This window comes from Microbacterium forte (assembly GCF_031885415.1).
Lineage (GTDB): Bacteria > Actinomycetota > Actinomycetes > Actinomycetales > Microbacteriaceae > Microbacterium > Microbacterium forte.
Map to the genome: position 1 here is coordinate 1,024,455 of NZ_CP116871.1, position 114,415 is coordinate 1,138,869.

Genomic DNA, 114,415 nt, shown 5'->3' on the forward strand with positions numbered 1-114,415 from the left:
CGACGCCGACGTCCTCAGCGCGAGCGAAGAGGATGCTGTCGAGGCGCGACTCCAGACGCTCAGCGACAACTCCTCCTCCGACCTCTTCGTCGTCCTCGTCGACGACTTCACCTCGCCGTCCGACAACATCGCCTGGGCCGACACCGTCGCAGAGAGCAACAACCTCGGCTCCGAGCAGTATCTTCTCGCCATCGCGGTGGACGGACGCAGCTACTACATCTCGGCCGCCCCCGACGGTCCGCTCAGCGACAGCAAGCTCGACGATGTGGAAGACAAGATCCAGGGCCTGGCCGCGCAGGAGGACTGGGAGGGCATGATCGTCCTCGCTGCCGACGAGATCGAGGGTGACGGCGGGGCGGGCGCTCTGCGAGCCACCCTGATCGTGGTCGCTGTCATCGCACTCGGCCTGGTCGTGTGGCTCGTCATCGCGCTCGTACGCCGCTCGCGGAGGAACGCCGAGATACGCAGGCGCGGGGCCATGCCGGAGAAGCCCGATCCGAACGATCCGTTCTCGACTCTGACCGACGAGCAGGTGCAGACGCAGGCAGGTGCTGCCCTCGTGCAGGCCGACGATGCGATCACCTCGAGCCGGGAAGAGCTCGGCTTCGCCGTCGCGCAGTTCGGCGAAGCGGCCACCTCGGCGTTCACCGGCGCCGTCGAGACCGCCAAGGCCAAGATGTCGGAGGCCTTCGATCTCAAGCAGAAGCTCGACGACGAGATCGAGGACACCGTCCACGATCGTCGCGCGTGGCACATCCGCATCATCCAGATCTGCGACGAGATCGACGATGTTCTCGACGAGAACACCGAGGCGTTCGACGCCCTTCGCAAGCTCGAGCAGAATGCACCGCAGGAGCTCGAGCGAGTGAAAGGTGAGCGGGCAGCGCTCCAGCCCCTCCTCGACGGCGCGGCCGCTGCTCTCTCGGCTCTCGCCGACACCTACGACTCGACGGCTCTGTCGACCGTCGCAGACAACCCGGCGCAGGCCCAGGAGCGCGCGCTGCTCGCAGACCGTTCGATCGAGGCCGCAGCACAGGCGATCGCCGCGGGAAGGTCGGGCGAGGCCGCCTTCGCAATCCGCACGGCCGAGCAGTCCGTCGCACAGGCGGCTCAGCTGGATCAGGCGATCACCGCGCTCGGCTCCGAGCTGACGGACATCGAAGCGCAGGCGCAGGCCCTGGTGACCGAGCTGCAGGCAGACGTCGCCGCCGCGCAGCAGCTGCCAGACCCTGACGGAGCGATCGCCTCGGTCGCCACGGCGACCGTCCGCCAGCTGCAGCTGGCCCAGACCGGCCTCGCCGGAGCCTCACGCGACCCCCGGCGGGTGCTCGACGCCCTCACTGCCGCGAACACGCAGATCGATGCCGCGATCGCCCAGGGCACGCAGGCCGCGGAGCGTGCCCGTCGAGCCCAGCAGATGCTCGAGCAGACGTTGACCCAGGCCGGCTCCGAGATCCGCGCGACCCGTGAGTACATCGAGACGCGCCGCGGCACGGTCGGGTCGACCGCACGAACCCGGCTGTCGCAGGCCGAGGCCTCCCTCACCCAGGCACTGAACCTGCGCGCGACCGACCCCGTGGCGGCGCTCACCGAAGCCGGTCGCTCGCTCGATCTCGTCCGTCAGGCCACGTCGTCCGCGCAGGCCGACGTCGAGGCGATGAATCCGAGCCGCTACCAGAACGACAGCTGGGGCGGCGGAGGCGGCAGCATCTTCGGCGGATCCGGTTCCGGCGGCTCGGGCCTCGGCGGCGACATCCTCGGCGGCATCATCGGCGGTCTGCTCTCCGGTGGTGGAGGCGGCGGTGGCTCCTCCCGCAGCAGCAGCTGGCGCTCCAGCGGAGGCGGCGGTTTCCGCAGCTCCGGTTTCGGCGGAGGCGGCGGCAGCCGCTCCAGTGGCCGCAGCGGCCGTTCGGGAGGACGACGCTTCTGAACCGCACACACATCGACCCCAGACATCGAGTCCGACCCTCTGAAAGGAACCACGCATGACCAAGCAGTCCATCTTCGGACGTATCTCGACCCTCGTCCGCGCGAACATCAACTCCCTCCTGGACTCTGCGGAAGACCCGCAGAAGATGATCGACCAGCTGGTTCGCGACTACACGAACAGCATCGCCGATGCGGAGTCGGCCATCGCAGAGACCATCGGCAACCTGCGCCTGCTCGAGCGCGACCACGAAGAAGACGTCCAGGCGGCCACCGAGTGGGGCAACAAGGCCCTCGCCGCCAGCCGCAAGGCCGACGAGATGCGCACCAAGGGCGACGCGGCCGACGCCGACAAGTTCGACAACCTCGCGAAGATCGCTCTTCAGCGTCAGATCAGTGCCGAGCGCGAGGCGACCGGGGCCGAGCCCCAGATCGCGGCACAGACCGAGATCGTCGACAAGCTCAAGTCCGGCCTCAACGGCATGAAGGACAAGCTCGGCGAGCTCAAGAACAAGCGCAGCGAGCTGCTCGCCCGCGCGAAGGTCGCCGAGGCGCAGACGAAGGTCCAGGACGCGGTCTCGTCGATCAACGTCCTCGACCCCACCAGCGAGCTGGGCCGTTTCGAAGACAAGGTCCGCCGCCAGGAGGCCCTTGCCCAGGGCAAGATCGAACTCGCGGCCTCCAGCCTCGACGCGCAGTTCGAGAGCCTCGAAGACCTCGGTGAGCTCACCGAGGTCGAGGCTCGTCTCGCCGAGCTGAAGGCGGGCGGCTCCGCCCCTCGTCAGGCCATCGAAGGCTCCTGATACACCTGCGGGTGCCTCGGATCCTCGTGTCCGAGGCACCCGCTCCTCTTCACAGCTGGAGGCACCCATGGTGCGTTTCCTCGTCGTCCCGCAATGGCAGGGCTCCCCTGCCCCGCGCGCGATGCTCCTCGTCGACGGCGCCTCGGCGATCGCCGGCGATCTTCCGCGCGCGGCGACCACCGTGCTCGATGTGCCGGTGGAGGCGGGCGAGTCCCTGGGCACGGGCGTTCGACGCCTCAGCGCGCTTCTTCGCACCAGAGAACTCGTCGATGCGAGCATGACGGCCGACACGGTGATCATCGGCGGCGACTGCAGCGTGACGGTCGCCGCCCTGGCGGCTCTCCCCGGCGGCACCGATGACCTCGCCGTCGTGTGGTGCGACGCCCATGCCGATATGCACACGCCCGACACCTCCCCCTCCGGCGCGTTCTCGGGCATGGCGCTCCGAGCCGTGCTGGGAGAGGGAGAACCTCAGCTCACGCTCGCGCCCGGAATCGCACGCGATCGGGTGGTCACGGTGGGCATGCGCAATCTCGACGATGCCGAGGTCACTGCTCTCGACGGACTCACGCAGCTCTCCGTCGAAGATCTCGACTCGCCTGATGCCCTGGCCGACGCGGTCGAGGCGACCGGCGCACGCCGCGTATGGGTGCACATCGACGTCGACGTGCTCGATCCCGCCGAGATCGCCGGCGTCTCCTCCCCTGCCCCGTTCGGGCTCGCGCCTGCGGCCCTCAGCGCAGCGATCCGCGCGCTGCGGTCACGCGTGCCGCTGGCCGGCGCGACCATCGCCGGATTCGCCCCGCGGTCGCCCGCCGATGCGGTCGACGACCTGGGAGCGCTGCTCCGCCTCGTCGGTGCTGTCGCATGACGGCTGACTGGCGGCCCGCTGCCGAGCTCGCCCTGGCGCGCGGTCGACGACTCGACCGGAGAATCCCCTCGTTCCTCCTCCGCTCGCCGGTCAGTCGGATCGGATACTGGTGGGGCACGGCGGTCGGCTGGATCTGGGGCTCACTGTGGAGCACGGGCCCCGTGGAACGACGAGCAGGCCTCTGGGTGTTCCGAGGGATGCCGAACTGGACGTTCAATCGCGGCGGGGTCTGCGTGGGCGGCTGCTTCCTCACCGGTGACGCCCGACCCAGCGACGCGATGCTGCGCCACGAGGCGGTGCACAAAGCACAGTGGCTGCGCTATGGATTCCTGCTTCCGGTGCTCTATCTCTTCGCAGGCCGGGATCCCCTGCACAACCGCTTCGAGATCGAAGCGGGCCTCGAAGACGGCAACTACGTCCGCCGCAGCCGCCCTCAGCCGTAGACGGGCAGCCGTAGACGGGCAGAGCCCTGATCCGTAGAGGGCAGAGCTCTCAGCTGCACACAGGCAGAGCCATCAGCCGTAGACGGGCAGAGCCCTCAGCGGTCGACGGGAAGAAGTCCGAACCGTTCGGGGGCGTAGATCTGAGCGGGCTGGATGTCGAGGGTGCCGGTCAGGTGCTCGACGATGTCGGCCGTGCCGAGGTAGCCGCCGAGAAGGGTGATGTGGGTCTCGAGCTCGTCGTCGCAGAGCATCTCGTCAGCCCAGGCGCAGGTTGCTCGCGCGAGCGCCTGTCCGGGCGCGCAGGCCCGCCCGGTTCCGGGTGCTCCCGATCGCTGGGCTCGAGCGAGCCAGGTGACGGTCATGCGTCCGGGAGCGTCGATCACGCCGATGTCCGATGCGTCGGCGACCTCGATGAAGATCCGGCCCGATGCGCACAGCGGCAGAGTCGTGAGGAAGACCTCGAGTTCGGCGAGCGAATGCTCGTCGGCGGTCACCAGGTGGTGAGCGCGACGACGTGCGGCGCGGCGCTCGGCACGCGTGCTGCGGGTCTCGAGGAAGGTCTCCATGATGCATCCATCATACAGGACGCGAAGGGTTGCCTAACCTTGCTCAGCAACTTCTTCCACGAGCGCCGCCCGAAGAGCCTCGAGCTCCTGATCCGTCATGCCGTTCGCGCGAAGGTAGCCGGCGGCCGAGCCCCACCGCTCGTCGACCTGCTCGAGCAGCGCCCTCATCACGGGCGCAGGCGACTGCGTGGCCAACGCGACCGCGTGCACCGCCTGCGGATGCTGCGACCTCAGGTACGCGGCGATGCGATGCGACCGCTCGGCCGGCAGCAGCGACTCCGTGAGTGCATAGTCCTCGATGATCGCGTCGCGGTCGGCGCCGACCGCGGCGAGCGCCAGAGCGACCGTCACCCCGGTGCGATCCTTGCCCACCGTGCAGTGGATCAGGGTCGGCTCGCCGGCGGCGATGATCCGGATGGCGGCGACGAGCCGCTCTCCGCTCTCCTCGAGAAGGTGGAGATAGAGGTCTTCCAGGCTCGTGTCCGTCTCGAAGAACGAACGCACGGATCCGAGGAAGAGCGGAAGGTGGGTGGTGTCCGGCCCTTCGATCTCGGTCGGCTCCGCAGCGACCTCTTCGCCGTCGCGGAGGTCGACGATGTGCGCGACGCGACGACGAACCTCGTTCACGCCCGCCGTGGTGGCGGCGGAGAGCTGGCCTGATCGCAGCAGCATCCCCGAGCGGATCCGCCCGCCGTCTGCGGGGAGTCCGCCGACGTCGCGGAAGTTGTTGACGCCGTCGATGTCGAGGACGCTCATGCCTGCGCCTGTGGGGCGCGGGGCGGGACGGGGTATCGTCCGGCGATGACGACCCGGTTGAAGGCGTTGATCGAGACGCAGGCCCAGCTCAGTGCCGCGTACTCCTTCTCGGTGAAGACTCCGCCGACGCGGTCGTAGACCTCGTCGGAGATGCCCTCTTCGGAGATGAACGTGAAAGCCTCCGCGAGCTCGAGCGCGGCCTCCTCGCGGTCGCTGAACACGTCGCTCTCACGCCAGGTCGCGATCTGCATCAGCGTGTCCGTGTCGATGCCGGCCTTGAGGGCTCTGTCGACGTGCAGGCGCGTGCAGTAGCTGCATCCGTTCAGCTGCGAGGAGTGGATCATCACGATCTCCTTGAGCCGATCGTCGATGCCGTTCGCTGCACAGATGTCACCGACCGTACGGGCGAAGGCGTCGAGGGCCTGATAGGCCGCTGGCTCGGTCTTGGAGAGGTGCACTCGCGTCTCGCTCATGCCTCAATGATATTCCGTTGCGCAATCGTCCCGGCGAGTCGCTTTCCACGCAGACGAATGCAGAATGACAACAGTCCTCCGCATCAGGCTTGCGCAATGACACTCTTCACCGCAACCTGTGTTGACACATTGCTCCTGCATTTCCGCACTGCCCCGAGAACAGAGCAGAATATGCAAGTGGCGATCGACACCAGCGAGTTCAGTTATCTTCCCGCACAGGCGCAGGCGATGGGAGTCCCCGTGCCATCCGTCCGACGCGTGACGCTGCCCCTCCCAGACGGCCGTCACGTCAGCGCTCTGCGGTTCGGCGAAGAGACGCCCCGTGTCACGCTGCTGCACGGCGCGGGCCTCAACGCGCACACGTGGGACACGACGGTGCTCGCCCTTCAGCAGCCGGTGCTCGCGATCGACCTCGCCGGACACGGCGATTCATCATGGCGCAGCGACGTCGACTACACCCCTCGCACGCTCGCGGTCGACGTCGCGGCAGCACTCGACGCCTGGACCGACGGAGCGCAGCTGGTCGTGGGCCAGTCGCTCGGCGGCCTCACCGGCGCCGCCCTCGCTGCAGCCCGCCCCGAGCTCGTGTCCGAGCTGATCGTCGTCGACATCACTCCCGGCATCGACACCTCGGCCGGACCAGCCGCCCTGCGCGAGTTCTACGCCGGACCCACCGATTTCGAGACCCGCGACGAGCTCGTCGACCGCGCGATCTCCTTCGGTTTCGGGGGCGCCCGCTCCGACACCGAGCGCGGGGTGTTCCTCAACACCCGTGTGCGCGACGACGGCCGCGTCGAGTGGAAGCACCATTTCGCGCACCTCGCCGCTCAGACACTGGCAGCCCACGGCCCCGGAGACGACTCGGCGCCGTCCCTGCTCCACACGACCGGATGGCAGGATCTGTCGAAGACTACTGCCCCGGTGACGCTCGTCCGCGCCATCGACGGCTTCGTGAGCGAGGCGGATGCGAAGGAGTTCGGCGAGCGCCTGCCCCACGCCCGCGTCACCGCCGTCCACGCCACGCACAACGTCCAGGAGACCGCACCCGCCGAGCTGGCGTCGCTGATCTCCGCATCCCTCGCTTCTCGCGGAATGTGACGTTCCGTTCCACATTCCGCCCTCACGCCCTGACACATCCCTAGGCTCGATCCAACGGCACACAGCAACTGCCGCACCGAGAGGAAACACCCCATGTTCCGACGTACGCGACGACTCGCGCTGATCTCCGCGATCGCGGCGAGCGCCATCGTCCTCACTGCCTGCGCAGGTGCCGCAGAGCCCGAGACCACCGAACCGGTCGGAGAGCCTGATCCGGACGCGACGCTGCAGGTCGGCCTCGTCCTCGAGCCCACCAACCTCGACATCCGTCACACCAGCGGCGCAGCGCTGGAGCAGATCCTGATCGACAACATCTACGAGGGTCTCATCAGCCGCACGCAGGAGAACGAGATCGTGCCGCGACTCGCCTCCGACTACGAGGTCTCCGAAGACGGACTCACCTACACCTTCACGCTGAACGAGGGCATCACCTTCCACAGCGGAACCGCGCTCACCTCCGCCGATGTGGTCTCCTCCTACGAGGCTGTGCGCACCGACGCGACGCTGCAGGGCAATGCCGAGTTCGCCTCGGTGGCCTCGATCACCGCACCGGACCCGACCACGGTGCAGATCGTGTTGACGGCGCCGAACCAGAACTTCCTGTTCTCACTGACCGGTCCTGCCGGTCTCGTGTTCCAGACCGGCGATACGACCGATCTCAAGACGGCCGAGAACGGCACAGGTCCCTTCACCCTCACGCGGTGGAACAAGGGCAGCGCCATCACGTTCGCCCGCAACGAGGCCTACTGGGGCGAGCCTGCGGGCGTCGCCGAGGTCGAGTTCCAGTACATCCCCGACTTCACGGCCGGGGTGAACGCTGCTCTCGATGGCGGCGTCCAGGTGCTCACAGCGGTGGATCCGAATCTCGCCCCGCAGCTCGAGGAGTCCGGCGACTTCACTCTCACGACCGGCCGCACCACCGACAAGGCGACGCTCGCGTTCAACAACGCCAAGGCGCCCCTCGACGACGTCCGGGTGCGCGAAGCGCTGCGCCTCGCGATCGACCACGAGGCTCTGGTCGAGGCTGTCGGCGCGGGCTCGACCCTCTACGGACCGATTCCCGAACTGGACCCCGGTTATGAAGACCTCTCTGACGTCGTCTCCTACGACCCCGAGAAGGCCAAGGAGCTGCTCGCCGAGGCCGGGCAGGAAGACCTCGAGCTCACCCTGACGATCCCGAACTTCTATGGCACGACGGTCCCGAAGGTCCTCATCTCCGACTTCCAGAAGGTCGGAGTCACCCTCGACGTCGACTCGGTCGAGTTCCCGGCCTGGTTGGAGGACGTCTACACCAACCACGACTACGACCTGAGCTTCGTGCTGCACGTCGAGCCGCGCGACTTCGGCAACTTCGCGAATCCCGAGTACTACTTCGGCTACGACAACGCCGAGGTGCAGGGCCTCTACACCGAGGCTATGGCCGAGGTCGACCCCGACAAGTCCGCGGACCTGCTCGCCGAGGCCGCGCGGATCGTCTCCGAGGATCACGCGGCGGATTGGCTGTACAACGGTGCGACGATCACGGCCGTGAGCCCGCTGGTCACCGGGTTCCCCGAGGACTCGATCAACTCGCGCATCAACCTGGCCGGCGTCACCGTCGCCACCGAGAAGTGACGACGCGCACTTCGTGATCCGCTACGCGCTCGTCCGAGGAGCCCTGCTCATCGCAGGGCTCCTCGTCTCGAGTGCGGTGATCTTCCTCACCTTGCGGGTCTTCCCCGGCGACGTCGCGCAGCTGATCGCCGGAACCCAGGCCTCCCCCGCCGAGGTCGAGGCGCTCCGAGAATCGCTGGGCCTCAACCGTCCCCTCCCCGCGCAATACGCCGAGTGGATCGGGGGCCTCTTCCGCGGTGATCTCGGCACGTCTCTGCTCTCCGGTGCATCGGTCGGCGAGGAGCTGCTCGAGAAGGCGCAGGTCACGGTTCCCCTCGGCATCCTGGCCCTCCTGATCGCCGTGCTCATCGCGGTGCCGTTCGGCATCCTGTCAGCCGTGCGGCGCGGCGGCCGCGGAGGCACCGCCCTCAGCGTCGGCGCACAGGCCCTCGCCGCCGTGCCGGTCGTCTGGGCGGGGATGATGCTCATCGTCGTCTTCTCGGTCTGGCTCGGCTGGCTTCCGCCGCAGGGGTTTCCCCGCACGGGGTGGAGCACGCCGTGGAAGGCGATCGAGTCGCTCCTCCTGCCCGCTCTCACGATCGGCATCGTCGAGGGGGCGATGCTCATGCGGTTCGTCCGCAGCGCCACCCTGCAGGCGGCAGGCCAGGACTTCGTCCGCACGGCGGCCGCCAAGGGCCTCACCCGCACCCGCGCCCTCATCTCGCACGGCATCCCCGCAGTGGGCCTGTCGATCATCACCGTGCTGGGACTCCAGATCGCCGGGATCATCGTCGGGTCTGTCGTCATCGAACAGCTCTTCACACTTCCCGGGATCGGACGGATGCTGGTGGCCGACGTCGGCACCCGAGACCTCATCAAGGTGCAGAGCGAACTCCTCGTCCTCACCGGATTCGTGCTCGTGGTCGGATTCCTCGTCGACCTGATCCATCGCGCGATCGATCCGCGCCAGAGGGAGGCCTGATGCCCGGCTGGCTTCCGAGACTGGCGCGATCCGCCACAGGTCGATTCGGCGTGATCGTCGTCGCCGTCGTCGCGCTCACCGCACTCGTCTCGCTGTTCTGGACCCCGTTCGATCCCCAGGAGTCCGACCTGCGCGCTCGCTGGTCGGTCCCGAGCTGGCCTCATCTGCTCGGCACCGACGACACGGGCCGTGACATCCTCAGCCTGCTCATGGCAGGTGCTCGCACGACGGTCTTCGTCAGCATCGGCGCCGGCGTCATCGCGACCTTGGTCGGCATCTCCCTGGCCGCGCTCGGAGCGCTCACCGCCCGCTGGCTGCGAGAGACGGTGGCAGTGCTCGTCGACATCCTGATCGCCTTCCCCGTGCTGCTGATCGCCATGATGATCTCGTCGGTCTGGGGCGGCTCGCTGTGGGTGGTGATCTGGTCGGTCGGCATCGGCTTCGGCGTCAACATCGCCCGCGTCACGAGGCCCGAGCTGCGCCGCGTGCAGCAGAGCGACTTCGTCCTCGCCGCTCGGGCGTCCGGCCTCACGACCGGACAGAGCCTCGCTCGCCACCTTCTTCCGAACGTCGCCCCCGTGTTCATCGTGCAGCTCTCGTGGTCGATGGCGGTCGCGGTGCTCGCCGAGGCCGGCCTGTCGTACCTCGGTTTCGGCGCCTCGGTCACGGAGCCGAGCTGGGGACTCCTGCTCGCCGACCTGCAGCGCTACATCGGCGTGCATCCGCTCTCGGTCATCTGGCCGGGGCTCGCGATCACGATCACCGTGCTGGCGCTCAACCTCCTCGGTGACGGCCTGCGCGAGGCCACCGACCCCACGCTGCGTCACCGCGCGGCCGAGATCCACACACCGGCGGTGATCGCATGACCCTCGAGGTGACGGACCTCGTCGTCCGCATCGACGGACGCCCCGTCGTCGACGGCATCTCGTTCGAGGTGCCGGACGGATCCCGTCTCGGCCTGATCGGTGAGTCCGGCTCCGGTAAGTCGCTCACCGCCCTCGCGGTGCTCGGTCTGCTCCCCGAGGGTGCGGTCGCGAGCGGCAGCATCCGCTGGAACGGCACAGAGCTGATCGGACTCCCCGACCGCGAGCTCGCGAGACTGCGCGGAGACGAGATCGGGATCGTGTTCCAGGAGCCCCGCACCGCCCTGAACCCGATCCGCACGATCGGCAGGCAGATCGCCGAGTCGATCCGCATCCATGAGGGCATCGGTCGGCGGGAAGCCCGCGAGCGTGCGATCCAGGAGGCTGCGCGCGTGCGGCTGCCCGATCCCGCATCGATCGTCGATCGCTATCCGCATCAGCTGTCCGGCGGTCAGCGGCAGCGTGTCGCGATCGCGATCGCGCTCGCATGCCGGCCACGCCTGCTCATCGCCGATGAGCCGACGACCGCTCTCGACGTCACCATCCAGGCCGAGATCCTGTCGCTGCTGTTGAACCTCGTCGAGGAACAGGGCATGTCCCTCATGTTCATCACGCACGACCTGGCGGTGCTGGCGCAGGTCGCGACCCGTGGCGTCGTCCTCGAAGACGGTCGGGTCGTCGAGGCTGCCCCCGTGAGCACGCTCCTCACCGCCCCGGCGTCGCCGATCACACAGGGGCTCCTCCGCGACGCCACCGCGACGCTCTGGCGTCCTGAAGGAGGTGCGCGATGAGTCTCATCGAGGCGCGGTCGCTGCGGCGCGACTTCGTGATCCCGAAGCGTTCGACGTTCGAGCGCACCCGGCGCCAGACCGCGCTGGCGCCGACCGATCTCGACATCGTCGAGGGATCGTCCGTCGGCATCATCGGCGAATCCGGATCGGGCAAGTCCACCCTCGTCAGGCTGCTCCTCGGTCTCGACCGCCCGACGTCCGGCACCGTCACGGTCGACGGGAGAGCGGTGGATGCCACGGCATCCGCGCGGTCCCTGCACTGGCTGCGCCGTCAGACCGGTCTCGTGTTCCAGGACCCCTACGCATCGCTGGACCCGAGGATGACCGCGGCGCAGATCGTCCGCGAGCCGCTGTGGGCGCTCGGCATCGACGAAGATCACCGAGCCAGGGTGCGCGAAGTGCTCGAGCAGGTGGGTCTGGAGCCCGAGATGGGCGATCGATACCCGCACGAGTTCTCGGGCGGGCAGCGGCAGCGCATCGCGTTGGCCAGGGCCATCGTCCACCGTCCGCGCATCCTCGTCGGCGACGAGCCGCTGTCGGCGCTCGATGTGACCGTCCGCGCTCAGATCCTCGAGCTCCTGATCGAGCTGCGACGCACCGCCGACCTCACGCTCGTCCTGGTGTCGCACGACATCGGCGTGGTGCAGAACCTCTGCGACGCCGTCGTCGTGATGAAGGACGGGAGCGTCGTCGAGCGAGGAACCACCGCAGACGTGCTGCTGCGTCCGACGCAGGACTACACGAAGACGCTGCTCGCGGCGATCCCGGTCATCCCCGCTCCCCCGGCATGAGCGCGATTCTCAGCGCCCGGAGCTCAAGCTGAAGAACTTCCGTCGACGGCTCGGGCGCAGGGCGCGTCGCATGTAGACGGTGCCGAGGTCGCGGCCGAACTTGTGTCCGACTCGACCCATGCGCCCGGCTTCGACGAATCCGAGCTTCGCGTGCAGACGTATCGATGCGTCTGCCTTGGTGTCGCTGATCACGGCCACCATCTCGCGGATGCCGAGCTGCTCGCATGCGTCGATGAGCGCCTGCAGCAGTGCGACCCCGAGTCCTTTGCCGCCGGCCCCCGGTCCGAGGTAGATCGAGTCCTCGACGGTGTACCGATAGGCGTTCTTGCCCGCCCACGGCTGCGCCAGCGCGTATCCGATCACGACTCCCGCCGGCGAGACCGCCACCAGGAAGGGCAGGCCCAGCTTGCTCAGCAGCGCGAACTTCTCCCGCCAATAGGGGATGCTGCTGCGCCGTTCATCGAGGGTGACGACCGAGTTGCTGACGAAATGGTTGTAGATCTCGCGCACGTACGGCAGATCGCCCGACCGTGCGGGGCGGATCGAGTACGAGAACACCTCGGGTTCCGGCTGCGGGCGCAGATGGCGCGGCAGCACACGGCGGCGATCACCGGGCTCGAACTGCATGCGATCAGCTTAGAGGGGGCTCGCCGCCGATGCGCCAGTCGACCGGGCTCGCACCGAGCCCTTCGAGCAGCGCGTTCGCGCGGGAGAACGGGCGGGAGCCGAAGAACCCCCGACGGGCGGACAGCGGCGACGGGTGCGCTGACACGATCACAGGGGTGTCGCCGAGCAGCGGCTGGAGGTTCGCGGCGTCCTTTCCCCAGAGGATCGCGACGAGCGGCCGGTCACGGGCGACGAGAGCGCGGATCGCGAGCTCGGTGACCTGCTCCCACCCCCAGCGGCGATGGGATCCGGCCTCGCCAGGACGCACCGTCAGCACGCGGTTCAGCAGCAGCACCCCCTGGTCGCTCCACGCGGTCAGGTCCCCGTGCGGCGCCGGAGGGATGCCGAGGTCGCTCTCGAGCTCGGCGTAGATGTTGCCGAGACTGCGTGGCAGGGGGCGCACGTCTCGGTCGACCGCGAAAGACAGGCCGATCGGATGCCCGGGAGTCGGATAGGGGTCCTGACCGGTGATGAGCACCTTGACGTCCGAGAGCGGGCGCTCGAACGCACGGAGCACATGATCCCCCGCGGGAAGATAGCCCCGCCCCGCAGCCTGCTCGTCGCGCAGTCGCTCGCCGAGAGCGGTGATCGTCTGCTGAGCCGGCGCCAGTGCGTCGGCCCACCCCGGATCGATGAGTCCGTCATCGGCGAGCTCGGCAAGAGTTCGCGCAGTCATCGTTCAGTCGATCGGTCGCACGCGCAGCGGTCCGCGGGCGAGCAGATGATTCGCGGACTGCGCGACGGGTCGCATCGTGATGAGGTCGAGGTTCACGTGGCCGGGGGCATCCAGCGCGTAGGCGATCACGTCGGCGACGTCTTCCGCCTGCAGCGGCGCCTCGACGCCCGAGTACACGGCCTCCGCGGCGACCGAGTCGCCGCCCAGCCGGTTGAGCGTGAACTCCTCGGTGTGCACCATGCCGGGGGCGATCTCGGCGACTCGGATCGGCTCGCCGTTCAGCTCGAGTCGGAGCGCGTGCACCAGCATCGCCTGCGCGGCCTTGGCCGCGTTGTAGCCGCCTCCGCCGGGGTAGGCCACCTGTGCGGCCGTCGACGTCACGAACACGGTGTCGGCGTGCCCGTCCGCCGCGGCCGCCCGCCTCAGCAGGGGCAGGAGACCGGCGACCAGACGCTGGCTCGAGAGCACGTTGGCGTCGTACATCCACTGCCAGTCGTCGATCGAGGCGTTCTCGACGCGGTCCGTCCCCCGTGCTCCGCCGGCGACCTGCACGAGCGCATGCACGGGCCCCGAGGCCTCGAGCTCCGTGACCAGCGCTGCCACGGCATCCGGGTCGGTCAGGTCGCACGCGATCGTCGAGGCACCCGTCTCCGCCGAGAGCGCCGCCAACCGGGACGCACGTCGTGCGACTCCGACGACTCCCCAGCCGCGCGCGCGCAGCGCACGCACCGTGGCCTGTCCGATACCCGAGCTCGCACCTGTCACGACTGCACGCCTGTTCACCATGCCTCCACCGTACGATGTTCCGGCCACTATCTCGCCTCGCGCACCGCCACGTCGCGCTTTCGGGCCGACGATGCGGTCGTCTTGGGCGATCTCGCCTCGCTTGTGAGCACCACCGCGACACCGATCCCGCACAGGATGAACCCTGCGACCGTGACGACCGTCATCGGCTCTCCCAGCAGGATGCTGCCGGCGAGTGACGTCGCCGGGGCGATCAGGAAGAGCAGAGCCTGCAACGCCGTGATCCCCACCCGCCGCAGCAACCACCAGTACAGGCCGTAGGCGGCGAGTGTCGGGAACACCGCGGTGAGCGCGACAGCGAGCCAGAACGAGGCCGACGCCGGCGGGAGCAGGGTTCCGGTCACCACCGCGATGACGAGCAGCAGCACCGCGGTCACCGTCACATGGATGGTCAGGGTGAGGAGCACGCCGCTCTTCACCGCCGACTTCCGCTGCAGCAGGGTGCCGATGATGAGGCAGACCATCGCCACGGCCGGCAGCAGATACGCCATCGCAGGCGCCTCGGAGGACCCGAACTGAGAACGCACCACGAGGAGCACGCCGACCGCTCCGATCACGAGCCCTGCCCATTGCGCACCTCGCACTCGCAGACCGAGCACTGGTCCGACGAGGACGGCCACGACGAGTGGCTGCACCGCGTCGATCAGCGCCACCGTGCCTGTGGCGATGCCGGCCGCCACGGCGCCGTAGACCGCGACACAGTATCCGAACTGCGCGAAGAGTCCGATCGTGGCCTGCGTGCGCACGTCGCGAATGTGCAGCCCCTTCGCTGCGCCCGAGAGACGGAGCACGGCGAGGAGAAGGACGGCCAGCGGCACGAACCGCCACACGAGGAGCGTGAGCGGCGACACGTCCACCGTGGCGTACGCAGGAATGATGAATCCCGAACTCCAGGTCACGATGAAGGCCACGGCGGCGGCGACAGTGACCACCGAACGAAGTAGACCGATCTGTTTACTCATGTGTCGACTATACAGACTGGTATAGTCAACTACATGACGCAGCCCGTTCCCGAGCTCGCCCCGCTCACCCCCGGAGGGCAGCGCGTTCTCGACGCCGCCTCGCGGCTCTTCTACGAACGCGGCATCCATGCGGTCGGAGTGGACACGATCGCCGAGGCGGCCGGAGTCACGAAGAAGACGCTCTACGACCGCTTCGGATCGAAGGAGGCGCTCGTCGTCTCCTACCTCCAGCACCGCGACGCTCGGTGGCGGGAGCACGTGGCCGCCCACCTCTCCCGCGTTCCCGAGCCCGGCCCTGATCGGGTGCTCGCGATCTTCGACGCCGCCATCACCTGGTCCGACGAGAACAGCCCGAAGGGATGCAGCGCGATCAACGCGCGCGCGGAGATCGGAGACGGCAACGACGACCACCCTGTGTTCCCCGAGGTGTCACGTCAGAAGGCCTGGCTGCTCGACGTGTTCGAGGAGCTCTGCGCCGAAGCGGGAATGGCCGATCCCCGTGCGATGGCGCAGGCGATGATGCTGCTGTACGAGGGTGCGATCGTGACGGTCGGGATGACGACGTTCGCCGAACCGTTCGTGATCGCGCGCATGTGGGCGGGGCGACTGCTCGGTCAGGCCTGATCCCCCGGCTCGTCGGCCCGCGGGTTCGGCCCGACTTCATTACGTCACATTTCCCACCCGCTGTTGACAGCCTCCGACATTCCGTACTGTCGCATCAACGACATCAGTCGAACCGACCTTCCAACAGTTCCAGGGGGAACACATGTCCGCACCCGAGACCTGGCGTTTCGAGACGAAGCAGATCCACTCCGGAGCCGCTCCCGACCCGGTGACCAAGGCCCGCGCAACGCCCATCTACCAGACCACGTCCTACGTGTTCGACAGTGCCGACCACGCGGCGAACCTGTTCGCTCTGGCCGAGTTCGGCAACATCTACACCCGCATCCAGAACCCGACCCAGGACGTCCTGGAGCAGCGCCTCGCGGCACTCGAGGGGGGCACCGGCGCCCTCGTCCTCGCCAGCGGTCAGGCTGCATCGACGTTCGCCGTGCTCAACATCGCCGAAGCCGGCGACCACATCGTGTCGTCGAGCTCGATCTACGGCGGCACCTACAACCTGTTCAAGTACACGCTCGCGAAGCTCGGCATCGAGGTCACGTTCGTCGAGAACCAGGACGACCCCGAGGAGTGGCGCCGCGCCATCCGCCCGAACACCAAGCTGTTCTTCGCGGAGACCATCGGCAACCCGCAGATCAACATCCTCGACATCCGCACCGTCGCAGACGTGGCGCACGAGGGCGGCGTGCCGCTGATCGTGGACAACACGATCGCGACCCCGTACCTGATCCGCCCGTTCGAGCACGGCGCCGACATCGTCGTGCACTCCGTGACGAAGTTCCTCGGCGGCCACGGCACCACCATCGGCGGCGCGATCATCGACGGCGGCACCTTCGAGTGGTCGAAGAACGTCGAGAAGTTCCCCGGGCTCACCGTGCCCGACCCCTCGTACCACGGCGCCAGCTACACCGCTGCCGTCGGCGACCCGCTCGCCTACATCATCAAGGCCCGCGTGCAGCTGCTCCGCGACCTCGGCTCGGCCATCGCACCGCAGAGCGCCTGGAACCTCATCCAGGGCATCGAGACCCTCTCGCTGCGCATCGAGCGCCACGTGCAGAACGCCCAGGAGATCGCCGAGTGGCTCGACGGCCGCGACGACGTCGCGTCGGTCAACTACTCGGGCCTGCCCTCTTCCCCCTGGTATGCCAAGGCGAACCACTACGCCCCCAAAGGCGTCGGAGCGGTGCTGTCCTTCGAGCTCAAGGGCGGCGTCGAGGCCGGTCGCGAGTTCGTGAACAGCCTGTCGCTCTTCAGCCACCTCGCGAACATCGGCGACGTGCGCTCGCTCGTGATCCACCCGGCGTCGACCACGCACGCACAGCTCACTCCCGAGCAGCAGCTCACCGCCGGCGTCACGCCCGGCCTCGTGCGCCTGTCGGTCGGCATCGAGAACATCGACGACCTCAAGGCCGACCTCGACGAGGCGCTCGGCGCGGCTCGCCGTGTGTCGGAGGCCGCTCGGGCCTGACCCTCCGTCGACACTGCAGGTGCCCTGGGCTTCGGCTCGGGGCATCTGCTCGTTCGGGGCATGCACGGCCCGTGCACAGACAGCTCCGTCGACAATGGGAAGCCTGCCCGAGGAGCCCACGATCACCGCCACGACGAATTCACCGACACACCGACGCTCGAACGCGCGCGCGGGGCGCGTCATCGCCGTCACAGGTCTCGTGGTGCTGATCATGATCGTGGGCGTCTGGATCCCCGGAGTCGTGGGAACCGCGGCCGCCGCGCTCCTTCCCTGGTGCGGCCTCGCGCTCGGAGTCCTGTCGGCGATCGCACTGATCCGCGCCCGCCGCGTCATCCTGGTGCTGCTCGTGCCCATCCTCGTCTGGGTGCTGGCGATCGCCCCCTCCACCCCAGGTTTCGCATCGGGTGCCCCCGACGGGACGTCCACCGTCGAGATCGTCAGCCAGAACGTGCGCGCGCACTCCGGCGGCGCAGCGGAATCCGCAGCAGACCTCGCCGCCTCCGGTGCCGACGTCATCGCGCTGACGGAGCTCGACGCCGACAGCCTCGCCGCCGCCCGTGACACGCTCGCCGCCGACTACCCGCACTCCTACGCGATCGGCACGGTCGCGGTCTGGAGCCGCCTCCCCATCGCCGACGCTCAGGCGCTGTCGCTCGGTCTTGACTGGAAACGCGCGCTGCGCGTGGTGGTGAGCGCGCCGGATGCGGACGTCGCCGTGTACGTCATGCATGCGGCCTCCGTGCGGCCAGGAGTGCAGGACGACCGAGACGCGATGCTGTCCGGCATCGCCGATGCCGTCGCTGCAGACAGCGCCGAGTCGATCGTCGTCGTGGGCGACTTCAACGCCGCCTCCGCCGACCCGGCCCTGGCTGCCGCGCGGTCGCAGCTCGACTGGGTCCGACCGACCGACGGCACCCTCGGGTTCACCTGGCCTGCCGCTCTGCCGCTCGCCAGGATCGACCACGTCTTCGTGCGCGGCCTGGCCGTGCTCGGCTCCACGACGATGCGGGCCGGCAGCAGCGACCACCTGGCGACCGTGACGACGCTCGGCCTCTGAGGCCGCGCATGGCGGATCCGCCGGCGGCACACCCGGGTGCGTAACGTGCGTCCGACGAGTCGCGTGCCAGGCGAGAATGGGAGCATGGACTGGCAGACGACCTCTGAAGACACGGTGCCCTCGGCGCCCGTGACGGAGGCCGACGTGCGTCTGCTTCGCGCACGACCACCGGCGACCGGCGCGTGGCGCGACGGAGACCCGGCGGGCGGACGCAGCTTCGCCTCGTTCGGCGCCTTCGCGACAGAGAGCGGCGCTGAGCTCCCCGGCATCCGTCTCGCGTTCGAGACGTGGGGCGAGCTGAACGACGCCCGCGACAACGCGATCCTGGTGCTCCACGCGCTCACCGGCGACAGCCACGTGCGCGGCGGCGCCGGAGCGGGGCACCCGACCGCAGGCTGGTGGGAGGACGTGACCGGGCCCGGGGGGCCGCTCGACACCGACCGGTGGTTCGTCATCGCGCCGAACATGCTCGGCGGCTGCCAGGGCTCCACGGGACCCGCCAGCATCGCGCCCTCCGGATACGAGTGGGCCTCCCGCTTCCCCTATCTGACCATCCGCGACCAGGTCGCAGCCCAGGTGCGCCTCGCAGATTCCCTCGGGATCGACACCTGGGCCGCCGTGATCGGCGGATCCATGGGCGGGATGCACGCCCTCGAATGGGCCGTCACGCACCCTGAGCGCGTCGCCCGCCTCGCAGTGCTCTCCTCCCCGCCCGTCACCACTGCCGATCAGATCGCCCTGAACACGGTGCAGCTCGAGACCATCCGCATGGACCCGAGGTTCCAAGGCGGCGAGTACTACGACCTGGCCGACGGCGACGGTCCGCACCGCGGCCTGGCGCTCGCCCGACGCATGGCGCTGCTGAACTACCGCAGCCCGATCGAGCTCAACCAGCGGTTCCAGCGTTCGTGGCAGTCCGGGGTGTCTCCTCTCGGTCACGGCGGTCGCTTCGCCGTCGAGTCGTACCTCGACTTCCACGGCAACAAGTTCACCCGCCGTTTCGACGCGAACAGCTACATCACCCTCGTCGAGGCCATGAACTCGCACGACGTCGGCCGTGACCGCGGTGGCGTCGAAGAGGCGCTGCGCGCCGTGACCGCCACGACACTCGTGCTGGGGATCGACAGCGACCGGCTCTTCCCCGTCGATGGCCAGCACCGCATCGCCCGCAGCATCCCGAACACCCTCGACGGCCCCGAAGCGGTGGTGCTGACCAGCGACTTCGGTCACGATGGATTCCTCATCGAGACAGAGGCGGTCGGCAGCAATCTCCGACGGCTGCTCGCGAGCTAGCTCTCGTCGATCGTCCACGGCAGCGAACCGGTGCGCAGCCGCACACCGTCCCACTCGAAGTCCCTGCCCTGCGGCGTCTCGACCACACGGGTCGAGAAATGCTGCGCCACCCCTCCGGAGGCGAGCACAGCATCGACCGAGGAGAATCGGCCGAGCTGGTGCAGGGTGACCCAGGTCGGAGGGAAGAGCGTCCACTCCCCCGTCGCGTGTCGCGACAGGGCTTCTGCCGGGCTCAGCCACACCACGTCGACGACTTCGTCGACCGAGAACCGCGGTTCGTCGTCAGGCGCTGAGGCCAGGAAGAACCAGGTCCGGATGCGAATGGGCGCCTCGACCGGCGGATGCCAGCGCGACAGCAGCACGGGATCGCTGATGATCAGGCCGACCTCCTCGGCTGTCTCGCGAACCGCCGCCCTGCGCGCATCGTCACTCTCATCCGCCCCCTCTCGGCGGTCGGACGGCTCCACCTTGCCGCCGGGGAACACCCAGGCCCCCGCGAACGAGCCGCGATCGGGCCGACGCATCAGCAGCACGGCGAAGCCCTCGGGCGTCGGACGCAGCAGCACGGCTGTCCCGGCGACGGGCAGATCGTCGAGGTCGGTCACAGCCTCACTCTACGAGGCGGAGCACCGCTCACGCCGCCGTGAGCACCGGTCTGCGCGCCTCTGAGCGATACGACAGCAGGGCGATCAGGAGGCCGGCGACCGCGAGCGCCGCACCCGTCCAGGACGGCGCGACGAAGCGCCATCCGGCGGCGATCACCACGCCGCCGAGGAATGCGCCGAGGCTGTTGCCGATGTTCAGCGCAGAGTGGTTCATCGCGGCGGCGATCGACTGGTTGTCTCCGGCGACATCCATCAGCCGGGTCTGGATCGTCGGGCTCAGCACCGAAGACACGAAGCCGACCACGAACACGAGCAGCGCGAGGGTGACGATCCAGAATGCGAGCACGGCGAGGAGGGCGAAGACCACAGCCATCGCGGCAAGTCCGAAGAGCAGCGTGCGTCGCAGGTCGATGTCCGCGAGATGTCCGCCGACGAGGTTGCCCGCTGTCATCCCGAGCCCCATCAGCACCAACACGATCGGCACCGCCCACTCGGGCGAGCCGGCCACCTCGGTCACCAGCGGCGCGATGTAGCTGTAGACCGCGAAGAAGCCGCCGAAGCCGATCGCGCCGACACCGAGGGTGAACCAGACCTGGGGAATGCGGAAGACGCCGAGCTCCTCGCGCATGGTCCGCCCGGGCGAGCCGGGATGTGCGGGCACGAAGAACGCGATGCACACCGTCGCCAGGGCGAAGACGAGCGTCACGACCGCGAAGGCCGCCCGCCATCCCCAGAGCTGACCGAGGAAGGTTCCCAGCGGCACTCCCACCACGTTCGCCACGGTCAGACCTGTGAGGATGAAGGCGACGCCCTTGGCGCGGTTGCCCGGCCCCATGACGTCCGCCGCGACCAGGGCGCCGATGCCGAAGTAGGCACCGTGCGGCAGACCGGCGAGGAACCGAGACGCACCCACGAGTTCGAAGGTCGGCAGGAACACCGTGAGCGCGTTGAACACGGTCAGCGCCAGCGCCAGGCCGATCATGACCCGGTGCCGGGGGTAGCGGGCGACGAACCCGGCGATCGTCGGAGCACCGACGACCACGCCGAGCGCGTAGAGCGAGATCAGCCACCCTGCCTGGCTCAGCGCGTCTTCAGGGCTGGAGGCCCACAGCGTGGGCAGCAGCTCGTCGGCGATGTTGGGCAGCAGGCCCATGACGACGAATTCGGTCATGCCGATGCCGAAGCTGCCTATGGCGAGGGAGAGGAGCGCCCACTTCGCCGCACCCCTCGATTCAGTCGAGGGATTCACCCGTCGAGTCTACGGGGTGTCCGCGTCGTCGATCGCCGCCTCGAGCCGCTCGATCTTCGCGTCGAGCTCTCCGGTGTAGCCGGGGCGGATATCGGCCTTGAGCACGAGCGACACCCGCGAGCCGAAGGGCATCACGGCTTCGGTGGCGCGCTTGACGACATCCATCACCGAGTCCCAGTCCGGGCCCTCGATCTCGGTGAACATGCTGGTCGTGCGGTGCGGCAGGCCCGACTCCCGAACGACGCGGACGGCGGCGGCGACCGCATCGTGGACCGACGCGTCGGAGCGCTCGGCGCCGTCGGAGGGGACGCCGCTCGGTGCGACGGAGAAGGCGATCAGCATGGTTTCACTCCCGGGTGGTGGACGAACGATGGGCGGGCACGCGGACGAGGGCGCGGATGCCGACGGCGAGGAGCACGACGAGCACGATGTTGCGCAGAGTCAGGATGGCGACGGGCAGCGTCTCTGCACGCAGCAGCGCGTCGTAGCTCAGCGGATAGATCAGGCAGGTGAGCGCGCACAGCGCGAGCACGAGCAGCGCAGGCGCGGCCGCTCGCGTGCGGTCGAGAACGAGCCAGAGGACGGCCGGAGCGATCAGCCACGTCTGGAACTGCGGAGAGCCGACCTTGTTCGCGACGATCAGGGTCGTCACGAGACTCAACGCGAGCGGAGGGAACAGCCGTGCGAAGGATGCCCCGCGTGATGCCTTCAGCGCGCCGATGACGGTGATCAGGACGACGAAGACAGCCATCAGGGGTGTGAGCACAGCACTCACGGCATCCGCGCCCTGCGCGCTGATCTGGAAGGTCAGGATGTCGAAGCTGTACTCGATGCGGGCGGCCCCGGCGATCGCGAGCCACAGGAACGGGGTCGCGGCCACTGCCTCGATCTGCAGACCGCGGCCGGTCTGCTCTGTCAGGAATCCGAAGATCTCGGCATCGGCTCCGAAGGCGACCAGAACGACGACGACGGCTGCCGATACGGCTGCGGCGGTGAGCAGAACGCGCATCCGGCTTCGGGCTGCCACGACGGCTGCGACCAGCAGCGCGCCCGGCCAGATCTTGATCCAGGCGCCGATCGCCAGCAGCGCTGCCGCGGCAGCGGGGCGGCGAACCAGCCAGAGTCCGCCGATCACCGCGAGCGGCACCGTGATCGCGTCGATGCGGTACATCGCGATCGGTCCCAGCAGAAGCAGGGCGGTGATCCAGAACCAGGCGGCCATCCGCCGAGGCTGCGACGGCGAACGCCCGACGAGCACCGCGAAGGCGATCGCATCGAGCACCGTGACGAGCACCGCCCACGCGATCAGATACGCCCCGGAGGCCCCCATCACCGCGATGAGCGGTGTCGACAGGATCTTCGCGAGCAGCATGGGCACGAGCGCGAGCTGCGGATAGACCCACGTCTCGGTGACTCCGACGATGGCCCCGCCCGACAGCGCCGCCGACGACCACGGTTCGTACACGAGCACCACGTCGCCCATCGGCTGGCTCGGATACAGCCAGCCGGCGACCGCCGTGAAGAGGTGCACGAGTCCGAACGCGCTCCACAGCGTGACGAGACGCATCGAGACGGTGCGACTCACGCGACGACGTCCGAGAATGCGCGAGGCAGCGCCTCTGCGACATCGAGCGCCACGATCGGATGTCCCGTCGCGCGGCCATCCGCGCCCGTACCAGCCGCGAGGACACCGGCATGACCATGCAACCACGCGGCCGCGGCTGCGACCTCAGCCAGCGGTGCGTCGGCGTTCGCGGCGAGGAGCGCCCCGAGCACGCCGCCCAGGACATCACCGGTGCCCGCAGTCGCAAGCCAGCCGGTGCCCGCCTCCACCCGGATCAGCAGTCCGTCCGAATCCGCGATCAGCGTCTGTGCGCCCTTGAGCAGCACGACGGTGCCGAGGTCGTGCGCCACCCGGGCGACGGCGTCGGCGCGGTCGTCACGGGTGCCGTATCCGAGCTGATCCTGCAGGCGCTCGAACTCACGGCCGTGCGGCGTCAGCACGCGCGGGGCACGACTCCCTCGCGCCAGGTCGAGCGCCCCCGCGTCGACGACCACCGGCACCTGCCCGTCGAGCAGGTCGCGCAGCTCGCGCTCCGTCTCGGGGCTCCTGCTCGCGGCATCCGTCCCTGATCCGATCACCCAGGCGCCGACGCGTGCACCCGCGATGCTCGGGCTGACCACGGTCTCGGGGCGTCGTGCGATCACGGCATCCGCGGCTCGGCCGTCGCCGACGTAGCGCACGAAGCCCGCCCCGGCGCGCCACGCCGCCTCGACACCGAGCACCGCGGCACCCGGATAGGCGGACGATCCGGTGCGCAGGCCGACGACGCCCCGGGAGTACTTGTCGTCATCCGCGCCTGGCACGCGCAGGAAGCGTGCGGTGTCTTCGCGGGACCAGTCACGTGCGTCGGGCATGACTCCACGTTAGTGCGGCGGCCCGCACCGCCCCACCCGGCCGGTAGCGTCGAGGGGTGAGCATTCTCTTCTCCCCGCTGAGCATCCGTTCCGTCACGTTCCGCAACCGGCTCTGGGTGTCTCCCATGTGCATGTACAGCGCGATCGACGGCGTCGTCCAGGAATGGCACCACACCCACCTCGCCCAGTTCGCCTCCGGCGGAGCCGGTCTGATCGTCGCCGAGGCGACAGCCGTCGTCCCCGAGGGCCGCATCTCACCACGGGATGCCGGCCTCTGGAACGACGAGCAGCGCGACGCGTGGGTGCCGGTCGTCGAGGCGATCCATGCACGTGGCGCGGTCGCGGGCATCCAGCTCGCGCACGCCGGCCGCAAGGCGTCGACCTGGTGGCCCTGGGCCGACGCGCGCGGATCGGTACCGGCGGCGGACGGCGGATGGACGACCACCGCGCCCTCCGACATCGCCTTCGATGGCTTCGCGGAGCCTGCGGCGCTCGACCAGGACGGCATCGACGCCGTCGTCGAAGGGTTCGCGAGCGCGACCCGCCGTGCCCTCGACGCCGGCTTCGACGTGCTCGAGGTGCACGGTGCGCACGGATACCTGCTGCACCAGTTCCTCTCTCCGCTCTCGAATCTGCGAGACGACGAGTACGGCGGCTCTCTCGAGAACCGCGCTCGACTGCTCCTCCGGGTGGTGGGCGCGATCCGCGAGGTCGCCGGAGACGGGGTGCCCGTCTTCGTGCGCATCTCGGCGACCGATCATGCCGAGGGCGGATTCACCCCCGACGAGGCGGCGATCGTGAGCGGCTGGGCGACCGAGCACGGAGCCGACCTCATCGATGTCTCCAGCGGCGGGCTCGTGGCGCACCAGCAGATCAGCGTGTTCCCCGGATACCAGGTGCCGCTGGCCGAGAACGTGCGCCAGGGCGGACGCATCCCCGTGTCGGCGGTCGGACTGATCACCGCCGCCGAACAGGCCGAGCAGGTGCTCGCCGACGGTGCGGCCGATGCGATCTTCGCGGGTCGCGAGTGGCTGCGCGACCCGCACTTCGCGCTCAGGGCCGCCCATGAGCTCGGCGCCGAGATCACCTGGCCGCCGCAGTACGAGCGGGCGCGCTGGCGCTGATCGCCACCCCGCACAGAAGCCCCCGGGTCCGCATGGACTCGGGGGCTTCTCGGTGACCGCGGGTCAGTGACCGCGGATGCGACGGGTCGCGTCCTGCACCTCGCCCACGAGCTCCTCGAGGATGTCCTCGAGGAAGAGCACGGCAGTCGTGCGCCCCTGGGAGTCCCGCACCTTCGCCAGGTGACGCCCTGCTCGGCGCATCACGGCGAGAGCGTCCTCCAGATCGGTGTCCTCCTGCACCGGGACCATATGGTTGATGCGCTTCGAGGGCAGCGGCTCGACCAGCTTCTCGGCAGCGCCGGGTCCATCGGACGCCCGCAGGATGTCCTTGAGGTGGACGTATCCGACAGGGGTTCCCTCGTCGTCGACGATCACGTAGCGGGAGAACCCGTAGCGGGCGACGGCCTTCTCGACGTCATCCGGAGTCGCCGACTGCGGAAGCGTCACGAGATCGCTGAGCGGAACAGCCACATCGCGAGCCTTCTTGTCGGTGAACTCCACGGCTGCCGCCACAGTGCCCGCCGTGTCGGTGAGCACGCCCTCTCGCCGGGACTGATCGACGATCGTCGCGACCTCGTCGAGCGTGAACGTCGATGCGGCCTCGTTCTTCGGCTCGACCCGGAACAGCCGGAGCACGCCGTTGGCCGCCGCGTTCAGCAGCCAGATCACCGGCATGAAGATCTTCGACACCATCACGAGGGGCGGCGCAAGGATGAGCACCGCGCGCTCCGGCACCGAGAACGCGAGGTTCTTCGGCACCATCTCGCCGAACACCACGTGCAGGAACGACACGATCAGCAGAGCGATCGCGAACGACACGGCATCGACGACGCCGTCCGACCAGCCGAGCGCGTGCAGCGGCACGGCGAGCAGGTGATGGATCGCGGGTTCGGAGACGTTCAGGATCAGCAGCGAGCAGATCGTGATGCCCAGCTGCGAGGTCGCGAGCATGAGCGTCGCGTGCTCCATCGCGAAGAGCGCGGTCTTGGCGGCGCGCGACCCGCGGTCGGCCTTGGGCTCGATCTGCGACCGGCGCGCGGAGATCACCGCGAACTCGGCGCCGACGAAGAACGCGTTCGCCACGAGCAGCACGACCAGCCAGGCCAGTCCTCCCCAGTCGTTCATCGTCCGACCACCTCTGCGGGAAGATCCTGATTCGGGACGTAGCGGATGCGGTCGACACGACGACCGTCCATGCGGACCACCTGGAGCTTGCCCGTGTCGAGGTCGACCTCGTCACCCACCGACGGCACGCGCTCGAGGACGCTCATGACGTAGCCGGCCACGGTGTCGTACACGTCACCCTCCGGAACCTCCACTCCCGCTCTGCGTCGCAACTCGTCCGGCCGCAGCTCTCCGGGGAAGGTGATGCCGTCTCGCCCGCGGACGACTCCGGCGCGCGTGCGGTCGTGCTCGTCCGAGACCTCGCCCACGAGCTCCTCCACCAGGTCCTCCAGCGTGACGAGACCGGCGGTGCCGCCGTACTCGTCGACCACGACGGCCAGCTGGTATCCGCGGGCTCTGAGCTCGGAGATGAGCGCGTCGACGTGCACCGTCTCCGGGACACGGAGCGGATCGGTCGAGAGCGCGCCGACCGGCACCTCGCCTCGTCGATCACGCGGGACGGAGATCGCGGCCTTCAGGTGCACGACACCCGTGATGTCGTCGAGGTCGTCGTCGTACACGGGGAAGCGGCTGTGTCCCGTGCGACGGGCGAGCTGGATGACGTCGTCGGCCGAGTCGCCGACCGCGAGGGCGTGCATGCTCGGACGAGCCGTCATCACGTCGGCGGCCGTCAGGCGGGAGAACGTCAGCGTCCGATCGAGCAGGCTCGCGGTGTCGGCTTCGAGCAGTCCGGCACTCGCCGAGCGACGCACGAGAGAAGAGAGCTCCTCGGCGCTGCGCGCACCGGACAGCTCTTCCTTCGGCTCTATGCCCATGCTCCGCAGGACCCCGTTCGCACTGCCGTTGAGCACCACGACGGCCGGCTTGAAGACGGTCGTGAACGCGACCTGGAACGGCATGACGAGCTTCGCGGTCGCGAGCGGCAGCGCCAGGGCGAAGTTCTTGGGCACCAGCTCCCCGAGGATCATCGACAGCACGGTGGCGACCAGCATGGCGACGATCGTCGCGATCGGACCGACGGCCGCCTCAGGGATGCTCCATGCGACGAGGGTCGGGCCGAGGAGGTTGGAGAGCGCCGGCTCCATCGTGTACCCGGTCAGGAGCGTCGTCAGGGTGATGCCCAGCTGAGCGGACGACAGATGGGTCGAGGTGTGCTTGAGGGCGCTGATGGTCAGCGACAGGCGGGATTCGCCGCGGGACTGACGGGCCTCGAGATCGGCGCGGTCGAGAGTGACCAGGGCGAACTCGCTCGCGACGAACAGCCCGGTGCCCACGGTGAGCAGAAGCCCCACGCCCAAGAGGATGTAGTCCATCAGTCGTTCCTCCCGAGACGGGGAGGCAGGCAATGGGGCGATGTACTACAACTGGGAGGGTCGTCCATGGTGTCCACGATTCTACGGGATCGCAGTGGGTCGGAGCGCGGACGACTACCAGCTGACCGGGAGGGCCTTGCCCTCTTCGTATCCTGCGGCGGACTGCAGCCCGACGAGCGCCCGTTCGTGGAACTCGGGCACCGACGATGCCCCGGCATAGGTGAACGACGAGCGCACGCCCGATGTGATCATGTCGAGCAGGTCCTCGAGTCCTGGGCGCAGCGGGTCGAGGTAGATCTTCGAGGACGAGATCCCCTCTGCGAACAGCTCCTTGCGGGCACGCTCATACGCATCGAGACGGCCGAACCGAGCCTGCACCGCCTTGGTGGAGGCCATGCCCCAGGATTCCTTGTAGATGTCGCCCTCGGCGTCGCTCTGCAGCTCGCCCGGCGCCTCGATCGTTCCCGCGAACCAGGAGCCGACCATCACGGACGCGGCGCCCGCGGCGAGCGCGAGCGCCACGTCGCGCGGATACCGCACTCCCCCGTCCGCCCAGACGTGAGCGCCGAGCTCCCGGGCGGCCTGGGCGGTCTCGAGCACAGCGGAGAACTGCGGGCGGCCGACGGCCGTCATCATGCGCGTCGTGCACATCGCGCCCGGCCCCACGCCGACCTTGAGGATGGAGGCGCCGGCCTCGACGAGGTCCTTGACGCCGTCGGCGGTGACGATGTTGCCGGCCACGATCGGGATGCCGAGATTCAGTGCGGCGACGGCGCTCAGCGCGCGCAGCATCCCCTCCTGGTGTCCGTGCGCCGTGTCGACCACGAGCACATCGACGCCGGCGTCGGCGAGGGCCTTCGCCTTGGACGCGACGTCTCCGTTGATGCCCACCGCCGCCGCGACGGCGAGGCGGCCGTCGCCGTCCGTCGCCGGGCGATACAGCGTCGACCGCAGGGCACTGCGCGCGCTGAGCGTTCCGACGAGGTGCCCGTGGTGCGTGATCGTGACCATGTCGACGCCCGCGTCGGTGATCACGTCGAAGGCATGACGCTCTGATCCGATGTCATCCGCGTCGAGAGACGGCGTGCCGGCGTGCACCAGATCGCCCAGCTGTGCATCCGGGAGCGCAGTGGCCAGCCGCGTCGCCGGCAGGACACCGAGAATACGCTCGGCATCGTACGGAGCTCCGCCCGTGGCCACGACGATGCCGTGACCTGCGGTGGCAGGCATCAGCCGGAGTGCGTCCGACACCGATGCCTCGGGAGGCAGCACGATCGGCGTGTCCCACAGCACCGGCTGCGCCTTGACGTCGCGGATCGCCGCATCGAGACCTTGCAACGGCATGTCCTGAGGGAGCACTCCGAGTCCGCCACGCCGCGCGAGCACCGCCGCGAGCCGGGGGCCGGTCACGGAGTTCATGTTCGAGGCCACGATCGGCAGGGTGGCCGGGGTGCCGTCCTGCGGGGCCAGATCGACCTGCAGACGGCTGGTGACGGCGGATCGTCGCGGCACGAGGAACACGTCGGAATAGGTCAGATCGACTGTGGGTGACTCACCGGAGAACTCCATACCCCCACGGTACTCAGATAGCGGCGTCGAGGGCGCATGCCTTCGACGAATGCGCGAGGAAACACGTTAGGCTTGGAAGTCGAGAGTGTGCGGGCCCGGACGCATCACGCGTCCTGCTGTGCATACGTGGACTTCAGCGATGAAAGAGGGCGATCGAGCGTGTCGAACCAGGTGACCGGCGTCGGGGGCGACGGGGGGTTCGGAGCCAATTCCTGGCTCGTGGAAGAGCTCTACGAGCAGTACAAGGTGAACCGCGACTCCGTCGACAAGGAGTGGTGGCCCATCCTCGAGAAGTACCAGTCGGATGCCGCGACCGGCACCGCGGCTCCTGCACCCGCTGCCGAGCAGCCCGCGCATCCGGTGACAGCCCCCATCCCCGTCATCGGCGCACAGCCCGTGGCGCGGACCACGACCAAGCCTGCCGCCGCGGCGCCGATTCCGGCGCAGGCCCCGAAGCCCGCGGCGAAGGCCGAGGCACCGGAGTCGGCAGATCCCGTCGAGGAAGACAAGGTCACGCCGCTCCGCGGTCTGCCCAAGACCCTCGCCGCGAACATGGACGAGTCCCTGACCGTCCCCACCGCGACCAGCGTCCGCACGGTGCCCGCGAAGCTGATGATCGACAACCGCATCGTCATCAACAACCACATGGCGCGCACCCGCGGCGGCAAGATCAGCTTCACCCACCTCATCGGCTGGGCGCTCATCCGCACGCTCGACGAGTTCCGCAGCCAGAACGTCTTCTACGCCGAGATCGACGGCAAGCCCTCGGTCGTGGCACCGGCGCACGTCAACCTCGGCATCGCGATCGACCTGCCGAAGCCGGACGGCACGCGCGCACTCATGGTCCCCAGCATCAAGCGCGCCGACACGTTGACGTTCAGCGAGTACCTCGTCGCATACGAGGACCTCGTTACGCGCGCGCGCAACAACAAGCTGACGGCCGCAGACTTCCAGGGCACGACCGTGTCGCTGACCAACCCCGGCGGCATCGGCACCGTGCACTCCGTCCCCCGCCTCATGAAGGGGCAGGGATGCATCATCGGCGCCGGTGCGCTCGAGTACCCGGCGGAGTTCCAGGGAGCGAGCGAGAAGACGCTCAACGAGCTCGCGATCGGCAAGACCATCACGCTGACGAGCACGTACGACCACCGCGTCATCCAGGGCGCCGGCTCCGGCGAGTTCCTCAAGAAGGTGCACGAGCTGCTGATCGGGCAGCGCGGCTTCTACGACGACATCTTCGCTGCTCTCCGCATCCCGTACTCGCCGATCCGCTGGAACCCCGACATCGCGGTCGACCTCGCCGAGCGCGTCGACAAGCAGTCCCGCGTGCAGGAGCTCATCAACTCGTTCCGGGTGCGCGGACACCTGATGGCCGACATCGACCCGCTCGAGTACGTCCAGCGCTCGCACCCCGACCTCGAGATCGAGAGCCACGGCCTCACCTTCTGGGACCTCGACCGCGAGTTCGTCACCGGCGGGTTCGGCGGCCGACGGGTCGCGAAGCTCCGTGACATCCTCGGCGTCCTGCGCGACTCGTACTGCCGCACGCTCGGCATCGAGTACATGCACATCCAGGACCCGGAGCAGCGTCGCTGGTTCCAGGAGAAGGTCGAGGTCAAGTACCAGAAGCCCGGCCATGACGAGCAGCTGCGGGTCCTCCGCAAGCTCAACGAGGCCGAGGCCTTCGAGACCTTCCTGCAGACCAAGTTCGTCGGGCAGAAGCGATTCTCGCTCGAGGGCGGCGAGTCGCTCGTCCCGCTGCTCGACGAGATCCTCCAGGGTGCGGCCACCTCCGGCCTCGAGGGCGCCGCGATCGGCATGGCGCACCGCGGCCGTCTGAACGTGCTGACCAACATCGCGGGCAAGACCTACGGCCACGTGTTCCAGGAGTTCGAGGGCACGCAGACCCCCGGCAACCAGCGCGGCTCCGGCGATGTGAAGTACCACCTCGGCACCGAGGGCACCTTCGTCGCCGACGACGGATCCGAGCTCCCCGTCTACCTCGCCGCGAACCCGTCTCACCTCGAGACCGTCGACGGCGTCCTCGAGGGCATCGTCCGCGCCAAGCAGGACCGCAAGCCGATCGGCACGTTCGCCTGGCTGCCGATCCTGGTGCACGGCGACGCGGCGTTCGCCGGGCAAGGTGTGGTCGTCGAGACTCTGCAGATGTCTCAGCTGCGCGGATACCGCACCGGCGGCACGATCCACGTCGTCGTCAACAACCAGGTCGGCTTCACCACCCTCCCCAACGATTCGCGCAGCTCGGTGTATTCGACGGATGTCGCGAAGACGATCCAGGCGCCGGTGTTCCATGTGAACGGCGACGACCCCGAAGCCGTCATCCACGTCGCGCAGCTCGCTTTCGAGTACCGCGAGCGGTTCCACCGCGACGTCGTCATCGACCTCGTCTGCTACCGACGCCGCGGGCACAACGAGGGAGACGACCCCTCGATGACGCAGCCGCTGATGACCGACCTGATCCAGGCGAAGCGATCGGTGCGCAAGCTCTACACCGAATCGCTCGTCGGTCGCGGCGACATCACCGAAGAGGAGTACGACGAGGCCAAGGCGGACTTCCAGAACCGTCTGGAGATCGCGTTCGCCGAGACCCACGCGGCAGAGACCGGCGCCAACCCGGTCGCTCAGGACCTGCCTCCGGCTGACGAGCAGGTCGGCGCCCCCGAGATCACCGGAGTCTCGAACGAGGTCATCCAGCTCATCGGCGACGCGTTCGTGAACAAGCCCGAGGGCTTCACCGTTCACCCGAAGCTCCAGCAGCAGCTCGAGAAGCGTCTCGACATGAGCCGCAACGGCAACATCGACTGGGGCTTCGGCGAGCTGCTCGCCTTCGGTTCGCTCCTCGTCGAGGGCACGCCCGTGCGGCTCGCGGGGCAGGACTCGCGGCGCGGCACGTTCGTGCAGCGTCACGCGACACTGCACGACCGCGCGAACGGCCAGGAGTGGCTGCCGCTGTCGAACCTGTCAGAGTCCCAGGGGCGCTTCTTCGTCTACGACTCGCTCCTGAGCGAGTACGCCGCGCTCGGCTTCGAGTACGGCTACTCGGTCGAGGCTCCAGAGGCACTCGTGCTGTGGGAAGCCCAGTTCGGCGACTTCGTGAACGGCGCCCAGTCGGTCATCGACGAGTACATCTCGGCGGCCGAGCAAAAGTGGGGACAGCAGTCCAGCGTCACCCTGCTCCTCCCCCACGGCTACGAGGGCCAGGGACCGGACCACTCGTCGTCGCGCATCGAGCGCTTCCTGCAGATGTGCGCGCAGGACAACATGATCGTCTCGCGCCCCTCGACGCCCGCGTCGTACTTCCACCTGCTGCGCCGTCAGGCCTACGCCCGTCCGCGCAAGCCGCTCATCGTCTTCACCCCGAAGGCCATGCTGCGCCTGCGAGGTGCGACGAGCCCTGTCGAGGCCTTCACCCAGGGCCGCTTCGAGCCCGTGCTCGACGACAACCGCGGTCTCGACCGCAACGCGGTGAAGCGCGTGCTCGTGCACTCGGGCAAGGTCCACTGGGATCTCAAGGCCGAGCTCGACAAGAACCCGAACCCCGAGATCGCGCTGGTCAGGCTCGAGCAGCTGTACCCGACGCCGATCGACGGCCTGAAGGCCATCACCGACTCCTACCCGAACGCCGAGCTGGTGTGGGTGCAGGAAGAGCCGGAGAACCAGGGGGCATGGCCGTTCCTTGCTCTCGCATTCGCCGATGTGCCCGGTGACCGCAGCTTCCGCCCGGTGTCGCGTCCCGCGTCGGCATCGCCGGCGACCGGCTCGTCGAAGGTGCACGCGGCCGAACAGGCGAAGCTCCTGCGAGACGCCCTCACCATCAGCTGACGGCTGTCGGAGAAAACGGAGAGGGGCTCACGGCGATGCCGTGAGCCCCTCTCTGTAGAGTCCGTCGTCGCGGCGGGCGGCGCTCAGTACCAGATGCCCAGGAGCGGGGCATCTGCTGTGCGGAACGCATCGTCGAGCGCTGCCGCCGTCTCCGTCGATGCATACAGACGGCCAGCCGCGCGGAGCCGAACAGCGCTGACCCCGCCCGCGTAGATCGACGAGAGAGCCCCCACGCCGAGAATGACGTCGGCCTCTGCGCCGTCGTCGACCCGTGTGACATCCGCCGTACCGTCGGCACCCGAGGTCAGTCGCCACGAGCCTTCGGCGAAACCGAGAGGGTCTTCGACTCGGAACACGACATCGAGGGGCGCTCGATACGTGCGGGCGCTGAGCGCAGCGGGCACGTCGAGGAGGCGCAGCCACCCGTGATCGTGAGGGGTGAGGTCCACGCCTCGCTGGTCGGTGACGAGCCAGGTGATCGGATCGTCGATCGGGCGCAGGTCGACCACCACCTTCGACACCAGGTCGTGCTGCAGAGCGAATCTCCAGAGCGCGGCCAGGGCATCCGTCGTGGTCGAGGTCAGGTGGTGGATCTCCATGTCCGCGCGAAAACTCCCCGCGACCTCCTTGAGCGTGTACGCCATCGCACCCCGGACTGCTCCGTCGGCGTCGACGTAACGCACGCCTCGAACGGCTCGTGGCGCGGTGTGTCCCACCGACAGCCCGGCGATCCGCTCCCAGCGCGCGTCCCACCCGGCGATCTGCCCCGAACGCTGGGTTCGCGCCTGCTCATGCAGAGCGGACAGGTCCTTCTGAAGCGTCTCGCGCTCGACGTACTCGACGCGGCCATCGGTCGCCGGGCCGTTCCATCCCGCCCTCGGCGCGTCGATCGACACCTTGGCTGCGGGGATCGCGGAAGCGAACCCGTACCGCTCGTAGATCGTCGCCTCAGAGACGGTGAGGCCGGCGACAGCGACACCCGCGCCTGCGGCGGCACGCAGCTCGCCTTCGAGCAGGTTCCGCGCGATGCCGCGGCGACGATGAGTGCCTGAGACCGTGACAGCGCTGATCGCCCACATCCCCACCTCTCCGCCGGGCACGGTCAGCGGAGTCACCCACGAGTTGACCGTGGCGACCGGGAAGGCGCCGTCAGGGGCATTCTCCTCGAACACGCCGACGTTGCGCCGCGTCGCGAGAAGTACGCGGTCTGCGGCGATCTGCTCCGGCGTGGGATCGGCATCGAGGAACCCCCGCGCCTCTGCCCGCAGGAAAGCCTCGGTGTCCGCATCCGAGCCGTTGTCGACGAGTCGGTAGACGAGATTCTTCGCGGCCAGGCGCGCAGCGGACACGGGATCAACGGGGACGGTAAGCGCGTCGGTCATTCCTCCACCCTATGGGAGGCGCGACGGACCGGGTCCCGCCTCAGTGCTGTGCGGCCTGCACCTCACGCAGTCGAGCGAACACCTGGTCACGCAGCTCTTCGGGTGCCGTCTCCTTGCACGCGCGCGCCACGACCTCGGTGAGGGTCGTCGCCACCAGCGCCTCATCCCGGCAGGACGGGCAGTTCTCGAGATGCTCACGGATCTCGGTGTGCTCGGTGTTGCACACCTCGTTGCGGAGGTACTCCTCGAGGTCCTTGCGGGCCTTGTCGCAGCCGCAGTCGGTCATTTCTTGCTCCTCGGGTCGGCCGTGGAGATTCCCCGCTCCGCGGCGTACTCAGCCAGCAGCTCCCGCAGCATGCGCCTGCCTCGATGCAGGCGGCTCATCACGGTGCCGATGGGGGTCTTCATGATGTCCGCGATCTCCTGATAGGCGAAGCCCTCGACATCAGCGAGGTACACCGCCAACCTGAAGTCCTCGGGAACGGCCTGCAACGCGTCCTTGACGACCGATGCGGGCATGTGGTCGATGGCTTCCGCCTCGGCCGAACGGCTGTGCGACGCGGTGGTCGACTCGGCACCGCCCATCTGCCAGTCCTCGAGCTCGTCGATCGTGCCCTGGAACGGCTCGCGCTGCTTCTTGCGGTAGATGTTGATGTACGTGTTGGTGAGGATGCGGTACAGCCACGCCTTCAGGTTCGTGCCCTGCGAGAACGTCGCCCAGGACCCGTATGCCTTGACGAAGGTCTCCTGCACGAGGTCAGCAGCGTCCGCCGGGTTGCGCGTCATGCGCATCGCCGCGGCATAGAGCTGATCCATGAACGGGATCGCCTGTTCCTCGAATTCGCGCCGAGGGTCGCTGACCGTCTCTGCGGTTGCCGTGTCATCCATCACCGGCCAGTCTAGGCGGGTGAGGTCCACCGACTCGCGTTCCAGCGTTGCGAGCATGCTCTCTCCTTGTCGGCGTGCGCCCATATTCGGTCGTTCGGACACTCGCGTTTACTAAGGTGGGAACCGATGAGCGCCAACAGGTATTCCCCCTCCCCTGTCCAGGGCGTCTATGTCGCGCCGATCAGCACCGGAGCCGTTCATGCGACCGTGACGATCCCCGGCTCGAAATCGCTCACCAATCGCGAGCTCATCATCGCCGCGATCGCGGACGGACCCGGCAGACTCATCGCTCCTCTGCACTCCGACGATTCCCGCCGCATGATCGAGGCCCTGCGCGCCCTGGGCGTCGGCATCGAGGAGATCGACGGCAACGGAGAGTTCGGGCCCGACCTCGCGATCACGCCGGCCAAGCTCATGGGCGGCACGACGATCGACTGCGGCCAGGCCGGCACGGTGATGCGCTTCATCGCGCCGCTGGCCGGGCTCGCCCAGCGCGACGTGCACCTCACTGCCCACGAGACGGCCCTGCACCGACCGATGGGCGGTCTCATCAGCGCGCTGCGCGACCTCGGAGTCGACATCGACGATGAGGGCACGTGGGCCCTGCCGTTCACCGTCCGCGGCCACGGTCGCATCCGAGGCGGGCGCGTCGAGATCGACGCCTCGGCATCCAGTCAGTTCGTCTCGGGACTCCTGCTCGCCGCCCCGCGCTTCGACGTGGGCCTGCACCTCGTGCACACCGGCGACCATCTGCCGAGCCTGCCTCACATCGACATGACGATCGAGGCGCTGAGCCGTCGCGGCATCCGGATCGAGCGACCAGCCACAGGTGAGTGGCTCGTAGAGGCGGGCGTGCCACGCGCCAAGGAGATCGCGATCGAGCCCGATCTCTCGAACGCGGCGCCGTTCCTCGCCGCTGCACTGGTCACGGGGGGCGCGGTGTCGGTGCCCGGGTGGCCTGTGCACTCCACCCAGCCCGGCGCTCTGCTTCCCGAGATCCTGCAGGCCATGGGTGCGCATGTCGGCCGTCACAGCGGAACGCTGACGATCCGGACCGGGGCCGAGATCCGCGGGCTCGACATGGACCTCTCGGCTGCGAGCGAGCTGACCCCGACGCTCGTCGGACTGGCGGCGTTCGCGTCCGGCCCCACCACGATCCGCGGTATCGGTCACATCCGACTCCACGAGACCGATCGCATCGCGGCGCTCGTCGGCAACATCCGCGCCCTCGGCGGCGAGGCGGAAGAGCTCTCCGACGGCCTGCGCATCATTCCCCGACAGCTGCACGGTGGCCGATGGGCGGCGCACCACGACCATCGGATGGCGACGACGGGCGCCCTGATCGGTCTGCGCGTGCCCGGGGTCGAGATCGATGACATCGGCACCACCTCCAAGACGCTTCCGGAGTTCACTCTCCTCTGGGAGCGAATGCTGCGAGGCGCATCCTCGTGAGCTGGCTCGACGACTCCGACGACCTCGACGACGACTTCGAGGACTATGACGAGAGCAGCATCCGCACGCGCCCGAACCCGAAGGCCAACCGCCCTCGCACCAAGCGACGGCCTGCGCATGACGACGCTCAGATCGGCCGCGTCCTCGGCGTGGACCGTGGTCGCTACTCCGTGCTGATCGACGAGGACACGCCTGACGAGCGCATGATCACCGCCGCACGGGCGCGTGAGCTTCGCAGGAACCCGATCGTCACCGGTGATCACGCCAAGGTCGTCGGCGACATCTCAGGCGAAGACGGCACCCTGGCGCGGATCATCGGCATCGCCGATCGCACGTCCCTGCTTCGGCGCAGCGCCGACGATACCGACCAGGTCGAGCGGGTGATCGTCGCGAACGCCGATCAGATGCTCGTCGTCGTCGCCGCCGCCGACCCCGAGCCGCGTGCCCGCCTCGTCGACCGCTACCTCGTGGCCGCGTTGGATGCCGGCGTGCGCCCGCTCCTCGTCGTCACGAAGACGGACCTGGCCGACCCCAGCGCCTTCCTGTCGCATTTCGACGGACTCGACGACCTGCGCGTCTTCACCAGTGCGCAGGACGAGATGCCCGTCGACGAGATCGGTGCTGCCCTCGTCGGGCACTCCACGGTCTTCGTCGGGCATTCGGGTGTGGGCAAGTCGACGCTCGTGAACGCTCTGGTGCCCAGCGCTCTGCGCGCGACGGGGCACGTCAACCAGGTCACCGGACGTGGCCGGCACACCTCTTCGTCGACCGTATCGCTGCGATACGTCAGCCCGGAGGGCAACGGCTGGGTGATCGACACCCCCGGCGTCCGCTCCTTCGGTCTCGGGCATGTGAACCCCGCGAACATCCTCGCCGCCTTCACCGAGCTGGCGGAGATCGCCGAGAAGTGCCCGCGCGGATGCACGCACCTCGCGGATGCTCCGGATTGCGCACTCATCGAAGCGGCCGAGAGCGGCGAGCTGAGCGAGACCGGGCGAGCGCGCCTGGACTCGCTGCAGAGGCTTCTGCAGACGTTCGCCGACAAGGCCGAGCAGACGCCCGGTCGGTAGGCTGGACGTGTGACTGTGCGCCTCGACTCCGGATCCGCTGCCCCCGACTTCGCTCTTCTCGACCAAGACGGCGCGACCGTCCGACTCGACGATCTGCGCGGCCGGAAGACGGTGCTCTATTTCTATCCGGCCGCGATGACGCCAGGGTGCACGACGCAGGCCTGCGACTTCCGCGACAGCATCTCCTCTCTCGAGGGCGCCGGGTACCGCGTGATCGGGGTCTCGCGTGACGAGCCTGCGAAGCTCGCCGAATTCCGCGAGCGCGACGGCCTCACCTTCACCCTTCTCAGCGACCCGGACCACGCCGTGCACACCGCATACGGAGCCTGGGGCGAGAAGATGAACTACGGCAAGGTTGTAGAAGGAGTCATCCGCTCGACCTTCGTTCTCGATGAGCAGGGAACGATCACCCTCGCTCAGTACAACGTCAAGGCGACAGGGCACGTCGCCCGACTGCGCAAGCTGCTCGGCATCGACGCCTGAGAGTCACTCCGCCGGGCGCTCGTTCTCGGCGCGCGTGCTCGCGATCAGCAGCGCGAAGCACAGCAGCGCCGGCAGCCCGACGCCGATGGTGAACGCCCAGGCGATCGGCTGCAGCGTCAGCGAGGCGAGCGCGAGCGCCACGGCGAGCACCTGGAAGACGACCCCACCCGAGCGTGCCCACGAATGGCCCGTCCTGGTTCCGATGGCGAATGCGATGAGAGCGACAGCGCCGATGAGCGTCAGCACGATGAGGGCGAGCGCCGTCGGCAGCGACGCGGCATCACCTGCGCCGAGACCGACGAGCTCGATGAGGGCGAACACGATCAATGCGGCGCCCTCTGCCGCGAGAACCGCGGAAGCCGCCAGAGCGAGGCCGGGTGAGCGCACAGTTGTCTCCTGAGAATCGAATGAGAACGGCGGAAACCCTTGATTTCGCCGGTTTCATGTAACAGAATGGACAGCGTCATGTGCTCCCACAGCGGCGTGGGGCGGGCTTCGCGCTCGCATCACAGAAAGCGGGCATCCGTCCGTATCTCATACAGGGTAGCTGAACCCGATCTGCACCCGAAATCCGAGTCGTCGCAATGCGACGATTTCTGAAACACCACACCGAGGAGCCCCCATGGACTGGCGCGATAAGGCCGCCTGCCTGACTGTCGACCCCGAGCTGTTCTTCCCTGTCGGGAACACCGGTCCGGCCGTCGACCAGATCGAGAAGGCGAAGACCGTCTGCGCCACCTGCACGGTGACCGAGATCTGCCTGCAGTACGCCCTCGAGTCCAGCCAGGACTCGGGCGTGTGGGGAGGCCTCTCCGAAGACGAGCGCCGTGCGCTCAAGCGCCGCGCCGCTCGCGCCCGCCGCGCCTCCTGAACATCGAGAAGCGGCCCGAGACGATGTCTCGGGCCGCTTCTGTGTCTCCGCTCGACGCTGCGGCCGATCCTCCGCCTACTTCGTCAGCCAGCGAAGCGGGATGTCGATGACGACCTCGGTCCCCTCGCCTTCGCTCCCCCGCCATTCGATCGAGCCGCTGAGCTCGCCCTGGATGAGGGTGCGGATGATCTGCGTTCCCAGCCCCTGACCGATCCGCCCCTCCGGCAGGCCCTTGCCGGTGTCATGCACCGTGACGCGCAGATTCTCCTCGGTGCGCGCCGCATCGATCGTGACCATGCCCTCTTGCCCTGCGAGACCGTGCTCCACGGCATTCGTGACGACCTCGGTGAGAGCGAGAGCCAGCGGCGTGGCATACTCGCTCGGCAGGACGCCGAAGCGACCGGTCGACCGTGTGCGCGCGCGGGTGTTCGGTGCCGATGCGACCTCGGCCACGAGCTTGAGGACGCGATGGAACACCTCGTCGAAGTCGACCTTCTGCGTCAGGCCCTGGGCGAGCGTGTCGTGCACGACGGCGATCGAATCGACGCGTCTCATCGCCTGGGTCAGCGCATCGCGCGCCTCGTCGGAGTGCGTGCGTCGTGCCTGGATCCGAAGCAGCGACGCGACAGTCTGCAGATTGTTCTTGACTCGGTGGTGGATCTCGCGGATCGTCGCGTCCTTGGTGATCAGCTCCTGCTCCTGGTGGCGCAGCTCCGAGACATCCCGGCACAGCAGGATGGCGCCGATGCGGGTTCCGTGATCCTTGAGCGGGATCGCGCGCAGCGACACGGTGACACCGCGCGCTTCGATGTCGGTCCGCCACGGTGCGCGTCCGGTCACGACGACGGGCAGCGACTCGTCGACCTGTCGGGACGGCGGCACGAGCCTCGTGGTGACCTCCGCGAGGGATTCGCCCTCGAGCTCGTCATCGAACCCCATGCGATTGAACGCCGAGAGTGCGTTCGGGCTGGCGAACGTCGTGATCCCGTCGACGTCGATGCGGATCAGGCCGTCGGACGCGCGCGGCGCGCCGCGGCGAGGGGAGGTCGGAGCCGCCGGATCCGGGAAGCTCCCGTCGGCGATCATTCGGAAGAGGTCGTTGGCGCACTCGTCGAACGTGATCTGCTGCCGAGACGGGGTCCGGGCCTCGCCGAGGTTCGTGTGCCGGGTGACGACGCCGATGACCACGGCCTGGTGCTCTCCGCCGCGACGTTCGTTGACGATCGGCACAGCTCGAACACGCGTCGGGGTCTCTTCGAACCAGTCCGGCGACGACGAGTCGACGATCTCCGCGGATTCGAACGCCCCCTGCACCTGCGTACGCCACTGAGGGCGCACCCGCTCGCCGACGATGTCCCGATAGAAAAGGGTGGCTGCTCCACTCGGACGCGCGTGCGCGACGGCGACGAAAGATCCGTCGTCGGTCTCGATCCAGACCACGATGTCCGCCGAGGCGAGGTCCGCGAGAAGCTGACCGTCACCGGCGAGTCGGTGCAGCCACTCGACATCGTTGTCGGCAAGACGGCCCTGGGCATTGGCGAGGTCGCTGAGCGTTGACACCCCACCAGCCTAGAGCGCGCAGCCTCAGAGAACGGCCAGCGACGTCGCACGCCAGCGACGGTCGAGTCCTTCGAGACGGATCGCCACCGCCCGGGTGCGGCCCGGCCCAGCGACGACGACGACTGCTTCGACCTTGCCGTCGACGGGTTCTGTCACGCGGATCGAGAGGATCTCGAAAGTCGGGCGCGCAGGCGAGACCCCCCTCGCGCTGCGCGCCCTCGCCGAGAGGTTCGCCCGCGTCACCAGGCTCCGGTACGCGTCTTCATTGAACCAGCGGGCGAGCTGATCGACTTCTCTGACTCCCGCGAGCACCTCGAGCACGCCCTGTGTCAGGCTCCGCAGCAGCGGATGCGGATCCGGCAGCTCGGCGCGAGGCGTCGGCTGCGGTGCGAAGTACTCGTGAAGCATCATCTGAGGCACTCTCCATCGGGAAGACTGCGCCAAGTAGAGCATGCGCCCAGTCGCCGTTCGGGTCGCGTTCGGGATCTATGTGGATAACTCGTACATGCCTTCCCGGACATCGCTTACGGTGGGGCGCGTGCACTGGGATCGACTGTTCGAAGACCTCGAAGGCCAGCTCGCCTCGGAGTGGGAGAGCGAGCGCGCGGCGCTGGATGCCGAATCCGAACGATTGCGCATCTCGCGACTCGAGCTTCGCAGCCGTCTCAGGGTTCTCTGCGCCGCAGCAGCTCCGACGACCATCGACCTGCCCGGCGGAACTCGTGTGCGGGCCCGGCTCGACGCGCTCGGCTCGGATTGGATCGCCGCGACGATCGCGCAGGCCGAGGAATCGACCACGACGCGGTCGACCCTGATCGTTCCGTTGCACGCGGTGCGCGGGCTGACCGTCGATCATGGCCTGCTGCTCTCCAGCCTGGACGAGCACGACGGCTCCGCGCCTGTGCTCCGCGAGCGCATGTCGCTCGGCTTCGTTCTGCGTGATCTCGCCAGGCGGCGGGTGCCGGTGCGAATCGTCAGCGTCGACGACTCCGACATGCACGGAACGATCGACAGGGCGGGAGCGGATCATCTGGACCTCGCTCTGCATGATCCGGGCGAGGCGCGGATCGCCTCGGCCGTCCGCAGCTTTCAGATCATCCCGTTCGCCGCGGTGTCCTCGGTGCAGACCGTCGGCGATCAGATGCCGTGACGGCGGGATGTACCCCAGACCTCCGGAAAGCTCGCCTCGTTGGCCTGACGCCACAGGGCCATCCGTCTGGCCTCTTCCGACTGCTCGTCGAGATACTCCGAAAGGCTCGACTCCTCGATGCGCCATCTGGCCGGTGCGCCGAGCTTGGATCCGCGCAGACGCCCCTCGTAGACGAGCTCGATGACTTCGTCGACCTCGATGCTCAGCAGCTCCGCCACCTGGGCCGGCGCGAGGAAGCCCTGCGCGGGCTGAGAGGAATGAGGCATGCTCCCATTGTCCTCCAGCCGTGCCGGAGCACCAGCGCCGATCCGATGCTGTGGATAAGTCTCGAGCGGGCTCATCGATTTCTGTGACCATGTCGACATGAGCAAGTTCGTCCGTTCCCGCCGCGCCGTCTGGGGTGACGCCCGTTTTCTGATCGGCATCGCGGTCGTCGCGTTGTCGATCGGCGGTGTGTGGGCCGTCGTCTCCTCCTCGGGCACCACGACGCCGGTGCTTCAGGCGACGCGCACGATCGTTCTCGGTGAAACGCTCGTCTCGGAAGACTTCCAAGTGGTCGAAGTCGGACTCGGCACGGTGACGGACCGCTACCTGGCACCACAAGAGCTGCACGCCGGCCAGGTCGCGTCCCGCACGGTCTTCGCAGGAGAGCTCCTGGCCACCTCTGCCGCTGAGAGCGCCGATGCCAACAGGACGACCACGATCGTCGTCGAGAGCAGCACGGGGATCCCGGCCGATGTCGCCGCCGGGAGCGTCATCGAGCTCTGGCATTCGCCACCGGTCGACGACGGCGGCAGTCAGGGTCCGCCTCGTATCCTCGTGGCCGACGCCATCGTCACATCGGTCACGAAGGCGGAGCGGATGCTCTCGGCCGACGGCACGACCGCCGAGGTCGTGATCGACCGAGCGGATGTCGCCGAGGTGCTGGCCGCGATCACCGGCGGCTCTGTCCTCTCGGTCGTGCCGATCGGTTCGACCTCATGACCTCGGTCCTCGTCGCTGTTCCGGAAGCCCGCGCGCGAGGTCTGGCCGACGAGCTCGAGATGGAGGGGATCACTGTGGTCTCCGTCGTGCCGCCGAACAGAGTCCTTCCTCTGCCCGAAGGCGTCGAAGCGGCCATCGTCGTCGCCACCCGTGCCGTTCTGACATCCGAGCTCGTCGCCGAGTGCGACAGGGCTGGCGTGCGGATCATCCCGCTCGGCGACAGCGACAGCAGGCTGCTCGGACGCTACGGACTCACCACCGCGCTTCCGGCGGATGCGAACGGCTGGGAAGTCGCGGCAGCACTCACCGCTGATATCCCGCGCATCACCGGGCATGAAGCATCACCTCCGCATCGCGTCACGGTCGTGTGGGGCCCCTCCGGCGCCCCTGGCAGGTCGACCATCGCGATCCAACTCGCCGTCGAACTCTGCCGGACGGGGCGGCGCGCCGCCCTGGTCGATGCCGACACCGTCGCTCCGTCGCTTGCGCTGCTTCTGGGGCTCAGCGACGATGCGCCCGGCATCGCCGCCGCGTGCCGACGCGCAGAACTCGGCGCACTCGACTCAGCCGAGCTCACGAGGCTGGCGACGATCCTCGCGACGAGCGCAGGCGAGATCGAGGTCCTCGGCGGCATCAATCGGCCAGGGCGCTGGCCGGAACTCGGAGCGAGTCGTCTGCAGACCACTCTGCGCGCCTGCCGCAGCTGGGCGGAGGAGACCGTCGTCGACGTGGCGAGCGCCTTCGATGCAGACGACGAAGCGACCTACGACCTCGCCGGACCGCGCCGTCACGCGGCCACGGTCGCAGCGCTGCAGGAGGCGGATGCGATCATCGCGGTCGCGTCGGCCGACCCGCTCGGCATCAGTCGCTTCGTGAGGGAGCATGCCGAGCTCCGACGACTCACGGCCCCCACGCCCATCAGGGTCGTTGTGAACCGCGTCCGACCCGGCCCCCTGGGCATCGACGCGCGTGGTCAGATCCGGCGCACTCTCGAGAGATTCGCGGGCATCACCGACATCGCGTTCCTGCCGTTCGATCAGCGCGCCGCTGACTCCGCTCTGCTGCACGCCCGCCCGATGGCAGACCTCACCCCGCGTTCGACCCTGGTCGCCGGCGTGCGTCGGATCGCCGAGACGTACACCTCGGTGACGTCGCACACGTCTACTGGCGGTAGCTCGAGAGGAAGTTCCCGAGGCGCTCGACGGCTTCTGCGAGCACACGAGGCTCGGGGAGCGTGACCAGCCTGAGGTGGTCGGGCGTCGGCCAGTTGAAGCCGGTCCCCTGCACGAGAAGGATGTGCTCGGAGACCAACAGGTCGTAGACCAGCTTCGCATCGTCCCTGATCTCGTGGACATTCGGGTCGAGACGAGGGAAGGCGTACAGGGCACCGACCGGCTTGACGCAGGAGACACCGGGAATCGACTCGAGCCCCTCCCACGCGATGTCGCGCTGCTCGTGCAGGCGACCGGTCGGAGCGATAAGCGCATCGATCGACTGCACTCCCCCGAGAGCCGCCTGCACCGCGTACTGCGCGGGGACGTTCGGGCAGAGGCGCGTGGACGCGAGGAGGTTGATCCCCTCGAGGAACCCCTTCGCGTGGTCCTGCGGCCCGGTGATCACAAGCCATCCGGACCGGAATCCGGCGACTCGATAGGTCTTCGAAAGCCCGTTGAACGTCAGGCACAGGAGATCAGGCGCGAGCGTGGCTGTCGGGATGTGCACCGCACCGTCGAACAGGATGCGGTCGTAGATCTCATCGGACAGCAGCAGCAGCTGGTTCTCCCTCGCGATCTGAACCATCCCCTCGAGGACCTCGCGAGAGTAGACCACGCCGGTCGGGTTGTTGGGGTTGATGATCACGAGGGCTTTGGTGCGAGGAGTGATCTTCGATCGGATGTCCTCGAGGTCGGGCTGCCAGCCGTTGTCCTCGTCGCAGAGGTAATGCACGGGAGTGCCGTCAGCCAGACTCGTCATGGCAGTCCACAGCGGATAGTCGGGGGCCGGGATGAGCACCTCATCGCCCTCGTCGAGGAGCGCCTGCATCGTCATCGTGATGAGCTCGGACACGCCGTTTCCGAGGAAGACGTCCTCGGGATCGAACCGGGGGAACCCGGGGATCTCCTCATACCGGCTGACCACGGCGCGGCGTGCCGAGATGATCCCCTTGCTGTCGCTGTATCCGTGTGCGGTCGGAAGCGCTGCGAGCATGTCGTGCACGATCTGGTGGGGTGCCTCGAAGCCGAAGATGGCGGGGTTTCCCGTGTTGAGCTTGAGGATCCGGTGTCCCTCGGCCTCGAGCCGCGCCGCCTCGACGAGCGTGTTTCCACGGATCTCGTACAGGACGTTCTTGAGCTTCGACGACTGGTCGAAGTGGCGCGTTGGTGTCATTGCGCAAGCCTACAATGACGCGAAGAAGGGCCGATCCATCCGGACCGGCCCCTCATCGAACTTCCTGGCTACTTCTTCTTCTTGCTCTGCGCCCGGCGCTGCTCACGGTTGCCGGCAGGTGCTGCGGGGGCCTCCGTGCGCTGGCCGAACGCACCGCGCGGAGCATCCTCGGCCTCGGCCGGCTCGGCCGGCGCCTGACGCGCGGCAGCCGCCTGACGGAGCTTCTCGGTCGCAGCCTGCTGAACCTGTCCTCGGTCGTCTCGGACCTCGACCTCGCCGGCATCGTTCGCCGCTGAGTACTCGAGGCGCTGGTCTCCGCCGCCCTCGGCGAGGCCCTTGGCCTCGACCTCGGCAGTCTGCGAGTCGCCCGCCCGGCGGACCTCGACCTCGAGGTTGTAGAGGTACCCGACGGACTCCTCCTTGATCTGACCCATCATCGACTGGAACATCGCGTAGCCCTCGCGCTGGTACTCGATGAGCGGGTCGCGCTGCGCCATCGCGCGAAGACCGATGCCGTCCTTGAGATAGTCCATCTCGTAGAGGTGATCGCGCCAGCGACGGTCGAGCACCTGGAGCACGACACGACGCTCGAGCTCACGGGTGGCCGCTTCTCCGAGCGACTCTTCGCGGGTCTCGTAGGCGATCTTCGCGTCCGAGAGCAGTTCGCGGGTCAGACCGTCCGCAGTGATACCGCCCTTGCGGCCGGCGGCCTCGGACACGACCTCGTCGATCGTCACGCTGACCGGGTAGAGCGTCTTGAGCTCCGTCCAGAGTGCGTCGAAGTCCCAGCTCTCGTTGTGCCCCTCGCCTGTGTGATCCCGCACCACGCCGCTGATCGCGTCTTCGATGAAGTGCTGCACCCGGTCGGCGATGTCGTCGCCCTGCAGGATGTGGCGACGGTCGGCGTAGATCGCCTCACGCTGACGGTTCAGGACGTCGTCGTACTTGAGGACGTTCTTTCGCATCTCAGCGTTGCGGGACTCGACCTGCGACTGGGCGCTGCGGATGGCCCGCGACACGAGACCCGACTCGATCGGGACGTCGTCGGGGAAGTTGGTTCGAGCCAGGATCGCCTCGGCGGCCCCCGACTGGAAGAGACGCATCAGGTCGTCGGTGAGGCTCAGGTAGAAGCGGCTCTCACCCGGGTCGCCCTGACGACCGGAACGGCCTCGCAGCTGATTGTCGATCCGACGCGACTCGTGGCGCTCGGTGCCCAGGACGTAGAGGCCGCCGGCCTCGATGACCTTCTCGGCCTCCTCGGCCACGATCGCCTTCATCGACTCGTAGGTCTCGTCCCACGCGACCTCGTACTCCTCGGGCGTCTCGACCGGGTCGAGCCCTCTGCCCTTGAGTTCCTGCACGGCGAGGAACTCGGCGTTGCCGCCGAGCATGATGTCGGTTCCACGGCCGGCCATGTTGGTGGCGACGGTGACGGCGCCGAGGCGTCCGGCGCGTGCCACGATCTCGGCCTCGCGCGCGTGGTTCTTCGCGTTCAGGACCTCGTGCTTGACGCCCTTCTTCGCGAGGAGTCGCGACAGGTACTCGCTCTTCTCCACGCTGACGGTGCCGACCAGCACCGGCTGGCCGCTCGCGTGGCGCTCGGCGATGTCCTCGACGACCTGGGCGAACTTGGCGGTCTCGTTCTTGTAGACCAGATCCGACTGATCCTTGCGGATCATCGGCCGGTTCGTGGGGATCGGGATGACGCCGAGCTTGTAGGTCGACATGAACTCGGCCGCCTCGGTCTCGGCGGTACCGGTCATGCCGGCGAGCTTGTCGTAGAGACGGAAATAGTTCTGCAGCGTGACGGTGGCGAGAGTCTGGTTCTCGGCCTTGACCGGCACGGCCTCCTTCGCCTCGATGGCCTGATGGATGCCCTCGTTGTAGCGGCGGCCGACCAGGATGCGGCCGGTGTGCTCGTCGACGATCATGACCTCGTCGTTCATGACGACGTAGTCGGTGTCCTTCTTGAAGAGCGCGAGAGCCTTGATCGAGTTGTTGAGGAACGAGATCAGCGGGGTGTTCGCGGACTCGTAGAGGTTGTCGATGCCGAGGTAGTCCTCGACCTTCTCGATGCCGGGTTCGAGCACGCCGACGGTGCGCTTCTTCTCGTCGACCTCGTAGTCGACGCCTGCTTCGAGGGTGCGGGCGATCTTCGCGAACTCGGCGAACCAGCGGTTGGCCTCACCTGACGAGGGGCCCGAGATGATCAACGGCGTCCGAGCCTCGTCGATGAGGATCGAGTCGACCTCGTCGACGATCGCGAAGTAGTGCTCACGCTGGACGAGGTCTTCCTTGCGCCACGCCATGTTGTCGCGAAGGTAATCGAAGCCGAACTCGTTGTTCGTCCCGTAGGTGATGTCAGACGCGTACTGCTCGCGGCGGATAGCCGGCGTCTGACCGGAGACGATGATGCCCGTCGACATGCCGAGTGCCCGGTACACGCGGCCCATGAGCTCGGCCTGGTAGCTCGCGAGGAAGTCGTTTACCGTGATCACGTGGACGCCCTCGCCCGCGATCGCATTCAGGTAAGCCGGGAATGTGGCGACCAGGGTCTTTCCCTCACCGGTCTTCATCTCGGCGATGTTGCCGAGGTGGAGTGCGGCACCACCCATGATCTGCACGTCGTACGCACGCATGCCGAGCGTGCGCTTCGCCGCCTCACGCACCGCGGCGAACGCCTCGGGCATGAGCTGGTCGAGAGACTCGCCCTTCGCGAACCGCTCGCGCAGCTCGGCGGTCTCGTTGCGCAGTTCGTCGTCCGTGAGCTTGGAGATGTCCTCTTCCAGCGCGTTCACGGCCTTGACCACCTGGTTCAGGCGACGGATGACCCGCCCTTCTCCAGCGCGCAGCAGCTTCTCAAGAGGATTCGCCACAGATGTCATCTCCCTGTCGATGGTTCCGGCGGCGCCGCTTGTCGGGCGCGTGCCAGGCATACCTTGTCATGTTACCCGTCCGTGACCTGGACGTCGTCCGCATGGCGCGCCGCCATGACGTTTCCGAGTATGTATATATTGTTCCTCGACACCGGGAGGTCCACATGTCGGTCCGACAGAGTCTGCTCGCGATCCTCGCGCAGGGCCCCTGCTACGGCTACCAGCTCCGTCACGAGTTCGACCGACGCACCGGCTCGGTCTGGCCGCTCAACGTCGGTCAGATCTACAACACGCTCGAGCGCCTCGAGCGCGACGGACTCGTCGAGCGTGGAGCCGCCGATCTGCAGGGCCACGTGTATTGGGAGATCACCGACGCCGGGTCGTTCGAGGTCGACCGTTGGCTGGCCTCCCCCGTCGCGCGGAGCCAGGCCACCCGCGACGAGCTCGCGATCAAGCTGGCCGTCGCGGCGACGCTTCCCGGCGCGGATGCGACTCGCGTGATCGAGACCCAGCGCGCGGCGTCTGAAGAGCATCTCGGGGAGCTCACCACGGCGAGGGAGTCACGCGAGGACGACAGTCCCCAGGGGCTCGCGTGGTCGCTCGTCGTCGACTCGATGATCTTCACCGCAGAGGCAGAGCTCCGCTGGCTCGACCATGTGCAGACCCGTCTCGCACAGCATCCCCAGCACGCGCTCGCTCTGGAGCTCACGACCGAGCGACCGAAGCGCGGCCGTCCGTCGAGGACAGAGGTCGCGGCGCTCGCCTGAGCGCAGTTCGCCTCAAGCGTATGCACAGCCAGTGACGTCGCCCGGGAAACTAGGATCAGTCCTATGGCTGGAATATGGGGCAGACGCAAGCGCGAGCAGGAACAACTGGCCGCACAGGACGCCGACCTGGCTCGCCGCGCAGAGCAGGCGCTCGTCTCCGCTGACGAGCGCATCAGGAGCACCTCCGACGAGTTGGCGTTCGCGGAGGCCGAGCTCGGCGAGCAGCTGACTCGGGATCTGAAGAAGGCGCTAAGCGCGGTGCGCACTCACCTGCGCGAGGCTTTTCAGCTCCACCAGCTCAACCACGACGAGATCCCCGACACTCCAGAGGAGCTCCGCACCCGCAACGCGCGGATCATGCAGCTGTGCGACTGGGCGCAGGACCTGCTCGATGAGAAGACGTCGGACCTCGCGACATCGATCTCGAAGGTGCGTCGAGCGCCCGAGGTCATCGCCCAGGTGCGAGCGGATGCCGAGACGCTGAGCGCGCGGATCCCGCAGACCAACGAGACCGTCGCCCGCCTCTCCTCGCGATACGCGGATTCGGCGATGCACCAGATCGCGGCCAGCGCCGCGGAAGCCGAGCAGCTGATCGCCTTCGCCACTCATGGCGCCGCCGTGTCGGAGCGTCGACGCGCCGCGAAGCAGAACGAGGAGGCGAACCTCGCCCTCGAGACCGCGACCGAGGCGACGCGCCGCGCCTCCGCTCTGCTGGATGCCGTCGAGGACTTCGAGATCGAGGCGCTGCGCGCGGAGTCGACCCTCGCGGAGGTCGTCGCTGACTCGCGCAGTGACCTCATCGCAGCCCGGACCGCTCCGCAGGTGCCGGCGGTCACCGCTGCGGTCTCCGCCCTCCAGGACGCACTCAGCGCACTGTCGCCCGCAGGCTCACCCGGTGACCCCTTCGCGGAACTGTCGCGGCTGCGCGAGGCGAACACCGCGCTCGACGATGCGATCGCCACCGCCCGCCACCGTGAAGCGCACCCGCTGCCCAGCATCCAGCAGGTGCAGCACGCGATCGACGACGCGGATCGTCAGCTGGGCGTCGCTCGCGGACTCATCGCAGGGCACAGGGGCTGGATCGGTGCGGATGCCCGCACTCGCCTCGCAGAGGCCGAGAGGCTGCGCGTCGATCTCTCAGACCTGCTTCCGGCGGAAGAGACCCGCGATGAAGCGCTGGCTAGCGCTCGGCGCGTCGCGCACCTCGCCTCGGAAGCCCTGCAGCTCGCGCAGCGGGACATCGATTCATCCCGTCCGCAGGACCAGGGTTGGGGTGGCGGCGACGGCTGGGGCGGAGGCGGCTGGAGCGGCGGCGGCCGACGCGGCGGGGGCAGCGACGTCGCCTCCGGGATTCTGGGCGGCCTGGTCATCGGGAGCATTCTCGACGGAATCTTCGACTGACCCGCATCCTCAGCACATGACGACGGCCCGACTCCTTCTGGAGCCGGGCCGTCGTCGTATCAGCCTCAGGAGGCGAGTGCCTCAGTGGGCGGAGCCTGCGTCTCGAGCGCGATCACACCGTAGTCCCAGCCCTTGCGGCGGTAGACGACGCTCGGGTGATCGGTGCGCACGTCGACGAACAGGAAGAAGTCGTGCCCGACCAGCTCCATCCGGTCGACGGCCTCTTCGACGGTCATCCATTCCGCTCCGAAGTTCTTGGTGCGGATGACCACCGGCGAGTAGACCTCGTCGTCGTCGTTCTGGATCGGCACAGCGCCCGTCGCGACCGCGCGAAGGACCTCCACCGATGCCGGCTGGACGTCGATGCCCTCGAGCGCACCGCTCTCCTTCTCGAAGTGCGCCCCACGCGGATGCTGGCGTCCGTCGACTCGCTTCTCCTTGGCCCGACGAAGCTGTTCGGCCATCTTGTCGACGGCCATGTCGAGTGCGACGAACTTGTCTCCGTCCGTGGCCTCGGCGCGAACGACGGGCCCCTTGCTGATGAGCGTCAGCTCGACGGTCTCATCCGGCACACGACCGTTGCGATACACCCGGTGGGTGACTTTGACATCCAGCCGCTGCGCACGGGACGCGAACGTCTGGATCTTGGCGATCTTCTCTTCGACAACGGTGCGGAATCGGTCGGTGATACCCACCCCGACGCCAACGATGCTCGTTTCCATTGCTGCCTCCTTGTCCCGGTCCTCCCGGCCAAGGGCGGACCGTGGTCGCCTTGTGACCCCCAACGGTAGTCCGCCTGACCTCCGATGTCACGGGTCATTTGCTGCGTGTCTCCGATGCGTTCGCATTCCGTTCGCCGAGACGGGGTGTCGCGGCGAGCGCGACCGCCGAGACGACCCGGGCGCCGGCCTCTCTCAGCGTGCGAGCCGCTTCATCGAAAGTCGCTCCCGTGGTCACGACGTCGTCCACGAGCACGATCGCCCCGCCCCCGGTGGCCGGTCGTGATCGCATGCTCCCCCGCACGTTCTCCGCCCTGCTCGCCGAGTCGAGTCCGCGCTGATCCGCACGTCGCCCCCTCCGCACGAGCAGGCGATCCGGCGCCGCACCCGCCCGCCTGATCAGCAGATCGGGAACCCGGTACCCCCGTCGTCGGAACGCACTCTGCGACGTGGGGATCGGCACCAGACGCACCGGGTCATCGAGCTCGGCCTGCGCATCGACGACGCCCGCGAGAACCTCACCCAACGCCGCTCCGAGCGGGCGCGCGAGCATCGTCTCGCCGTCATCCTTGAGCCTGCGGATGCACCGGGACGCGATGGACTCGAACGGCATGGCGGCCCGGACGAGCAGGCCGCTCGGCGTGCGTCGCATCAAGGGCGCTGCTCGGATGCCCTCTCGACACGCGTCGCACAGCATCGTCTCAGGGCGACCGCAGCCTGCGCAGGTCGCTGCGAGCAGCAGAGCGAGCACCTCCACACCGATGGCACGGGCGAGCGGATCCGAGAGCATCCGTCGATCCTGCCGCACCGGCCGAGGCCTCTTGACCGCAGCCCTGTGCGGAACCCGCCGGCTGTGAGTGCTCAGCCCTCACAGGCCCGCCGTGCAGAGGCAGTCGCGCTCAGTGACCTGCTCGGGTGGCGAGAAGCGAGACTCCCGTGACCGATTCGCTCCACGCCGACCCGGTTCGCGCGAACACAGCACCCTCGGCGCCGAGGACCCGCAGGCCGGTGGCGGCTCGCGCACCCGCGATCGACACCGCGCCCGTCGGGCCGACCTCGGTCTCGCCCGGCCCTCCGACCACCTGCGTGACGACCATCCGGTCGCCCGGGTCGGTCAGCAGGCCCAGGCGGTCGGCCCCCAGCCAGACCAGCCCCACGGCGCTGCCGTCGAGCTGCGCGATCGGCTCGGTCGGGCCGAGTTCGGTGGGCAGTCCTGTCTCGTCGCGGATCACCGAGGAGACGACGATCCAGCGTTCTCCTCCGATCACGACGACTGCAGCCACTCGGGCGCCATCGGCGGAGACTCGGATGGCGGAGACCGTCGACGCCTCGGGCCACGCGCCCGCGATGGTCTGCGGGGCGACGTCGCTCCCGATCGCCTGCAGAGCGGCAGGCGCATTCGAGGGCACCGACCAGGTGTAGTCGTAGGGGTCCAGCGACGGCCGCACCAGCGACGGGCGCGCATCCAGTTCATCGAAGCCGCCGTCTCCAGCGAGCCACACATGCCCGTCGATCAGCTGCACGGCCGCGCGAGAGCTGTCGACCGACACGTCGATCGCTGTGACCGGCTGACCCGCGTTGAGGATCTGATCCGTGACACCCGGGATCGGGGTGATCTCGCCACCCACCAGCATCCCGAACGTCCCGTCCTTGATCACGAGACTGCCTGCATCCGCCGTATCGGTCACGACCTCGACGACACCGGCTTCCAACGCCCGCCCGTCGACCGTGAAACGCACCTGGTCGATCTGCACCCCCGCAGCGACGAGGGTGGCCTGAAGCTGCGTGCGCATGCGTGCGAGGGTCGTGGGGTCGAGACCGAGGGCCGCTCGGTTCAGTGCGACATCGGCGATCTGATCCGGGTCGATCGGAACGGCGTCGCGGGCGAGCTGCACTTCCTGTGGGAACGCGCTCTGCACGGCGGGGTCGAGCCACGGCCGCGGTGCCCCGCCGATCAGCGACTGCGCGATGGTCGTGGCGACCGTGGCGCGTCTGGGGAACCAGCGCACGTCGGGCACGAGACGCTCCCAGGTCTGGTCGAAGTACTGCAGTGCGTAGTCGTCATAGACCCGCGCGAACCTCGACTCGTCGATCACCACACCGTCCGGAGCCTCGGCGATCCGCCACTGGCCCTTCGTGCGCTCGACCACGAAGGCGGAGTTGGAGGCGCCGAAGGCCTCGGAGTAGGCCCCGGTCGCGTCGACGCTGGCTATCTGGTCGAAGGCGACTCGCACGTCGGCGGTGTCTCCGTCCTCCGCCTCGCTGTCGTCCTCGACGTTCGAGACGAACGAACGCGTCGCGGCGCTCACGTCGATCGACACCCCGGTGTTCGGACGCCAGGTCGACGCGAGTTCCGGGGTGAGGAATCTCCGAGCGGTGTCCCAGTTGTCAGCGGGAGTGATCGCCGCTTCCATGAAGCCCTCGACGATCTCCTCCGGGCCTGCGCCGTCGACGGGATCTGAGGCGAGCGGGAGGAAGTCCTGACCCTCCGGGGACGCCCCGAGCGGATTGCCCCTCTGTACGTCTCCGGTCGTCGGGAGTCCCGTGCACGCAGACAGGAGAAGCGCAGCTGTCGCGATAGCGAGCCCGCGCAGCGTGCGTCGGGTCCTGGCCGTCATTCGATGCTCCCTCGATCGAAGAGCTCGGCCGGAACGTCGGCGAGCTGGATCGGCTGCGTGGCGTCGCCGGGTTCTCCGAGACGCTCCTGAGGCTCGATGGGGATGGGCGAAGGGCCCTCCGTCGCGTCACCCCGACGAGGCAGTGTCAGCACGAAGTTCGTGCCGACCCCGAGCTCGGACCAGACATCGAGCGATCCACCGTGCAGAGTCGCGTCGCCGAGCGCGATCGACAGTCCGAGCCCCGTGCCCCCCAGCGTGCGCTGGCGAGAGGGGTCCGCCCGCCAGAATCTGTCGAACACCCGCTCCGCATCGGCCGGATCCATGCCGAGACCGAAGTCCCGGACACCGGCGGCCACGGCGTGCTGGTTGCTGTCGACGGTGACCACGATCGGCCTGCCCTCGCCGTGCTCGATCGCGTTGCCGATCAGGTTGCGAAGCACTCGGCGCACACGCCGCGGATCCATGTCGACCGGCGAGTACCCGCCCGGTGCCACGAGCCTCAGCTCGCTGCCCCGGTCGTCGGCGAGAGGCTGCATCTGCTCGATGATGTCCTCGGCGAGATGCGCGAGACTCGTGGCCTCGAGTTCGAGCTGCACGGAGCCCGCGTCGTAGCGACTGATCTCGAGCAGGTCCGACAGCAGAGTCTCGAACCGCTGCACCTGCGTGTGGAGGAGTTCGGTGGTGCGTGCGGTCGTCGGGTCGAAGGCACCCCGCTGGTCGTTCAGCATGTCGGCCGCGAGACGGATCGTGGTGAGCGGAGTCCGCAACTCGTGCGACACATCCGACACGAAGCGCTGCTGCACGAGCGACAGCTCGCCCAGTTCTTTGATCTGGGACTCGATGCTGTCGGCCATGGCGTTGAAGGAGCGTCCGAGCGTGGCGATCTCATCTTCGCCGTGCACGTCGATGCGGACTCCGAGGTCGCCCGAGGCCAGTCGCGCGCTCGTCTCGGCGGCCTCGACGATGGGGGTCGACACCGTGCGGAGAACGATGAAGGAGATCGCGGCGACGATGGCGACGAGGCCGATGCCGGCGACCCAGAGGGTGCGCTGCACGAACAGCAGGGTGTTGTCGGCATCGGCCAGGTCGTAGGCGAAGTAGATCGCGAACGGACCGGCCTCGGGCACTCGCAGCTGCTGGCCGACGATGATCCCTGGGACTTCCCGACCGCCGACCTCGAGCGACACGGACTGCCACGACTGCCAATCGTCGAACTCGACCACCCTGTTTCTCAGCCCGGAGCTGATCAGATTGTCGCTGAGCCCTGCGGTGAAGCCGTTGAGCGGGATGTCCGGGTCGACCTCCATGCGGAATCCGGCGAGGCCCTCGGCCGTCGAATTGCGTCCCAGGTCTTCCTGCACGCTGTCCCAGAGTTCGGGGAGGGCGGCCGGATCGTCGCCGAGCGCAGTGGCGTCGAGGGTCGCCTGAGCCTGATTCACCGAGCGCGCCGCATCTTCGAGCGCTTCGTTCTTGCGCGACTCGAAGAGATCGCTCTGGATCACGAGCGCCATGGTCACGCAGGTGATCAGGATCGCCGTCGACGTCAGCAGAAGCGTGATCGTCAGCGTTCGGAACCGCAGGGAACTGCGCCACAGCGCCCGGAGGACGGTCGGCCAACCACGCCAGTCGCGGATGACAGCGACCGCCGTGGTGGTCGCTGTGGTCGCGGCCATCGTGGTCCTAGCCCGCGCCCCCGGCACGGTAGCCGACGCCCCGCACCGTCATGACGATCTTGGGGTTGTCCGGGTCGAGCTCGACCTTCGCCCGCAGGCGCTGCACGTGCACGTTCACCAGGCGCGTGTCGGCCTTGTAGTGATAGCCCCAGACCTGCTCGAGCAGCATCTCTCGCGAGAACACCTGCTGCGGCTTCGAAGCCAGCGCGACGAGCAGCTGGAACTCCAGAGGTGTCAGGGCGATGGGAGCCGTGCCACGGCGCACCTCATGGGCATCGACGTCGACGGTGAGGTCTCCCACTCGCAGCTGCTCCCCCACGTTCTGCGACGTAGGCCTCAACCGCGTACGGATGCGCGCGACGAGCTCCTTCGGGTTGAAGGGCTTGACGATGTAGTCGTCGGCTCCGACCTCGAGCCCTCGCACCACATCTGCCGTGTCGCTGCGGGCGGTGAGCATGATCACAGGGACGCCGGATTCGGCGCGGATCCGGGAGCAGATCTCGATGCCGTCCATGCCTGGAAGCATCAGGTCGAGCAGCACGAGGTCCGGGCGCTGTGCGCGCCATTCATCGACCGCCCGCGCACCGTCGGCGCAGAACACCGGCTCGAAGCCCTCGGTGCGCAGCACGATGCCGATCATCTCGGCGAGCGCGGTGTCGTCGTCGACCACAAGAATGCGTGAGGTCATAACTGTTACCTTATGGCACTCAGTACCACAGCCCCCATGTCTACGCGCCGACGGGTCTTGTGACACGATGGGAGCGCACGACGGAGGGAGTGCCGGTGAGCGGCCAGACGTGGACCCCTGCCCCGAAGAAGGGCATCATCCCCCTGCATCCGCTGACATTCGGGATGCTGCTGAGCAAGTCGTTCGTCGCGCTGCGGCACAACCCCAAGGTCCTCTTCGGCTTCGGGGTCGTGATCCAGCTGGCGGTCGTCGTGCTGAGCGCCACGGTGATGGGCTTCGTGTTCGTCACCACGTTCACGCGACTCGAGTCGCTGTCGCCCTCCTCTGCGGACTTCGAGGCCGTGTTCGCAGGCACCATCGCGATGAACATCGTCGCGGGCATCGCCGTGGGCCTCGCATCCGTCGCCTTCACCGCCCTGATGCAGGGCGTCGTCGCAGCCGAGGTCGGCTTCGCCGCGATCGGGGTGAAGGCGAGCCTCAAGACCCTCTGGCGCAAGATGATCCCGTCGTTCTGGCGGCTCGCGGCGTTCGCGTCGCTCTCTGTCATCTTCGTCTTCGGCGTGATCGTGATCCTCTTCGTCATCATCGCCGGCTTCGTCGCGAGTGGGCTCGGCGGTTCCGTCGAAGCCATCGGCGGCATCGTCATCCTCATCGTGGTCCTGCTGCTCGCCATCGTTCCCCTCATGGTCTGGCTCACGACCAAACTGCTCCTCGTGCCGTCGATCCTCGTGCTCGAGCGAGCGAAGTTCCGCGATGCGCTCGTGCGCTCGTGGCGCCTCACCCGCGGGCGTTTCTGGATCGCCTGGGGAGTCACCTTCCTCATCGGCGCCATCATGGGTGTGGCGATGCAGCTCGTGAATCTGCCCGTCTCACTGGTGAGCTCGATGCTCGGGTCGACCATCGCTCCGACCGGCTCTGCCGACACCGCGGCGATCATGGGGTTCGTCTTCGCGCTCCTCGCCCCGCAGATCCTGCTGCTCGTGCTGCAGGCCATCACCCTCGTGGTGCAGAGCACCGCCGGGACCCTGGTGTATCTCGACAGCCGGATGCGGTACGAGGGTCTCGATCAGGCGCTGATCAGTCACGTCGAGAGACGCGATCTCGGATGGACGGACGAGCAGCTCGGCGATCCGTTCGCCGTCGATCCGGCACGCGCCGTCTCGAGCGCTCCGCCGCCGAAGCAGATCCCGGAATGGGCCACGATGACGGCCGCCGGTTATGAGATGCCGCAGTACCCGGCACAGCCATACCCCGCGCAGCAGTACTCAGGGCAGCCGCCCTACCCCCAGCAATACCCGGGGCCGCAATACCCGGCGCCGCAGTACCCGGCGCAGCCCTACCCGGCGCAGCAGAACTCAGGGCGGCCGCCCTACGCTCAGCAGTACCCGGCGCAGCAGTACCCAGCGCAGTCGCCGTATCCGGGAGCGGTCGCACCTGCCCCGCCTCAGTCGCCCGCGGGCGCCTCGGCGCCGCCCGCGTCCTCGCCCCCTGCTGCTCCCCCGGCTCCTGCGGCTTCGCCGGCTTCCCCCGACGAATCCACCTGGGCCGCGCCCGGAGCCGGCAGCGAAGGACCTGCATGATCCGCTCGCTCGACGACGTGTGGGTCCCCGACGGAGACGATGCGCGGCAATGGGCTGAGCAGGAGCTCTCCGATCCGCGCTACGCCGATGCGAAGCCCACCTGGTTCGACCTCGTCGCGCGTGACATCGGACGATTCCTCGCCGACCTGTTCAGCTCCGACAACGGCGCCAGCGTGGGGCCCTCCGCCTTGATCATCGTGAGCATCGTCGTCTTCAGCGCCCTCGTGGCGGCGCTCATCATCTGGGGCCGCCCGCGCCGCGCCCAGGCTGTCCGTCGGCCCGGGTCCGGCCTCCTCGGCGCGGACGACGACCGCTCGGCCGCGCAGCTGCGAGCCGATGCCGATCGCTGTGCACGCGGAGGCGACTGGGACGAGGCGACCATCCTGCGATTCCGCGCGCTCGCCCGAGGTCTTCTCGAGCGCGACCTCATCGATCCCTCCCCGGGAGCGACCGCGCAGGCGATCGCGCGCGAGGTCTCGGTCGTGTTCCCTGCGGAGACGACACCGGTGCGCCAGGCTGCGATCTCCTTCGACGACGTGCGCTACCTCCGGCATCCCGCGACTGCTGAGCGCTACGCCGAGCTCGCGGCCACCGACGACCGTCTGAGTGCGCTGCGCCCAGAGGCGGTGCCCGCGTGAGCGTGGTCGAGCAGCGCGATGCCCCGACGTCGACGGCCGAACGCGCGCCTCGCGGCAGAAGATCCCGGTCGCTGCTCGGGTGGGCGATCGTCGTGGCGCTCGTTCTCGGCGGCGTCTTCGTGGCGATACAGGTCGGCGTGCGCATGCCCGATCAACGCGGCTCACTCGATCCGGAGAGCGTGGGCGATTCCGGAGCCATGGCCATCGCCCGGATCCTGGAGGACAACGGCGTCGAGGTCTCGGTGTTCCGCTCGCGGAACGAGGCGCGAGCTGCGCTCGACGACGACGCCACACTCGTGATGGCCAATCCCTATACGCTCTCCGACGACGGGATCTCCGAGCTGATCGAACCGGCCCAGCGAGTCGTGTTCCTCTCGAGCAGCACTCATCTGCTGACCCTTCTGCGCATCGGCGAGAACGCCACGCCGGACTCGACTCCGGTGCCGGCCGACTGCGACGCCCCCGAGTTCGCGGATGTCGGCACCATCCGCCCTGATCGACTGTTCACGCCGGCAGACGGCGTGGAGGGCTGCTTCGGCGCGGGCGACGCGGCGGCCGTGCTCATCGACGAGACCGACGGCAAGACGCACGCCGTCGTCGAGGGCGCGCGTCTCTTCAGCAACGCCTACCTCGCGGAAGACGGGAACGCCGCCCTCGGACTCGCTCTGCTCGGTCAGACCGACCGGGTCGTCTGGTACGTGCCCAGCTTCGACGACACCGACATCGAAGGCGAGACCGACGACACGCTCGGCTCGCTCACGCCCGGGTGGGTGACGCCCGCCATCCTGCTGCTCATGATCGCCGGCGTCGCAGCAGCGCTGTGGCGCGGACAGCGCTTCGGACCTCTCGTCGCCGAGACTCTTCCGGTGACCGTGCGCGCCTCGGAGACGATGCACGGACGGGCGCGCTTGACAGCGAAGGCAGGCGACGCCGCGCATGCGGCCGAGGCGATCCGCGACGGCAGCAGGCGTCGGCTCGCGCGCAGGCTCGGACTCGCCGTGACCGCGGGCGCCGAGGAGGTCGCGGATGCCGCGGCCGATCGGCTGCGCATCCCCCGTGGATCTCTGCACGACCTGCTCGGGGGTGCGACGCCTTCCGATGATCCATCGCTGATCGACCTCGCGCGGCGCCTGCAAGAGCTCGAGAGCGCGGTCGACGCCTCCTCCTTCACGGAGCGGAGATCCGAATGATCCGCCGAACCCACCGAACCGCCGTCCATCCATCCGAACGGAAGCCGAGGACACCACGTGACCGCTGAGACATTCAACGACGCCGAACTGCGTCAGGCCATGCACCGTGTGCGCACGGAGGTCGACAAGGCTGTCGTCGGCCAGGCGGGCACCGTGACCGGCCTGCTGGTGTCGCTGCTGGCACGAGGACACGTGCTGCTCGAAGGCGTGCCGGGAGTGGCGAAGACGCTGGTCGTGCGCTCGTTCGCGCGAGCGCTGGGCCTCGACACGAAGCGCGTGCAGTTCACGCCCGACCTCATGCCCGGCGACGTCACCGGCTCGCTCGTGTACGACGCCAGGACGGGCGAGTTCGACTTCCGTGCGGGCCCGGTGTTCACGAACATCCTGCTCGCCGACGAGATCAACCGCACGCCCCCGAAGACGCAGGCCGCCCTGCTGGAGGCGATGGAGGAGCGGCAGGTGTCCGCCGACGGCGTCAGCCGCCCACTGCCCGATCCGTTCCTCGTCGCGGCGACGCAGAACCCGATCGAGCACGAGGGCACCTACTCGCTTCCGGAGGCGCAGCTCGACCGCTTCCTCATGAAGCTCGTCGTGGGAATGCCTGAGCGGGACGCCGAAGTGTCGGTGCTCCGCAAGCACGCGTCGGGCTTCTCGCCTCGCGAGCTCACCGGCGTCGAGGCCACCGTCTCCGCCGACGAGATCCGGGCGGCGCAGGATGCAGCCGGGCGCGTCGAGGTCACCGATGACGTCCTCGGCTACGTCGTCGATCTCGCCAGGGCGACGCGCCAGTCGCCATCGGTCGAGCTCGGCGCGAGTCCTCGCGCCTCGACGGGCCTGCTGGCCGCCGCGAAGGCGTGGGCGTGGCTCAACGCATCGACCGCGGTCACCCCTGATCACGTGCAGACCATGCTCGTGCCGGTCTGGCGACACCGACTGCAGCTGCGTCCGGACGCGCAGATGGAGGGCGTGTCGGCGGATGCCGTGCTCACGTCCGTCGTGCAGCAGACCAGGGTGCCGATCTAGGTGTTCGTCACCGGCCGTCTCGCGCTTGCCGTCGCCGTCGGCATCGTCCCGCTCGTCCTCGCCGGGCTCGCGGAGTTCCCGCCGTATGCCGCGCTGGGCATCTGGGTGCTGCTGTGCGTGCTGCTGGTGGTGCTGGACGTACTGCTGGCACCGAGCCCTCGGTCCGTCGTCGTGACGAGGCGCGTGCCGGCCCGCGCCCGGATCGGAGAACTGGTTCCGGTGAGCGTCGCGCTGCAGAATCAGGGCAGCCGCACCCTGCACGCGGTGATCCGTGATGCATGGCAGCCGACGGCGGGCGCGGGCGAGGCGCGTCAGCGACTCAGCATCCCACCGGGCGAACGGCGACGCGTCTCGATGCCGCTGCTTCCCCGGCGTCGAGGGGAGCTCGCAAGCGAGTTCGTGATGATCCGGTCGCGGGGTCCGCTCGGCCTCGCCGGACGGCAGGCCCGCCACACGGTGCGGGGAACCGTCCGGGTGCTCCCCGCCTTCTCGTCGCGCAAGCACCTGCCTTCGCGGCTGGCACGGCTGCGGGAGCTGGACGGCAACACGAGCATCCAGGTGCGCGGTCAGGGGACCGAGTTCGACTCTCTGCGGGAGTATGTCCGGGGCGACGACGTACGGTCCATCGACTGGCGGGCGACCGCCCGGGCGGGAACCACGATGCTGAGGACGTGGCGACCCGAGCGCGACCGCCACGTCGTGATCATCATCGATACGGGGCGCACCGCGGCTGCGCGCGTCGGCGACGGAACGAGAGTGGACGCTGCCCTCGAGGCATCGCTTCTGCTCGCTGCCCTCGCGGCGCGAGCGGGTGACCACGTGCATCTGCTCATGTACGACCGTGTCGTGCGGGCTCGAGTCACCGGCGTCGACGGCGCCGCGCTTCTGCCCGCCCTGACGGACGCGATGGCCCCGGTGCACGCCCGCCTCGTCGACACCGACTGGCCGGGCGCGTTCGCCGCGGTTCGCACCCTCACGACCCGCCCCGCGCTGATCGTCGTGCTGACCGCACAGGATGCCGCTGAGTCGGCACGCGGATTCCTCGGCGCCTTCCCCGATGCGAGCAGGGCGACGTCCATCCTCGTCGGATCCGTCACGGACGACGGCATCGCGGATCTCGCGATGCAGCGTGGTTCGCGCGAGGAGATCTACCTCGCGGCCGCCGCTGAACGCACCATGCGCGACGCGGAGAACGTGGCCGATGCGGTGCGTCGCGCCGGAGGCGAGGCCATCGCCGCCGATCCTGAGACGCTGCCGCCTCGGATCGCCGACCGATACCTCGAGCTGAAGGCCTCAGGGCGGCTGTGAGCCGCTGAGGCCTCAGCCGGCCAGAAGTCGCGGTGTCCCTGCCTCATACTCGACGAGGTCGCCGGTCTCGCCCCGGCGATACGCGCGACCGCCGATGACGAGCATGTAGATCAGGAACGCGGCGAGCGCGGCCACGCCGATGCCGATCTTGATCGGCCAGGGCAGAGACCACCCGGTCACGAAACCCTCGATCAGGCCCGAGACGAACAGCGCGAAGACGAGTCCGATCGCCACCGTCGCGAGCGAGCGTCCCTCGGCGGCGAGAGACTCGCCTCTCGATCGATGCCCCGGAGCGACCCACGACCAGAAGAGGTGGAGTCCGCCGGCCGCGGCGACGAAGATCGACGTCATCTCGAGAAGGCCGTGCGGGAGGATGTAGAGGATCATCACATCGACCTGATCGTGGGCGGCCATGACCGCGCCGGATACCCCGAGACCCATCGCATTCTGTACGAGCACGTTGATCGGCCAGAGGCCGGTGATGCCGAACAGAACGCACTGCAGGGCGATCCAGGCGTTGTTCCACCAGACCATGCCCATGAAGACCGCCGCGGGGTTCTCGGTGTAATAGCCGGTGAAGCTCTCGTCCGCATACTGCTCGAGCAGGTCGGGCGGGCCGAGGGTCGCCAGAAGCGCCGGGTCTGACGAGATCCATGCGGCGGTGCCGACCACGACCGCGATGAACGACACCGCGACCACGAGCGTCGTCCAGCGCAGTCGATAGAGGGCAGCCGGCAGCTGCAGGGAGAAGAAGCGGCCGGTCTGGGTGAGGATGTTGTCGGATGCGCCCGTGAGTCGCAGCCGTGCGCGCACGAGGATCGTCGAGAGATACGCGCCCTGAGGCGATTCGCCCACCGAGGTCTTCAGCTCCGCGAGGTCAGCGGATGCCGCACGGTATCGGACGATCAGCTCGTCGACGCCCGCCCCGTCGAGGCGGGCGCGGCTCAACTGGTCGAGTCGCTCCCACTCGGCGCGGCGCGCATCTGTCAACGCATCGGCATCCACCTGATTTACTGTACCCATGTCCGTCCCGCTCGATGCATCCGATGAGGTTCTCTCCGGCGAAGCCGTCGCGATCGACGTGCAGCCGATCGGATTCGTCCTGCGAGCCGCGGGGGCGATCATCGATCTCCTGGTCGGCATCGCCGTCTTCGTGCTCACCCTGTTCCTGCGAATCTGGCTGCTCGACATCGGAGTTCTCGACCAGGCGACCGACACGATCGCCTTCATCGCTTCGATCGTGATCAGCTTCGTGGTGCTGCCGATCACGATGGAGGTCGCTCTCAAGGGCCGCAGCCTCGGAAAGCTCGCGGTGGGTGGTCGCATCGTACGCCTCGACGGGGGCGCGACCGGATTCCGGCACGCCTTCATCCGGGCGCTTCTGGGCGTTCTCGAGATCTACATGACGCTGGGCAGCGTCGCGGTGCTCGCCGGGGCGTTCAGCGCCCGATCCCAGCGCCTCGGAGACATGGTCGCGGGCACCTACAGCCAGCGCGTGCGCACGCCGAAGCTGATCCCCAGCGTCCCGGTGCTGCCGCCGATGCTCGCCGGCTGGGCCCAGATCGCCGATGTGGCCCGCCTGCCCGACCGCCTCGCCCGTCGCATCTCCCAGTTCTTGCAGAGTGCTCCGCGAATGGTGCCGTCTGCACGAGCGAGGGTGGCGCAGGATCTGCTCTCCGAGGCCTCGCCGTTCGTCTCACCCCTGCCCCAGGCCGCGCCCGAGGTGGCGCTCATCGGCATCACCGTGCTCCGTCGCGAGCGGGAGCGCAGAGCGCTGCAGAACGCCGATCGCCGAGCGGAGAAGCTCACCGGTCGTCGCGTCGGCGTCTGAGCGCTCGTCCGGTCGGGAGGCCGCCGGGCGCACGTCAGAATCGGATCGCGTCGATCACCTTCACCCGCAATGCGACCAGGGCCGGGATGAAGCCGGCGACGGCACCGACCAGGATCGACGCCGCGAGACCGACGAAGGCCGCTCGCATCGGGAACGGCGGGATGTCCTGGATGCCGTAGAAGAGCGACGTCACCACCCAATCGGAGCGGAGCACCGCGACCACGATCGCGATGCCGACGAGCCCGGCCACCGTGGTCGCCACAAGACTCTCGAGGAACACCGAGAAGAAGACCCTGCCCGACGTCGCCCCGAACGCGCGACGCACGCCGATCTCACGCACCCGCTGCCGCATGGCGACCAGCTGGATGTTGATCAGGCTCAGCGCTCCGAGCGCGAGGATGACCGCCGCGATGCCGCCGGTGACCATCTCGAACGTCGCCTGCGCATCCAGCGCGCCGGGTTGGGCCGCCCAGTCCGAGCGGCTGACCGACACGGTCTGCCCTTCCGGAAGCCCCGCCCGCAGATCCATCGCGAGCACGGGTGCGATCTCGTCGACCTGACCCTGGCCCAGCCAGATCTCGTACTGCGGCCATGCTCCCTCCGGCAGGGCATCGACGCGAGCACGATACGCGTCGTAGAGGATGTCGACGCGCAGCTCCTCGTCGCCGAACCCCTGGCGAGGCACGACGCCCACGACCTGGTACGTGCCGCCTGCGGGCCCTGCGAGCGTCAGCGTCGGGTGCTGAGCGACGGGTGTCCGCCCGATGCGGTCCCACAGCGCCTCCGTGATCACGACGGGCGGTGAGAGCGCGTCGGAATCCGCATCGCGCATCCAGCGCCCCTCGAGCAGCTGCTCGCGGTGGATCTGCGAGTAGAGAGGGTCGATCAATCGCGAGTTCACGTCGACGATGCCGTCAGGGAGCTGCACGGGGACGACCATGCCCTGCGCGATCCGCGCGGTGTGGCTGAACTCGAATCGCTCAGCGACGCCGGTGAACCGCTCGTCGAAGGCGTCGAAGTCGACGGGTGCGCCGTCGTCGCTGCTGATCGTGACGACCAGCGTCGCTGCCCGACCACCCCAGCGGTCCGACTGCTCGGCCTGGAACTGGCGCTGATACTCGGAGATGGCCACGACCCCGGTGAGTGCCGCCACCGAGACCGCGATGCCGATCAGACTGAGCAGCACCCGCAGTTTGTGAACACGGATCTCCGACCAGGCGTCCGAGAGGGCGCCGAGGATGCCGGTCACGACACTGCTCCGCGACGCGAGGAAGGCATAGCCGGCATGGCTGGCACAGTGGCGGGCGCGGATGCCCCCGAGTCGGCCGATGCGGCGGAGGGGACGGAGGCGGCGAGCGTGGAGGCCTCGAAGGCGCGGCTGAGATCCGCCGTCTCGAGGAGTCCGGCGTCGAGCCGGTAGTGCCGCCTGGCACGGGCGGCCACATGGAGGTCGTGCGTGATCGTGACGAGTGCGGCGTCGGTCTCGGTCGCCACCTGGTCGAGCAACGACATGACGGACGCACCCGTGTCGATGTCGAGAGCTCCGGTCGGCTCGTCCGCGAGGATCAGCACGGGGCGGCGCACGAGGGCCCTCGCTATCGCGACCCGCTGCTGCTCGCCTCCGGAGAGGCGGTCGGCGACCTGCTCGATGCGGTGGCCGAGGCCGACCCGCTCGAGCATGTCGCCGGCGATCTGTCTCCTGTTCCAGAACATCCGCCCCCGTGCGTGCCCGAGCGGCATCATCACGTTGTCGAGAGCCGTGCGCCCAGGCAGCAGGTTGAACTGCTGGAAGACGAAGCCGACGTTGTCCCCGCGCAGCCTGTCCAGCCGCCCTGAGCGCATGCGCCGCACTTCGCGGTCTTCGAACGACACGGACCCGGTGGTCGGAGCGTCGAGCATCCCGAGGATGTTGAGCAGCGTCGATTTGCCCGAGCCCGACCTGCCGACGATCGACACGTGGTCACCGGCACTCACCTCTAACGAGATGCCCCGAAGGATCTCCAGTTCCGAGTCATCGGCGAGCCGGACGCTCTTGGTCACATCGTTGAGTGCGACGAGCGTCACCAGCTGACCCCGCTGTCGCACTGCTCCACGCCGGGCTCGATCTCGTAGCAGAACTCCTCCACCGGTGCGACGAATCCGGGAACGAACTGTCTGATCGACTCGCCCTCTTCGAGACCGGAGACGACCTCGACCATGGTTCCGTCGTTCACGCCGAGCTCGACAGGCCGCTCCTCGGGTTCGGCGCCGTCGCCGGCGTCGACCCACACGTTGCCGGTGCCGGCCCCGCCCTGCACGGCCGTGACCGGCACCACCAGGGCGTCGTCGACCTGTCCGAGCGCGAGATCCATCGTCGCAGGCAGGCCCGCGAAGACGACCTGGTCGCCCGGCACCGCGCATCTGACGCTCGCGGTGCCCTCGGCGCTCACCTGCACGCGGACTCCCGTGCAGGCGAACGGCGCCGGTCCGCCCGTGATGGTCACCGATGCCTCGGACGGCGCGTTCACCAGGCGGTACAGCTGCACCGGTTCCACCGTCGCGAGCAGGTGGTAGCGCGCCGGCGTGAGCGTGAAGATCTCCGTGCCCGCGGACGTCGCCTGTCCCTTGACCAGAGCGATCTCCGAGACGTCGCCCGCCTCGGAAGCGACGACATCCACATCCTTCTTCGGCTCGTCCTGCCTGATCGTGAAGAGCTTCTGGCCTGCCGCGACCGTCGCCCCTTCCGGCACGTGCACCGCGATGACCGTCCCGGTGATCTCTGCGCGCACCGGGAAGGCCTCGTCGCGGGCGACGTTGCCGCTCAGGGTGAGGGCATTCACGACGGAGCCTCGCTCGACCGGGATGACCGGGTCTCCGATCGACGCCTCAGGACTGACCGTCGCCTCGCTGCTGTCCGGGAAGAACGCGATCTTCACGAGAGCCGCGGCGCATGCTCCGAAGACGAGCACGAGAAGAAGAGGGAAGATCCAGCGTCGCCAGACGATCACAGCTGCCTTTCCGGCGGCGCCGCCCTGGCGCATCCGCGGTCAGCGTAGCCGGGTGCTCCCAGGACTCACCGCCGCGGGGCGGCGTGTCTCATCCACCGAAGTGAAGAACTCAGGCGCGAAGCGCCTCATGACGGATCACGAGCCACCCCGCGGGCACTGACAGCCGATCCGCGTGCTGCGCGCACAGATCGTGAGCGTTCGGATGCCGCGCTATCCCCAGTGGCCCGAGCGCCGCCATCTGATCGCCGTAGTCGTACGTGAGCGTCGCCACGGCTTCACGCGCGCAGCCGACCTTCGAGCAGAGTCTTCCGTCCATTCACGCCAGGCTACGGCCAGGTTCTCCGGTCGAGCGGATGCCGCGCCGCCCCGGCCGACAGACTCGGCCTAGACTTTCGCTATGCCCCGTCGTCCCCGAACCTCCGAAGCACCCCGACGCGGGGCGAGGCACGGAAGGCATGGGCGACTCGGACGCAGTGAGGTCGTGCGTCCGCCGCTGGCCCCTCTCGACGGGCGCGTCGACCGATTCGATCTGACCGTCGGCACGGCGGTGGAGTTCCTTCGCGGCACCTGGCCGGAGCTGCAGGAGGTCAGGTTCGAGATCGGCGCCATGCCGGCGTTCGAGGCGACCGATGAAGTGCCGCGCTGGCACCTCGACCATGAGAAGGCTCGGATCGTGCTCTTCCGTCTTCCGATCGAGCGCCTGCTGCCGCCAGGGCACGACGACGGCGCTCACCGGCGGATGGCTATCGAGAGCGCCGTGTTCCGAGCCGCGGCGGAGTACGTCGGCCGTGAGCCCTGGGACATGGGCGGTCACGACCACTGAGGTCGCGGATCGACCATCACCGCCCAGGTCGTCACGGGTAGACGGTGATGCTCTGCTGCGCCCCCGCCGCGGGCCAGATGGGCCACACCGCGAGCTCACCGGTCGCGGCCATCGTGACCGAGGCGTGCACGGGTGTCGGTGTCGAGATCGAGTAGACGGTGCGCGGCTTCACATCGACCGACACGGAGGAGCCCGCGGGTACGGTGACCGCGGTCGGCTCTCCCCCCGGTGCGGGTGCGACCTGCACCACTGCATCGGCTTCCTCACGATTGACGAGCACGAGGCGGGGATTCGGTCCGGAAGGAACAGCCATGTAGACGTCGTCTTCGAGCTCCGGGGCCGGTGTGACCCAGGCGAAGTCGTCCTGCGGGCCTGCGCCGTCCTGCTGTCTCACGCCGGCGAGCACAGGGTTGTCGGACTCGATGCTCATCGTGTAGCTGCCGGGCGAGAGCGCCGACAGCGAGAGCTCCGTCGGCAGATCAGCGGTGAGCGGCACCGTGAACTCGTCGACGACCGTCGACGACCCGACCTCGCTGACCCTCACCACGGCATCGGAGTCCACCTCGGGCGACATCAGACGCAGAACAGCCATGTCGGCGTTGTCGCCCTGGTTCTCGAACACCTCGATGCCCGGGAGCACCGGCTGACGCTGCGCGGCGGGAACCGCATCCTGCAGATCGATTCCCGCTGGGTCCAGCGTTCGGGTGAGCGAGGACTGCAGCACGGCACGCACCGGCGCGCCTGTCGCTGTCACCTTGACGATCGGGAAGTCGGAGCCGGCGGCGATCGATGTCAGCGGGAGCGCGACCTGCGACTCCGCGGGGACGATCACGGTGCTCGATGCCCGCACCGACCCGTAGACGCCGAGCGACACGGTCGAGGGCACGACGCCCGGATTCGTGAGGACGATGAGATCCTCGGTTCCTGTGGCGACCGTTCCCCCCACGAGCCACGACTCGATGCTCGGAGGGCGGCAGGGAGCCGCGGCGAGGCCGGACAGATCCGCCTCTGCCAGACTCGCGGACTCGGTCGCGCCGAGCAGGGGGGCTTGGCGTCCGTCGACGATGCCGACGAGGCGCAGGGCGGCTCCGCCGTCGGCGAGGTCCCTCGCAAGCAGGGGGCTCGACTCCGGTCTGCCCGACGAGCCCTCGACCGTCAGTTCGGGTGTTGCCGCCGACACCATCTCGAGTGGATTCGACGGATCGCGTCCGACGGCGCGGAGATCGCCGTTGCACACGAGCACGGTGTCACCCGGAAGAGGCGTCACCTGTGCCTGAGCGGGCTCGTGCACGACTGTCGGCCACGTCGCCGTGACGCCGAACGCGACGCCGACGACGCACGCCCCTGCCACGACCGCGCCAGTCAGGACTCGAGCGCCGGTGGCCGCCACCCGGAATGCACGGTTGCCGGTCATCGTCGCTCCCTCTCGTCCTGCTCGGAGTCCGGGCCGACATTACCCTTCGTGCCCGCGTCGTGGTCGGCATCGTCGACGACGTCGCCGGGATCGGTCTCCGCGTCCTGATGCGGACTGCTCGGGGAACCGGTCTCCGCGGACGCATCGGGTTCTGGTGTCTCGGAGGATCCATCGTCCGTCGTCCCGGCGACCGCAGAGGCCCCGCCATGCTCGCGCGACGTGCCGGGATCTTCACGATCATCGGAGTCTTCGCGGTCCTCGGGGTGTCGCGGCAGAACGAGCGGCTCTTCCGGTGCACGTCCCACGATTCGCGACCTGGCACGCGCCGCCCGTCGCGACGCACGCGTCGGCACCGACAGCAGCAGGGCGGCGAGAACGAGCACGAGCTGGATCGTGATCACGAGCCGGGCCGTCGCCTGCTCAGCTGACGAGAGCGGGGCACGCGGCGAGGCATCGGCCTCGAGCCGGTAGAGCACACCGCGGTCGGTGGAACCGGCCTGAACGAATCCCGCCCGCTGGTCGAGCGATGTCACGGCCGCCGTGCGCAGGGAGCGGGCACGATCGGACTCTTCGCCGGAGACCTGAGCGACGAGGACGTAGGAGATCCCGGTCATCCCCAGCTCGTCTGCGGCATCGAAATCGCGTGCCGAGAGCAGGTCGACCGCCAGCGTCGTGAGGTCGGCACCGCGCAGCTCCGTCGCTGTCGACAGGATCGTCGTCTGGGCGCTCAGCGTCTCACTTCCGCCCCACGCGACCTCGGTCGCGAGCCCTCCGTCGTTCTGGGGGGTGAGCACGAGCGTGCCGATCTGACGGTCAGCGCCCGCCTGTGCGGCGACGTACGCCGGCAGCGTCGACGCAGGGCCGTCGGTCAGTTCGGAGGAGTCCGAGTGGAATGCGGCGAGCGCCGGAACCGCGCACACCGCGATCGACAGTCCGGCGACCGCCGCGCTCAGGACTCGCACCCGTGGCATCGACAACGCGGTGTCGAGGGTCACGAGGGCGGCTCCCGTGACGCCGACCCAGGCGAGACTGAGACCGGAGCCCGGCCAGATCGCGACAGGCTCCCCCTGGGCGAAGGACACTGCGACGCCGACGGCGAGGAATGCGGTGGCGAGGCCGGACAGTGCGACGACCAGAAGGGTGATCCCCGCCCGCCAGCGAGGAGCGACCGACGATACGAGAGCGAGAAGTGCCAGAGGGGCCAGCAGCACCGCGACCCACGGCGCGAGTTCGACGCCGAGCCAGGAGGCCCATCCGGCCATGTCTCCGGTGGGGAACCCCGTGGCCAGGGCGAGCCTTCCTGCCGCATCGGCCGTCGCCTGCGGACCGTTCCAGACCGAACCGGGATCGGCGAGCACCGCGAGGATGTCACCGTGGCGAAGCTGCCAGAGCACGAGCGGAGCGAAGAGCGCGACGGCAGGAACAGGCACCCACAGGAGGCGGACGGCCCCGCGGATCCGCGCCCCGGCCAGAGTGATGCCGAGCGCCACGACCCACAGCAGCAGGAGCGCCGGGGCCAGCGACGGCGCGCACGCCGCCACCGCGGCGAAGAGGAGGGATGCGGCTCCCGCCGCGCCCCATGAACGGTGAGCCACGGCTGCTGCGTGGAAGAGCCACGGCAGCAGAAGGTGCACCAGCACTCCTGCTGGGCGACCGTCGACCAGCGCAGTGAGGAAGGTCGGCGCGAGCGCCCACACGATTCCGGCGAAGATGCGCAGGCCCGCTCGATCCGTCACACGCGTTGCGGCGAACCAGCCGCCGAGCACGGCAAGCGGCAGCGCCAGCACCCAGAGCAGCACGAGGGAGAACGACGGGGCACCCGGCCAGAGCGAGCCGAGCACGGCGAGCACACCGGCGAACGGATCGGCCGGACCCACCACATCGACTCCGAGACCTCGCAGCCCCCAGGCCGCGTCGTTCCAGAGCGCTCCGACCGTTTCGCGCAGCGGAAGCAGGGCCCCGCCACCGAGCACCGGCCACGCGAGGATCGTGGTGAAGGTGGCGAGGCTGACCACGAGCGCGGCGAGCACCGCCCAGGCGCCACCGCCCGAGAAGAATCGAAGTTCGCTGGCGGATCCGCCTTCGCTGCCATGGCCGTCGTCCAGCCGTCGACGCAGGTCGGAGCTGCTCACCCGCAGCGGTGCGATGCTCGACCAGCTCGATGTCCGGAACGAACGGATGCGCGCACGAGAGCGAGCGATCGCGCCGAAGCGGAACATCGCCGTGACTGCCGCTGCCCACTCGGGAGCGACCGCCTCCGGCCTCTTGCCGATCAGATCGGTCATCGATCGCCAGAGTGCGAGCGGGAGCAGGCTCAACCAGTGCAGCGGCACGGCGATCGCCGGGGCGTAGGCGAGCCGGCGGTGCAGCTGCGCAAGTCTGGTCGCGAAGGCGCGCCTGCCTCGTGCGGTCGGCAGTGCCGCTGGCCCATCGGGCGAGACCGACACTCTCGCCGACGGCGCGAGCACGACACGTCCGCCGCCGAGTCGGGCGCGGACTCCGAGATCGAGTCCCAGATCCGCTCCGGCGAGGGCCGGATCCGGCCGAAGCGCGTCACGGACCTCGCCGCGGATCAGCATGCCGCGGATGTCTGCCCCCAGCGCGTCGTCGCTGCCGTCGTGCTGTCCCTGATCCAGCTCACCGGCTGCCAGCTCTACAGCGCGTCCGAGAGTCGTCATGCTGACACCGAGGGAGACGATCTCGCGCTCGTTGTCCGTGTGCACGAGCTTGGGCGCCACGATCGCCGCAGACGGCGAGCGCTCGAGGGTTCCGACCAGGCGCTCGAGAGCGCGCTCGTGCGGCGCGGTGTCATGCGCGAGCAGCCAGACGGCACTCCCCTCGAGGATGCGAGGTCTGGCCAGCTCGACCGCATCGGCGAAGGACGTACCGCCGCGTGCCTGGATGATGCCTTCGACAGCGCCGGCGATGGCCCCGCTCTCACGAGCCGAGGCCGCATCGCCGCACATCACCAGGGTGATCGCGGCTGGGGGTGTGGTCTGGGAGCGCAACGCATCGAGTGTGCGGAGCAGCTGCGCGCGGGCGGAAGAACCGGGGCGCGCGACGATGATTGCATGAACTCGGGCTGGCATGACCTGGTCAGCCTATGCGCGCGGCAGGACTCCGAGGCATACCTGCTTCGGCGTGGCCGCGAAGCTATGAGAATCGCGAGTCGCCTCGGGTGACGTGTCCCTGGGAGCGGCTCGGAGCGCGCCTCCCGACGGCCGTCGCATACCGGATCAGCTGGCGCGACGCTTGAGCTTGCGGCGCTCGCGCTCCGAGAGGCCGCCCCAGATCCCGAAGCGCTCGTCGTTGTTGAGCGCGTACTCGAGGCATTCGCCGCGGACGTCGCACGATGTGCAGATCCGCTTGGCGTCGCGGGTGGACCCGCCCTTCTCGGGGAAGAAGGCCTCGGGATCGGTCTGCGAGCAGAGCGCATCGCTCTGCCATGCCAGAGCATTGTCGTCGTCGGTCTCGATCTTCCGAACCCCGGGGACACCGAGGTTGATCGGATCGACGAACCAGTTCTCCGGTACGTCTGAACGGTAACCCGTCATCTCGCTCTCCAACCCCTAAATTCCGCCCCCTCGGCGGGCCGTGCTCAACTAATTACACCCGTGTCATTCGCATCGGTCAAGTCGCGGATCGTAAACCCTCAATCCGGTCTTGAAGGTTCTTGACCGCCGCACGGCGTGTCGCACGCCCGCGCCGAGGGTCACCCTTCTGCGGCAGGATCGCCGGGAGCGGCGACGAACACTTCGCCTCGACCGTTGATCGTCAGGCGCTCCTCCTCGGGCGTCGCGAACGCGACCGTGCCGACCGGGACTTCACGCCGCTCGCCGTCTGCGCCGCTCACCACGACACGACCCACCGTGGCGAGGACCATGGTGGGTCCGTCCACGTCGATCACGACACTCGCATCGTCGAGCTCGATCCGTCTGAGCGAGAAGTCGGCGACGGGCACCGGGTACACGGTGACGGCATCCGCCGCCGCCGGACGCAGCACGGGCACTTCACCCGTCGTCGTATCGAGGATCGAGAGCAGCTCAGGCACATCGATGCGCTTGGGAGTGAGGCCTCCGCGCAGCACGTTGTCGCTGGCCGCCATGATCTCCACCCCGAGCCCCGAGATGTAGGCGTGCAGCAGACCGGCCTTCAGGAAGACGCCCTCTCCCCTGCGCAGCACCACGTGGTTCATGAGGAGTGCGACGACCACGCCCGGGTCACCCCGGTAGGTCTCCGCGATCGCAGCCACTCCACGAAGGGTGGCGGCCCACTCGCCCGACGCGGAGCCTGCCGCCGTGTGCACCGCGTCCACGACGTCATCCACCACCGCCTGCGCCTCACCCGACAGCAGCCAGCCGATCGTGTCGCGCAGCACGTCACCCTGGCCGTCGAGACGAGAGGCGAGCTCCGCGACCCCCGCGCTCTCTCCCAGCACGTCGAGCAGGCGCAGCGTATCCTCGACGGGCCGCAGCCCGCTCAGCGACTCGAAGCGATCGCTCAAGGCGACGAGCAGCTCCGGCTTGTGATTGTCGTCGCGATAGTTGCGGTTCGGGTCTGTGCCAGCGAGCGCCGACTCCCGCGCCCACCCGGCTCTCGCCTGCTCGATGGTGGGGTGCACCTGGATCGACAGGGGCGATGCGGCCGCGAGCAGTTTCAGCAGGTAGGGCAGGGATCCGCCGGTGACGTCGTCGAGCGTCCCGTCGCCCTGCACATCCGCAGGGTCTCCAGGGTGGTCGCCGAACCACACCTCGGCCTCGGGACCGCCCGTGGGGGTGCGGCCCTCCAGGTCGGCGAGAAGCGTAGGCGACCCCCAGGCGTAGTCGCGGGGCACGTTCGAGAGGCTGAGAAGCATGTCACCAGGGTATTGGCATGCGAACTCGCCGTGCCACGACGTACCGCATCAGGTTCGTCGCGATGTCCGCGCTGTAGCCTGAACGCGATGGCGCAATACACGAAGCACCCGGTCGCCGCCCCGCCCACCGCTCCAGAGCGCGAGTCGACGGGGCATCTTCTGCTGCGCGGATACATCGGGCTCGTCCTCTTCGCGACCTTTGCTCACTCGGCGGTCTACAACCTCGTCGGCGAGATCGGCGCCTTCGTCACCCTCATCGTCTTCTTGATCTCCACGCTCGCCATCGGCGTTCCGATGGTCGCCCGCCGCCGTCCTGCCGCGTTCGCCTGGCGGCGACTGCCATGGGCGGCCATCGCCTACACCGCCTTGGCTCTGCTCTCGGTCGCGTGGTCGCAGTGGCGAGGGGCGACGATCATCACCTGGTTCCTGCTCGCGACCGTCACAGTGAACGCCCTGTTCATCGTGCACGTGCTGTCGTGGCAGGAGATCGTGCGAGCACTGGCCTCCGCCTTCAAGTGGATCCTCGGACTGTCCCTCGCGCTCGAGTTGTGGGTCGCGCTCGTGGTGCGCGCTCCGATCCTGCCGAACTTCTTCGTCCGGCCCGACGGCGAGACGAATGCGCATTGGTACTGGGTCAGGGGCAACCTGCTCGACGGCGGCCGCATCCAGGGGATCGTGGGCAATTCCAACGTGCTCGCCATCGTCTGCCTGTTCGCGATCCTCACGTTCGGTGTGCTGTTCGCCGCCCGTGCGCGGTGGCGCACGACTCTGGCCCTCTGGACTCTGCTGGCCGGGTACTTCTTCCTCCGAGCCGGATCCGCCACAGCGTACGCATGCGCGGCGGCCGCGGTCCTGGTGCTCGTCGTCGCACTGCTGATGCGTCGCACGAAGACGCCGGGCGCGCGAACGAGGCTCTACGTGGTGTCCATCGGCGGCGTCGCGATCGCAGGAGCCGCAGCCTGGCTGCTTCGTGAACCGCTCTTCGCCCTCCTCGGGCGCAGTGCAGACCTCACCGGTCGCTCCGACACGATCTGGGACAAGGTCCTCGCGCGGGCCGCCGAGCACCCGATCTTCGGCAACGGCTTCTCCAGCCCCTGGGTGCCTTTCGACCCCGCCTTCGCCGGGTGGATCGAGGATCACGGCATCACCGTCTTCCACGCGCACAACATGTGGCTCGACGTCCTGATGCAGCTCGGCGTCGTCGGTGTCGTCCTGGTGGCGCTCGCCTATCTCAGCCTGCTCTGGCGTTCGTGGTTCTTCGCGGTCGACAGACCTCGATGGGACCTGAAGTCCGACCGCACCTTCTCGGCGATCACACTGCTTCCGAGTCTCTTCACCGTCGTGCTGCTCGTGCAGGGCCTCACTGAGTCGACGCCCATCATGCTCTGGGGCTGGATGCTGCTGGTGATGCTGACGTTCAAGATCAAGGTGGTGCCCCTGGTCGGCGTGGGCGAACGGGAGCGCGTGATCGAGCGCGGCGAGCGAAGCCGGCGGGTTCCGTGACGACGCGACGTCGTCTGAGCGATCTGCTCGGCTCGGCCGAATTCGCTCGCGCGTACACGGTGGTGGCCCTCACCGCGGTCTTCTCGTCGTTCACGATCGAACACGCGGCCTCCCACGTCACCCTCGCCACGATCATCGCCGTCCTCTGCGTGCTCGGCGCCTGGGTCCTGTGGGTGCGTCGAGAAGAGCTCTCGCTGCTGCGCATCGCTCCGTCATCGCTCCTGGCCTTCCTCGCCTGGGCGCTCGTCAGCATCGTGTGGACGACCGACAAGTCGTCCACCGCTTTCGGGTGGATGGAGCTCTTCGGATTCGCGTTCCTGGCGGTCACGGTCGGCCACATCCGTGACACGCTCCAGACGGTCCGCGCCCTCGGCGATTCGCTGAGGTTCCTCCTGCTCGTGTCGCTCGGCCTGGAGATCCTGTCCGGCGTGCTGCTCGACACCCCCTTCACCTTCCTCGGAATCCAGGGCGACCTGGCCGTCGGCGGCCCCGTGCAGGGGATCTTCGGCAGCAGGAACATGCTCGGATTCGTCACGGTGATCGCACTGATCACGTTCGTGGTCGAGTGGCGCTCCCAGTCGCTGACGGCTCGCATCGCGATCCCGTCGATCGCTCTCGCGTCGCTGCTGGCGTTCTTCTCGTCCTCCCCCACCGTGCTGGTGCTCGCGGCCGCGGTCGGCGTCGTCGCCGTCGCTCTCGCGATCGTCCGTCATGCACCTGCGGAGAGACGGACCATCGTGCAATGGGTGCTCGGCGTTCTCGTCGCCCTCGCCCTCGCTGCGGCCTTCGCTCTGCGCCACGTGATCATCGCCCTGCTCGACGCGGGGTCCGACTTCTCGATCAGGGCGACCCTGTGGAACACGATCCTCGATTTCGTCGCTCTCAAGCCGGTGGAGGGATGGGGGTGGTTCGGGTCCTGGGCCCGCGGCGAGTTCCCCTTCACCTACATCAACTTCCTGCTCGACGACCACCATCAGAGCGCGCTGAACGCCTACTTCGACGTCCTGCTGCAGCTGGGCACGGCAGGACTCGTGCTCTTCCTCCTGTTCGGAGGCATCGCCACCGTCCGATCGTGGCTCGTCGCGAGCGTACGACGTTCGGTGGTCTACGCCTGGACGCCTCTCATGCTCGTCACTCTCGCTGTGGAGTCGATGTTCGAGAGCTTCACCCTGGTCGGTGCCGGGTGGTTCATGCTGGTCCTGTGCGCTCTGCGGGCCGGCCAGACGAGGTCGTGGCGCGAGAGCATAGATGCCGCGCACACCGGTGCGATCCCGACCCTGCGCCCCGAACGCTGACCACTCGCCGCGCCCTCGGCGGATTCCGAACTGCTCCAGGTAGGGTGGAGCTGCTCGCGGCGCCCTGCGGGCCCCCAGCCACCGGAGATTGCACCTCGTGACCCACGCCCCCTTCGACCCGGCGTCCGCGACGATCGTCATCGTCACGTACAACCGGTCTCACCTCCTGACCGGTCTCCTCGAGAGCATCAGCGCGATGGACCCGAAGCCTGGCCATGTCGTGATCATCGACAATGCCTCGTCCGACGACACCACCGACGTCGTGGAGTCCTTCCGGCCGAAGCTCGGCACGGAGGTCGTGTACCGCCGACTCGAGACGAACACCGGCGGCTCGGGAGGTTTCAGCGAGGGCATGCGCACCGCGTACGAACTCGGCTCCGAGTGGATCTGGATGATGGACGACGACGTCGAGGTCGTCACCGACGGCCTGGCCAAGATGGGCAAGTGGGCTCCGCGCTTCAAGAGCATCCAGGGCCGCCGCTACGACTACGACGGCAGTGAGTTCTACTGGCAGTACCGGATCGCCGAGCGAATGGGCATCCCGATCCCGTTCGCTCCGTCCGGCTTCGACGCCTCCGGCTTCAAGGAGATGAACAGCGGATGCTTCGAGGGGATGTTCATCCATCGGTCCATCGTCAGGCAGATCGGTCTGCCCGACCACCGCTTCTTCATCTACTGGGATGACCAGATGTACGGGTGGCTCGCCTCGCGCAAGACCACCGCGGTGATCGTCGACGAGTTCGTCCTGCGACGCACCCGCGAGATCAAGCAATGGGACATGGGCATCCGTCACATGAACGCCTCGAGCAACGCCTACCGCTTCTACATCATGCGCAACCGGGCGTACATCAAGAACTACTACCGCGTGCACGGCAACTACAACCCTGTGCTGTTCGGACTCGGGACGTCGATGACGTTCGTGAAGGAGCTCATCAGGCTGCTGTTCGTCGAGCGCACGGTGCGAGGAACGAGCAATCTGTTCCGGGGACTCAAGGAGGGCGGCAAGCTCGGCCGCGATCGCTCCTGGACGCCCATGCCCGCTCTGGAGGATTGACAGCATGACCGACGAACCGCAGCCGGACCTCCGCTGGGCCCCTCTGGAGCCGAAGCCGCGCAATCGTGGTCGAGTCTGGCTCATCGTCGGACTCGTCGTCGCCGCGCTCGTCATCGTGGGAGTGCTGCTGTTCTTCCTTCTGCCGCGCGGAGAATCTCCGACCCCCGGCGCCAGCGGGTCACCGTCCCCTACCGCGTCACCGTCGGCGTCCCCGTCGATGTCGCCCTCGGCCTCGCCGACGCCGGCCCAGACCGAGGTCCCACAGCCGACGGCGGAGCCTGAGCCGACGCCGATCACGACCCCGCCACCCGCCGCAGACCCCTCGGTCGATGCCTTCCGCGGGCAGGTGCAGGGGTGGCTCGACGACGCTCTGACGGGGCTTCAGATCGCGAGTGAGACCAGCGGTCAGGACGCCACGTCCGTGATCGAGAGCCTCCAGGCCGACGCGCAGCGGCTCGGAGAGACCGCAGCTCCTGCGTCGATCGACTCCGCCTGGGGCACCGCGGTGAACGACTACATCCAGCGGCTCAGCGCGTTGCGCTCGGAGCTCGCCTCGGGCGGACCTGCGTCAGTCGACAGTGCACGCTCTGCCGTGAACGAGCTCCGCGGCCTCGTCGGACTCTGACCGCGAGCGAGTCCTGCTCCGAGCGAGCTCAGTCGACGCCGGATTCGAGGCGGCGCAGGCGCTCCTCGTAGTGGGCGGCGAGTTCGAGTCGGATTCGCGCGCGCTCGTGTTCTGCCTGAGCACGGCTCAGCGCGCCGTCGGGATCCAGGTCTCCCGCATCGAGCCGCACACGAAGCCACTCGAAGCGCTGCTCGAGCGCCGCCACCTGGGGGGCGATGCGATCGAACTCGGATCTGATGTACGAGAAGTCCGCCTGGGTGCCGGCGAGGCGCGCCTCGTAATCGCGCTGTGCGTTCTCGAACTGCTCGACGGCGCGGCCGAGCCTGGCGTCCACTCTCGCGTCCACACGGCGTTCGACGACGGCGTCCAGTCTGCGACGGAGTCGGTTCAGCATTCAGTCCTCAATCATTCGGGTGATTGTCGATGGTCTGTGAAGTTCAGCGGTGATAGCCGACGCGGCCGGATTCGATCCAGCCTCGCACGAGCTCCGATTCCAGGTCGATCCGGTGCTCCGCGCCCACAGCCGAGGGATCGCCGTAGGCGTGGTTCCAGGAAGTCTGATCCGGGGCGTCGACGAATGAGAATCCGGCGGCATCGACCTGAGCTTCAGGGAACAGACGCGTCGCGATCCACAGCATCACGGTTCCCGTCGTCGCCCACTGGCCGCCGCTGCGCGGATCAGCGCCCATCGCCTCACCGAGGGGCAGCACCACCTCGCGGTTCGGCATCGTCACGATCCCGAGATCAGCAGGCCAGAAAGCGGGAAGCTTCGGATTCTCCCAGAGCAGGCGCCCCGGTTCGATCATGAGATAGAGGCGCTCGGAATACCCGTCGAAGAACCAGGGGGTCGGCCGCACACCGCGGTTGAACACCACGACGTCGGCACGGCGCCCGACCGACGGTGCTCCGTCGATGTCATCCACGCGGAAGCCGTTGACTCGGAACACGACGTCCGCCGTATCGATCATCTCGGCCCGGTGGTCGGACGGCTCGAGTGGCTGATTGCCGACGACGGCGATCCGGCGCACCGGGGCCGTCCTGGCGTACGCGCTGACGAGAGGACGGAGGCGGTCGTAGAACCCCGCCTCACCGGCCATCGCCGTGTCATCACCGACAAGCTCCGTCACACGCCCCATGAGACCTCAGCTTAGGGCACGCCGACAGCGACCCCCGCGGCACGGCGGTGAGTCCTCGACAGGACCCGTCTAGAGTTGTCGGCGTGACTTCTTCGCAGACCATCCAGCTCTCCACGGCGAGCATCGGCCCCGGCTCGCCGGTGTTCACGATCGCTGAGATGTCGGGAAACCACAACGGCGACCTCGATCGCGCGCTCGCGATCGTCGACGCCGTCGCCGCCACGGGTGCCGATGCCCTCAAGATCCAGACGTACACGGCCGACACCCTCACGATCGATTCGGACAAGCCCGCCTTCCAGGTCGCGAGCGACCACGGTCTGTGGGGCGGCCGCAACCTGTACTCCCTGTATCAGGAGGCGCACACGCCGTGGGAGTGGCACGCGCCGATCTTCGAGCGCGCACGGAGCCACGGACTCATCCCGTTCTCCACCCCGTTCGACCCGAGCTCGGTCTCGTTCCTCGAGGAGCTGGGCGTGGAGATGTACAAGACGGCGTCCGCCGAGATCATCGACCTGCCGCTTCTCCGCGAGGTCGCCCGCACCGGCAAGCCGATGATCGTGTCCACCGGCATGGCGACGCTGTCGGAGATCGACGCGGCCGTCACCGCGATCCGCGGCGCCGGCGGCACGGAGCTGGTGCTCCTGGCCTGCACCGCCGCCTACCCCGCGGTTCCCGAGGAGGCGCGGTTGGGCAACATCGAGGCGCTGCGGAACGCATTCGATCTCCCGGTGGGGCTCTCGGACCACACGCTCGGCATCGGAGTCGCAGTCGCGTCTGCAGCCCTCGGTGCGGTCGTGATCGAGAAGCACGTCACGCTCGACCGCACGGATGGCGGCGTCGACGCGGACTTCTCTCTCACGCCCGACGAGTTCCACGCCCTCGTCATCGCCTCCGAGCAGGCGCGTGTCGCGTCGGCGAGCGGCGTATCGTTCGGACCGACAGCACAGGAGGAAGCGGTTCTCGCCCTCCGCCGGTCTCTGTTCGTCGTCGCCGACGTGCGTGCCGGCGACAGCGTGGGTCCCGAGAACGTGCGCTCGATCCGCCCGGCCGGAGGACTCCGCCCCGATGACTTCGCCCTCGTGAGCGGACGCACGTTCACGAGAGACGTCGAACGCGGCACGCCGCTGACCTGGGACGTGCTCTAGGTCACGCCGTTACGACAGCCGCCATCGCGCCACCGTGAGGAAGCCGTCCTCATCCGCAGGCAGATGCGGAAGATAGCCGGCGCGCTCGAACAGCCGACGAGACGCCGCGTTGTCGCGGTGCACGACAGCGACCAGCCGGATCGGGGGCAGCTCAGAGAGCGCGCTCTCCGCCGCCTGGACCGCCGATGCAGCGACACCGCGACCACGCATCTCGGGGGCGACCGTGATCGAGATCTCCCATGCGTCTGCCGACCTCCTGTCCCAGCGGCACGTGGCGACCGGCATCCCTTCTGACTCGATCATGAGCAGCAGACGATCGGGATCCTCGAGGCTTCTCGCGAGCCACTCATCGTGCGATCCTCGGTCGATCTCGCCGCGCGAGCGGGAGTTCAGGCGGACTGTGGGGTCGTTGCGCCACTCGAAGAGCTTCTGGCCATCGTCGATCATCGCCGGACGAGCGCTCAGCGCAGTCCGAGGTCCGACCTGAGGAGGCGTGCTCAGCAGCTGCTCCCAGGAGGTCACGATGCGCCAGCTGCCGAGGCCGTCGACGATGCGTTTCAGGGCGGCAGCCGTCTCGGCGAGCGATTCCGGCGATTCGAGAAGATCGGCGAGCAGGCCGATACGCTCCTCGAGGCTCTGATGGGGCGGCTCTCCCAGCCCGATGGCGAGCCCCCGCTCGACGACCTGGCGGTAGCCGACGCGCTGGTTGTCCGCCACGCATACCAGTGCCATCGGAAGACCCATGCACGCGAAGTCCCAGACGGAGGTTCCCGCCGCGGTCACGGCCAGATCGTGATCTCGGGCGATCGCGGGGAGGTCGTCGACGAAACCCAGGACCTCGACGGCGTGGCGCGAAGATTCGGCGGCTGAGACGACTTCCTCGCGGCGTCGGGGGTCGATCACGGTGATCTGCACCTCGGAGGGCAGACGATCGAAGGCGGTGACGACACGAGCGGTCACTCCGTGGGGATCCGTGCCGCCCATCACGACGAGCACCCGAGGCACGGCCGAGGGTGTCGTCCGCACATCGCGCTGCGCCAGCACCTGCGCGCGCACGACCGCGGCGTCGATGCCCGCCAGATGGCTCAGGCTGCGCTCCGGGTCCACGAAAGTGCGCTCGGATGCCAGGTTGGCATCGATCGCGAGATCGGCGTCGCGCACGCCGAACGGACCGTCCTGCATGTTGCTGATCAGCGGTCCGACGGACGAGAGATCCGGGATCTCCCGGTAGCTGTCCAGATGGATCACGTCGACGCCACGCGCGAGATCGGCGAAGTCGCCGATGCTCACCTCGGCCCCCTGCGTCGTGACGAGCGGCAGGTCTGGATCCATCCGGCGCAGGGTGTCCGCACCTGCCTCGTCGACATCGCCGAACACCGTCGCCGACCACCCGCGGTCGCGCGCGATGCGAGCCACCGTGAGCGTGCGCATGAGGTGTCCCATGCCCGACTCGACACCGGCGTTGCAGTGCAGCAGGACCCGTCGCCCGCTCATCGCTCGTCCCTCTCCTCCGGGGCGCGCCTGCGCCCACCCGATAGGATAGGCCGGGCATGGAACAACCCGAGCATCCATGCGATCACGACAACGCTGAGGAGACAGAGTGTCGGTTCTCGAGGGCGCGAGCATCCTCATCACAGGCGGCACCGGGTCGTTCGGCAAGGCGTTCATACGGCATGCCCTGGCCCACCTCAACCCCCGGCGTCTGGTCATCTTCTCGCGTGACGAGCTCAAGCAGTACGAGGTGCGACAGCAGTTCGGCGACGACCCCCGGCTGCGATGGTTCATCGGCGACATCCGCGACGAACGACGTCTCGTTCGTGCGCTGCACGGCGTCGACTACGTGGTGCATGCCGCGGCGCTCAAGCAGGTGGACACCGCCGAGTACAACCCGTTCGAGTTCGTGAAGACGAACATCCTGGGCAGCCAGAACGTGATCGAGGCATCGATCGACGCCGGAGTGAAGCGCGTCGTGGCGCTCTCGACCGACAAGGCCTCGAGCCCGATCAACCTGTACGGCGCGACGAAGCTCACCGCCGACAAGCTCTTCATCACGGGCAACCACTACGCCGCCGCCTACGACACGCGATTCGCGGTGGTGCGCTACGGCAACGTCATGGGATCACGCGGCTCGGTCATCCCGTTCTTCTCCCGTCTGGGCGCCGAGGGCAAGCCGCTGCCGATCACCGATCTGCGGTGCACCCGGTTCTTCATCACACTCCCCCAGGCCGTCGAGATGGTGGTCGACACGTTCGAGCTCATGCAGGGCGGCGAGCTGCTCGTCCCCCGCATCCCCTCGATGAAGGTCACGGACCTCGCCCACGCCGTCGTGCCGGGAGCCGAGCTCGTCGACGTGGGTCTGCGCCCGGGCGAGAAGCTGCACGAGGAGATGATCAGCCCGGAGGAGGGCCGCCGCGCGGTGACGGTCAGCGACGGCAAGTACTTCATCATCCAGCCCGACCTCGCCTCGTGGGGCTATCAGATGCCCGCCGGCGCCGTGCCTGTGCCCGAGGGCTTCGCCTATCGCTCGGACAGCAACGACCGCTGGTACTCGCAGGCGGAGATCGCGGAGATCATCGAGGCGGGGATCTGACCGTGCTGCCGTACGGACGTCAGTCGATCTCGGAGGACGACATCCAGGCCGTCGTCGACGTGCTCCGCGGCGACTGGCTCACGACGGGTCCGGCGGTCGCCGCCTTCGAAGCGCGACTCGGCGAGGTCGCCGGAGGGCACCGGGCGATCACCGCGACCTCGGGCACAGCAGCGCTCCACATGGCGTACGGCGCCGCAGGGGTCACCCGCGGTGACACCGTGATCTCGACGCCCATGACCTTCATCGCCACGACGGCGATGGCGTCGGTCCTCGGTGCGAACATCGTCTTCGCCGATGTCGAGGAAGACACGGCGCTGATCGACCCGGATGCGGTCGACGCGCTCATCGATGAGCGCACCAAGGTGATCGCCGCCGTCGACTACGCCGGCCATCCTGCGGATTACGACCGGCTCTCCGCTGCGGCCGCACGGGTCGACGCGCTCGTCCTCGATGACGCCGCGCATTCGATCGGCAGCACGTACAAGGGCCGACCGGTCGGTGATCTCGCGGATCTGACGACCTTCTCGTTCTTCCCCACCAAGAACCTCACGACCGGCGAGGGCGGCGCCCTCGTCGCCAAAGATCCGCTGATCGCACAGCGCGCGCACGAGTTCCATTTCATCGGGCTCGTGCGCGACGCGGACCGCTTCGCGGTGACGACCGAAGGCGCCTGGCATCAGGAGGTGCACGAGTTCGGCTTCAACTATCGCCTCGACGACATCGCCTGCGCACTCGGCCTCTCCCAGCTCGCACGGCTCGACACGTTCAGACGGCGACGCGCCGAGATCACTCGTCGCTACGACGCGGCCCTCGCGGGCATCGACGGGGTTCGCACGCCGATCCAGCGCGACGACGTCGAACTGATCCGGCATCTCTACCCGGTGCGCATCCTCGATCAGCGCCGTCGAGAGGTCTTCGACCGGATGCGTGCAGACGGCATCGGTGTGCAGGTCAACTACATGCCCGTGTACTGGCACCCCGTCTATACGGATGCCGGCTACCGCCGCGGCATGTGCCCCAATGCCGAAGCGTTCTACGCCGAGGAGCTCTCGCTCCCCATCCACCCGGAACTGACCGACGACCAGGTCGACCAGGTCGTCGAGTCGCTGGTCAGGGCTCTGCATTGACACGCATCGGGATCATCACCCAGGCGCGGATGACCAGCAGTCGCCTTCCGGGAAAGGTGCTGATCCCGGCTGGCGGCCGCTCGATGCTCGATCACCACATCGACAGGCTCAGCAGCGCCGATCTGCCCGTCGTCCTCGCCACGACGACGAACGCCGCTGACGACCCTCTCGCGGATCTGGGGCATCGGCGAGGGATCGAGGTCTTCCGCGGCAGCGAGGGTGACGTCCTGAGCAGGTTCGCGGGGGCGGCCTCTTCCGCAGGGCTCGATGTCGTCGTCAGAGTGACGTCGGACTGCCCTCTGATCGATGCCGCGTTGATCTCCGATGGCGTCCGCCGGTTCGTCGAGCTGGATGATCCTCACGCCCACGTCTCCAACGTCCTCGAACGGACGTACCCGCGCGGGTTCGACTTCGAGGTCTTCGCTGCGTCCGCCCTCGCCGAGGCCGACAGGAACGCCACCGAGCCGGCCGAGCGCGAACACGTCACCCCGTACCTCTACACAGGACGATCGCCGCGTTCGAGCATCCACTCGATCACCCAGCAGGTCGATGCCTCGCACTATCGGGTGACCCTGGACACTCCGGAGGACCTCACCGTCATCCGGGCGCTCATCGAGGACCACGGCGCTGCCGGGCTGGACGTCTCCGAGATCGTGGCCGTCCTCGACTCTCATCCGGAGCTCGCCGCGATCAACTCCCACGTCGAGCAGAAGAAACTCGGCGAATGACCGTGAGGACGGCCGCCCGCCCGCGTCAGCCGCGGTTGTAGTCGGCGTTGTACCTGTCGAGGACGTCTGCAATCGGACCGTCGAGCACGAGCCCGCCCTTGTCGAGGTAGAGACCGCGGGTGCAGAAGCGGCGGAGGTCGCGCTCGCTGTGGCTGACGAAGAAGAGCGTTCGCCCCTCGGCGAGGAGCTCGTCGATCCGCTTGTAGCACTTGTCGCGGAAGGCCTTGTCTCCGACCGCGAGCACCTCGTCGACGAGCAGGATCGGCTCGTCGAGCTGCGACACCACCGAGAAAGCCAGTCGGACCTTCATACCGTTCGACAGGTGCTTGTACGGGGTGTCCTCGAAGCCCGCCAGCTCTGCGAAGGCGATCATGCCGTCGTAGCGCTCTGCGACCGCTTCCCGAGGCATTCCGTGCAGTCCGGCCATCAATGCGACGTTCTCGCGTACGGTCAGGTCGCCGACGAACCCGCCGGTGATCTCGATCAGCGGAGCGACTCCGCCCTTCACCTTCACCGCACCCTCATCGGGGAGCAGCACCTTCGCGACGAGACGGAGCAGAGTGGACTTGCCCTGGCCGTTGCGCCCGACGACGCCGATCGACTCCCCCTGCTGCACCGTGAACGAGACGTCGCGCAACGCCCAGAACTCTCCGGAGCGCGACCGCCGCGCCGCAGGGGCGAACAGGTCTTTGAAGTTCTGGCGCCCACGGCGGTTGCGGCGGAAGCGGACGCCCAGCCCGCTGGCCTCGATCGCGACGGTCATCCCAACTCCTTCAGCACGGTGCGCTCGAGGGACCGGAACGTCCATACGCCGAGCGCCAGAATGACGAGGGTCATCCCCACGCTGACGAGCAGCGTGAAGAGGTTCCACTGGTCGGGGAAGAACGGCATCCGGTAGAGCATGAAGATCCCGGCGAGTGGATTGAACGCACCGAGAGTCTGAAAGATGCCAGGAAGATCCGTGACGTTGTAGATGATCGGAGTCGCGTAGAACATGGCGCGCAGGATCAGCGCGGTCGTGCGCTCCAGATCGACGAACAGGACGCAGAGCGGAGCGATGAGGAGCCCCAGGCCCACGAGCAGAACGGTCTGCAGGAACACCGCGACGGGAACCCAGAGGATTCCCCAGCCGACCTGGACCGTGTGCGCCGGGTCCTGTTCCACCAGCAGGTTGATGATCACGAATGCCGCGAGCACCGGGAGCGAGAACAGGAACTCGACGCCCTTGCTCAACACGATGCGGTTCACCCAGATCGAGCGAGGGATCGCAGTCGAGCGCACCAGCTTCGCGTCCTTCTTGAATGCGCGAGTGAAATCCGTGACCGACGTGTTGAACCACACCCAGGGCAGCAGGGCGCTGATGAGGAACACGATGTACGGATCCTCACCGACATCACGGTTGAAGATCTGCGTGAAGACGAACCAGTAGATCACGCTCATCACGAGCGGATCGAGCACCGACCACAGGTAGCCGAGCAGGCTCGTCGAGTACCGCACCTTCAGGTCCCTGGCTGACAGCAGCCACAGGGAATGGAGATAGCGCCGGGGCGTTCCGGGGGCCCCGGCAGCAGTGTGACTCACAGTGCCGAGTCTACGAGAGCGAGTTGTTCCACAGCGACAGCGCCGAGCCGATGGCCATGTGCATGTCGAGGTACTGATAGGTGCCGAGGCGTCCGCCGAAGTGCACGTCCCGCTCCCCCTTCGCGAGCTCACGGTATGCGAGCAGGCCGTCGCGGTCCGTCGGGGTGTTCACGGGGTAGTACGGCTCGTCCTCGCGGTTCGCGAAACGAGAGAACTCGCGCATGATGACGGTCTTGTCGGACTCGTAGACGTCCTTGCGCTCCGGGTGGAAGTGCTTGAACTCGTGGATGCGCGTGTAGGGCACGTCCATGTCCGGGTAGTTCATCACGCTGGTGCCCTGGAAGTCGCCGATGTTCAGCACCTCCTGCTCGAAGTCGAGCGTGCGCCAGCTGAGGGCGCCCGCCGTGTAGTCGAAGTAGCGGTCCACGGGACCCGTGTAGATGATGGGCAGCTGCCCGACCGTCGCCTTCTTGTTCAGCGGCTGACTCTCGTCGAAGTAGTCGACGTTCAGCTTCACCTCGATGTTGGGGTGATCGGCCATCCGCTCGATCCACGCGGTGTAGCCGTCTGTCGGCAGGCCCTCCCACGTGTCGTTGAAGTAGCGGTTGTCGTAGGTGTAGCGCACGGGGAGCCGGCTGATGATGTCGCCCGAGAGCTTCTGCGGGTCGGTCTGCCACTGCTTGGCGGTGTAGTCCCTGAAGAACGCCTCGAACAGCGGCCGCCCGACGAGGGCGATGCCCTTCTCTTCGAAGTTGGCGGCCGTCTTGACGTCGAACTCCCCCGCCTGCTCGCGCACGAGGGCCCGCGCCTGGTCGGGCGTGTAGGCCGACTGGAAGAACTGGTTGATGGTGCCGAGGTTCACCGGCATCGGGAAGACCGTTCCCTTGTGCGTCGTGTAGACCCGATGCACGTAGTTCGTGAAGCTCGTGAACCGGTTCACGTACTCCCACACCGTGGCGTTCGAGGTGTGGAAGAGGTGGGCGCCGTAGCGATGGACCTCGATGCCCGTCTCAGGCTCCGCCTCACTGTAGGCGTTCCCGCCGATGTGGTGGCGACGGTCGATGACCGTGACCTTGCGGCCGGCGTTGGCGGCACGTTCTGCGATGGTGAGGCCGAAGAAGCCCGACCCGACGACAAGAAGATCCATGTTGCTGCTTTCTGCCCACGAGGCTCAGATCCGCACGGCATCGCGCGGCACACAGCAGACAACTCTACCGGCAGCGGACTCGACGCAACCTGTCAGCGCGCCTCGGCACCGAGGGGCCCTCCGACCTCCAGCATCTCCTGCAGCATCGGAGCGAGAGTGCGCCCGTATGAGTCGGAGATGTGATTGTCGTCGATGTACACGGCGATGTTGCCGATGGATCCTCGACACACGCCCTCGGGGCAGAGCCAAGGGCGGAAGTCCACAGCGGTGACCCCCTCGGCCGCCGCGAGATCGTCGAGATCCTCCCCGACGGCGAACCCGGGCTCGGGAACGTCGCACGATGCTGTGTCAGCGCCGGGAGCGATCTCCGACTCCTCCAGCGCGCACTCGTACATGTCGAAGTCGAAGCGGGGATTGTCTCGTACGGCGATCACCTGGATGCCGTTCGCGGTGAGCTCGTCTGCGATCTCACTGATCCCCTCCACGAGCACCTCTCGAGCGGCGGGAGTCGCCCGAGTCACGACGAGGTACACGGCATCGGGCTGCACCCTCGTCGCGTACTCGATCGCAGCGGCACGCCACTCCTCGCACGGCGGGCCGGCGGCCGACCACGTCGGCGCTCCGATGCCGATCGCGCATCCTCCCTTCAACAGGGCGACGATGCCCCACCCCTGCTGATCGGCGAGAACCGTGAGTGGCGACATGAGCTGTTGCGCGTGCGAGTCCCCCATCACGAGCACCCGCCATGCATCCGAGTCAGCTGCATTCGCGGTCTGAGCACAGCTGCCTTGCAGCACCGGCTCCACGGGCTCGAGTTCGCCCGCGCAGCTTCCTTTCAGATCCACCCATTCCTCATCGAGCGCGGTGGCCAGCGGGATCAGCGGCAGATCGGCGCCCGAGAGGTCGATCGGCGTGTCGATCTGCGCCGCCCCCGGGTATCCGCCGCTGTCGCTGGCACGCAGCGCCGCCTCACGCTGCTCGATCGTGAGCTGCCATGCGCCGAGCGGTGCGGAGACGACGAGGACGGACGCGGCGAGAACGAGCGCACCGAGCCGATGCGATCGATCGAGGACGGCGGAGTCTCTGATCGGTCGCTCGACCAGCATCGACACGAGTCTCGCCAGCACGAATGACAGGAGGACGATTCCGATGCCGGCGAGCCATCCCGGCTCGGTACGACCGCTCAGCATCATCCACGTCACGAGCACGGGCCAGTGCACGAGATAGAGCGCGTACGCGTCGCGTGAGACGTAGCGCAACGGCGCCGACTCGAGGATCATCGCGGGGCCGCCTCGCGGGCGGTCACGCCCGGCGATGATGACGAGCGCCGTGCAGATCACCGGCCACAGAGCGAGATATCCGGGGAATCCGCCCTGCACGTCGAGCACGATTCCGCACATCACGATGCCGACGATGCCGATCCATCCGAGGATCGCCCCGATCGTCGGACGGACACGGACGTGGGGAAGAGCGAGTGCGACGAGCGAGCCGGCCGCGAACTCCCACAGTCGCGTCCGCGTGTCGAAGTAGGCGAACGACTGGGCCCGCATCGTCTCGACGACCGAGAACCCGAGCGAGGCGATGAAGATGGCGCCGAACACCAATGCCAAGGCGGGGACGATCATGCGCCGTCGCCTGCGGAGCACCACCCACACCGCCGCGATGATCAGCGGCCAGAGGATGAAGACCTGCCCTTGGACCGAGAGCGACCAGAAGTGCTGGAACGGACTGGGCGTGACGGACTCGCGCGCGTAGTAGTCGACCTCCGACAGCGCCAGCGTCCAGTTCTCGACGTAGAAGAGGCTCGACCATGCCTCACGCCAGACGCGCGGCCACTCGGTCTGCGGATACGCCGCGAGCGCGACGCCGAGCACACCGACGATCGTCACGGCGGCTGCGGGCAGCAGCCGTCGGAAGCGGCGCAGCCAGAACGACCCGAGCGCGAGCGGGCGCTGGGTCTCTACCCGCCGCACGAACGACGCGGTGAGGAAGAACGCCGACACCATCAGGAAGACGTCGACTCCGCCCGAGACGCGACCCAGCCACACGTGGTACGCCACGACGAGCAGGATCGCGAGCGCACGGAGACCGTCGATGTCCGCGCGGTGCGTCGCGGGGCGCACGAAGCCAGCGTCGGGAGGCCGAAGCCATATCGGTCGCGTCGGGTTCATGAAGAGTGGGCGTATCGGCGGTGGGTGTCGCCGCAGTCGTCTCGGGTCGACGGTCTGCCGCTTTCAGCCTATCTGCTCTGCGCCAGCAGTGCCTCGGCAGCCGCTTCGATGTCGGGTCCGAGCAGTCTGGCGTACTCGAGGTTGAGGTGATCCGCGTCGTAGTACACGGGGATGCCGCCCACCACGGCGTAGCAAGAGGTCGCGTCGCAGAAGCGATCCGTCAGATCCAGCACGCTGACCGACTCCGAGCCGGCCGACGCTCCGGCGACGACCATCGGGTCGGCGGGGTGCGCCTCGGCGCGAGGACGTGCGCACGACTGCGGCTCGTCGGCGTTGTGGAGCACGCAGTCGGGGCTCCTGACCTCTGCGTTGAAAGGAGGGTCCGCGAGCGCGAGCACCTTGATACCCGCATCGTTCCAGCGTTTCCAGTAGTCCAACAGCCCTTGCGACATCTGATCGATCTGCGGCCTGTCAGTCCCGTCGTCCACGAGCTGAAGCCGAGCCGCCATCGCGGTGATGACGAGGTCGGGGTCGTCTTCGGTGACGGTTTCGGCGAGGTCCCTCGACCACTCGCGACACCTCTCGACATCAGCGGCACCCCACGCGCTGCGGAATCCGATGAACTCGACGTCCGCCACGGGACACCCTCCGTAGTAGCTCGTATCGACGATCCAGCCGTTCTTCTCGGCGATGTCGAACACGGCTCCCTGCCACTGCTGCGCGTGAGAGTCACCGATCAACCAGACCCGAGTCGGATCCTCTGCTCCGCGCGAGAAGTCGCACTCGTGCGTGGTCTTCAGATCCCCATAGGTGAGGAGCGGCAGGAACTCGCCGCACTCCCCTGGGGTGTAGAAGTACTCGTTCTTCTTCGTCATCACCGAGTAGTCCGCGGCCCCGAAAGGGTCTGCGCAGTCTGCGCCCGGTGCGAGCGCCGAGGGCCCCTCGCAGGTCGATGCGACGAGGTCGTCCGGTGGGCCGTCGGCCGCGACACGTGCACTGTAGGTCGCGAGAACGCCTGCCACGAGAGCAGCGATGACGATCATCCCTGTGATCATGAGACCGAACGCCCGGCGCGAGGAGCCACGCCAGTACCCCCATGACTGGCCGGCATCCTCGACGAACCTCTTCGTCAGCGCCGCCAGCACCAGCGCGATCGCCAACACCATGAGCTTCGACAGGGTGGTCGCCTCGCCGCCGATGACGAACGGCGCGACGACGATGAGCGGCCAATGCCACAGATACAGCGAGTACGAGACGCCGCCGAGCCACTGCACGGGACGCAGGGCCGTCACCTTCGCATGCCAGAGCGACGCGAATCTCTCGCCGGCGAGGATCACCGCCGCGGTGCCGAGCACGGGCACCAGCGCGGTGTATCCGGGAAAAGCGGTCGTGTGATCGTAGACGAGCGCGGCGAAGACGATGAGGGCGAACCCGAGCAGGCTGACGATGTCAGCGGCGGTGCGCCCGAGGGGTACCCGACTTCCGAAGAGCGCGATCGCGCCGCCGACCGCGAATTCCCATCCGCGCGTGAAGGTCGCGAAGTACGCCTGAGGCGGCGCGACGATCGTGTAGATGACACTCGCGGCGAAGGAGAGCACGCCCACCACCGCCACGACCGCGACGAGCGCGGTGGTCGTCCTCGCCCTCGCTCCGCGGCGCGTCGTCGGGCCTCCGGTGCGCCGAGCCACGGCGAGCGCCGCCAAGAGCAGCAGAGGCCAGACGATGTAGAACTGCTCCTCGACCGACAGCGACCAATAGTGCTGGACGACGCTCGCCGCGTCGTTGAGCGCCGAGTAGTTGACCGACATCGATGCCAGGAACCAGTTCTCGACGTACCCCGCACTCGCCGCGACCTCCCAGGCGCCCCGCTCCCACCGAGGGTAGGGAAGCAGCACGACCATGAGCACCAGCGACACTGCGAGTACGAGAAGCGCGGCCGGAAGCAGTCGCCTGATCCGTCGCGCGTAGAACGCCCCGAGTCGCACTCCCCCGGTCCGCCGCATCTCCCCCACGAGGTGTCCTGTGATGAGGAAGCCGGAGATCACGAAGAAGACGTCGACACCGACGTAGCCGCCAGGGAGGCGAACCGGCCAGAGGTGGTTGAGCACGACCAAGCCGATGGCCACGGCGCGAAGCGCCTGGATGTCGGTTCGGAAGACCCGCGCCTTCGGAGCCGCGATGAGAGTATCCGCGGTCCGCAACGACGCGCTCACGGCGAGAGATACTCCCGAAGAAGATCGTCTCCCGCGCGTGGACGGAAGCCGATGCCGTGCACTCGCGTCAGATCGAGCACGCTGTTCAGCGGGCGCGGGGCGACAGGCGATGTCGCGGAGGCGAAGTACTGCTCCGTCGAGACACCCGTGACCCGTGCCGGATCATGGCCGGCGAGCTCGAACACACGGCGGGCGACGTCGGCCCAGGTGACGACCTCGCCCTCGGAGGTCAGGTTGTAGACGCCGAACGACGGACGGGTCTCGACCAGCGTGCGGATGAGGCGGGCGATCTCGGTCGCGAACGTGAGGCGCCCGCGCTGGTCGTCGACGACCTTCGGGTCCACGCCCTTCTCTGCCAGCGAGGCCATGGTGCGGACGAAGTTGTTTCCGCTCCCGATCACCCAGGAGGTGCGGACGATGTAGTGACGAGGGGCCGTCGAGACCGCGAGATCACCGGCGGCCTTGGTCTGGCCGTAGACGCCGAGAGGACACACGAGGTCGTCCTCGGCGTACGGCCGATCGGCTGATCCATCGAACACGTAGTCGCTCGACACATGCACGAGCGTGATTCCGTGCTCTGCGGCGATGCGAGCCAGAGCGGCCGGCCCTGCGGCGTTGACCGCCCAGGCGTCGCGCCTGCCGTCCGACGTCTCCGCATGATCGACGGCCGTGTATGCGGCCGCGTTGATGATCGTGTCGTAGTCGCGCCAGCGGCGCGCCTCGGCCAGCGTCGTCGACCCGAGATCGAAATCGTCACGCGTCGTCCATTCGACGCTCTGCACGCCGTCGAACTCGGCCCGCAGCGCCGTTCCCAGCTGTCCTGCCGAGCCGATCACGAGAGTCTTCCGCGGAGCGACCGGTTCCACATCTGCGAGGCGCGGGTGCGCGAGATCCTTCGCAGACACCTCGGCATCCGCAAGCGGGATGGGCCACTCGATCGCGGCGGTCTCGTCTGCGAGGTTCAGGAAGGAATAGGACGCGTCGGGTGACCAGTGGTCGTTCACGAGATACGTGTAGGCCGTATCGGGCTCGAGGGTCTGATACGAGTTGCCGACACCTCGTGGCACGAAGATGGCCTTGGAGGGATCGAGCTCGGCGGTGAAGACCGCGCCGAACGTCGGGCCTTCGCGCAGGTCGACCCATGCGCCGAAGATACGGCCGGTCGCGATCGACACCCACTTGTCCCACGGCTCGGCGTGGATACCGCGAGTCGTCCCGACGGCGTCGTTGAAGGAGACGTTGTTCTGGACCGGGCCGAAATCGGCGAGGCCGAGCGCGGTCATCTTCTCGCGCTGCCAGTTCTCCTTGAACCACCCACGCGAATCGCCGTGGACCGGCAGATCGAAGATCTCCAGTCCCGGAATCGTCGTCTCGGTGCGATTCAGGGACTTGCCGAAGTCGATCTCACTCATCGGGTCACTGTCCCTTGGAGGCGTAGAACGCCTCGGTCTGATCCTTGGAAGGCGCCCACCATGACTCGTTGTCGCGGTACCACGCGATGGTCGCCGCCAGTCCGGACTCGAAGTCGGCGAACTCCGGCTTCCATCCCAGCTCCGTGCGCAGCTTCGTGGAGTCGATCGCGTACCGCAGATCGTGACCGGCCCGGTCCGTGACGTGGTCGTACGCGTCTCGCGGCTGGCCCATCTCCTCGAGGATCAGCTCGACGACGTCCTTGTTGTTGCGCTCGCCGTCAGCGCCGATCAGATACGTCTCGCCGATCTGACCCTTCTCGAGGATCGTCAGCACCGCGGACGAGTGGTCGTTCGCGTGGATCCAGTCCCTGACGTTCTCGCCTGCCCCGTAGAGCTTGGGCCGGATGCCGCGGATCACGTTGGTGATCTGACGCGGGATGAACTTCTCGACGTGCTGGTACGGACCGTAGTTGTTCGAGCAGTTCGAGATCGTCGCCTGCACGCCGAACGAGCGGACCCAGGCGCGGACGAGCAGATCGCTGCCGGCCTTGGTCGACGAGTACGGCGACGACGGGTTGTACGGAGTCTGCTCGGTGAACCGCTCGGGGTCGTCGAGCTCGAGGTCGCCGTAGACCTCGTCGGTCGAGATGTGGTGGAACCGCGTCTCGTGCTTGCGCGCGGCTTCGAGCAGCGTGTACGTGCCGATGATGTTGGTGTCCAGGAAGGGACGGGGGCTGTGCAGGGAGTTGTCGTTGTGCGACTCCGCCGCATAGTGCACCACGGCGTCCGCCTCGGCGGTGAGCCGGTCGACCAGCTCGGCGTCGGTGATGTCGCCGTGCACGAACCGCACACGATCGTCGGGAAGTCCCGCGAGTGAGGCCCGGTTGCCGGCGTAGGTCAGCGCGTCGAGGACGGTGACCGTGTGGTCGGTGTGCTCGACCGCGTAGTGGACGAAGTTCGAGCCGATGAAACCGGCGCCTCCGGTGACGAGGATGTTCGACATCAACGACCTCTTTCCAGGGTCTCGAGCAGGTAGGTTCCGTAGCCGGACTTCACGAGCTTGGTGGCCCGCTCACGCAGGTCGTCGTCGGTGAGGAAGTCCTGACGCCAGGCCACCTCTTCCGGGACTCCGATGCGCAGACCGGTGCGGCGTTCCATCGTGCGCACGTAGTCGCCGGCGTCCGACATCTGGTCGAACGTCCCAGTGTCGAGCCACGCCGTTCCGCGAGGAAGCACTTCGACCTGCAGGTCACCGCGCTCGAGGTAGGCGCGGTTGATGTCGGTGATCTCGTACTCGCCGCGAGCACTCGGCTCGAGGTTGCGTGCGATCTCGACCACGTCGTTGTCGTAGAAGTAGAGTCCGGGCACGGCGTAGTTGCTCTTGGGGTGCTCCGGCTTCTCCTCGAGCGAGACGGCGCGACCGTCGGCATCGAACTCGACGACGCCGTAGGCGTTGGGCTCTGCCACCCAGTAGGCGAAGACGGCACCGCCCTCGACGTCCGTGTAGCGCTTGAGCTGGGTGCCGAGCCCCGGACCGTACAGCAGGTTGTCGCCGAGCACGAGGGCGACCTTGTCGTCGCCGATGAAGTCCGCGCCGATGACGAAGGCCTGGGCGAGGCCGTCCGGCGACGGCTGCTGCGCGAACGTGAGCTTCACCCCGAACTGCGAACCGTCGCCGAGCAGACGCTCGAACTGCTCCGCGTCATGAGGCGTGGTGATGATCAGGATGTCCCGGATCCCCGCCAGCATCAGCGTCGACAGCGGGTAGTAGACCATCGGCTTGTCGTACACGGGAATCAGCTGCTTGGAGATGCCGATCGTAATCGGGTGCAGTCGAGTGCCTGAGCCGCCAGCGAGAATTATGCCTTTCACCCCAATATCGTGCCACATCCCAGCTGGGACTCAGATTGACACGATTTACTTGCGTCACATCGTTCACACTGGCATCGTGGGTACATTTCCGTCACAATGAGCAGGTGACCGGCTCAAAATCCCCCCACCTGCTCGGCCTCCTCGCCAGTGCAGCGGCTGTCGTCCTCGCCGCATCCCTGCTCGTGGCGACGCCGGCCAGTGCCGTCTCGCCCTCATCCTCCGGTGGCCTGTCGGCCGCCGCATCAGCGCAGACATCGTCGACGGCGACGGCGACCGGTTCAGTGGACGCATCCATACGCGACACCGCGAACCTGGCGCAGTTCAAGTCGGGGAACATCATCTCCGATGCCGTGTTCTTCCAGAGCGACACGATGTCTGCGGGCCAGATCGACTCGTTCTTCCGCGGAAAAGTCGCATCGTGCCGCAGCGGATACGTCTGCCTCAAGGACTACCGCCAGAACACGCCGAACCGTCCGGCAGACAGCTATTGCCGTGGCTACACCGGGGCGGCGAACGAGTCGGCGGCCACGATCATCGCGCGGGTCGCGCAGTCCTGCGGCATCAACCCTCGGGTGCTCATCGTGATGCTCGAGAAGGAGCAGAGCCTCGTCACGCACACGTGGCCGAGCAGCTGGCGCTTCGACATGGCACTCGGTCAGGGCTGCCCTGACACGGCGCCGTGCGATCCGGCATATGCAGGCTTCTTCTACCAGATCTACGGTGCGGCCAGGCAGATGCAGATCTATGCCGAGGGACGCTGGTTCACGTACTACGCGCCGGGAAAGACCTGGAACATCCTCTATCACCCGAACAGGGCCTGCGGCTCGGCACCGGTTCGCGTCGAGAACAAGGCGACTGCCGCGCTCTACTACTACACCCCGTATCAGCCGAATCGAGCGGCGCTCAATGCCGGCTACGGCAGCGGGGACGGGTGCTCCAGCTACGGCAATCGCAACTTCTACCAGTTCTTCACCGATTGGTTCGGCAGCACGCAGACGGCGGGCGGCGCTGCGGCCACCCTCGCGCAGGTCCCGGGTCGCGCGGAGATATATCTGGTGCAGTCAGGCATGCGTCACCATGTCGTCGCGGGCGAGGACTACGCCGCGCTTCGAGCGAGGCTCGGTGGGGCCGTGTCCGTGGCCGCGACGTACCTCGATCCCCTGCCCGAGGGCAAGCCGGTCACGCGTTACGTGCACGACCCTCGGACGGGCACGCTCTACCTTCTGGAACCGGATGGCACCCGGCATCGATTCGTCGACGCGGCGCAGGTCGCCCTGTTCGGATACTCGTTCAGCTCGTACGTGAACCTCACCGGCGCCACGGCGGACCGGTTCTCCGAGGGCGCTCCCGTCGGGTCGTTCTTCCGCTCGGGAACGGAGCCGGAGGTGTACCTCTATCAGTCAGGTCTACGCAGGCATGTCGCCAACCAGCAGACCTGGGCCGAGGTCTCCCGGGGCACGCCGGGATACGTCGCCTCGATGAAACCGTCGGCGGCCGCGGCGATCGGCAATGGCCTCCTCGTGATCAAGGCGAACAGCCTGATCCGCTCCGTGGGCTCGAAGGACGCGTACCTCACGCTTCTCGGCGACCGTCTGCTGCGCGTCCCCAACACCGCGCTCGCCGCTGAGTTCGGGGCCACGGGCCTCACCGTGGTGCCGAGCAGTTCGGTCGCAGCCAACACGAAGACCGGGTTGACGCTCACTCCCGTCGTCTCGTGCGGCAGCACCAACATGATCGCCGCGGGGGGCAAGCTCTACCCGGTGACGGGCAGTCAGTTCGGGGGGATCAAGCCGACGAAGCTCGGCAGCGGCGAGTGCGGCGCGATGCCTCGCGCGAAGACGACGGTCTCTGCGCCGCTGTTCATACAGCCGCAGGGAGCACCCGAGATCTACGTCATCTCGGGAGGAACGCTGCGCCATGTCCCGTCCCCCGCCGATCTGCTGGCCATCAACGGGTCCAGACCGTTGCAGGTGCTGCCTTGGTCACAGGCCACCGTCCAGTGGTTCGGCACCGGCGCAGCGAATCTCCCCGCGAACTCCTTCGTGCGCTTCACCGGACGCGCGGAGATCTACCGATATGAGAACGGGTTGCTGCGTCACGTCCGCAGCATCAAGACCCTCCTCCAGCTGAACGGAGGAACGCCGCCACGCGAGTACGTGCTCCCGGGCGACCAGCTCTCGCGCTACAAGGTCGGGTCGCCCCTGCTCACCAGCGGAGTCGACTTCGTGCAGTTCACCGGCGCGCCCGAGATCTACTTCTACGAGAACGGCAAGCTGAGGCACGTGAGCTCGCCCTCGGTCCTGCTCAGACTCGGCGGCGGGCGCGCACCCGAGGTGCTCCAGCTCGCGCCCGCGTTCAAAGCGGACTACGCGGTGGGCACTCCGATCACGTGACAGGTCGATCCGATAGGATCGGGGAACTATGAGCTTGTCGTCGGACCGTGTCCTCGTGATTGTCCCCGCATGGAACGAGGCCCGCAACGTCGGACGCACCGTGCACGAGGTCCGCGCCGCGAACGCCGACTTCGATCTTCTCGTCGTCGACGACGGATCCACGGATGACACAGGTGCGGTCGCCCGAGAAGCCGGTGCGACGGTCATCTCCCTTCCCTTCAACCTCGGAGTCGGCGGAGCGATGCGCACCGGCTTCACGTATGCGAAACGTCACGGCTACACCCGCGCGATCCAGGTCGACGCCGATGGGCAGCACAACCCGCTCGACATCGCCCGCGTCCTCGCCGGTCTCGACACCGCGGACATCTCGATCGGCGCTCGGTTCGCGGACGTCGGCGACTATTCGGTTCGGGGCCCTCGCCACTGGGCGATGCTGTTCCTGGCGAAGACGGTGTCCAGGGTCGCCAAGACCCGTCTCACCGATGTGACGAGCGGCTTCCGCGCCGCCAACAGCCGAGCCATCGAGCAGTATGTCCGCTACTACCCCGCCGAGTACCTCGGCGACACCATCGATTCCCTCGTCGCAGCCTGTCACGCGGGTTTGACGGTGACGCAGGTTCCCGTGGCCATGCGGCCGCGAGTCCACGGCACGCCGAGCCAGGGTCCGGTCGGAGCATCGATCTATCTGCTGCGTTCGGTGTTCACGCTCGGCCTGGCCATGCTGCGTCGCACCGGCTCGACGAGCCAATCCACCGGTGTCCGCGAACAGGAGGACGCAAAGTGATCGTCGTCGTCGGGATCGCCCTCTCGCTGTTCATCCTCGTGCTGGTCTTCTGGATGCTTCTGACGCGACGCCTTCGCGAGAAGTACGCGGTGATGTGGATCGTCATCGCGCTGAGCGTCCTGCTGCTCGGGATCTTCCCGCAGCTTCTGCTCTGGGCGACCTCGCTTCTCGGTGTTCAGGTGCCGGCCAACCTCCTGTTCGCTCTCGCGATCACCCTGCTCCTCGGTGTCTCGCTGCATCTCTCCTGGGAGCTCTCCCAGGCGGAGGACGAGATCCGTCGCGTTGCGGAGGAGGCGGCGCTGTCGCGCGCAGAGGTGGACAGGTTGGACAGCCGCATCGCGGCCCTGGAGGCTCAGCACCGGGGCGGCGGCGCCGACAGCGCTCCCCCGGCATGACGTCGCGACACTCGAGCGACGGCGTCTGGGGCGTCGTCACCGTTCATCGCCCCGCGCAGGTGCCTCCGCTGCTCGCTGATCTCGCTCCCCAAGTCAGCGGGATCATCGTGGTCGACGACGGCAGCGGCTCCGAGTTCGATTCGATCCGCGCGGAGATCGCGGCGAGCGGAGCGCTGGTGCTCGCCTTGGAGCGCAACTCCGGCATCGGCGCCGCGCTCAATCGCGGCATCCGCTGCGCCCTCGACAAGGGCGCGAGCGCGATCGTGACGTTCGATCAGGACTCGACCATCGCTCCCGGGTTCGTCGACGCTCTGAGCGCGGCGTGGGAACATGCTCGCGCTCACGGCGTCCCCGCCGGCCCCGTGGTTCCGGAGTTCTTCGCCGACGTCTCCCAGGCCGGACCGCCGGCAGGACACGGAGTGGTCCATGCTGCTCACGCGATCCAGTCCGGCATGTATCTCCCCGCGGGAGTGGTCGACCAGGTCGGGCTGATGGACGAAGCCCTCTTCATCGACCTCGTGGACACCGATTTCGAGCTCCGCTGCCTTGACGCGGACCTGCCGTGCATCGTCGCCCCCGGCCTCCGACTGCCGCACCGCTTGGGTGCGCGCTACCGGTTCCCGGGGCCGCTCGGGGCGCTCCTTCCCACCCTCACGCTGAGCACTCCGTTCCGGTACTACTACAGGGCCAGGAATCGCATCGTGCTGGCGCGGCGCCACCCGCGGCATCGCGCGCGCCTGCGCCGCGACGCACGAGCCGACTACGCGTACTTCCTGATCGCGTGGATGCTGGCGAGGCCCCGCTCGACCATGCGGAAGCTGCTCGTCGCGGGATTCCGCGACGGACGAGCCGAACGCATGGGGAGGATGGGGCTTGCGCTCATGACTGAGGCTGCCCGTGTCACGTGGCGGGCTCGCCCCCTCCCTGACGCGGAATCTGCCTGAGGCCGTCTACGGCGCCACGGTGGGTGTCCGTCGACGCCCCCGGATCAGCCACCCCGACGCCCAGCTCCCCAGGTACGCGATGACGAACGGCGTCGGCACGACCTGTGCGCGCCGGACTCGACGCAGCATCCCCAGCGTGTCGCGCAGCCGCCGGCCCGCACCGAAGCGCCGATCCGCCTCGATCGCGGATGGCGAGCGAGGATCACGTTCCACGAGGGTCTGGGCCATGAGCTGGCGCCACCCCACGTAGATCCAGAACAGCATCCGTGCCATCGCCCACGGCGACGCGGCGCCCTCGTACCGCACCGAGAACTCGACGGCGTTCCCCCAGGCTCGTCGCAGTGTCGCGATCGGGCCGAGACGCAGCCGACTCGGATCACCGAACACGTTCGCGGAGTGCTGCACGTAGTCCTGCACGACGTCCTCGACGACGCGGCCGCCTCCCCGAGCCATCCCGACGACGGCGAGCCAGTGATCGTGCGCGACGGTGTGGGAGGAGAGACGTGGAAAGGGCAGCGCGGTCGACAGCAGTTCGGCGCGGAACACGCACAACGAGCCGGTGAACTGATTCACGATCATCGTCGACGCGGCATCGAGCTGCCGTCGCTCGGTGAATCCGAGCACCTCGTCACCGGGGTGGGCCACCAGCCGGGCTTGGCCCGACACGATCGCAGACTCGGAGAGATGCGGAAGCAGGGTCTCGAGCTTGTGCGGGTACCAGAAGTCGTCCTGGTCGCTCAGCGCCACCCACTCCGCCGCTGCGGGAACTGCCGCGAGACCCCTCTCGAAGTTCAGGTAGAAGCCCAGTCGACGGCCGTCTGCGAGGATCCGGAAGCGTTCGTCTCCGGCCGCGACATCGGCGAGCACCTCCTCGACGGTCTCGAGTTCTCCGTCGACGGAGATGATGCACTCCCAGTCGGTCACCGTCTGATCGCGTATCGAGGCGAGCTGACGGGCGAACAGTTCCTTGGAGGGTCGATAGGCGGCGAGCACGATAACTCCAACCATTGGTCCCTGACCTCTCCGTAAAGCCGACTCAAGTAGTCTAGGGTCGCACGCGTTCACGTCCCCGCCATCCCGAATGGTGTTGGGCCGCAATGGTCCGAGGAGTCCCATCGATGAAGGTTCTACTGTCACGCTTCGCGGGCTTTAGCGCCGTTCCTCTGATCTCCTTCATCGCCCCTCTGTTCCTGCTGCCCATCATCCCGAACGTCTTCGGCTTGGCGGCATGGGGCTCCGTGGGCACGGCTCAGGCGGTGGGAACCGTCTGCGCGATCGTCGCGGGGTTCGGCTGGAACATCTCCGGCGGTGCGCGCATCGCGCTCAGCGCCGACGATGCCGCCCGGCGTCAGATCTTCGGTGATTCGTTCTGGTGCCGCGGCCTGCTCGTCGTGGCGGCGGGATCGGTCGGCGCCGCGCTCAGCTCGGTCCTCGTCCCCGCCGAGTTCCGCCTCGTCGCCGCACTCGTCACCCTGGCGACCACGGCTGCGGCCATGACCGTCGTCTGGTACGCGGTCGGCGTGGGCAATGCGCGAGTGGTTCTGCTGTTCGAGACCCTCCCGGTGAGCATCAGCGTGGCTCTGGCGATCCCCCTCCTCCTGCTCACGGAGCAATTGCTGTGGTACCCGATCCTCACGCTGATCGGATTCCTCACCGGCCCTCTGCTTCTGAACCTCCGCCTCTATCGTCGGCCGCTGCCCCCGTTCGCAGGGCGGCGGATCCTGCGCGCATACCGCGCGAACCTCTCGGTCGCCGCGGCTGAGACGATCGGCGGCTCCTACACCTCTGCACCCATCCCGCTCGCGCAGGGCATACTCGGCGCGACGGCCAGCGGTCAGGCCACGTCTGCGGACAAGTTCTTCCGCATCGCCCTCTTCGCCGTCACCGTTCTGTCGAACACCCTTCAGAAATGGGTGCTCGAGGTCTCCTACGCTCATGGTCGGCTGCGGCGCCATTTCGTGGCCTTCGCGCTCCATGCCGCCCTCGCCCTGATCGGAGGCGCAGCGCTGACGGTGCTCGGACCGGTGTTCTCCTCATTGTTGTTCGGCGAGAGGGCGACGCCCGAGATCGCCGTGTTCCTCGGGTTCGGCGCAACCTTCGCGCTCACCAGTCTGACGACGCCTTTCATCCGCAATGTCCTGGTCCCGGCAGGCCTGAACCGCTACGTGCTCTTCGGCACTCTCGGCGCTGCTCTCGTCGGGGTCCCCCTCATGGTCTTCGGCGCCCAGTGGGGCCTCAGCGGGATCATCGCCGGGCTCGCGGCCTCTGAGCTCGTGATCCTCGCCGTCGTCGTGACAGCCGGAACACATCATCTGCTCCTGGAGAGGCGATCGGCTCTCGCCCTCGTCGCCCCGGCTGAGGGAGACATCGCATGACGACGACCGTGAGCGTGTGCATGGCGACCTACAACGGTGCACGATTCGTCAGGCACCAGCTCGAATCGATCCTCGACGGACTCAACCCCGGCGACGAGGTGGTGGTGGTCGACGATGCGAGCACGGACGACACCGCAGACGTCGTGGCCGCTGTCGGAGACGATCGCATCCGGTTGATCCGCTCCGAGACCAACCGCGGATACGTGAAGGCCTTCGAGGCCGCGATAGCCGAGGCGACCGGCGAGATCATCTTCCTCTCCGACCAGGACGACGAGTGGGTTCCTGGCCGCCGTGCGCTGCTGGTCGAGGCACTTCGCGACCGGTCGATCGCGGCCGGCGACCTCGTGCTGCTGCCTGACGACGCACCGCTGCGTTCTCCGCTCACCGGACGCCCCTGGCACCTCGATGCGCTGCCCTCAGGCGGCTCTCTGGCCAATGAGCTGCGTCTGCTCGCCGGCGATGCGCCCTACTACGGGTGCGCGATGGCGTTCCGCCGCGAGGCCAGAGACCTCATCCTGCCCTTTCCCGAGTTCCTCGTCGAGTCCCATGATCTGTGGATCGCGACCGTCGGCAACACGGCTCGCGGGCTCGCCCACGTCCAGAGCCCGGTGCTGCGGCGTCGGTTGCACGACGCCAACGCGTCGGCCCCGAAGCCGCGAGGACTCCGCAAGGCACTGCAGTCGCGGTGGATGCTCCTCCGCGCATGGCGCGAAGCAGCGCGTCGCGTCCGCTCCGCGCGCTGACGCCACCGCGCGGTTCCGCTGAGCCGCCGCTCGGGTTCCCCGGACTCAGCTCAGATCGGCCACGTGCGCCAGCGACGATCGCAGGCCCCGCGCCGTCCCGTGCCTCAGCACGAGGGGCAGTGCGGCGATCCCGTGCAGGCGGGACATGAGGCGCACCCGAGCGGTCCGCGCTGTGCGACTCCACCCTCGCTCAGCGGCCGATCGGCGCGCGATGCGGTAATACCGCCGCTCATCGAGAAAACGGCTGCCGTCCAGCAGCGTCTTCTGGGATGCGCTCTCGAGATGGCGGCGATATGAGAACGCGAGCGTCGGCGTGTAGGCCAACGTGCCGCCGTCGAAGGCGATGTCCATCAGCAATGCCAGGTCTTGGATGACGGGAAGGTCGTCCGTGAAGTCGATACGACGAAGTGTCTCGACTCGAAGCGAGAGCGACGGCCAATAGAGCCAGTTCCCACGGATCAGCGTGGTGGCCATGTCAGGGCCGCTGAAGACCGTCACGCCCCGTCCCTTCGGAGCCAGGTGGCGCTGCTTGATCCGATCGACGAGGGGAAGGACGACAGCCCCGTCCTCGTCGATGACCTGAACCGCCGGCTGGATGACGTCGGCGTGCGGCACAGCGCGGGCCGCCGCGCGGACCACCTCCACATAGTTCGGGTGCAGAAGGTCGTCGCACCCGAGGATCGTGACGAAGTCCCCCGACGCGCGCCGAACGGACTCCCGGAAGTTCTCGGTGATCCCGACGTTGTGCTCGTTCCGGGTGTAGACGATCCGCTCGTCCCGCTCTTCACTGAAGTGAGCTGCGACCGAGTCATCGGGATAGCAGTCGTCGATGATCGTCAACCGCCAGTCCGGGTCCGTCTGAGCGCGCACGGACTCGACGGTCTCATAGAGCTGATCCGGGTCTCCCCAGAACGGCACGAAGATCTCGTAGGTCATGACCCGAGCCCACACGAGACGATCTTGAAGAGCTTCGCGTCGCCGCGCTGCTCGACCAGCTCGACGTAGGGCGAGCTGTCGAGGTCATCGAGTCCCGAGTAGTCTCCGTCGTTCTCCTGGAAGTCCCCGTCCGCGCTGAAGTCGAGGACGTATCCGACACCGGTGTCCTCGAGCGCGGCGCAGACCTCCGGCGAGTCGCCCTCTGTGCTGAGCATCGTGTTGATGGCTTCGGCATCGTCAGTGAGGTCCATCAGAAGGTGGGGCATGAGCACCCGGCGTCCGCTCACACCGTAGGCGAACGAGGCTCCCGTCCACGGGTCTCCTGCGATGACCGCATCCTCCGGCACGAGCTCCGCGAGATCTTCCATGAGGTCGAGTTCGTCCGGGGACAGGATCGGCCCGCCGGGTCGGAGTTCATAGGTGAACTCGATGTCGGCGGCCGCCTGGCGAATGGCGGCGTTCTGGGTGACTCCGACGAGCGCGATCACGACGATGGCGATCAGGACGATGGGCAGGCGCTCGAAGAACCGCCGCACCGGCACGAGCAGTCGCTGCCGGAGAAGCCACGTGACGAGGACGATTCCGCCCAGCGCTGCGAGGGGCAGGACACCGATCGCCCAGAAGGCGGCGATACGGGGCGGATTGTTGTACCACGGTGCCGTGAACCAGAAGCGGAGCGTCTCATACGGCGACGCCGAGACGATGATGTAGAGCACCGCCGAGATGACGGCCATCGCGAGGATCGACCAGCGCGCATAGGTGCCTCGACGGATCACGCTGTACGCGCCGATGATCATCAGGGCGGTGATTCCGAGCGAGCTCGGGTAGCCGTACACGCTCGCCGCGACGACCTCGCCTATCGAGTCGGGAACGGTGTTGATGATGGGCCAGTAGATCTGGCTCGCCGGGGGCCGCACCACCTGCAGGAGGACGACTCCCGCCGCGGCGTATGCGACCAGCAGGCCGATCCCGATCAGTCGCGGTCGACCGGGAGTTCTCATCTGATGCAGGAGCCTCGCGAGGACGAAGGGCACCGTGAGCGCGACGACGGCCATGAGCGCACCAGGGTGTGCGACTCCCAGGCCGGGCACGACGAGCACCAGCAGAAGCGCCCAGTCCTGACGACGCGGAACCCGCCCGGGCCTGAGCAGCCACCACGCGACGACGATGGCGGCGGGGGCGACGGCGAGGCCGAGGAACAGCGGGTACAGCACGCCGTAGTGCAGGAGCAGGAAGGGGAAGGCCGGGAAGGCGGCAGCCAGAGCTCCCGCGATCACCGTCAGGATCTGATTGCGCCCCAGGAGCTCGCGCACGAGGAACACGGCGCCGATCGGCCAGACGACCGCCGCGACGACGATGATCATGGCGTTGCTGGCAAGCGGTACGGAGGCTCCGCTCAGCGCGACGATGATCGAGACCATCGCATGCCAGCCGGACGGGTAGAAGGGCACGCCCGCCGGCGATGTCATGCTGCCCAGCCACAGAGGCGACGCGTTCCCGGTGTCGAGGACGTACTGGACCGCGTTCAGGTGGAAGAAGTTGTCGTAGCGCTGCGAGAAGAACTCGGGGTCGTGCATGCTTCTGACCAGCACGAACGCGATGAGCAGGGCGGGCACGACGATCGAGACGATCACGGCGACCAGCTGTCTGGCGTTCGAGCTCTGACGGAGCAGGGCCGGCTTTCCGACGTGCTTCGACCAGAAGTATGCGGCGACCGCAGCGACCGCCGTGAGGATGAGCACGGGCAGGATGCTCCATCGGATCCCCACGAACGGAGCCGCGAGAGCGGCGACCGCGACGAGGGAGACGCTGAGCGCGGGGGCCAGCGCGAGAAGCCTCATTCCGCGCAGGCGGAGGAGGAAGCCCAGCAGCAGCCCCGGAAGGAAGAGGAGAGCGCCGGTGACGATCAGCGCGGGCAGGATCGAGACCCAGCTCACGCCGCCTCCGCCTCTGGATACTTGATCTTCGGGTTGAAGGTGATGCCCTTCACCCACTTGCCGAGCAGCTTGGCGCGCAGATCCAGCGGAACGCGGCCGCGGTGAAGGCTCACGAAGAGTCGCGCACCGAACTCCATGAAGTAGAGGAACCCGCGGTGGTGCAGCTGCCAGGAAGCCTCGTTGCGCACACCGTACGAGAACTTCCACAGGCTCTTGCGATCGACCATGGCGAAGTTCACGCCTCGGTTGTCACCCATGTCATGGACGACGACGCTGTCGAGCACCTGCACACCGGGGCAACGCGCGGTGAGGCGAAGCGTGTACTCGCGGTCGTCGAACCAGATGAAGTACTCCGAATAGGGAAGCCCGTACTCCGCGATGGCCCACCGCGGGATCAGCACCGAGACGAACGAGCACGCGGTCACCATGACGTTCTTCTGCCCCTTGACGAGCAGGCGTCCCCAGTCCCACGTCGTCACCGGGTTGTTCATCTCGCAGATGCTGCCGTCGGTGAACTCGACCACCGAGCACGCGAAGGGCACGTCGCCGCCGAGCTCCTGGACCGCCCCGTCGAAACCGGCGATGAGGCTCGCGAGGGCTTCCGGCTTCGGATAGCAGTCGTCGTCCATGATCCAGACATGATCCGCACCGGACGCGTATCCGCGCAGCATTCCCTCCGAGAACCCGCCCGCTCCCCCGGAGTTGGTCGACATGGTCACGACTTCGAGGGGCACCGCTGTCTCGAGCGCGGCAAGGTACTCCGCCGTGCCGTCGGTCGAGGCGTTGTCGATCACGAACAGCGTCTCGACGGGGTGCGTCTGCGCCTCTATCGATGCGATCACGGTCTTCAGCTTCTCGAGCCGATTGAACGTGACGACCACTCCAGCGACACTCACCACGAGCCCACCTCTTCCTTGAACCATGAACTCGCGGACTGCTGAGACAGCAGCTTCTTCTCAGCCTTGCGCTCCTTGCGCCACAGCGCTTCCCTCGCCTCTTCGTCGTCGACGAGCGGGGCCACAGCCTCGGCGAGCCGACGAGCGGCCAGACGAGCGTGACGCGGAACCAGCGCGGACGCCGGGATGATGTCGCTCTGGGCGCCGACATCGGTCGAGATCACCGGCACGCCGTGCGCGATCGCCTCGAGGGTCGTGAGTGTGAGGCCCTCGTTGTGAGACGACACGACGAGAACGTGCGCCTCGTCGAGAGTCTCCGCGACCGGAGTGTCCGAGGTTCGCCGAACGATGTCGGCGGTCAGGCCCTCAGCCTCGATGATGTCATCCACCCAGCTGGACAACTCGCCGCCACCGTGGAGGATGAAACGCAGCGAGTAGCCCTGACGCTTCAGCCTTCGCGCCATCGTGATGAAGACCTCCGGCGCCTTCTGCCGTGCCATCCGGCCGATGAACGCGACGGTGAACTGCTCCCCCGCGCCCCGCGGGCGGAACACGGCATCCTTCGGCTTCACGGTGAGTCCGCCGAGCGGTGCCATGACCACGCGATCGGCGGGGATCCGCTGCACGTCCGTCATCCAGCGCGCGAGGCTCGGAGAGATCACGTGGTGCGTGGTGATCGACTTCGATGCGATCGCACTGCTCAGTGGATAGCCGCCGCCCGTGTACTCGACGATGTGCGTGCTGTCGATGATCGGGATGCCGGGACGCGAGGCCGCGATCCACGCCACCCGGTCGTACAGCCACTGATTGTGATGGATGACGACACCGCGCACGTCGAAGGTGCGCAGCAGCGATCGGAGAAGTGGTTCGACGCCGGCCGTCTGCGACTGGACGGTGGGCTCCGAGAAGGGGATGAGCAGCGCCCCGTCGAGCTCGGGACGAGTGACCCACGGCTGGTGGGAGTCCCGATTCGTCAGCACGATCGGGAGCAGACCCGCCTCGCGCACGAGACGCACGGTCTCGAATGCCCAGAGCTCGGCGCCGCCGAGCTCGAACCAGTGGAGGCCGATGATCACGGCCTTCTGCGCCCCTTCGGGGGCGGGGCCGGCCGGCACGATCACCTCGTCCTCGTGCGCACCCCCACGGCGGAACTCCGCCTCATAGTCGCGAGGCTCGATCGCGGTCGTGAGCTTGCGTCGGAATCTGAGCAGCGAGAGATCGCGCGCATCGTCATAGAGGAGCGGAGCGCGCGACTTGACACTCCGTGCGATCCCGCCGACGAGGCCAGGGCGCTGCGGGCGGTACGGATCGGAGTCGAGAACGCCGTCGGACGACACGTGCAGATGCCTGGCGGGCGACGCCACGAGTCGGGCTGAGGCAGCCTCCGTGAGTTCGGGCTCACGCTCTTCGACGGAGACGGAGCTGACGATGTCGAAGCTCTCGATCCGGTGACGGTTGTTCCGAGAGAGTCCGTCGAACGTGCTGTCGTCGGTCAGTCGAGGCGTCGTCTCCACCGAGCCGTCGTAGAGATGGATCCGAAGCGTCCGCTGAGGCGCCATCAGCGCGTGGAAGTTCAGCGCACCGACGAGAAGGCGACGTTCGCGCTCCGACAGATTCGCACCCGTCTGCGGGTCCTCGAATCGGAAGAGTGCAGGCTGATCGAGAGCTTGAAGAGGTGTCACGGATACAGTTTGCTTTCGGATCGACGGACGCACGAGACCTCCGCGATCCTACCAGCGACCGCCCCTGCGACCCTGGGTTGAGCCTGTGCTGTGCGTTCGCGGCTTCCCCATCGATCTGCCAGGGACGATGCGTCAGGGATCGTATGATTGCTCTCGGTGCGCCCGAGACCGTCGGCGCCTCGGAAGGTGGAATCGCGGTGCAACAGGCTCGCACAGCCGACGACCAGAGAATGACGACTCCTGGCGCGAATCGAGGGCTCCTCGAGGTCTTCCGGCAAAGGCATCTGCTCTCGCTCATCGTGCGCAAGGAGGTGCAGATCCGCTATCGGGGATCCATCTTCGGGTGGCTCTGGTCGTACGTGAAGCCCCTCGTGCAGTTCGTCGTCTTCTTCGTCGCGATCGGTGTCTTCCTCGGTCTGAACGACCGGGTCGACTTCTTCCCGATCTACCTGCTCTCGGGCATCACGGTCGTGACATTCTTCAACGAGGCGTTCTCCAACGGCACCCGCTCGCTGGTCGACAATGCGGCGCTCATCAAGAAGATCTATCTCCCCCGCGAGATGTTCCCCATCGCGAGCATGATGATCGCCGCCGTGAACACGGTGCCGCAGATCATCGTCGTGATCGCGATCTCGCTGTTCTTCGGCTGGGCCCCCTCGTTCGCCTCCCTGGGCGCGATCCTGCTGGCTCTCGTGATCATCGCCGTTCTGGCCAGCGGCCTCGGCCTCTTCTTCGGCTCCATCAACGTGACCTTCCGCGACGCGCAGAGCTTCGTCGAGATCATCGTGATGGTCGCGATCTGGGCCTCTCCGGTGATGTACGAGTGGACCCAGGTCGCCAGAGTCGTGCCCGAGTGGCTCTTCGTCCTCTATCGGCTGAACCCGATCACCGCCGCCGTCGAGCTGTTCCACTATGGAGTCTGGTTCCCACTCGGACCCGATGCCTCCCCGATCCCCGACATCTGGCTGTACGGGCTCATCGCACTCGTGACGTCACTCATCGCGCTGGTCATCGGCCAGCTCGTCTTCCGCCGACTGGAGGGCCGCTTTGCCCAAGATCTCTGATGCGCAGCCTCTCCCGCGGATCATCATCGACGACGTCCACAAGACCTTCAAGCTCCGGCACACGCATTCGATCAAGGAGACGGCTCTCGCCGCGATCCGCCGCAAGCCGCTGACGACGGACTTCCACGCGCTCGACGGCGTCTCGTTCGATATCCAGCAGGGCGAATCCGTCGCTCTTCTCGGGTTCAACGGATCCGGCAAGTCGACGATGCTCAAGCTGATCTCGGGGGTGCTCGAACCGGATGAGGGCACCGTGCTCACTCGCGGCCGCGTCGCCGGCCTCATCGAGGTCGGCGCAGGGTTCCACCCCGACCTGTCCGGACGCGAGAACATCTTCCTCAACGCCGCGATCCTGGGCATGACCAAGAAGGAGACCGAGGCGCGGTACGACGAGATCGTCGCGTTCAGCGAGATTGAGCAGTTCATCGACACCGAGGTGAAGCACTATTCGTCCGGCATGTTCCTCAGACTGGCGTTCTCCGTGGCGATCCACACCGAGATGGACGTCCTGCTGATCGACGAGATCCTTTCCGTGGGCGACGAGCCGTTCCAGAAGAAGTGCCTCGCCCGCGTGCGCGAGCTGCACGCCCAGGGCAAGACGCTCGTCGTCGTCAGCCACGATCTCAACATGGTCTCGAACCTCTGCGATCGCGGCATCCTGCTTCAGAAGGGCAAGGTGCGCTTCGACGGCCCCAGCGCGGAGGCCGTAGCGGTCATGCGCTCCTGAGCGGGCCCCGACGCCCGAGGCCGAAGGTCTCGGGGCTCACAGGTCTGCGTGCAGTCCCCACACGCGTTCGGCCGCGCCGAGCCACGAGAAAGAGCGAGACCGGTCGGCGCCGAGCACGCTCAGGCGGCGCGAGCCGTCACCGACCGCGTCAGCCACGGCCTCGGCGATCTCCGTCGGCTCGGCGATCACTCCCCCGTCGGCGATCACGTCATGGTGCACTCCGCTCTCGACGGCGACCACGGGCACACCGAGGGTCATCGCCTCGACAGCACGCCAGGGCCACGCGGCGCGAGGACTCGTCGCCACCAGCGCGGACGCGCCTGCGAGGACGGCTGCCCGATCTTCGACCGACAGCGACCCGCGGATGTGCGCTTTCGATTCGGACAGTCCTGCGGCCGCTGCGACCTCGGCCAGCCTCGGCTCGGAGCCTTCTGGCGCGTCGAGCACGACGGCTTCCTTGCCTGCTGCGATCGCCGCCCGGAAACCGTGCTCGAGCGAATCGGCGGAGCCAGTGAGCACCAGATAGCCCGCGGGCAGAGAAAGGGAGGCTCTTCGCGCGGTCGCGTCGAACGGGACCACGAGGCCGCACGGGGCAGCACCGGGGATGACGCGGATCCGTCCGCTCAGCTTCGCTATCTCCGCCAGGCGCGCGCCGACGGCGTGCGAGGGCACGACGACGGCATCCGCGTGCTTGACGGCTCGCTTCAGCATCGCCCGCTGCCAGGCGACGGCGGTCTTCGAGAGAGAGTCCGGCTCTTCCCACGCCTGCAGATCCCACAGCGTCACGGTCGTCTGGTCGTGGTCGTGCAGGCGATCGTGCCGCACCAGCGGGGCCATCAGCGTCGGCGAATGGATGAGACCTCCGCCGACACCCCGCACGATCCCCAGCTGCCACGACGCCGCGAGCTCGCGGCGCGCGAGCGACAGTCTGCGCACATCCGCGAGACCGGGGATCGGCACCTCGACGCCGGAGGGGACGATCGCCTCGACATCGCACCCGGAGGGGGCTGTCGAGATCAGCGCCGCGGTGAGGTCGGATGCCGCCGATGCGTGATCCGCGTGCACGACATGCGTCAGCTGATCCAGAACCACACGCAGCCGAGCACCCATGCGACAACAGTAATCGCCCGACCACCCTGAACCTGGGAGCGTGACCGCGAGCGACGAGGATCGGACAGCTCCGCACCCCCGATATGTCGCTTCGTGCTTGAATGCAGGGGTGAGTGACGGACGCCTGCCTGTACGTCGTCGGTGGTTGCGGTGGACCATCGGCGTGATCGTGATCTTCCTCGTGCTCGCGGTCGGCTGGGTCGCCATCCGCGGCATCGGCGCGGTGAACAACCTGCAGGAGGTCGCGGCGTCGTCATCGAAGCTCAAGCAGGCGATCGGCCAGGGCGACCTCGAGAAGGCAGCATCGCTGTCCTCCCGCATCGCCCACCATGCGGAGTCGGCCCACGACCTGACGTCCGACCCGATCTGGCTCGGATTCGGACTGCTGCCGTGGCTCGGTCCGAACTTCTCGGCGGTGAGCGAGGTCGCCGAGATCGCCGACGACGTCGCCTCGGATGCTCTCGTCCCGGTTCTGGAAGCCGCTGATGCACTCGACCTCGCGAGTCTCGGGCTCTCGAGCGGCGCCATCGATCTGACGCCTTTCGCGCAGATCGAGCCCTCTCTCGCCGAGGCCAGCGCGACGCTGACCTCGGCCGAGACACGCGCCCTCGGCATCGACGCGGACGCGACCCTGCCCCCGCTCGCCGATGCAGTGCGAGAGATGAGGACGACCGTCACGCAGGCCGCCACGGTGGTCGGAGCGCTGCACGGCGCATCCGCGCTGCTGCCGAGCATGCTCGGCGCGGAAGGACCCCGGAACTACGTGCTCGCGATGCAGAACAACGCCGAGCTGCGATCGTCCGGTGGCATCATCGGTGCGATCGCGCTTCTTCACGCCGAGAACGGCCGGATCACCCTCGTGCAACAGGCCTCCGTCCCGGATTTCCCCGCCCTCGAGACGCCGATCCCGCTCAGCGAGTCGACCGTCGCCCTCTTCGAGGATCGTCCGGGTCGCTACATGCAGAACCTGACGAGCATCCCCGACTTCACCGAGGCGGGACCCGCGATCGCGAAGCGATGGCAGGACCGCTTCGGGCAGCCCGTCGACGGTGTCATCGCGGTCGACGCCGTGATGACCGAGAACCTCGTCGCAGCCACGGGACCGCTGACGTTCGGGCCGTTCACCGCCACCGAAGACACCGTGGTCGACCTGCTGCTCTCCGAGATCTACGCCGCGGTGCCCGATCCTCTCGCACAGGACGAGATCTTCTCGCAAGCGGCAGGAGCGCTTCTCTCCGCCGCGCTGACCGAGGCGGATCCGAAGGATCTCGTCGCCGCTCTCTCGGCGTCAGCCGACGAGCGGCGCATCCGCATCTGGAGCGTGCATGAGGACGAGGAGGCGATCCTGTCGGCTTCTTCTCTCGGCGGGGCGCTGCCGGAAGACGACACTCAGACCCACGTGGGCGTCCTGTTGAACGACACCACCGGCGGCAAGATGGACTTCTATGCCGATGCCACCATCACGACCTCGATCGGCACCTGCGATGGCGAGCAGACCACGCAGGTGACTGTGACCTGGACGAACGATGCACCTGCCGACGCCGGGACATCTCTGCCGCCCTACGTGACCGCTGACGGGTTCTACGGAGTACCTGCCGGGTCGACCCGGACGCTCGTGACCGTGTACGGCCCCGAAGGTGCGACTCCGTCTCACATCGACCGCGACGGAGAAGAGGTGGGCGTGCAGACCGCTCTGCTCGGCTCCCGATCGGCGGTTCAGCAGGAGGTCCTCCTGGCCCCGGGGGAATCGTCGAAGATCACCGTCGAATTCCAGGGAACCGGGGCTGGAGAACGACTGACGGTGGTCGACCACACGCCCATGGTGAACACTCCGGAGACATCTCGCGAGCAACTGCGCTGCGCCTCGTGACTTTCCCGATTCCATGATGTAGTGTCAATCCCACTGGGGAATATCTGAGTTCTGCAATTCTGTCGTGGGGACAGGAAGAACTCACGCAGTCGGATGCAGGGGTGTATTCGAAGGCGATTCCGCGTGTATTTCTGGGGAGAATCATGCTGAAGAAACTGGCTGCCATCAGCCTTACCGCTGGCGTACTCGTGCTCATGGCACCTGCTGTCGCCTCTGCCGCGCCGGTCGTTCCGACCGAGTCTGACTCGTACGCGGGCACACCGCGCGTGAGCGTCGATGATCCGATCATCGACATCTGCGAAGTGTCCACTGTCGCGTTCGGCGCAGGCTACTTCCTGCCGTCCGAGAACGTCGGCGTGTCCGTCTCCGGCCTCAACGCCGGCGACTCGGCCGTCTCGGGCAACACTGCGGCCGCCGACGGCAGCCTCGTGGTCACGTTCCGCCCGCCGTCCGACGGAGAGGGCTCCTACGCCCTGGCCTTCAGCGGTTCGCGGTCGTACACGGCGACCATCACGGTCTCGCACGGCCATGACTCCGCCGTGAGCTGCGACCACGACCCCGGGGTCGCCTCCGCGGGCACAGAGCTTCCGCTCACCGGCGGTGGGCTCGAGCTCGCGCTCACGGGCGGCAGCGTGTCGCCGTGGGTCCTCGGAGGTGGGGCAGCCGCACTCGTGGCCGGTGGAGTGCTCGTCGCGACAGGCGTCACCCGTCGCAAGCGCGCCTAGATCAGATTCCCGCTCTCAGCGGGAGTCGACTGGACGACGGTGATCCCTCCCCCTCCGATCACCGTCGTCTGGTGAATCCGGTCATGCACCGGAGGCCCACGGCCACCACTTTCACTCTCAGGTGGTGGCCGTGGGCTCACTCATGCGTTCATGATGGTCGAACCACGCCGCTCCGCGGCATCGCGACCGGCGACCACCGACCACGGGTCGACGATCGCGGCACGGTCGATCACGGCGTCGGGGTCGGGGTCTCCGTCGGAGGATGCAGCGTCTGCTGCATCATCTCGTGGATGAACCCGTAGTCCGGAGCGTGCTCGTCTACACCCTGCTCGGGGGTGAGCTCGACCGTGGTGACAGGCTGCTCACGAGCCTTGGTCATCAGGTCGAAGAACTCGGGCAGCTTGTCCTGGGGCAGATCGGTGCTGATCAGCGCTGTTCCCGCGGAAGCCACCTCGTTGAACCGCGTGAGCACGGTCTGCGGTGTGAACTGCGCGAGAATCGCCTCCTGCAGTTCGCGCTGGCGCTTCATGCGGTCCCAGTCGCTCGTCGTGTAGCGCGATCGCGCGTACCACTGGGCGGTGTCGCCGTCCATGTGCTGCTGACCGACCTCGATCCAGCCGATCGCCCACGCATCCACGTCGTAGGGGTCCGTGCCCTCGGGCGGACCGCCCTTGGGAAGCCGTTCCGTGACATTGATGTCCACGCCGCCGAGCGCGTCGACGAGCGCCGCGAAACCGTGCATGTCGACGAAGACGTAGTACGGGATCTCGATGCCGAGAACGCCCTCGGCCGCATCCTTGGTGGCCTCGATGCCCGCATCGGAACCGTGCGCCGCGGCGTCCGGATACAGCGAGGCGCCGTTGTCGT

General features: G+C 67.9%; 106 protein-coding genes (2 of these 106 only partly in view). 50 read left to right on the forward strand and 56 right to left on the reverse strand.

Going from position 1 to position 114,415, the window contains the following annotated elements:
• The 4 genes from OB895_RS05115 to OB895_RS05130 all read left to right on the forward strand — a co-directional run.
• Nucleotides 1-1,930, forward strand: partial view of a TPM domain-containing protein gene (locus tag OB895_RS05115; protein WP_079112612.1) — the 3' portion only. The gene continues 119 nt to the left of window position 1, outside the view; 1,930 of the gene's 2,049 nt are visible here — the last part of the coding sequence; its start codon lies off the left edge, out of view; its stop codon occupies nt 1,928-1,930.
• A gap of 55 nt (nt 1,931-1,985) precedes the next feature.
• On the forward strand, nt 1,986-2,729 hold the full coding sequence (locus tag OB895_RS05120; RefSeq protein ID WP_042541884.1) for a PspA/IM30 family protein: 744 nt from the start codon (nt 1,986-1,988) through the stop codon (nt 2,727-2,729).
• A 67-nt stretch (nt 2,730-2,796) separates the two neighbouring features.
• A complete protein-coding gene (locus OB895_RS05125) occupies nt 2,797-3,600 on the forward strand; it encodes an arginase family protein (RefSeq protein WP_079112611.1) in 804 nt (267 codons plus the stop codon).
• Nucleotides 3,597-4,043 carry a hypothetical protein gene (locus tag OB895_RS05130; protein WP_042541886.1) on the forward strand — a complete coding sequence of 149 codons (447 nt, stop codon included), beginning with the start codon at nt 3,597-3,599 and terminating at the stop codon, nt 4,041-4,043. The genes OB895_RS05125 and OB895_RS05130 overlap by 4 nt, the downstream gene beginning before the upstream one ends.
• Before the next feature lie 95 nt (nt 4,044-4,138).
• On the opposite strand, the gene OB895_RS05135 is transcribed toward OB895_RS05130, so the two are convergent.
• From OB895_RS05135 to OB895_RS05145, 3 genes are read right to left on the reverse strand one after another with little or no spacing between them, the layout of a single operon-like run.
• A complete protein-coding gene (locus OB895_RS05135; RefSeq protein WP_042541887.1) occupies nt 4,139-4,609 on the reverse strand; it encodes an SIP domain-containing protein in 471 nt (156 codons plus the stop codon).
• 33 nt (nt 4,610-4,642) lie between these two features.
• Nucleotides 4,643-5,365 carry a tyrosine-protein phosphatase gene (locus tag OB895_RS05140; RefSeq protein ID WP_042541888.1) on the reverse strand — a complete coding sequence of 241 codons (723 nt, stop codon included), beginning with the start codon at nt 5,363-5,365 and terminating at the stop codon, nt 4,643-4,645.
• The gene (locus OB895_RS05145; RefSeq protein WP_042541889.1) at nt 5,362-5,838 is read right to left on the reverse strand and encodes a carboxymuconolactone decarboxylase family protein; all 477 of its coding nucleotides are present in this window, start codon (nt 5,836-5,838) and stop codon (nt 5,362-5,364) included. The genes OB895_RS05140 and OB895_RS05145 overlap by 4 nt, the downstream gene beginning before the upstream one ends.
• Nucleotides 5,839-6,009: 171 nt before the next feature.
• On the opposite strand from OB895_RS05145, the gene OB895_RS05150 reads away from it, so the two are divergent.
• From OB895_RS05150 to OB895_RS05175, 6 genes are all read left to right on the forward strand, one after another.
• Nucleotides 6,010-6,936 carry an alpha/beta fold hydrolase gene (locus tag OB895_RS05150; protein ID WP_042541890.1) on the forward strand — a complete coding sequence of 309 codons (927 nt, stop codon included), beginning with the start codon at nt 6,010-6,012 and terminating at the stop codon, nt 6,934-6,936.
• Nucleotides 6,937-7,029: 93 nt separating this feature from the next.
• Nucleotides 7,030-8,550 carry an ABC transporter substrate-binding protein gene (locus OB895_RS05155; RefSeq protein WP_042541891.1) on the forward strand — a complete coding sequence of 507 codons (1,521 nt, stop codon included), beginning with the start codon at nt 7,030-7,032 and terminating at the stop codon, nt 8,548-8,550.
• Between the two features lie 13 nt (nt 8,551-8,563).
• Nucleotides 8,564-9,511, forward strand: coding sequence for an ABC transporter permease (locus OB895_RS05160; RefSeq protein WP_042541892.1), 948 nt, complete (start codon nt 8,564-8,566; stop codon nt 9,509-9,511).
• A complete protein-coding gene (locus OB895_RS05165) occupies nt 9,511-10,377 on the forward strand; it encodes an ABC transporter permease (protein WP_042541893.1) in 867 nt (288 codons plus the stop codon). The genes OB895_RS05160 and OB895_RS05165 overlap by 1 nt, the downstream gene beginning before the upstream one ends.
• Nucleotides 10,374-11,165, forward strand: coding sequence for an ABC transporter ATP-binding protein (locus OB895_RS05170; RefSeq protein ID WP_042541894.1), 792 nt, complete (start codon nt 10,374-10,376; stop codon nt 11,163-11,165). Before OB895_RS05165 ends, OB895_RS05170 begins: the two co-directional genes overlap by 4 nt.
• On the forward strand, nt 11,162-11,956 hold the full coding sequence (locus OB895_RS05175; protein WP_311879370.1) for an ABC transporter ATP-binding protein: 795 nt from the start codon (nt 11,162-11,164) through the stop codon (nt 11,954-11,956). The genes OB895_RS05170 and OB895_RS05175 overlap by 4 nt, the downstream gene beginning before the upstream one ends.
• A gap of 9 nt (nt 11,957-11,965) precedes the next feature.
• On the opposite strand, the gene OB895_RS05180 is transcribed toward OB895_RS05175, so the two are convergent.
• Genes OB895_RS05180 through OB895_RS05195 form a run of 4 tightly spaced genes read right to left on the reverse strand, consistent with a single transcriptional unit; the run spans nt 11,966 to nt 15,064 of the window.
• The gene (locus tag OB895_RS05180) at nt 11,966-12,583 is read right to left on the reverse strand and encodes a GNAT family N-acetyltransferase (RefSeq protein ID WP_042541895.1); all 618 of its coding nucleotides are present in this window, start codon (nt 12,581-12,583) and stop codon (nt 11,966-11,968) included.
• 4 nt (nt 12,584-12,587) lie between these two features.
• Nucleotides 12,588-13,298, reverse strand: coding sequence for a uracil-DNA glycosylase (locus OB895_RS05185; protein ID WP_042541896.1), 711 nt, complete (start codon nt 13,296-13,298; stop codon nt 12,588-12,590).
• Between the two features lie 3 nt (nt 13,299-13,301).
• A complete protein-coding gene (locus OB895_RS05190) occupies nt 13,302-14,084 on the reverse strand; it encodes an SDR family oxidoreductase (RefSeq protein WP_042541897.1) in 783 nt (260 codons plus the stop codon).
• A 26-nt stretch (nt 14,085-14,110) separates the two neighbouring features.
• The gene (locus OB895_RS05195) at nt 14,111-15,064 is read right to left on the reverse strand and encodes a DMT family transporter (RefSeq protein ID WP_079112607.1); all 954 of its coding nucleotides are present in this window, start codon (nt 15,062-15,064) and stop codon (nt 14,111-14,113) included.
• A gap of 33 nt (nt 15,065-15,097) precedes the next feature.
• Here OB895_RS05195 and OB895_RS05200 point away from each other — a divergent pair, with 33 nt between their 5' ends.
• The 4 genes from OB895_RS05200 (at nt 15,098) to metX (ending at nt 19,503) form a co-directional block, all read left to right on the forward strand.
• Nucleotides 15,098-15,688, forward strand: coding sequence for a TetR/AcrR family transcriptional regulator (locus OB895_RS05200; RefSeq protein WP_079112606.1), 591 nt, complete (start codon nt 15,098-15,100; stop codon nt 15,686-15,688).
• A 142-nt stretch (nt 15,689-15,830) separates the two neighbouring features.
• Nucleotides 15,831-17,153, forward strand: coding sequence for a bifunctional o-acetylhomoserine/o-acetylserine sulfhydrylase (locus OB895_RS05205; RefSeq protein WP_042541900.1), 1,323 nt, complete (start codon nt 15,831-15,833; stop codon nt 17,151-17,153).
• Nucleotides 17,154-17,247: 94 nt separating this feature from the next.
• Nucleotides 17,248-18,210 (forward strand): endonuclease/exonuclease/phosphatase family protein, encoded by a 963-nt coding sequence (locus OB895_RS05210; RefSeq protein ID WP_079112605.1) that lies wholly within the window; start codon nt 17,248-17,250, stop codon nt 18,208-18,210.
• 84 nt (nt 18,211-18,294) lie between these two features.
• The gene (gene metX / locus OB895_RS05215; RefSeq protein WP_079112604.1) at nt 18,295-19,503 is read left to right on the forward strand and encodes a homoserine O-acetyltransferase MetX; all 1,209 of its coding nucleotides are present in this window, start codon (nt 18,295-18,297) and stop codon (nt 19,501-19,503) included.
• On the opposite strand, the gene OB895_RS05220 is transcribed toward metX, so the two are convergent.
• From OB895_RS05220 to OB895_RS05240, 5 genes are read right to left on the reverse strand one after another with little or no spacing between them, the layout of a single operon-like run.
• Nucleotides 19,500-20,108, reverse strand: coding sequence for an NUDIX hydrolase (locus OB895_RS05220; RefSeq protein ID WP_042541902.1), 609 nt, complete (start codon nt 20,106-20,108; stop codon nt 19,500-19,502). The two genes, metX and OB895_RS05220, sit on opposite strands and share 4 nt — an antisense overlap.
• Nucleotides 20,109-20,136: 28 nt before the next feature.
• Entirely contained in the window at nt 20,137-21,357 is a 1,221-nt protein-coding gene (locus OB895_RS05225) for an MFS transporter (RefSeq protein WP_079112603.1), read from the reverse strand.
• Nucleotides 21,358-21,366: 9 nt separating this feature from the next.
• Complete coding sequence (locus tag OB895_RS05230) at nt 21,367-21,699, reverse strand: thiamine-binding protein (protein WP_042541904.1); 333 nt, start codon at nt 21,697-21,699, stop codon at nt 21,367-21,369.
• Nucleotides 21,700-21,703: 4 nt separating this feature from the next.
• Nucleotides 21,704-22,942 carry a hypothetical protein gene (locus tag OB895_RS05235; RefSeq protein WP_228385682.1) on the reverse strand — a complete coding sequence of 413 codons (1,239 nt, stop codon included), beginning with the start codon at nt 22,940-22,942 and terminating at the stop codon, nt 21,704-21,706.
• The gene (locus OB895_RS05240) at nt 22,939-23,775 is read right to left on the reverse strand and encodes an NAD(P)H-hydrate dehydratase (protein ID WP_079112602.1); all 837 of its coding nucleotides are present in this window, start codon (nt 23,773-23,775) and stop codon (nt 22,939-22,941) included. The genes OB895_RS05235 and OB895_RS05240 overlap by 4 nt, the downstream gene beginning before the upstream one ends.
• A gap of 56 nt (nt 23,776-23,831) precedes the next feature.
• Here OB895_RS05240 and OB895_RS05245 point away from each other — a divergent pair, with 56 nt between their 5' ends.
• Nucleotides 23,832-24,899 (forward strand): NADH:flavin oxidoreductase/NADH oxidase, encoded by a 1,068-nt coding sequence (locus OB895_RS05245; protein ID WP_079112601.1) that lies wholly within the window; start codon nt 23,832-23,834, stop codon nt 24,897-24,899.
• Between the two features lie 63 nt (nt 24,900-24,962).
• On the opposite strand, the gene OB895_RS05250 is transcribed toward OB895_RS05245, so the two are convergent.
• The 3 genes from OB895_RS05250 to guaB1 all read right to left on the reverse strand — a co-directional run bounded on the left by OB895_RS05250 (nt 24,963) and on the right by guaB1 (nt 28,906).
• Complete coding sequence (locus tag OB895_RS05250) at nt 24,963-26,024, reverse strand: hemolysin family protein (RefSeq protein ID WP_042541907.1); 1,062 nt, start codon at nt 26,022-26,024, stop codon at nt 24,963-24,965.
• The gene (locus OB895_RS05255; RefSeq protein ID WP_311879378.1) at nt 26,021-27,337 is read right to left on the reverse strand and encodes a hemolysin family protein; all 1,317 of its coding nucleotides are present in this window, start codon (nt 27,335-27,337) and stop codon (nt 26,021-26,023) included. Before OB895_RS05255 ends, OB895_RS05250 begins: the two co-directional genes overlap by 4 nt.
• Nucleotides 27,338-27,451: 114 nt before the next feature.
• Nucleotides 27,452-28,906: a GMP reductase gene (gene guaB1 / locus OB895_RS05260; RefSeq protein WP_079112600.1), complete on the reverse strand. Its 1,455-nt coding sequence runs from the start codon at nt 28,904-28,906 to the stop codon at nt 27,452-27,454.
• A 159-nt stretch (nt 28,907-29,065) separates the two neighbouring features.
• Here guaB1 and OB895_RS05265 point away from each other — a divergent pair, with 159 nt between their 5' ends.
• On the forward strand, nt 29,066-32,749 hold the full coding sequence (locus OB895_RS05265) for a multifunctional oxoglutarate decarboxylase/oxoglutarate dehydrogenase thiamine pyrophosphate-binding subunit/dihydrolipoyllysine-residue succinyltransferase subunit (RefSeq protein ID WP_079112599.1): 3,684 nt from the start codon (nt 29,066-29,068) through the stop codon (nt 32,747-32,749).
• An 83-nt stretch (nt 32,750-32,832) separates the two neighbouring features.
• Here the strand turns inward: OB895_RS05265 and OB895_RS05270 are convergent, their stop codons facing one another.
• From OB895_RS05270 to OB895_RS05280, 3 genes are read right to left on the reverse strand one after another with little or no spacing between them, the layout of a single operon-like run.
• Nucleotides 32,833-34,131, reverse strand: coding sequence for a GNAT family N-acetyltransferase (locus tag OB895_RS05270; protein WP_079112598.1), 1,299 nt, complete (start codon nt 34,129-34,131; stop codon nt 32,833-32,835).
• A gap of 40 nt (nt 34,132-34,171) precedes the next feature.
• On the reverse strand, nt 34,172-34,417 hold the full coding sequence (locus tag OB895_RS05275; protein ID WP_042541911.1) for a zf-HC2 domain-containing protein: 246 nt from the start codon (nt 34,415-34,417) through the stop codon (nt 34,172-34,174).
• The gene (locus OB895_RS05280; protein ID WP_042541912.1) at nt 34,414-35,076 is read right to left on the reverse strand and encodes a sigma-70 family RNA polymerase sigma factor; all 663 of its coding nucleotides are present in this window, start codon (nt 35,074-35,076) and stop codon (nt 34,414-34,416) included. Before OB895_RS05280 ends, OB895_RS05275 begins: the two co-directional genes overlap by 4 nt.
• Nucleotides 35,077-35,145: 69 nt before the next feature.
• On the opposite strand from OB895_RS05280, the gene aroA reads away from it, so the two are divergent.
• From aroA to bcp, 3 genes are read left to right on the forward strand one after another with little or no spacing between them, the layout of a single operon-like run.
• The gene (gene aroA / locus OB895_RS05285) at nt 35,146-36,471 is read left to right on the forward strand and encodes a 3-phosphoshikimate 1-carboxyvinyltransferase (RefSeq protein ID WP_079112597.1); all 1,326 of its coding nucleotides are present in this window, start codon (nt 35,146-35,148) and stop codon (nt 36,469-36,471) included.
• A complete protein-coding gene (gene rsgA, locus OB895_RS05290) occupies nt 36,468-37,541 on the forward strand; it encodes a ribosome small subunit-dependent GTPase A (protein WP_042541914.1) in 1,074 nt (357 codons plus the stop codon). Before aroA ends, rsgA begins: the two co-directional genes overlap by 4 nt.
• A 9-nt stretch (nt 37,542-37,550) precedes the next feature.
• Nucleotides 37,551-38,024: a thioredoxin-dependent thiol peroxidase gene (gene bcp, locus OB895_RS05295; RefSeq protein ID WP_079112596.1), complete on the forward strand. Its 474-nt coding sequence runs from the start codon at nt 37,551-37,553 to the stop codon at nt 38,022-38,024.
• Nucleotides 38,025-38,027: 3 nt separating this feature from the next.
• Here the strand turns inward: bcp and OB895_RS05300 are convergent, their stop codons facing one another.
• Nucleotides 38,028-38,411 (reverse strand): hypothetical protein, encoded by a 384-nt coding sequence (locus tag OB895_RS05300; protein ID WP_042541916.1) that lies wholly within the window; start codon nt 38,409-38,411, stop codon nt 38,028-38,030.
• Between the two features lie 235 nt (nt 38,412-38,646).
• Between OB895_RS05300 and OB895_RS05305 the strand changes: the two genes are divergently transcribed.
• Nucleotides 38,647-38,895: a WhiB family transcriptional regulator gene (locus OB895_RS05305; protein ID WP_028503730.1), complete on the forward strand. Its 249-nt coding sequence runs from the start codon at nt 38,647-38,649 to the stop codon at nt 38,893-38,895.
• 75 nt (nt 38,896-38,970) lie between these two features.
• On the opposite strand, the gene OB895_RS05310 is transcribed toward OB895_RS05305, so the two are convergent.
• The gene (locus OB895_RS05310; RefSeq protein ID WP_042541917.1) at nt 38,971-40,455 is read right to left on the reverse strand and encodes a sensor histidine kinase; all 1,485 of its coding nucleotides are present in this window, start codon (nt 40,453-40,455) and stop codon (nt 38,971-38,973) included.
• A 24-nt stretch (nt 40,456-40,479) separates the two neighbouring features.
• Nucleotides 40,480-40,866, reverse strand: a complete 387-nt coding sequence (locus OB895_RS05315) for an Rv3235 family protein (protein WP_181164351.1) — start codon at nt 40,864-40,866, stop codon at nt 40,480-40,482.
• A 127-nt stretch (nt 40,867-40,993) separates the two neighbouring features.
• Here OB895_RS05315 and OB895_RS05320 point away from each other — a divergent pair, with 127 nt between their 5' ends.
• A complete protein-coding gene (locus OB895_RS05320) occupies nt 40,994-41,605 on the forward strand; it encodes a hypothetical protein (RefSeq protein WP_056376508.1) in 612 nt (203 codons plus the stop codon).
• Here OB895_RS05320 and OB895_RS05325 read toward each other — a convergent pair.
• The gene (locus OB895_RS05325; protein ID WP_042541919.1) at nt 41,593-41,871 is read right to left on the reverse strand and encodes a helix-turn-helix domain-containing protein; all 279 of its coding nucleotides are present in this window, start codon (nt 41,869-41,871) and stop codon (nt 41,593-41,595) included. The two genes, OB895_RS05320 and OB895_RS05325, sit on opposite strands and share 13 nt — an antisense overlap.
• Nucleotides 41,872-41,968: 97 nt before the next feature.
• Here OB895_RS05325 and OB895_RS05330 point away from each other — a divergent pair, with 97 nt between their 5' ends.
• Together OB895_RS05330 and OB895_RS05335 are read left to right on the forward strand one after the other, a co-directional pair.
• The gene (locus OB895_RS05330) at nt 41,969-42,589 is read left to right on the forward strand and encodes a CpaB family protein (protein ID WP_079112595.1); all 621 of its coding nucleotides are present in this window, start codon (nt 41,969-41,971) and stop codon (nt 42,587-42,589) included.
• Complete coding sequence (locus OB895_RS05335) at nt 42,586-43,827, forward strand: CpaE/TadZ family protein (RefSeq protein WP_079112594.1); 1,242 nt, start codon at nt 42,586-42,588, stop codon at nt 43,825-43,827. The genes OB895_RS05330 and OB895_RS05335 overlap by 4 nt, the downstream gene beginning before the upstream one ends.
• Here the strand turns inward: OB895_RS05335 and OB895_RS05340 are convergent.
• Together OB895_RS05340 and secA are read right to left on the reverse strand one after the other, a co-directional pair.
• Nucleotides 43,751-44,977 carry a pyridoxal phosphate-dependent aminotransferase gene (locus tag OB895_RS05340; RefSeq protein ID WP_042541921.1) on the reverse strand — a complete coding sequence of 409 codons (1,227 nt, stop codon included), beginning with the start codon at nt 44,975-44,977 and terminating at the stop codon, nt 43,751-43,753. The genes OB895_RS05335 and OB895_RS05340 overlap by 77 nt on opposite strands.
• Nucleotides 44,978-45,045: 68 nt before the next feature.
• A complete protein-coding gene (secA, locus tag OB895_RS05345; protein ID WP_079113950.1) occupies nt 45,046-47,853 on the reverse strand; it encodes a preprotein translocase subunit SecA in 2,808 nt (935 codons plus the stop codon).
• Nucleotides 47,854-48,017: 164 nt separating this feature from the next.
• On the opposite strand from secA, the gene OB895_RS05350 reads away from it, so the two are divergent.
• Together OB895_RS05350 and OB895_RS05355 are read left to right on the forward strand one after the other, a co-directional pair.
• Nucleotides 48,018-48,620 carry a PadR family transcriptional regulator gene (locus OB895_RS05350; RefSeq protein ID WP_079112593.1) on the forward strand — a complete coding sequence of 201 codons (603 nt, stop codon included), beginning with the start codon at nt 48,018-48,020 and terminating at the stop codon, nt 48,618-48,620.
• A 63-nt stretch (nt 48,621-48,683) separates the two neighbouring features.
• Nucleotides 48,684-50,021, forward strand: a complete 1,338-nt coding sequence (locus OB895_RS05355) for a coiled-coil domain-containing protein (protein ID WP_079112592.1) — start codon at nt 48,684-48,686, stop codon at nt 50,019-50,021.
• A 65-nt stretch (nt 50,022-50,086) separates the two neighbouring features.
• On the opposite strand, the gene hpf is transcribed toward OB895_RS05355, so the two are convergent.
• The 5 genes from hpf to mtrA all read right to left on the reverse strand — a co-directional run bounded on the left by hpf (nt 50,087) and on the right by mtrA (nt 55,719).
• A complete protein-coding gene (gene hpf / locus OB895_RS05360) occupies nt 50,087-50,743 on the reverse strand; it encodes a ribosome hibernation-promoting factor, HPF/YfiA family (protein WP_079112591.1) in 657 nt (218 codons plus the stop codon).
• A 94-nt stretch (nt 50,744-50,837) separates the two neighbouring features.
• A complete protein-coding gene (locus tag OB895_RS05365; protein WP_079112590.1) occupies nt 50,838-51,530 on the reverse strand; it encodes a ComF family protein in 693 nt (230 codons plus the stop codon).
• 109 nt (nt 51,531-51,639) lie between these two features.
• Nucleotides 51,640-53,358 carry an LpqB family beta-propeller domain-containing protein gene (locus tag OB895_RS05370; protein WP_042541927.1) on the reverse strand — a complete coding sequence of 573 codons (1,719 nt, stop codon included), beginning with the start codon at nt 53,356-53,358 and terminating at the stop codon, nt 51,640-51,642.
• Complete coding sequence (mtrB, locus tag OB895_RS05375) at nt 53,355-55,031, reverse strand: MtrAB system histidine kinase MtrB (RefSeq protein ID WP_042541928.1); 1,677 nt, start codon at nt 55,029-55,031, stop codon at nt 53,355-53,357. Before mtrB ends, OB895_RS05370 begins: the two co-directional genes overlap by 4 nt.
• 7 nt (nt 55,032-55,038) lie before the next feature.
• Nucleotides 55,039-55,719, reverse strand: a complete 681-nt coding sequence (gene mtrA, locus OB895_RS05380) for an MtrAB system response regulator MtrA (RefSeq protein ID WP_042541929.1) — start codon at nt 55,717-55,719, stop codon at nt 55,039-55,041.
• A gap of 95 nt (nt 55,720-55,814) precedes the next feature.
• On the opposite strand from mtrA, the gene OB895_RS05385 reads away from it, so the two are divergent.
• The 5 genes from OB895_RS05385 to OB895_RS05405 all read left to right on the forward strand — a co-directional run bounded on the left by OB895_RS05385 (nt 55,815) and on the right by OB895_RS05405 (nt 61,458).
• Nucleotides 55,815-57,299 (forward strand): DUF7847 domain-containing protein, encoded by a 1,485-nt coding sequence (locus OB895_RS05385; protein ID WP_079113949.1) that lies wholly within the window; start codon nt 55,815-55,817, stop codon nt 57,297-57,299.
• Entirely contained in the window at nt 57,296-57,937 is a 642-nt protein-coding gene (locus OB895_RS05390) for a DUF4129 domain-containing protein (RefSeq protein ID WP_079112588.1), read from the forward strand. Before OB895_RS05385 ends, OB895_RS05390 begins: the two co-directional genes overlap by 4 nt.
• Nucleotides 57,934-59,127, forward strand: a complete 1,194-nt coding sequence (locus OB895_RS05395) for a DUF4350 domain-containing protein (protein WP_153302159.1) — start codon at nt 57,934-57,936, stop codon at nt 59,125-59,127. The genes OB895_RS05390 and OB895_RS05395 overlap by 4 nt, the downstream gene beginning before the upstream one ends.
• Nucleotides 59,128-59,226: 99 nt before the next feature.
• Nucleotides 59,227-60,150 carry an AAA family ATPase gene (locus tag OB895_RS05400; RefSeq protein WP_042542171.1) on the forward strand — a complete coding sequence of 308 codons (924 nt, stop codon included), beginning with the start codon at nt 59,227-59,229 and terminating at the stop codon, nt 60,148-60,150.
• Nucleotides 60,151-61,458, forward strand: coding sequence for a DUF58 domain-containing protein (locus OB895_RS05405; protein ID WP_042541931.1), 1,308 nt, complete (start codon nt 60,151-60,153; stop codon nt 61,456-61,458).
• 12 nt (nt 61,459-61,470) lie between these two features.
• On the opposite strand, the gene OB895_RS05410 is transcribed toward OB895_RS05405, so the two are convergent.
• Nucleotides 61,471-62,463 carry a stage II sporulation protein M gene (locus OB895_RS05410; RefSeq protein WP_056376240.1) on the reverse strand — a complete coding sequence of 331 codons (993 nt, stop codon included), beginning with the start codon at nt 62,461-62,463 and terminating at the stop codon, nt 61,471-61,473.
• A gap of 16 nt (nt 62,464-62,479) precedes the next feature.
• Between OB895_RS05410 and OB895_RS05415 the strand changes: the two genes are divergently transcribed.
• Nucleotides 62,480-63,289 (forward strand): RDD family protein, encoded by an 810-nt coding sequence (locus tag OB895_RS05415; RefSeq protein ID WP_042541933.1) that lies wholly within the window; start codon nt 62,480-62,482, stop codon nt 63,287-63,289.
• Between the two features lie 34 nt (nt 63,290-63,323).
• Here the strand turns inward: OB895_RS05415 and OB895_RS05420 are convergent, their stop codons facing one another.
• The 4 genes from OB895_RS05420 to OB895_RS05435 all read right to left on the reverse strand — a co-directional run bounded on the left by OB895_RS05420 (nt 63,324) and on the right by OB895_RS05435 (nt 66,592).
• Nucleotides 63,324-64,538 (reverse strand): ABC transporter permease, encoded by a 1,215-nt coding sequence (locus tag OB895_RS05420; RefSeq protein WP_042541934.1) that lies wholly within the window; start codon nt 64,536-64,538, stop codon nt 63,324-63,326.
• The gene (locus OB895_RS05425; RefSeq protein WP_079113948.1) at nt 64,535-65,353 is read right to left on the reverse strand and encodes an ABC transporter ATP-binding protein; all 819 of its coding nucleotides are present in this window, start codon (nt 65,351-65,353) and stop codon (nt 64,535-64,537) included. Before OB895_RS05425 ends, OB895_RS05420 begins: the two co-directional genes overlap by 4 nt.
• Complete coding sequence (locus tag OB895_RS05430; RefSeq protein ID WP_228385681.1) at nt 65,350-66,309, reverse strand: efflux RND transporter periplasmic adaptor subunit; 960 nt, start codon at nt 66,307-66,309, stop codon at nt 65,350-65,352. The genes OB895_RS05425 and OB895_RS05430 overlap by 4 nt, the downstream gene beginning before the upstream one ends.
• 76 nt (nt 66,310-66,385) lie before the next feature.
• On the reverse strand, nt 66,386-66,592 hold the full coding sequence (locus OB895_RS05435) for a DUF3499 family protein (protein ID WP_042541935.1): 207 nt from the start codon (nt 66,590-66,592) through the stop codon (nt 66,386-66,388).
• Between the two features lie 165 nt (nt 66,593-66,757).
• Here OB895_RS05435 and OB895_RS05440 point away from each other — a divergent pair, with 165 nt between their 5' ends.
• Nucleotides 66,758-67,099 (forward strand): metallopeptidase family protein, encoded by a 342-nt coding sequence (locus OB895_RS05440; RefSeq protein WP_079112586.1) that lies wholly within the window; start codon nt 66,758-66,760, stop codon nt 67,097-67,099.
• 31 nt (nt 67,100-67,130) lie between these two features.
• On the opposite strand, the gene OB895_RS05445 is transcribed toward OB895_RS05440, so the two are convergent.
• From OB895_RS05445 to manA, 4 genes are all read right to left on the reverse strand, one after another.
• Nucleotides 67,131-68,513, reverse strand: a complete 1,383-nt coding sequence (locus OB895_RS05445) for a DUF5719 family protein (RefSeq protein WP_311879392.1) — start codon at nt 68,511-68,513, stop codon at nt 67,131-67,133.
• The gene (locus OB895_RS05450) at nt 68,510-71,602 is read right to left on the reverse strand and encodes a glycosyltransferase (RefSeq protein WP_153302158.1); all 3,093 of its coding nucleotides are present in this window, start codon (nt 71,600-71,602) and stop codon (nt 68,510-68,512) included. Before OB895_RS05450 ends, OB895_RS05445 begins: the two co-directional genes overlap by 4 nt.
• 147 nt (nt 71,603-71,749) lie before the next feature.
• Complete coding sequence (locus OB895_RS05455) at nt 71,750-72,067, reverse strand: WhiB family transcriptional regulator (RefSeq protein WP_079112584.1); 318 nt, start codon at nt 72,065-72,067, stop codon at nt 71,750-71,752.
• 158 nt (nt 72,068-72,225) lie between these two features.
• The gene (manA, locus tag OB895_RS05460; RefSeq protein ID WP_079112583.1) at nt 72,226-73,368 is read right to left on the reverse strand and encodes a mannose-6-phosphate isomerase, class I; all 1,143 of its coding nucleotides are present in this window, start codon (nt 73,366-73,368) and stop codon (nt 72,226-72,228) included.
• 87 nt (nt 73,369-73,455) lie between these two features.
• Here manA and OB895_RS05465 point away from each other — a divergent pair, with 87 nt between their 5' ends.
• From OB895_RS05465 to OB895_RS05480, 4 genes are all read left to right on the forward strand, one after another.
• A complete protein-coding gene (locus OB895_RS05465; protein ID WP_311879396.1) occupies nt 73,456-74,871 on the forward strand; it encodes an O-antigen ligase family protein in 1,416 nt (471 codons plus the stop codon).
• On the forward strand, nt 74,868-76,166 hold the full coding sequence (locus OB895_RS05470; RefSeq protein WP_042541940.1) for an O-antigen ligase family protein: 1,299 nt from the start codon (nt 74,868-74,870) through the stop codon (nt 76,164-76,166). Before OB895_RS05465 ends, OB895_RS05470 begins: the two co-directional genes overlap by 4 nt.
• A 97-nt stretch (nt 76,167-76,263) precedes the next feature.
• Complete coding sequence (locus OB895_RS05475) at nt 76,264-77,220, forward strand: glycosyltransferase family 2 protein (protein ID WP_079112581.1); 957 nt, start codon at nt 76,264-76,266, stop codon at nt 77,218-77,220.
• A gap of 4 nt (nt 77,221-77,224) precedes the next feature.
• The gene (locus OB895_RS05480) at nt 77,225-77,845 is read left to right on the forward strand and encodes a hypothetical protein (protein ID WP_079112580.1); all 621 of its coding nucleotides are present in this window, start codon (nt 77,225-77,227) and stop codon (nt 77,843-77,845) included.
• A 28-nt stretch (nt 77,846-77,873) separates the two neighbouring features.
• Here OB895_RS05480 and OB895_RS05485 read toward each other — a convergent pair whose 3' ends face one another.
• Both OB895_RS05485 and OB895_RS05490 read right to left on the reverse strand, forming a co-directional pair.
• Complete coding sequence (locus OB895_RS05485; RefSeq protein ID WP_042541943.1) at nt 77,874-78,239, reverse strand: hypothetical protein; 366 nt, start codon at nt 78,237-78,239, stop codon at nt 77,874-77,876.
• 43 nt (nt 78,240-78,282) lie between these two features.
• On the reverse strand, nt 78,283-78,972 hold the full coding sequence (locus OB895_RS05490) for a glycosyltransferase family 29 protein (RefSeq protein WP_228385680.1): 690 nt from the start codon (nt 78,970-78,972) through the stop codon (nt 78,283-78,285).
• A gap of 92 nt (nt 78,973-79,064) precedes the next feature.
• On the opposite strand from OB895_RS05490, the gene pseI reads away from it, so the two are divergent.
• On the forward strand, nt 79,065-80,126 hold the full coding sequence (gene pseI, locus OB895_RS05495) for a pseudaminic acid synthase (RefSeq protein ID WP_228385679.1): 1,062 nt from the start codon (nt 79,065-79,067) through the stop codon (nt 80,124-80,126).
• 9 nt (nt 80,127-80,135) lie between these two features.
• Here the strand turns inward: pseI and OB895_RS05500 are convergent, their stop codons facing one another.
• Complete coding sequence (locus OB895_RS05500; RefSeq protein WP_194286022.1) at nt 80,136-81,620, reverse strand: bifunctional UDP-2,4-diacetamido-2,4,6-trideoxy-beta-L-altropyranose hydrolase/GNAT family N-acetyltransferase; 1,485 nt, start codon at nt 81,618-81,620, stop codon at nt 80,136-80,138.
• A gap of 106 nt (nt 81,621-81,726) precedes the next feature.
• Between OB895_RS05500 and pseB the strand changes: the two genes are divergently transcribed.
• From pseB to OB895_RS05515, 3 genes are read left to right on the forward strand one after another with little or no spacing between them, the layout of a single operon-like run.
• A complete protein-coding gene (gene pseB / locus OB895_RS05505; protein WP_079112578.1) occupies nt 81,727-82,716 on the forward strand; it encodes a UDP-N-acetylglucosamine 4,6-dehydratase (inverting) in 990 nt (329 codons plus the stop codon).
• A 2-nt stretch (nt 82,717-82,718) separates the two neighbouring features.
• The gene (locus OB895_RS05510; protein ID WP_079112577.1) at nt 82,719-83,843 is read left to right on the forward strand and encodes a DegT/DnrJ/EryC1/StrS family aminotransferase; all 1,125 of its coding nucleotides are present in this window, start codon (nt 82,719-82,721) and stop codon (nt 83,841-83,843) included.
• A complete protein-coding gene (locus OB895_RS05515; protein WP_228385678.1) occupies nt 83,729-84,571 on the forward strand; it encodes a cytidylyltransferase domain-containing protein in 843 nt (280 codons plus the stop codon). The genes OB895_RS05510 and OB895_RS05515 overlap by 115 nt, the downstream gene beginning before the upstream one ends.
• Before the next feature lie 25 nt (nt 84,572-84,596).
• Here OB895_RS05515 and OB895_RS05520 read toward each other — a convergent pair whose 3' ends face one another.
• The 8 genes from OB895_RS05520 to rfbA form a co-directional block, all read right to left on the reverse strand.
• Nucleotides 84,597-85,334 carry an ABC transporter ATP-binding protein gene (locus OB895_RS05520; RefSeq protein ID WP_079112575.1) on the reverse strand — a complete coding sequence of 246 codons (738 nt, stop codon included), beginning with the start codon at nt 85,332-85,334 and terminating at the stop codon, nt 84,597-84,599.
• Nucleotides 85,331-86,152: an ABC transporter permease gene (locus OB895_RS05525; RefSeq protein WP_042541948.1), complete on the reverse strand. Its 822-nt coding sequence runs from the start codon at nt 86,150-86,152 to the stop codon at nt 85,331-85,333. The genes OB895_RS05520 and OB895_RS05525 overlap by 4 nt, the downstream gene beginning before the upstream one ends.
• Before the next feature lie 10 nt (nt 86,153-86,162).
• Nucleotides 86,163-87,299, reverse strand: coding sequence for a UDP-galactopyranose mutase (glf, locus tag OB895_RS05530; RefSeq protein WP_042541949.1), 1,137 nt, complete (start codon nt 87,297-87,299; stop codon nt 86,163-86,165).
• 92 nt (nt 87,300-87,391) lie between these two features.
• Nucleotides 87,392-89,422, reverse strand: a complete 2,031-nt coding sequence (locus OB895_RS05535) for an acyltransferase family protein (protein WP_194286021.1) — start codon at nt 89,420-89,422, stop codon at nt 87,392-87,394.
• A 116-nt stretch (nt 89,423-89,538) separates the two neighbouring features.
• The gene (locus tag OB895_RS05540; protein WP_079112573.1) at nt 89,539-91,683 is read right to left on the reverse strand and encodes an acyltransferase family protein; all 2,145 of its coding nucleotides are present in this window, start codon (nt 91,681-91,683) and stop codon (nt 89,539-89,541) included.
• Nucleotides 91,680-93,095, reverse strand: coding sequence for a sugar nucleotide-binding protein (locus OB895_RS05545; protein WP_079112572.1), 1,416 nt, complete (start codon nt 93,093-93,095; stop codon nt 91,680-91,682). The genes OB895_RS05540 and OB895_RS05545 overlap by 4 nt, the downstream gene beginning before the upstream one ends.
• Before the next feature lie 4 nt (nt 93,096-93,099).
• Nucleotides 93,100-94,098 (reverse strand): dTDP-glucose 4,6-dehydratase, encoded by a 999-nt coding sequence (rfbB, locus tag OB895_RS05550; protein WP_042541952.1) that lies wholly within the window; start codon nt 94,096-94,098, stop codon nt 93,100-93,102.
• Nucleotides 94,098-94,967, reverse strand: coding sequence for a glucose-1-phosphate thymidylyltransferase RfbA (gene rfbA, locus OB895_RS05555; protein ID WP_079112571.1), 870 nt, complete (start codon nt 94,965-94,967; stop codon nt 94,098-94,100). Before rfbA ends, rfbB begins: the two co-directional genes overlap by 1 nt.
• A 104-nt stretch (nt 94,968-95,071) precedes the next feature.
• On the opposite strand from rfbA, the gene OB895_RS05560 reads away from it, so the two are divergent.
• Genes OB895_RS05560 through OB895_RS05575 form a run of 4 tightly spaced genes read left to right on the forward strand, consistent with a single transcriptional unit; the run spans nt 95,072 to nt 99,483 of the window.
• Entirely contained in the window at nt 95,072-97,360 is a 2,289-nt protein-coding gene (locus OB895_RS05560; protein ID WP_079112570.1) for a hypothetical protein, read from the forward strand.
• A 28-nt stretch (nt 97,361-97,388) separates the two neighbouring features.
• Nucleotides 97,389-98,144: a glycosyltransferase family 2 protein gene (locus tag OB895_RS05565; protein WP_042541955.1), complete on the forward strand. Its 756-nt coding sequence runs from the start codon at nt 97,389-97,391 to the stop codon at nt 98,142-98,144.
• Entirely contained in the window at nt 98,141-98,539 is a 399-nt protein-coding gene (locus OB895_RS05570; RefSeq protein ID WP_079112569.1) for a DUF2304 domain-containing protein, read from the forward strand. The genes OB895_RS05565 and OB895_RS05570 overlap by 4 nt, the downstream gene beginning before the upstream one ends.
• Nucleotides 98,536-99,483 (forward strand): glycosyltransferase, encoded by a 948-nt coding sequence (locus tag OB895_RS05575; protein WP_079112568.1) that lies wholly within the window; start codon nt 98,536-98,538, stop codon nt 99,481-99,483. The genes OB895_RS05570 and OB895_RS05575 overlap by 4 nt, the downstream gene beginning before the upstream one ends.
• 6 nt (nt 99,484-99,489) lie before the next feature.
• Here the strand turns inward: OB895_RS05575 and OB895_RS05580 are convergent, their stop codons facing one another.
• Nucleotides 99,490-100,476, reverse strand: a complete 987-nt coding sequence (locus tag OB895_RS05580; protein ID WP_311879407.1) for a glycosyltransferase — start codon at nt 100,474-100,476, stop codon at nt 99,490-99,492.
• A gap of 125 nt (nt 100,477-100,601) precedes the next feature.
• Here OB895_RS05580 and OB895_RS05585 point away from each other — a divergent pair, with 125 nt between their 5' ends.
• Entirely contained in the window at nt 100,602-101,858 is a 1,257-nt protein-coding gene (locus OB895_RS05585) for a polysaccharide biosynthesis protein (protein WP_311879409.1), read from the forward strand.
• Entirely contained in the window at nt 101,855-102,601 is a 747-nt protein-coding gene (locus OB895_RS05590) for a glycosyltransferase (protein WP_228385677.1), read from the forward strand. Before OB895_RS05585 ends, OB895_RS05590 begins: the two co-directional genes overlap by 4 nt.
• Nucleotides 102,602-102,646: 45 nt before the next feature.
• Here the strand turns inward: OB895_RS05590 and OB895_RS05595 are convergent, their stop codons facing one another.
• From OB895_RS05595 to OB895_RS05610, 4 genes are read right to left on the reverse strand one after another with little or no spacing between them, the layout of a single operon-like run.
• A complete protein-coding gene (locus OB895_RS05595) occupies nt 102,647-103,537 on the reverse strand; it encodes a glycosyltransferase (RefSeq protein WP_042541959.1) in 891 nt (296 codons plus the stop codon).
• The gene (locus OB895_RS05600) at nt 103,534-105,474 is read right to left on the reverse strand and encodes a DUF6541 family protein (RefSeq protein WP_079112565.1); all 1,941 of its coding nucleotides are present in this window, start codon (nt 105,472-105,474) and stop codon (nt 103,534-103,536) included. The genes OB895_RS05595 and OB895_RS05600 overlap by 4 nt, the downstream gene beginning before the upstream one ends.
• Nucleotides 105,471-106,373, reverse strand: a complete 903-nt coding sequence (locus OB895_RS05605; RefSeq protein WP_153302156.1) for a glycosyltransferase family 2 protein — start codon at nt 106,371-106,373, stop codon at nt 105,471-105,473. Before OB895_RS05605 ends, OB895_RS05600 begins: the two co-directional genes overlap by 4 nt.
• Nucleotides 106,367-108,052, reverse strand: a complete 1,686-nt coding sequence (locus OB895_RS05610; RefSeq protein WP_079112563.1) for a glycosyltransferase — start codon at nt 108,050-108,052, stop codon at nt 106,367-106,369. Before OB895_RS05610 ends, OB895_RS05605 begins: the two co-directional genes overlap by 7 nt.
• A gap of 230 nt (nt 108,053-108,282) precedes the next feature.
• On the opposite strand from OB895_RS05610, the gene OB895_RS05615 reads away from it, so the two are divergent.
• Entirely contained in the window at nt 108,283-109,116 is an 834-nt protein-coding gene (locus OB895_RS05615; protein ID WP_042542182.1) for an ABC transporter permease, read from the forward strand.
• Nucleotides 109,100-109,843 carry an ABC transporter ATP-binding protein gene (locus OB895_RS05620; RefSeq protein WP_042541962.1) on the forward strand — a complete coding sequence of 248 codons (744 nt, stop codon included), beginning with the start codon at nt 109,100-109,102 and terminating at the stop codon, nt 109,841-109,843. The genes OB895_RS05615 and OB895_RS05620 overlap by 17 nt, the downstream gene beginning before the upstream one ends.
• Nucleotides 109,844-109,879: 36 nt before the next feature.
• On the opposite strand, the gene OB895_RS05625 is transcribed toward OB895_RS05620, so the two are convergent.
• Nucleotides 109,880-110,953, reverse strand: coding sequence for a glycosyltransferase (locus OB895_RS05625; RefSeq protein ID WP_079112561.1), 1,074 nt, complete (start codon nt 110,951-110,953; stop codon nt 109,880-109,882).
• 109 nt (nt 110,954-111,062) lie between these two features.
• Here OB895_RS05625 and OB895_RS05630 point away from each other — a divergent pair, with 109 nt between their 5' ends.
• Nucleotides 111,063-112,823, forward strand: coding sequence for a DUF4012 domain-containing protein (locus OB895_RS05630; protein WP_079112560.1), 1,761 nt, complete (start codon nt 111,063-111,065; stop codon nt 112,821-112,823).
• A 143-nt stretch (nt 112,824-112,966) separates the two neighbouring features.
• Entirely contained in the window at nt 112,967-113,548 is a 582-nt protein-coding gene (locus OB895_RS05635) for an LAVTG motif-containing sortase-dependent surface protein (RefSeq protein WP_056376206.1), read from the forward strand.
• A 229-nt stretch (nt 113,549-113,777) separates the two neighbouring features.
• Here OB895_RS05635 and OB895_RS05640 read toward each other — a convergent pair whose 3' ends face one another.
• Nucleotides 113,778-114,415 carry the end of an LCP family protein gene (locus tag OB895_RS05640; RefSeq protein WP_311879411.1) on the reverse strand. It continues 733 nt past the right edge of the window, so 638 of the gene's 1,371 nt are visible here — the last part of the coding sequence; its start codon lies off the right edge, out of view; its stop codon occupies nt 113,778-113,780.

What these genes read in the sequence shown, in the direction of transcription:
- OB895_RS05195 (WP_079112607.1), bottom strand. Translation starts at nt 15,064, where the DNA reads ATGAGTAAACAGATCGGTCTACTTCGTTCGGTGGTCACTGTCGCCGCC.
- OB895_RS05350 (WP_079112593.1), top strand. Translation starts at nt 48,018, where the DNA reads ATGTCGGTCCGACAGAGTCTGCTCGCGATCCTCGCGCAGGGCCCCTGC.
- OB895_RS05365 (WP_079112590.1), bottom strand. Translation starts at nt 51,530, where the DNA reads ATGCTCTCGGATCCGCTCGCCCGTGCCATCGGTGTGGAGGTGCTCGCT.
- OB895_RS05280 (WP_042541912.1), bottom strand. Translation starts at nt 35,076, where the DNA reads ATGCTCGCAACGCTGGAACGCGAGTCGGTGGACCTCACCCGCCTAGAC.
- OB895_RS05275 (WP_042541911.1), bottom strand. Translation starts at nt 34,417, where the DNA reads ATGACCGACTGCGGCTGCGACAAGGCCCGCAAGGACCTCGAGGAGTAC.
- manA (WP_079112583.1), bottom strand. Translation starts at nt 73,368, where the DNA reads ATGCTTCTCAGCCTCTCGAACGTGCCCCGCGACTACGCCTGGGGGTCG.
- OB895_RS05145 (WP_042541889.1), bottom strand. Translation starts at nt 5,838, where the DNA reads ATGAGCGAGACGCGAGTGCACCTCTCCAAGACCGAGCCAGCGGCCTAT.
- OB895_RS05325 (WP_042541919.1), bottom strand. Translation starts at nt 41,871, where the DNA reads ATGCCTCATTCCTCTCAGCCCGCGCAGGGCTTCCTCGCGCCGGCCCAG.
- OB895_RS05485 (WP_042541943.1), bottom strand. Translation starts at nt 78,239, where the DNA reads ATGCTGAACCGACTCCGTCGCAGACTGGACGCCGTCGTCGAACGCCGT.
- OB895_RS05465 (WP_311879396.1), top strand. Translation starts at nt 73,456, where the DNA reads ATGGCGCAATACACGAAGCACCCGGTCGCCGCCCCGCCCACCGCTCCA.
- glf (WP_042541949.1), bottom strand. Translation starts at nt 87,299, where the DNA reads ATGGATCTTCTTGTCGTCGGGTCGGGCTTCTTCGGCCTCACCATCGCA.
- OB895_RS05120 (WP_042541884.1), top strand. Translation starts at nt 1,986, where the DNA reads ATGACCAAGCAGTCCATCTTCGGACGTATCTCGACCCTCGTCCGCGCG.
- OB895_RS05165 (WP_042541893.1), top strand. Translation starts at nt 9,511, where the DNA reads ATGCCCGGCTGGCTTCCGAGACTGGCGCGATCCGCCACAGGTCGATTC.
- OB895_RS05335 (WP_079112594.1), top strand. Translation starts at nt 42,586, where the DNA reads ATGACCTCGGTCCTCGTCGCTGTTCCGGAAGCCCGCGCGCGAGGTCTG.
- OB895_RS05435 (WP_042541935.1), bottom strand. Translation starts at nt 66,592, where the DNA reads ATGGACGGAAGACTCTGCTCGAAGGTCGGCTGCGCGCGTGAAGCCGTG.
- rfbB (WP_042541952.1), bottom strand. Translation starts at nt 94,098, where the DNA reads ATGTCGAACATCCTCGTCACCGGAGGCGCCGGTTTCATCGGCTCGAAC.
- OB895_RS05305 (WP_028503730.1), top strand. Translation starts at nt 38,647, where the DNA reads ATGGACTGGCGCGATAAGGCCGCCTGCCTGACTGTCGACCCCGAGCTG.
- OB895_RS05205 (WP_042541900.1), top strand. Translation starts at nt 15,831, where the DNA reads ATGTCCGCACCCGAGACCTGGCGTTTCGAGACGAAGCAGATCCACTCC.
- OB895_RS05625 (WP_079112561.1), bottom strand. Translation starts at nt 110,953, where the DNA reads ATGGGTGCTCGGCTGCGTGTGGTTCTGGATCAGCTGACGCATGTCGTG.
- OB895_RS05355 (WP_079112592.1), top strand. Translation starts at nt 48,684, where the DNA reads ATGGCTGGAATATGGGGCAGACGCAAGCGCGAGCAGGAACAACTGGCC.
- OB895_RS05185 (WP_042541896.1), bottom strand. Translation starts at nt 13,298, where the DNA reads ATGACTGCGCGAACTCTTGCCGAGCTCGCCGATGACGGACTCATCGAT.
- OB895_RS05445 (WP_311879392.1), bottom strand. Translation starts at nt 68,513, where the DNA reads ATGACCGGCAACCGTGCATTCCGGGTGGCGGCCACCGGCGCTCGAGTC.
- OB895_RS05170 (WP_042541894.1), top strand. Translation starts at nt 10,374, where the DNA reads ATGACCCTCGAGGTGACGGACCTCGTCGTCCGCATCGACGGACGCCCC.
- mtrA (WP_042541929.1), bottom strand. Translation starts at nt 55,719, where the DNA reads ATGACCTCACGCATTCTTGTGGTCGACGACGACACCGCGCTCGCCGAG.
- OB895_RS05130 (WP_042541886.1), top strand. Translation starts at nt 3,597, where the DNA reads ATGACGGCTGACTGGCGGCCCGCTGCCGAGCTCGCCCTGGCGCGCGGT.
- OB895_RS05230 (WP_042541904.1), bottom strand. Translation starts at nt 21,699, where the DNA reads ATGCTGATCGCCTTCTCCGTCGCACCGAGCGGCGTCCCCTCCGACGGC.
- OB895_RS05635 (WP_056376206.1), top strand. Translation starts at nt 112,967, where the DNA reads ATGCTGAAGAAACTGGCTGCCATCAGCCTTACCGCTGGCGTACTCGTG.
- OB895_RS05455 (WP_079112584.1), bottom strand. Translation starts at nt 72,067, where the DNA reads ATGACGGGTTACCGTTCAGACGTACCGGAGAACTGGTTCGTCGATCCG.
- OB895_RS05155 (WP_042541891.1), top strand. Translation starts at nt 7,030, where the DNA reads ATGTTCCGACGTACGCGACGACTCGCGCTGATCTCCGCGATCGCGGCG.
- OB895_RS05390 (WP_079112588.1), top strand. Translation starts at nt 57,296, where the DNA reads ATGATCCGCTCGCTCGACGACGTGTGGGTCCCCGACGGAGACGATGCG.
- guaB1 (WP_079112600.1), bottom strand. Translation starts at nt 28,906, where the DNA reads ATGGAGTTCTCCGGTGAGTCACCCACAGTCGATCTGACCTATTCCGAC.
- OB895_RS05585 (WP_311879409.1), top strand. Translation starts at nt 100,602, where the DNA reads ATGAAGGTTCTACTGTCACGCTTCGCGGGCTTTAGCGCCGTTCCTCTG.
- OB895_RS05615 (WP_042542182.1), top strand. Translation starts at nt 108,283, where the DNA reads ATGACGACTCCTGGCGCGAATCGAGGGCTCCTCGAGGTCTTCCGGCAA.
- OB895_RS05140 (WP_042541888.1), bottom strand. Translation starts at nt 5,365, where the DNA reads ATGAGCGTCCTCGACATCGACGGCGTCAACAACTTCCGCGACGTCGGC.
- OB895_RS05450 (WP_153302158.1), bottom strand. Translation starts at nt 71,602, where the DNA reads ATGCCAGCCCGAGTTCATGCAATCATCGTCGCGCGCCCCGGTTCTTCC.
- OB895_RS05430 (WP_228385681.1), bottom strand. Translation starts at nt 66,309, where the DNA reads ATGCGCCAGGGCGGCGCCGCCGGAAAGGCAGCTGTGATCGTCTGGCGA.
- OB895_RS05250 (WP_042541907.1), bottom strand. Translation starts at nt 26,024, where the DNA reads ATGAACGACTGGGGAGGACTGGCCTGGCTGGTCGTGCTGCTCGTGGCG.
- OB895_RS05210 (WP_079112605.1), top strand. Translation starts at nt 17,248, where the DNA reads ATGGGAAGCCTGCCCGAGGAGCCCACGATCACCGCCACGACGAATTCA.
- OB895_RS05575 (WP_079112568.1), top strand. Translation starts at nt 98,536, where the DNA reads ATGACGTCGCGACACTCGAGCGACGGCGTCTGGGGCGTCGTCACCGTT.
- OB895_RS05400 (WP_042542171.1), top strand. Translation starts at nt 59,227, where the DNA reads ATGCACCGTGTGCGCACGGAGGTCGACAAGGCTGTCGTCGGCCAGGCG.
- aroA (WP_079112597.1), top strand. Translation starts at nt 35,146, where the DNA reads ATGAGCGCCAACAGGTATTCCCCCTCCCCTGTCCAGGGCGTCTATGTC.
- OB895_RS05590 (WP_228385677.1), top strand. Translation starts at nt 101,855, where the DNA reads ATGACGACGACCGTGAGCGTGTGCATGGCGACCTACAACGGTGCACGA.
- OB895_RS05415 (WP_042541933.1), top strand. Translation starts at nt 62,480, where the DNA reads ATGTCCGTCCCGCTCGATGCATCCGATGAGGTTCTCTCCGGCGAAGCC.
- OB895_RS05340 (WP_042541921.1), bottom strand. Translation starts at nt 44,977, where the DNA reads ATGACACCAACGCGCCACTTCGACCAGTCGTCGAAGCTCAAGAACGTC.
- OB895_RS05135 (WP_042541887.1), bottom strand. Translation starts at nt 4,609, where the DNA reads ATGGAGACCTTCCTCGAGACCCGCAGCACGCGTGCCGAGCGCCGCGCC.
- OB895_RS05370 (WP_042541927.1), bottom strand. Translation starts at nt 53,358, where the DNA reads ATGACGGCCAGGACCCGACGCACGCTGCGCGGGCTCGCTATCGCGACA.
- OB895_RS05125 (WP_079112611.1), top strand. Translation starts at nt 2,797, where the DNA reads ATGGTGCGTTTCCTCGTCGTCCCGCAATGGCAGGGCTCCCCTGCCCCG.
- mtrB (WP_042541928.1), bottom strand. Translation starts at nt 55,031, where the DNA reads ATGGCCGCGACCACAGCGACCACCACGGCGGTCGCTGTCATCCGCGAC.
- OB895_RS05500 (WP_194286022.1), bottom strand. Translation starts at nt 81,620, where the DNA reads ATGAGCGGGCGACGGGTCCTGCTGCACTGCAACGCCGGTGTCGAGTCG.
- OB895_RS05270 (WP_079112598.1), bottom strand. Translation starts at nt 34,131, where the DNA reads ATGACCGACGCGCTTACCGTCCCCGTTGATCCCGTGTCCGCTGCGCGC.
- OB895_RS05480 (WP_079112580.1), top strand. Translation starts at nt 77,225, where the DNA reads ATGACCGACGAACCGCAGCCGGACCTCCGCTGGGCCCCTCTGGAGCCG.
- OB895_RS05330 (WP_079112595.1), top strand. Translation starts at nt 41,969, where the DNA reads ATGAGCAAGTTCGTCCGTTCCCGCCGCGCCGTCTGGGGTGACGCCCGT.
- OB895_RS05190 (WP_042541897.1), bottom strand. Translation starts at nt 14,084, where the DNA reads ATGGTGAACAGGCGTGCAGTCGTGACAGGTGCGAGCTCGGGTATCGGA.
- OB895_RS05180 (WP_042541895.1), bottom strand. Translation starts at nt 12,583, where the DNA reads ATGCAGTTCGAGCCCGGTGATCGCCGCCGTGTGCTGCCGCGCCATCTG.
- OB895_RS05520 (WP_079112575.1), bottom strand. Translation starts at nt 85,334, where the DNA reads ATGACCGTCGCGATCGAGGCCAGCGGGCTGGGCGTCCGCTTCCGCCGC.
- OB895_RS05565 (WP_042541955.1), top strand. Translation starts at nt 97,389, where the DNA reads ATGAGCTTGTCGTCGGACCGTGTCCTCGTGATTGTCCCCGCATGGAAC.
- OB895_RS05240 (WP_079112602.1), bottom strand. Translation starts at nt 23,775, where the DNA reads ATGCCCGACGCACGTGACTGGTCCCGCGAAGACACCGCACGCTTCCTG.
- OB895_RS05200 (WP_079112606.1), top strand. Translation starts at nt 15,098, where the DNA reads ATGACGCAGCCCGTTCCCGAGCTCGCCCCGCTCACCCCCGGAGGGCAG.
- metX (WP_079112604.1), top strand. Translation starts at nt 18,295, where the DNA reads ATGGACTGGCAGACGACCTCTGAAGACACGGTGCCCTCGGCGCCCGTG.
- OB895_RS05545 (WP_079112572.1), bottom strand. Translation starts at nt 93,095, where the DNA reads ATGAGTGAGATCGACTTCGGCAAGTCCCTGAATCGCACCGAGACGACG.
- OB895_RS05595 (WP_042541959.1), bottom strand. Translation starts at nt 103,537, where the DNA reads ATGACCTACGAGATCTTCGTGCCGTTCTGGGGAGACCCGGATCAGCTC.
- hpf (WP_079112591.1), bottom strand. Translation starts at nt 50,743, where the DNA reads ATGGAAACGAGCATCGTTGGCGTCGGGGTGGGTATCACCGACCGATTC.
- OB895_RS05255 (WP_311879378.1), bottom strand. Translation starts at nt 27,337, where the DNA reads ATGGACTACATCCTCTTGGGCGTGGGGCTTCTGCTCACCGTGGGCACC.
- OB895_RS05150 (WP_042541890.1), top strand. Translation starts at nt 6,010, where the DNA reads ATGCAAGTGGCGATCGACACCAGCGAGTTCAGTTATCTTCCCGCACAG.
- OB895_RS05175 (WP_311879370.1), top strand. Translation starts at nt 11,162, where the DNA reads ATGAGTCTCATCGAGGCGCGGTCGCTGCGGCGCGACTTCGTGATCCCG.
- OB895_RS05315 (WP_181164351.1), bottom strand. Translation starts at nt 40,866, where the DNA reads ATGATGCTTCACGAGTACTTCGCACCGCAGCCGACGCCTCGCGCCGAG.